This window comes from Flavivirga rizhaonensis, from assembly GCF_004791695.1.
Classification (GTDB): Bacteria; Bacteroidota; Bacteroidia; order Flavobacteriales; family Flavobacteriaceae; genus Flavivirga; species Flavivirga rizhaonensis.
Genome location: NZ_SRSO01000015.1, coordinates 1 through 113,614 on the forward strand (window position 1 = coordinate 1; position 113,614 = coordinate 113,614).

The 113,614-nt window shown below is 31.9% G+C and carries 97 protein-coding genes and 2 tRNA genes; 32 read left to right on the plus strand and 67 right to left on the minus strand.

Annotated elements, in window-relative coordinates; genetic code table 11:
• Positions 1-638: 638 nt before the first annotated feature.
• Positions 639-1,355, minus strand: a complete 717-nt coding sequence (locus EM932_RS11665; protein ID WP_135877373.1) for a toxin-antitoxin system YwqK family antitoxin — start codon at positions 1,353-1,355, stop codon at positions 639-641.
• 857 nt (positions 1,356-2,212) lie between these two features.
• On the opposite strand from EM932_RS11665, the gene EM932_RS11670 reads away from it, so the two are divergent.
• The 4 genes from EM932_RS11670 to EM932_RS11685 all read left to right on the plus strand — a co-directional run bounded on the left by EM932_RS11670 (position 2,213) and on the right by EM932_RS11685 (position 6,511).
• Positions 2,213-3,544: a sugar MFS transporter gene (locus EM932_RS11670; RefSeq protein WP_135877374.1), complete on the plus strand. Its 1,332-nt coding sequence runs from the start codon at positions 2,213-2,215 to the stop codon at positions 3,542-3,544.
• Between the two features lie 31 nt (positions 3,545-3,575).
• On the plus strand, positions 3,576-3,770 hold the full coding sequence (locus tag EM932_RS11675) for a heparan-alpha-glucosaminide N-acetyltransferase domain-containing protein (protein WP_262709948.1): 195 nt from the start codon (positions 3,576-3,578) through the stop codon (positions 3,768-3,770).
• A gap of 383 nt (positions 3,771-4,153) precedes the next feature.
• A complete protein-coding gene (locus EM932_RS11680) occupies positions 4,154-5,842 on the plus strand; it encodes a right-handed parallel beta-helix repeat-containing protein (protein ID WP_170179781.1) in 1,689 nt (562 codons plus the stop codon).
• A gap of 471 nt (positions 5,843-6,313) precedes the next feature.
• Positions 6,314-6,511: a PID-CTERM protein-sorting domain-containing protein gene (locus tag EM932_RS11685; protein ID WP_135877377.1), complete on the plus strand. Its 198-nt coding sequence runs from the start codon at positions 6,314-6,316 to the stop codon at positions 6,509-6,511.
• A gap of 9 nt (positions 6,512-6,520) precedes the next feature.
• On the opposite strand, the gene EM932_RS11690 is transcribed toward EM932_RS11685, so the two are convergent.
• Positions 6,521-7,117, minus strand: a complete 597-nt coding sequence (locus tag EM932_RS11690; protein ID WP_135877378.1) for a riboflavin synthase — start codon at positions 7,115-7,117, stop codon at positions 6,521-6,523.
• Positions 7,118-7,192: 75 nt separating this feature from the next.
• On the opposite strand from EM932_RS11690, the gene pdxA reads away from it, so the two are divergent.
• The 9 genes from pdxA (at position 7,193) to EM932_RS11735 (ending at position 14,615) form a co-directional block, all read left to right on the plus strand.
• Complete coding sequence (gene pdxA, locus EM932_RS11695) at positions 7,193-8,233, plus strand: 4-hydroxythreonine-4-phosphate dehydrogenase PdxA (protein WP_135877379.1); 1,041 nt, start codon at positions 7,193-7,195, stop codon at positions 8,231-8,233.
• A gap of 79 nt (positions 8,234-8,312) precedes the next feature.
• A complete protein-coding gene (locus EM932_RS11700; RefSeq protein ID WP_135877380.1) occupies positions 8,313-8,849 on the plus strand; it encodes a YceD family protein in 537 nt (178 codons plus the stop codon).
• 9 nt (positions 8,850-8,858) lie between these two features.
• Positions 8,859-9,059, plus strand: coding sequence for a 50S ribosomal protein L32 (rpmF, locus tag EM932_RS11705; protein ID WP_135877381.1), 201 nt, complete (start codon positions 8,859-8,861; stop codon positions 9,057-9,059).
• A 179-nt stretch (positions 9,060-9,238) separates the two neighbouring features.
• Positions 9,239-10,240, plus strand: coding sequence for a beta-ketoacyl-ACP synthase III (locus EM932_RS11710; protein WP_135877382.1), 1,002 nt, complete (start codon positions 9,239-9,241; stop codon positions 10,238-10,240).
• Between the two features lie 22 nt (positions 10,241-10,262).
• A complete protein-coding gene (accB, locus tag EM932_RS11715; protein ID WP_135877383.1) occupies positions 10,263-10,745 on the plus strand; it encodes an acetyl-CoA carboxylase biotin carboxyl carrier protein in 483 nt (160 codons plus the stop codon).
• A gap of 86 nt (positions 10,746-10,831) precedes the next feature.
• Positions 10,832-12,187, plus strand: a complete 1,356-nt coding sequence (accC, locus tag EM932_RS11720) for an acetyl-CoA carboxylase biotin carboxylase subunit (protein ID WP_135877384.1) — start codon at positions 10,832-10,834, stop codon at positions 12,185-12,187.
• 132 nt (positions 12,188-12,319) lie between these two features.
• On the plus strand, positions 12,320-13,435 hold the full coding sequence (locus tag EM932_RS11725; protein ID WP_135877385.1) for an NAD(P)/FAD-dependent oxidoreductase: 1,116 nt from the start codon (positions 12,320-12,322) through the stop codon (positions 13,433-13,435).
• A gap of 30 nt (positions 13,436-13,465) precedes the next feature.
• Complete coding sequence (mtgA, locus tag EM932_RS11730; protein WP_135877386.1) at positions 13,466-14,176, plus strand: monofunctional biosynthetic peptidoglycan transglycosylase; 711 nt, start codon at positions 13,466-13,468, stop codon at positions 14,174-14,176.
• On the plus strand, positions 14,154-14,615 hold the full coding sequence (locus EM932_RS11735; RefSeq protein ID WP_135877387.1) for a 3-oxoacyl-ACP synthase: 462 nt from the start codon (positions 14,154-14,156) through the stop codon (positions 14,613-14,615). Before mtgA ends, EM932_RS11735 begins: the two co-directional genes overlap by 23 nt.
• A gap of 188 nt (positions 14,616-14,803) precedes the next feature.
• Here EM932_RS11735 and EM932_RS11740 read toward each other — a convergent pair whose 3' ends face one another.
• Entirely contained in the window at positions 14,804-15,712 is a 909-nt protein-coding gene (locus EM932_RS11740; protein WP_135877388.1) for an ABC transporter ATP-binding protein, read from the minus strand.
• Positions 15,713-15,869: 157 nt separating this feature from the next.
• A complete protein-coding gene (locus tag EM932_RS11745) occupies positions 15,870-16,544 on the minus strand; it encodes an ATP-binding cassette domain-containing protein (RefSeq protein ID WP_135877389.1) in 675 nt (224 codons plus the stop codon).
• Positions 16,545-17,133: 589 nt separating this feature from the next.
• Here EM932_RS11745 and EM932_RS20785 point away from each other — a divergent pair.
• Together EM932_RS20785 and EM932_RS11750 are read left to right on the plus strand one after the other, a co-directional pair.
• Positions 17,134-17,209, plus strand: a tRNA-OTHER gene (locus EM932_RS20785).
• 180 nt (positions 17,210-17,389) lie between these two features.
• Positions 17,390-18,757 carry an MATE family efflux transporter gene (locus tag EM932_RS11750; RefSeq protein ID WP_135877390.1) on the plus strand — a complete coding sequence of 456 codons (1,368 nt, stop codon included), beginning with the start codon at positions 17,390-17,392 and terminating at the stop codon, positions 18,755-18,757.
• A gap of 3 nt (positions 18,758-18,760) precedes the next feature.
• On the opposite strand, the gene EM932_RS11755 is transcribed toward EM932_RS11750, so the two are convergent.
• The 3 genes from EM932_RS11755 to EM932_RS11765 all read right to left on the minus strand — a co-directional run bounded on the left by EM932_RS11755 (position 18,761) and on the right by EM932_RS11765 (position 21,359).
• Positions 18,761-19,666, minus strand: a complete 906-nt coding sequence (locus EM932_RS11755) for a hypothetical protein (RefSeq protein WP_135877391.1) — start codon at positions 19,664-19,666, stop codon at positions 18,761-18,763.
• Between the two features lie 94 nt (positions 19,667-19,760).
• Positions 19,761-20,303 (minus strand): DinB family protein, encoded by a 543-nt coding sequence (locus EM932_RS11760; protein ID WP_135877392.1) that lies wholly within the window; start codon positions 20,301-20,303, stop codon positions 19,761-19,763.
• A gap of 114 nt (positions 20,304-20,417) precedes the next feature.
• Positions 20,418-21,359, minus strand: a complete 942-nt coding sequence (locus tag EM932_RS11765) for a response regulator transcription factor (protein WP_135877393.1) — start codon at positions 21,357-21,359, stop codon at positions 20,418-20,420.
• Between the two features lie 385 nt (positions 21,360-21,744).
• Here EM932_RS11765 and EM932_RS11770 point away from each other — a divergent pair, with 385 nt between their 5' ends.
• From EM932_RS11770 to EM932_RS11785, 4 genes are all read left to right on the plus strand, one after another.
• Positions 21,745-22,251, plus strand: coding sequence for an RNA polymerase sigma factor (locus EM932_RS11770; RefSeq protein ID WP_135877394.1), 507 nt, complete (start codon positions 21,745-21,747; stop codon positions 22,249-22,251).
• Entirely contained in the window at positions 22,248-22,835 is a 588-nt protein-coding gene (locus EM932_RS11775) for a hypothetical protein (RefSeq protein ID WP_135877395.1), read from the plus strand. Before EM932_RS11770 ends, EM932_RS11775 begins: the two co-directional genes overlap by 4 nt.
• A gap of 173 nt (positions 22,836-23,008) precedes the next feature.
• Positions 23,009-23,082, plus strand: a tRNA-Ala gene (locus EM932_RS11780).
• Between the two features lie 76 nt (positions 23,083-23,158).
• Positions 23,159-24,898 carry a RagB/SusD family nutrient uptake outer membrane protein gene (locus EM932_RS11785; protein ID WP_135877396.1) on the plus strand — a complete coding sequence of 580 codons (1,740 nt, stop codon included), beginning with the start codon at positions 23,159-23,161 and terminating at the stop codon, positions 24,896-24,898.
• On the opposite strand, the gene EM932_RS11790 is transcribed toward EM932_RS11785, so the two are convergent.
• The 33 genes from EM932_RS11790 to EM932_RS11950 form a co-directional block, all read right to left on the minus strand.
• Positions 24,899-26,497, minus strand: coding sequence for a phytoene desaturase family protein (locus EM932_RS11790; RefSeq protein ID WP_135877397.1), 1,599 nt, complete (start codon positions 26,495-26,497; stop codon positions 24,899-24,901).
• Between the two features lie 18 nt (positions 26,498-26,515).
• The gene (locus tag EM932_RS11795) at positions 26,516-27,805 is read right to left on the minus strand and encodes a phenylacetate--CoA ligase family protein (protein ID WP_135877398.1); all 1,290 of its coding nucleotides are present in this window, start codon (positions 27,803-27,805) and stop codon (positions 26,516-26,518) included.
• Positions 27,802-29,460, minus strand: a complete 1,659-nt coding sequence (locus EM932_RS11800) for a C45 family autoproteolytic acyltransferase/hydolase (RefSeq protein WP_135877399.1) — start codon at positions 29,458-29,460, stop codon at positions 27,802-27,804. The genes EM932_RS11795 and EM932_RS11800 overlap by 4 nt, the downstream gene beginning before the upstream one ends.
• Positions 29,461-29,509: 49 nt before the next feature.
• The gene (locus EM932_RS11805) at positions 29,510-31,054 is read right to left on the minus strand and encodes a phytoene desaturase family protein (protein ID WP_135877400.1); all 1,545 of its coding nucleotides are present in this window, start codon (positions 31,052-31,054) and stop codon (positions 29,510-29,512) included.
• A gap of 8 nt (positions 31,055-31,062) precedes the next feature.
• Entirely contained in the window at positions 31,063-34,743 is a 3,681-nt protein-coding gene (locus EM932_RS11810) for a 1-acyl-sn-glycerol-3-phosphate acyltransferase (RefSeq protein ID WP_135877401.1), read from the minus strand.
• Positions 34,736-35,929, minus strand: coding sequence for a DUF2062 domain-containing protein (locus tag EM932_RS11815; protein WP_135877402.1), 1,194 nt, complete (start codon positions 35,927-35,929; stop codon positions 34,736-34,738). The genes EM932_RS11810 and EM932_RS11815 overlap by 8 nt, the downstream gene beginning before the upstream one ends.
• Before the next feature lie 20 nt (positions 35,930-35,949).
• A complete protein-coding gene (locus EM932_RS11820) occupies positions 35,950-36,447 on the minus strand; it encodes a hypothetical protein (protein ID WP_170179782.1) in 498 nt (165 codons plus the stop codon).
• Between the two features lie 7 nt (positions 36,448-36,454).
• Entirely contained in the window at positions 36,455-36,826 is a 372-nt protein-coding gene (locus EM932_RS11825) for a 3-hydroxyacyl-ACP dehydratase (protein ID WP_135877403.1), read from the minus strand.
• The gene (locus EM932_RS11830) at positions 36,826-37,407 is read right to left on the minus strand and encodes an outer membrane beta-barrel protein (RefSeq protein ID WP_135877404.1); all 582 of its coding nucleotides are present in this window, start codon (positions 37,405-37,407) and stop codon (positions 36,826-36,828) included. The genes EM932_RS11825 and EM932_RS11830 overlap by 1 nt, the downstream gene beginning before the upstream one ends.
• Complete coding sequence (locus EM932_RS11835; RefSeq protein ID WP_135877405.1) at positions 37,408-38,013, minus strand: hypothetical protein; 606 nt, start codon at positions 38,011-38,013, stop codon at positions 37,408-37,410.
• Positions 37,994-38,581: an outer membrane lipoprotein carrier protein LolA gene (locus tag EM932_RS11840; protein WP_246041038.1), complete on the minus strand. Its 588-nt coding sequence runs from the start codon at positions 38,579-38,581 to the stop codon at positions 37,994-37,996. Before EM932_RS11840 ends, EM932_RS11835 begins: the two co-directional genes overlap by 20 nt.
• A 22-nt stretch (positions 38,582-38,603) precedes the next feature.
• A complete protein-coding gene (locus EM932_RS11845; RefSeq protein ID WP_135877407.1) occupies positions 38,604-39,383 on the minus strand; it encodes a polysaccharide deacetylase family protein in 780 nt (259 codons plus the stop codon).
• Entirely contained in the window at positions 39,377-40,438 is a 1,062-nt protein-coding gene (locus EM932_RS11850) for a beta-ketoacyl synthase N-terminal-like domain-containing protein (RefSeq protein WP_135877408.1), read from the minus strand. The genes EM932_RS11845 and EM932_RS11850 overlap by 7 nt, the downstream gene beginning before the upstream one ends.
• A complete protein-coding gene (locus EM932_RS11855; protein ID WP_135877409.1) occupies positions 40,435-41,637 on the minus strand; it encodes a beta-ketoacyl-[acyl-carrier-protein] synthase family protein in 1,203 nt (400 codons plus the stop codon). The genes EM932_RS11850 and EM932_RS11855 overlap by 4 nt, the downstream gene beginning before the upstream one ends.
• Positions 41,638-41,798: 161 nt before the next feature.
• Positions 41,799-42,056: a phosphopantetheine-binding protein gene (locus EM932_RS11860; RefSeq protein ID WP_135877410.1), complete on the minus strand. Its 258-nt coding sequence runs from the start codon at positions 42,054-42,056 to the stop codon at positions 41,799-41,801.
• A 1-nt stretch (position 42,057) separates the two neighbouring features.
• Positions 42,058-42,675 carry a 3-oxoacyl-ACP synthase gene (locus EM932_RS11865; protein WP_135877411.1) on the minus strand — a complete coding sequence of 206 codons (618 nt, stop codon included), beginning with the start codon at positions 42,673-42,675 and terminating at the stop codon, positions 42,058-42,060.
• A 6-nt stretch (positions 42,676-42,681) separates the two neighbouring features.
• Positions 42,682-43,743 carry a methyltransferase gene (locus EM932_RS11870; protein WP_135877463.1) on the minus strand — a complete coding sequence of 354 codons (1,062 nt, stop codon included), beginning with the start codon at positions 43,741-43,743 and terminating at the stop codon, positions 42,682-42,684.
• 11 nt (positions 43,744-43,754) lie between these two features.
• Positions 43,755-44,903: a beta-ketoacyl synthase N-terminal-like domain-containing protein gene (locus tag EM932_RS11875; RefSeq protein ID WP_135877412.1), complete on the minus strand. Its 1,149-nt coding sequence runs from the start codon at positions 44,901-44,903 to the stop codon at positions 43,755-43,757.
• A complete protein-coding gene (locus EM932_RS11880) occupies positions 44,896-45,351 on the minus strand; it encodes an acyl-CoA thioesterase (RefSeq protein WP_135877413.1) in 456 nt (151 codons plus the stop codon). Before EM932_RS11880 ends, EM932_RS11875 begins: the two co-directional genes overlap by 8 nt.
• The gene (locus tag EM932_RS11885) at positions 45,329-46,600 is read right to left on the minus strand and encodes an ABC transporter permease (RefSeq protein ID WP_135877414.1); all 1,272 of its coding nucleotides are present in this window, start codon (positions 46,598-46,600) and stop codon (positions 45,329-45,331) included. The genes EM932_RS11880 and EM932_RS11885 overlap by 23 nt, the downstream gene beginning before the upstream one ends.
• Positions 46,593-47,336 carry an ABC transporter ATP-binding protein gene (locus EM932_RS11890; protein WP_135877415.1) on the minus strand — a complete coding sequence of 248 codons (744 nt, stop codon included), beginning with the start codon at positions 47,334-47,336 and terminating at the stop codon, positions 46,593-46,595. Before EM932_RS11890 ends, EM932_RS11885 begins: the two co-directional genes overlap by 8 nt.
• Before the next feature lie 9 nt (positions 47,337-47,345).
• Entirely contained in the window at positions 47,346-48,341 is a 996-nt protein-coding gene (locus tag EM932_RS11895; protein ID WP_135877416.1) for a BtrH N-terminal domain-containing protein, read from the minus strand.
• Complete coding sequence (locus EM932_RS11900) at positions 48,331-48,738, minus strand: hypothetical protein (RefSeq protein WP_135877417.1); 408 nt, start codon at positions 48,736-48,738, stop codon at positions 48,331-48,333. Before EM932_RS11900 ends, EM932_RS11895 begins: the two co-directional genes overlap by 11 nt.
• A gap of 4 nt (positions 48,739-48,742) precedes the next feature.
• A complete protein-coding gene (locus tag EM932_RS11905; RefSeq protein ID WP_170179783.1) occupies positions 48,743-49,198 on the minus strand; it encodes an ABC transporter permease in 456 nt (151 codons plus the stop codon).
• On the minus strand, positions 49,198-49,629 hold the full coding sequence (locus EM932_RS11910) for a hypothetical protein (protein WP_135877418.1): 432 nt from the start codon (positions 49,627-49,629) through the stop codon (positions 49,198-49,200). Before EM932_RS11910 ends, EM932_RS11905 begins: the two co-directional genes overlap by 1 nt.
• Before the next feature lies 1 nt (position 49,630).
• Positions 49,631-50,767 (minus strand): beta-ketoacyl-ACP synthase III, encoded by a 1,137-nt coding sequence (locus EM932_RS11915; RefSeq protein WP_135877419.1) that lies wholly within the window; start codon positions 50,765-50,767, stop codon positions 49,631-49,633.
• 10 nt (positions 50,768-50,777) lie between these two features.
• The gene (locus EM932_RS11920) at positions 50,778-51,701 is read right to left on the minus strand and encodes a dialkylrecorsinol condensing enzyme DarA (protein ID WP_135877420.1); all 924 of its coding nucleotides are present in this window, start codon (positions 51,699-51,701) and stop codon (positions 50,778-50,780) included.
• Positions 51,702-51,705: 4 nt separating this feature from the next.
• On the minus strand, positions 51,706-52,590 hold the full coding sequence (locus EM932_RS11925) for an LpxL/LpxP family acyltransferase (RefSeq protein WP_135877421.1): 885 nt from the start codon (positions 52,588-52,590) through the stop codon (positions 51,706-51,708).
• A 21-nt stretch (positions 52,591-52,611) separates the two neighbouring features.
• The gene (locus EM932_RS11930) at positions 52,612-52,857 is read right to left on the minus strand and encodes an acyl carrier protein (protein ID WP_135877422.1); all 246 of its coding nucleotides are present in this window, start codon (positions 52,855-52,857) and stop codon (positions 52,612-52,614) included.
• A complete protein-coding gene (locus EM932_RS11935; protein ID WP_135877423.1) occupies positions 52,850-54,082 on the minus strand; it encodes a beta-ketoacyl-[acyl-carrier-protein] synthase family protein in 1,233 nt (410 codons plus the stop codon). The genes EM932_RS11930 and EM932_RS11935 overlap by 8 nt, the downstream gene beginning before the upstream one ends.
• A 12-nt stretch (positions 54,083-54,094) precedes the next feature.
• Positions 54,095-54,844, minus strand: a complete 750-nt coding sequence (gene fabG, locus EM932_RS11940; RefSeq protein ID WP_135877424.1) for a 3-oxoacyl-ACP reductase FabG — start codon at positions 54,842-54,844, stop codon at positions 54,095-54,097.
• A gap of 21 nt (positions 54,845-54,865) precedes the next feature.
• The gene (locus tag EM932_RS11945; RefSeq protein WP_135877425.1) at positions 54,866-55,999 is read right to left on the minus strand and encodes a WG repeat-containing protein; all 1,134 of its coding nucleotides are present in this window, start codon (positions 55,997-55,999) and stop codon (positions 54,866-54,868) included.
• Positions 55,999-57,534, minus strand: coding sequence for an HAL/PAL/TAL family ammonia-lyase (locus EM932_RS11950; protein WP_135877426.1), 1,536 nt, complete (start codon positions 57,532-57,534; stop codon positions 55,999-56,001). Before EM932_RS11950 ends, EM932_RS11945 begins: the two co-directional genes overlap by 1 nt.
• Before the next feature lie 86 nt (positions 57,535-57,620).
• On the opposite strand from EM932_RS11950, the gene EM932_RS11955 reads away from it, so the two are divergent.
• Positions 57,621-58,889, plus strand: coding sequence for an NAD(P)/FAD-dependent oxidoreductase (locus EM932_RS11955; protein WP_135877427.1), 1,269 nt, complete (start codon positions 57,621-57,623; stop codon positions 58,887-58,889).
• Between the two features lie 44 nt (positions 58,890-58,933).
• On the opposite strand, the gene EM932_RS11960 is transcribed toward EM932_RS11955, so the two are convergent.
• The 13 genes from EM932_RS11960 to EM932_RS12015 form a co-directional block, all read right to left on the minus strand.
• Positions 58,934-59,539, minus strand: a complete 606-nt coding sequence (locus EM932_RS11960) for a hypothetical protein (RefSeq protein ID WP_135877428.1) — start codon at positions 59,537-59,539, stop codon at positions 58,934-58,936.
• A 601-nt stretch (positions 59,540-60,140) separates the two neighbouring features.
• A complete protein-coding gene (locus EM932_RS11965; RefSeq protein WP_135877429.1) occupies positions 60,141-63,449 on the minus strand; it encodes a VCBS repeat-containing protein in 3,309 nt (1,102 codons plus the stop codon).
• 16 nt (positions 63,450-63,465) lie between these two features.
• Positions 63,466-65,157 carry a glycerol-3-phosphate dehydrogenase/oxidase gene (locus EM932_RS20890; RefSeq protein ID WP_170179784.1) on the minus strand — a complete coding sequence of 564 codons (1,692 nt, stop codon included), beginning with the start codon at positions 65,155-65,157 and terminating at the stop codon, positions 63,466-63,468.
• A 1-nt stretch (position 65,158) separates the two neighbouring features.
• Entirely contained in the window at positions 65,159-66,640 is a 1,482-nt protein-coding gene (gene glpK / locus EM932_RS20895) for a glycerol kinase GlpK (protein WP_170179785.1), read from the minus strand.
• Positions 66,641-66,658: 18 nt separating this feature from the next.
• A complete protein-coding gene (locus EM932_RS11975) occupies positions 66,659-68,314 on the minus strand; it encodes a solute:sodium symporter family transporter (RefSeq protein ID WP_135877430.1) in 1,656 nt (551 codons plus the stop codon).
• A 7-nt stretch (positions 68,315-68,321) separates the two neighbouring features.
• The gene (locus EM932_RS11980; protein ID WP_135877431.1) at positions 68,322-70,097 is read right to left on the minus strand and encodes a glycoside hydrolase family 36 protein; all 1,776 of its coding nucleotides are present in this window, start codon (positions 70,095-70,097) and stop codon (positions 68,322-68,324) included.
• A gap of 153 nt (positions 70,098-70,250) precedes the next feature.
• Positions 70,251-71,855 (minus strand): RagB/SusD family nutrient uptake outer membrane protein, encoded by a 1,605-nt coding sequence (locus tag EM932_RS11985; RefSeq protein ID WP_135877432.1) that lies wholly within the window; start codon positions 71,853-71,855, stop codon positions 70,251-70,253.
• A gap of 17 nt (positions 71,856-71,872) precedes the next feature.
• Positions 71,873-74,887 carry a SusC/RagA family TonB-linked outer membrane protein gene (locus tag EM932_RS11990; protein WP_135877433.1) on the minus strand — a complete coding sequence of 1,005 codons (3,015 nt, stop codon included), beginning with the start codon at positions 74,885-74,887 and terminating at the stop codon, positions 71,873-71,875.
• A gap of 174 nt (positions 74,888-75,061) precedes the next feature.
• A complete protein-coding gene (locus EM932_RS11995; RefSeq protein ID WP_135877434.1) occupies positions 75,062-76,078 on the minus strand; it encodes a GntR family transcriptional regulator in 1,017 nt (338 codons plus the stop codon).
• Positions 76,079-76,271: 193 nt separating this feature from the next.
• Complete coding sequence (locus tag EM932_RS12000) at positions 76,272-77,114, minus strand: alpha/beta hydrolase family protein (RefSeq protein ID WP_135877435.1); 843 nt, start codon at positions 77,112-77,114, stop codon at positions 76,272-76,274.
• A 1-nt stretch (position 77,115) separates the two neighbouring features.
• Positions 77,116-79,875 carry a PD-(D/E)XK nuclease family protein gene (locus EM932_RS12005; RefSeq protein ID WP_135877436.1) on the minus strand — a complete coding sequence of 920 codons (2,760 nt, stop codon included), beginning with the start codon at positions 79,873-79,875 and terminating at the stop codon, positions 77,116-77,118.
• A 95-nt stretch (positions 79,876-79,970) separates the two neighbouring features.
• On the minus strand, positions 79,971-81,347 hold the full coding sequence (locus tag EM932_RS12010) for an OmpA family protein (protein WP_135877437.1): 1,377 nt from the start codon (positions 81,345-81,347) through the stop codon (positions 79,971-79,973).
• Between the two features lie 330 nt (positions 81,348-81,677).
• Positions 81,678-84,809: a UvrD-helicase domain-containing protein gene (locus tag EM932_RS12015; RefSeq protein ID WP_135877438.1), complete on the minus strand. Its 3,132-nt coding sequence runs from the start codon at positions 84,807-84,809 to the stop codon at positions 81,678-81,680.
• A gap of 125 nt (positions 84,810-84,934) precedes the next feature.
• Between EM932_RS12015 and EM932_RS12020 the strand changes: the two genes are divergently transcribed.
• Positions 84,935-85,543, plus strand: a complete 609-nt coding sequence (locus EM932_RS12020; RefSeq protein WP_135877439.1) for a superoxide dismutase — start codon at positions 84,935-84,937, stop codon at positions 85,541-85,543.
• Positions 85,544-85,684: 141 nt separating this feature from the next.
• Here EM932_RS12020 and EM932_RS12025 read toward each other — a convergent pair whose 3' ends face one another.
• Positions 85,685-86,509: a type II toxin-antitoxin system RatA family toxin gene (locus tag EM932_RS12025; protein WP_135877440.1), complete on the minus strand. Its 825-nt coding sequence runs from the start codon at positions 86,507-86,509 to the stop codon at positions 85,685-85,687.
• A gap of 92 nt (positions 86,510-86,601) precedes the next feature.
• Here EM932_RS12025 and EM932_RS12030 point away from each other — a divergent pair, with 92 nt between their 5' ends.
• Complete coding sequence (locus EM932_RS12030; RefSeq protein WP_135877441.1) at positions 86,602-87,564, plus strand: helix-turn-helix transcriptional regulator; 963 nt, start codon at positions 86,602-86,604, stop codon at positions 87,562-87,564.
• A 491-nt stretch (positions 87,565-88,055) separates the two neighbouring features.
• Here EM932_RS12030 and EM932_RS12035 read toward each other — a convergent pair whose 3' ends face one another.
• From EM932_RS12035 to purN, 4 genes are all read right to left on the minus strand, one after another.
• Complete coding sequence (locus EM932_RS12035; RefSeq protein WP_135877442.1) at positions 88,056-89,954, minus strand: amidophosphoribosyltransferase; 1,899 nt, start codon at positions 89,952-89,954, stop codon at positions 88,056-88,058.
• Positions 89,955-90,148: 194 nt separating this feature from the next.
• Positions 90,149-91,084, minus strand: a complete 936-nt coding sequence (locus EM932_RS12040; RefSeq protein ID WP_135877443.1) for a PfkB family carbohydrate kinase — start codon at positions 91,082-91,084, stop codon at positions 90,149-90,151.
• A 113-nt stretch (positions 91,085-91,197) separates the two neighbouring features.
• Entirely contained in the window at positions 91,198-91,839 is a 642-nt protein-coding gene (locus EM932_RS12045; protein ID WP_135877444.1) for a ribonuclease H1 domain-containing protein, read from the minus strand.
• Between the two features lie 49 nt (positions 91,840-91,888).
• Positions 91,889-92,455 (minus strand): phosphoribosylglycinamide formyltransferase, encoded by a 567-nt coding sequence (purN, locus tag EM932_RS12050; RefSeq protein ID WP_135877445.1) that lies wholly within the window; start codon positions 92,453-92,455, stop codon positions 91,889-91,891.
• Positions 92,456-92,640: 185 nt separating this feature from the next.
• Here purN and EM932_RS12055 point away from each other — a divergent pair, with 185 nt between their 5' ends.
• The 5 genes from EM932_RS12055 to pyk all read left to right on the plus strand — a co-directional run bounded on the left by EM932_RS12055 (position 92,641) and on the right by pyk (position 97,027).
• Positions 92,641-92,874, plus strand: coding sequence for an acyl carrier protein (locus tag EM932_RS12055; protein WP_008269813.1), 234 nt, complete (start codon positions 92,641-92,643; stop codon positions 92,872-92,874).
• Positions 92,875-92,886: 12 nt separating this feature from the next.
• Entirely contained in the window at positions 92,887-94,137 is a 1,251-nt protein-coding gene (gene fabF, locus EM932_RS12060; RefSeq protein WP_135877446.1) for a beta-ketoacyl-ACP synthase II, read from the plus strand.
• A gap of 101 nt (positions 94,138-94,238) precedes the next feature.
• On the plus strand, positions 94,239-94,979 hold the full coding sequence (rnc, locus tag EM932_RS12065; RefSeq protein ID WP_135877447.1) for a ribonuclease III: 741 nt from the start codon (positions 94,239-94,241) through the stop codon (positions 94,977-94,979).
• A 120-nt stretch (positions 94,980-95,099) separates the two neighbouring features.
• Positions 95,100-95,585 carry an IPExxxVDY family protein gene (locus EM932_RS12070; RefSeq protein ID WP_135877448.1) on the plus strand — a complete coding sequence of 162 codons (486 nt, stop codon included), beginning with the start codon at positions 95,100-95,102 and terminating at the stop codon, positions 95,583-95,585.
• Entirely contained in the window at positions 95,585-97,027 is a 1,443-nt protein-coding gene (gene pyk / locus EM932_RS12075) for a pyruvate kinase (protein ID WP_135877449.1), read from the plus strand. Before EM932_RS12070 ends, pyk begins: the two co-directional genes overlap by 1 nt.
• Before the next feature lie 122 nt (positions 97,028-97,149).
• Here pyk and dinB read toward each other — a convergent pair whose 3' ends face one another.
• Complete coding sequence (gene dinB / locus EM932_RS12080) at positions 97,150-98,247, minus strand: DNA polymerase IV (protein WP_135877450.1); 1,098 nt, start codon at positions 98,245-98,247, stop codon at positions 97,150-97,152.
• 89 nt (positions 98,248-98,336) lie between these two features.
• Here dinB and EM932_RS12085 point away from each other — a divergent pair, with 89 nt between their 5' ends.
• Genes EM932_RS12085 through EM932_RS12095 form a run of 3 tightly spaced genes read left to right on the plus strand, consistent with a single transcriptional unit; the run spans position 98,337 to position 100,239 of the window.
• Positions 98,337-98,804: a CYTH domain-containing protein gene (locus tag EM932_RS12085; protein WP_135877465.1), complete on the plus strand. Its 468-nt coding sequence runs from the start codon at positions 98,337-98,339 to the stop codon at positions 98,802-98,804.
• A gap of 20 nt (positions 98,805-98,824) precedes the next feature.
• Positions 98,825-99,370, plus strand: coding sequence for a YciI family protein (locus EM932_RS12090; protein WP_135877451.1), 546 nt, complete (start codon positions 98,825-98,827; stop codon positions 99,368-99,370).
• A 59-nt stretch (positions 99,371-99,429) separates the two neighbouring features.
• A complete protein-coding gene (locus EM932_RS12095; protein ID WP_170179786.1) occupies positions 99,430-100,239 on the plus strand; it encodes an endonuclease/exonuclease/phosphatase family protein in 810 nt (269 codons plus the stop codon).
• A 26-nt stretch (positions 100,240-100,265) separates the two neighbouring features.
• On the opposite strand, the gene EM932_RS12100 is transcribed toward EM932_RS12095, so the two are convergent.
• The 8 genes from EM932_RS12100 to EM932_RS12135 all read right to left on the minus strand — a co-directional run bounded on the left by EM932_RS12100 (position 100,266) and on the right by EM932_RS12135 (position 112,425).
• Complete coding sequence (locus tag EM932_RS12100; protein ID WP_135877453.1) at positions 100,266-100,787, minus strand: hypothetical protein; 522 nt, start codon at positions 100,785-100,787, stop codon at positions 100,266-100,268.
• Between the two features lie 4 nt (positions 100,788-100,791).
• On the minus strand, positions 100,792-101,388 hold the full coding sequence (locus EM932_RS12105; RefSeq protein ID WP_135877454.1) for an RNA polymerase sigma factor: 597 nt from the start codon (positions 101,386-101,388) through the stop codon (positions 100,792-100,794).
• 16 nt (positions 101,389-101,404) lie between these two features.
• Positions 101,405-102,004, minus strand: a complete 600-nt coding sequence (locus tag EM932_RS12110; RefSeq protein WP_135877455.1) for a hypothetical protein — start codon at positions 102,002-102,004, stop codon at positions 101,405-101,407.
• An 81-nt stretch (positions 102,005-102,085) separates the two neighbouring features.
• On the minus strand, positions 102,086-104,437 hold the full coding sequence (gene pbpC / locus EM932_RS12115) for a penicillin-binding protein 1C (RefSeq protein WP_135877456.1): 2,352 nt from the start codon (positions 104,435-104,437) through the stop codon (positions 102,086-102,088).
• Positions 104,438-104,483: 46 nt separating this feature from the next.
• Positions 104,484-104,819 (minus strand): antibiotic biosynthesis monooxygenase family protein, encoded by a 336-nt coding sequence (locus EM932_RS12120; protein ID WP_135877457.1) that lies wholly within the window; start codon positions 104,817-104,819, stop codon positions 104,484-104,486.
• 6 nt (positions 104,820-104,825) lie between these two features.
• Positions 104,826-105,557: a YqjF family protein gene (locus tag EM932_RS12125; protein ID WP_135877458.1), complete on the minus strand. Its 732-nt coding sequence runs from the start codon at positions 105,555-105,557 to the stop codon at positions 104,826-104,828.
• A 120-nt stretch (positions 105,558-105,677) separates the two neighbouring features.
• The gene (locus tag EM932_RS12130; RefSeq protein ID WP_135877459.1) at positions 105,678-111,242 is read right to left on the minus strand and encodes an alpha-2-macroglobulin family protein; all 5,565 of its coding nucleotides are present in this window, start codon (positions 111,240-111,242) and stop codon (positions 105,678-105,680) included.
• A gap of 124 nt (positions 111,243-111,366) precedes the next feature.
• Positions 111,367-112,425 carry an isoaspartyl peptidase/L-asparaginase family protein gene (locus tag EM932_RS12135; protein ID WP_135877460.1) on the minus strand — a complete coding sequence of 353 codons (1,059 nt, stop codon included), beginning with the start codon at positions 112,423-112,425 and terminating at the stop codon, positions 111,367-111,369.
• 103 nt (positions 112,426-112,528) lie between these two features.
• Here EM932_RS12135 and EM932_RS12140 point away from each other — a divergent pair, with 103 nt between their 5' ends.
• Positions 112,529-113,014, plus strand: coding sequence for a CAP domain-containing protein (locus EM932_RS12140; protein ID WP_135877461.1), 486 nt, complete (start codon positions 112,529-112,531; stop codon positions 113,012-113,014).
• 429 nt (positions 113,015-113,443) lie between these two features.
• On the plus strand, positions 113,444-113,614 hold a 171-nt coding region (locus EM932_RS12145; protein ID WP_211344282.1), incomplete at its 3' end, for a transposase.

The window sequence follows — 113,614 nt, forward strand, 5'->3', positions numbered from 1 at the left end:
TGCTATTTTAAACTATAAAAGTATCTCGGTCTTAGGCAAACTGACCTAAAAACAACATTATTCACAAGGCTTTTCATTAAAATCAATCTAAGCTTTTCAATAAATAAAAAGACTTACGGATTTAAGGCTGTGCTTAGTGGCGTTAAAGTTTAGCAGTTGCATTATACTCTGTCATATATAGATAAAATACATAGTAAATTGGAAAACTATTAATTAATTGGATTTGTTCTTAGATTTGATTAAAAATCGGCTTATTGTATATGAAAACACCTTCATATTGCTTTGACAGTTTTTTCTTTTTACTTACTCTTACCGCCACTAAGCACAGCTTAGCTGGTAGCGTATGTTGGGAACAGCGGTGAGAAGTACCCTTAGGAATCCTTTAAAGTTTTTTTATCGTTTATTAAACAGGCATTTGCTATTGCAAAATAAGGAAGACCTTATGATGAGAACGTTGTTTCTAAATTAGGTTAATAATATTTGTTTTTCAATCAGTTCTTGTTGTACACAGTTTTTTATTTCCCCTCTTTTTATTTTTTCAATCAGTTCGCATCTTTTATCCGAACCACTTTCACTTTGTTCTTTAAAATTTTCTCCAATTCTCACAAAATTGTACGGAATATATTTGATTTCTGATTCTATTTTTTTTGTTTTCCATTAACAAACTCAGTAAGTGATAAATTTCCAGATCTATCGTAGAGTTTCCAAATACCGTTTTCTTTTCCATTTGTAAAATTCCCAGTAGCCGTTTTTTTACCTGTTTCATTATGATAAAATTTCCATTCACCTTCTCTTTTTCCGTTTGAAAAATTCCCGATTCTTTGTAATTCCCCAGTTATATCACTATAAAACTTCCATTCACCTTCTTTTTTCCCATTCAAATAAATACCACTTGAACGAATATTTCCATTTTCGTCGTATAAATACCATTGACCAGATTCTTTATCATTTAAAAAACTCCCAATTGCATTTTTCTTCCCATTTTCATAAAAACTTTTAATTTCTCCTGTTCTTTTACCTTCAATGAAAGTGTAACTGCTATTGTATTTACCATTAGGGAAATAGTATTTCCATTTACCGATTTGTTTACCATTGGAAAAATTTCCAATAGAATTTAATTTTCCATTTTTATGATAAAATTTCCATTCACCGTGCTTTAGATTGTTTTTATAATTCCCAACGGCTTGCAAACTATCGTTTTCATAATAAAATTTCCATAATCCTTCTTTTTTGTTTTCTACCATTGTTCCCACGGAACGAAATTTTGAAATTTGCTCTGTGCTTGCATTTTGAGAAAAACTTGTATTAAAAATCAATATAATTGCAGAAAATCGAATGAATTCTTTTAAAAGCATAATCTTTTTATTTAAATAATTTAATCAATGAACTCGTTTAAACTTTTTCTATTTCCTAAAAAATGGCCGAAATTTACCCATATTTTGTTACTTTTCTTATGCGTAGCTCTGCTATGCCTTGCAAAAAGTGCCTCATCTGAATAAATTTCATCTCATTTTCGGTTAAAAACAAAAAGTTTAAACGAGTTCTATATTTCAAAAGCATGATTTTATATAAAATCAAAATTTTAGCCTATTCTTTTTATGATGTTACTAGAACTACGAACTTTTGCTTTTCAATATAAGTAAAAATGTCTAGCCCTGAAATATGGATACAGTAAAAAATAGATCATATTCGGTGTTTTTATAGTCTAAAGATAAGTGTAATCTTATTTTATTGTATGATTTTATTGCGATGTTTGATTAATCAAAAGTGTTAGGGAATTTGAAAGTGCATTGTGCGTTAAAATCAAAATTCTCCGTGAATAATTAACTGTGGTTTTTTCATAGATTCGGTTTTTATATTTTTCTTTATCCCTGTGGTTACTCATCACAAGGTCACTTTAAATAAAAAAGAACACATAACTATTTAAAGTTAGAAGGCTTATTTTGTTTTATGTACAAGCGTGTTTTACGATTTATCGAGTATAAATATGAGGCATTAAAGAGGTTAATGTGCCTCCTTTATTATTTTTAGCTTTTCTTTTTACAGGAATTTATAGGGTAAAAGAAATGAAAATGCAAAACGACGACTAATATTCATTATTTTTCAGCAATTACATTTTAGATTTTAATATTGGGAATAATAATTATAAATTGTTCCTAAAAATTCCTGTAAAATTAAAATACGAGCAATTCTATAAACCTAATTAACAATCATGTCTAATAACCAAGAAATGTCTTCTCAATCTAAAAACAACACACTAGTTCCAATAATTATTATTGCTGGATTATTTTTTATTTTCGGATTTGTTACATGGATAAACGGTGCATTAATTCCATTTATGAAAACCATAAACGAGCTAACCGATGCACAGTCTTATCTGGTAGCAACGGCATCTTATATTTCATTTGTTGTCATGGCATTACCAGCCTCATATATTATAAACAAAATTGGTTACAGAAAGGGCATGTCATTGGGGTTAATAATAATGGCGATTGGAGCCTTGGTTTTTATACCTGCTGCCGAAGCTAGAACCTATTGGATGTTTTTAACAGCGATTTTTATACAAGGAGCTGGGATGACTTTATTGCAAACAGCTTCAAATCCCTATATAACTATTTTAGGACCTATTGAAAGTGCAGCAAAACGTATTGCTATTATGGGAATTGCCAATAAAGTGGCAGGGGCATTAGGTTCTGTAATTTTTGGAGCGATTTTGCTATCTGGAATAGACGAGATTAAAGAAAAACTGAATCTTGTGGATGCTACTGAAAAAGCTAGCTTATTAAATACAATGGCAGATAGTGTCGTTACACCTTATGTAGTCATGGCCATTGTTTTGTTTTTACTAGGGGTTTTAATTAGAAAGGCGCCTCTACCACATGTTGAAGCGCAACCCATTGAAGCATCTGAAACTGGAGGAAAAGCAAAATCAAGTATTTTACAATTTCCTCATTTGTGGTTAGGTGTTTTAGCTTTGTTTGTTTATGTTGGTGTGGAGGTTATCGCCGGAGACACCATTATTGCTTATGGTATATCATTGGATATTCCTATAGAAAAAGCTAAATTTTTCACATTGTTTACATTAATGGCCATGGTGGCTACTTATGCTTTAGGGGTGTTTTTAATACCAAAATATATAAGTCAGGCTTTCGCTTTAAAAGCAAGTGCCGTTTTAGGAATTATACTGTCTTTTTGTATTGTGTTTTCTGATGGTTTTGCTTCAGTCCTTTTTGTGGCTGCATTAGGTATCGCTAATGCTCTTGTTTGGCCAGCTGTTTGGCCACTAGCTTTAACTGGATTAGGCAAATTTACTAAAACAGCTTCGGCATTACTCATTATGGCTATTTCGGGAGGCGCTATTCTTCCATTATTATATGGTGATTTAGTAGATAAAAAAAAGGAACATTTACTTGCTAATGGGATAAATGAAGTTTCTGCTACAGCAGATGCTGCATCTTTTGGTTATTGGATTTTATTGCCATGCTATGTCATTATTCTTTATTATGCATTGTTTGGACATAAAGTAGGACTTAAAAAAGCATAGGAATATTTTATGTGTATCCCGATAAAAGAAAATTGAATTTGTTGATATTTTAAGAGGGCTTACCATTGTCGCTATGAACTTGGTTAACCCTCCAGGAGATTGGAGCTATGTTTATTCTCCTTTATTGCATGCTGAATGGCATGGGTTAATGCTAACAGATTTAATATTCCCCTTCTTTTTATTTATAGTAGGAATTTCAATTGGTTATTTTTTTAAATTAATTTGATATATGCCTTTTTATGTTGTTTTGATCGTTTAAATTTGTAGAGATAAAAAAGTTATTTACTGCAATAAAAAAGACTAATAAGAGTTATTTAAGTGAGCTTTATAATGGTAATCAAAAACGTAAATTGATATACCAGGTTTTTTTGAAATAAGCAGTTAAAAAATGAAAGTTTTTGAGGCAAAATATACTCCATAATATTAATAATTATGGAGAAAGATTATACCCAAGCGGTATAGTTTTTAACTAACATGGGGGGTGCTAGTAAACATCCTCATTATGAACTAATCATACAATAAGTGGTTTCAAAAAGTATGAAGAGCAACGATATAATTTATCAAAGCTCATTTAGGAAATAAAAAAGTTAGTTTAATTAAAAAATGATAATGCTTAAAAATCTTTTAGTTGTCAGTATGTTGTTACTGGTATTAACTAGTTGTGACTCCAACGAAATTTATGTATCTCCACAAGGGAATCAAACTAGTCCAGGCACGAAATCGGATCCTTTATCTTTCGCAGCAGGAATAAATCATATTTCTAAACTATTAAAAGAGAAAGGGCTTCCTGAAGATGGTATAAAAATCAATGTATTAGGAGGTGTTTATCAATTTGATAGACCAATAGTATTGAGCGAAGAATTTAAAGGGACCAGAGAAGCACCAATAATTATTCAGGCAGTAGTAGGAGAAAATGTTTTGTTTGACGGAAGTATGCTAATTGCTCCAGAAAAATTTAATACAATCAAGAACAAGAAAAAAGCTCCATTAACTAAGTTGGCGATTGATAAAATAATGGTGGCAGACGGGTTTTTGACTTTGGAAGGAACAAGTTATGTAAAAGTGATTGGGTTATCCGTTAAAAACGTGGGAAGTGGTAGTGTTTATAAAATAACAGGAGATCATAATTTAATAGCATCAGCTAAAATATCAAATTCTACCGCAATAGGAGTTGATGTCTCAGGTAATAGTAATAGAGTAAAAGGATGTGATTTAATTGATTTGGATACTCATGTAAAATTGGATGGAGGCGTAAGATCTCCAAATGAAATTATACCAGGTTATAATGTTGTTGAAAATTGCCATATTTACCAAAAGAATTTCAAACACAAAAAAGTAAATATCATCTTAAAAGGTGTTGGTAATACCTTTAGAAATAATCTAATCCATAACTCATTAGGACAGTCTATGGTTGTAAAAGGTAATGATCATATTATTGAATATAATGAATTATTTAATATCGATCTTGATGAAGGAGATGGTGGAGCTATTTATTCTGGAGCAGATTTAGGAGGTTTTGGAAACATATATCGTTACAATTTTTTCCATCATCTAATACCTATTTCTGATAAAGTAGAATGTGCCGGTTTACACTTGGATGATGGTCAATCTGGGGCAACCTGTGTAGGTAATGTTTTTTATAAATCTGCTTCGAAAGGAATTTCTATGCATGGAGGGGCAGGTCATACTTTAAAAGAAAATGTTTTTTTAGAAGGAGATAGAGGTGCTTATTTTGCTACAAGTCTAGGAAATAAAATATTTCAAATTCAAAAAGAAATTAAAGCTGACCTTAATCATCCTCGCCGAGGAACTAAAGAAGATTATATAGGTAGAGTTGAGGCTTACACAGGTGAGAAAGGTTGGACTAAGTCTCCTTGGAAAGAAAAATACCCTCTTATGAATACCGTATTAAGTGATACCTTGGAATTTGGTCGCTTTTGGCCCATTCACTATACCATTGAAAATAATTTTTATTATAACAATCAAAAATCTTTCGATGAAATAATTGATTATCGTGTAGATTCTATAGTTGTAACAAAATCAAGTATAAAAAACAATGAATGTGTTTCTATTAATGATTTTGTGGATTATGAAAACATGGGCTTTAAGTTTAAAAATGAAGTGAAGTATCCGAATATCCCATTTGATGACATTGGATTATATATAGATGAATACAGAAGTCAAATGCCTAAAAAAGAGCATTATAGAAAAGCAATTAAACGTTTCTATAAAGGGATTTCGAATCGTGATTCAGAAACAAAAGAACGTTTTAATTCTGCTAAAATTGTAGAAGAATAAAAAGGGAAGTACAAAATATCGTTTTCAAGCAATAATAGCAGGCGGTTCCTAATAATTTATCAGAACAGTTACAAATTTCAATTATGGCTTTAGACTCTCAGAGGTTAGATGGACTCCTGTATCTGGTAAAGAAATGGTATAATACGCTTTTTGGGTGTGAATATATCTTTGAAACTCTACAAATAGAGAATTGCTAAACTCCAGTATTTTCCTATTATAAGAAATTTATAATGAGATTGTTGTGTTTTAGTTCGTTTTACCATTAAATTATATATATTTGCCATGTAAAATAAAAAGAGGAATTATTTTTATTTACAGTTGTTTTTTGTTTACAAGGGTTAATATATATAATCAGGTAAAAGATAAAAACCTGCATTTTGACGATGATTTATAGCGTTTCATGGATGTTATTTTATGAATAATAGCATCTTTTTTTTGTAACCTTACTTTTTTTAATACATTTGTGTCCCGATGACAGTACTAAATAAAAGAATATTAACCTCGATCTTATTTGTATTAATAAGCTTTGTGTGTGTTGCTCAAGATCCTCCTCCTCCTGGACCACCTCCTGCTCCTGGCTTTCTTCCTATAGACGGAGGCGTATTGCTTGGTGTGATTTTCGCTTTGTTTTATGGGGTTAGAAAATTAATGATTACTAATAAGAAATAATCATTATCGCTAATTCTCTTTATGTAAGTCTACTAGTTTAGCAACGTATTTTCCTAAAATATCAAATTCTAAATTTACAATAGTACCTGCTTTAAAGGTATTAAAATTAGTATGCTCATATGTGTACGGTATAATAGCTACACTAAAGCTGTCTTTTTTTGAATTTACTACGGTTAAACTAGTACCATTAATAGTTATAGACCCTTTTTCTATAGTAATATTATTAAGTGATGTATCGTAAGCAAAAGTAAATATCCAACTGCCATTTGCTTCTTCTATATTTGTACAAGTTGCCGTTTGGTCTACATGACCCTGTACAATATGCCCATCTAGTCTATCACCTAATTTCATGGCGCGCTCTAGGTTTACTTTATCATTAAGCTTCAAAGTGTTTAGGCTTGTTTTATCCAATGTTTCCTTTATAGCAGTAACCGTATATTCATCATTATCAATATTAACAACAGTTAAGCATACACCATTATGAGCAATGCTTTGATCAATCTTTAATTCAGTTGTTATATTACTTTTAATGGATATATGAAGGTTATCTAATTCTTCTTTTAAATTAGAAACAATGCCTATATCTTCAATAATTCCTGTAAACATATTATTCTCTGTTTATTTGGTTAAATTTGCCATGCCGAATGAAATTCAAAATTACAAACAAAAGTTGTTATTTTAATGATACAAAAAGAAAATATAATAGTAGGAATATCAATAGGAGATTTAAACGGTATTGGTGGAGAAATAGTTTTAAAAACATTTGAAGATGCAAGGATTTTAGATTTTTGTACACCGGTAATTTTTGCTTCAGCAAAAACCATGAATTTTTTTAAAACTCATTTTAAATCTGGTATTAATTTTCATAACATTAACAATATAAGTCAATTAACTACTGGTAAAGTTAATGTATTTAATTGTTGGAATGATCCTGTAAAGATTGAATTTGGAAAAGAAGATGTTACTATAGGTAGGTATGCTATAAAATCTTTAGAAGCAGCAACAAAAGCGCTAAAAGATAATGACGTTGATGTTTTAGTCACAGCACCAATAAATAAACACAATATTCAATCGGAAGACTTTAAATTCCCTGGACATACTGATTATTTAGCACAACAATTAGAAGGGGAAAGTTTAATGTTTATGGTAACGGAATCATTAAGAGTCGGGTTATTAACAGACCATGTGCCCGTAAAAGACATTGTTGAGCATATTTCCGAGGATTTGATTGTAAAAAAAATAAATACGGTTTATGATTCTCTTAAAAGAGATTTTAAAATAGGTAAACCTAAGATTGCAGTTTTAGGAATTAATCCGCATACTGGCGATAATGGTGTCATTGGTAGCGAAGATGATGCCGTTTTAAGACCAACGCTTAAAAAAATTAAAGACGAAGGGAAATTAGTGTATGGACCTTATGCGGCTGACAGCTTTTTTGGATCTGATAATTATAAAAATTTTGATGCAATAATTGCCACATATCACGATCAGGGTTTAATCCCTTTCAAAACATTATCTTTTGGTCAAGGTGTTAATTTTACAGCAGGGTTAAATAAAGTAAGAACTTCTCCAGATCATGGTACAGCTTATGAAATAGCTGGAAAAGGAAAGGCCGATTCAAGTTCTTTTAAAGAAGCCGTTTTTACAGCTTTGCAGATATACAAAAATAGATTTGATTATGAAGAACTTACCTCAAATCCATTGAAAAAAGCAAACAAATAGATATAAACAAAAAAATGTTTATAAGTCATGTTGCATAAATAAAAATTCATATATTTGCAGGCTCAAAATAGATGAGAGAATGAAGCCATTGAAAGCGTTTATAATTCCTTTTGTAGGGTTAAAAATAGGAAAGCATCTTTTTGAATACAAAATAGAACAAACGTTCTTTGAACATTTTGAGTATGAAGAGTTTAATGATGTGAACATCAACATCAATGTTGAGCTAGAAAAAAAGACAACATTACTTGAGTTACACTTTAAAGTTTCAGGGTGGGTTAATGTTAATTGCGACTTAACAAACGAACCATATAATCAATCTATAGAAAATGAGTTTGATTTAGTAGTGAATTTTGGAGATGAGTATAATGATGAGCATATTGATATTCTAATAGTACCTCATGGGACTTACGAAATTAATATACAACAATATATTTACGAATTGGTTGTACTTGCGGTACCTACCAAAAGAGTGCACCCAGGTGTTGAAGATGGAACATTACATTCAGACATACTTAAAAAATTAGAAGAATTAAGCCCAAAGCTTAAAGAAGATAAAGAAAAAGAGGATATAGATCCTCGTTGGAATACATTAAAGAAACTATTAACGGATAAATAAAGATAGAAAATGGCACATCCTAAGAGAAAAATCTCAAAAACAAGAAGAGATAAGAGAAGAACTCATTACAAAGCAACTGCGCCACAAATTGCTACATGTCCAACAACAGGTGAACCTCATTTATACCATAGAGCTCACTGGTTTGAAGGAAAATTGTATTACAGAGGTCAAGTATTAATTGACAACTCGGAAGTAGAAAACGTAGCATAAATAGTATGCATGCACATAATAAAACGCTCACATGTGAGCGTTTTTTTTTATGAAGTGTTTTTTCTAAGACAAAAACAATTAATTTGTGTGTTATTAAACTAAAATTTAGTAGTTTTCACCAAAATTTGAACGTTTTTGTCCAATTTTAATGATTTTTTGGTCGAATTAACTATAAAGTTATGAGTAAAATTTCAGCAGCAATTACAGCTGTAGGTGCGTATGTACCAGAATATGTGTTAACTAATCAAATTCTTGAGACCATGGTTGACACAAATGACGAGTGGATTACCTCTCGTACAGGAATTAAAGAACGTAGAATTCTTAAAGACGAAGGAAAAGGTACTTCTTATTTAGCCATCCAGGCTGCTCAAGACCTTATTAATAAAAAAGGTATCGATCCCAAAGATATAGAACTTATTATTGTTGCCACTGCAACACCAGATATGAAAGCAGCATCAACTGCGGCTTATACAGCATCTAATATTGGAGCTGTTAATGCTTTCTCGTTCGATATGGACGCGGCATGTTCTAGCTTTTTATTTGGAATGTCTGTAGCAGCGAGTTATATAGAATCTGGTAGGTATAAAAATGTATTGTTAATAGGAGCAGATAAAATGTCTTCCATTATTAATTATGAAGACAGAGCTACTTGTATCATTTTTGGTGATGGTGCCGGTGCTGTTTTATTTGAACCTAATGAGGAAAACTTGGGACTTCAAGATGAATATTTAAGAAGTGATGGTACAGGTAGGGAGTTTCTACAAGCCACTTATGGGGGTTCTTCATTTCCGTTAACGCCAGAATCTATGGAAAAAGGGGGACAATATGCTTTTCAAGAAGGAAGGACGGTGTTTAAGAATGCGGTGTTTAATATGGCAGATGCCACTGTTAAAATATTAGAACGTAATAACTTAACTAAAGATACTGTTTCCTGGCTAGCAGCGCATCAAGCAAATAAACGAATTATTGATGCTACTGCGCAACGTATAGAATTAGAAGAAGAAAAGGTAATGATGAATATAGAGAAGTATGGAAATACCACATCTGCTACTTTACCATTGCTTTTAAACGATTACGAATCGAAACTTAAAAAGGGAGATAATATAATATTTGCCGCTTTTGGAGGCGGATTTAATTGGGGGTCTATTTATTTAAAATGGGCATATAATTCAATAAACTAACCACTAACTAATTGCAAAAATTATGGATATAAAAGAGATTCAAAACTTAATCAAGTTTGTAGCCAAGTCTGGTGCAAGTGAGGTTAAATTAGAGATGGACGATATTAAAATCACCATAAAGACAGGATCAGAATCAGATACAACTATTGTACATCAGGTGCCTGCAACTCATATACCTCAAGCAGCTCCAATTGCTGCTCAACCTGTAGCAGCTGAAGCTACACCTAATAAAGCAAGCGAACCAGCCGCTACAGAAGATTCAAAATACATTACAATTAAGTCACCAATTATTGGTACTTTTTATAGAAAACCATCACCAGATAAACCTTTATTTGTTGAGGTTGGACAAACCATTGCTGAAGGAGATGTATTATGTATTATTGAAGCAATGAAACTTTTCAACGAAATTGAATCAGAAGTTTCAGGAAAAATTGTTAAAATATTAGTTGATGATTCTTCACCTGTAGAATTTGATCAGCCACTATTTTTAGTAGACCCATCATAACCTATTAAAAATTCCAATATACAAATCTCGAAATCCAATGTTTGGAATTTGGCGATTGGAATTTGTAATTTTTAATTCAACAAGTTATGTTCAAAAAAATATTAATAGCCAATAGAGGTGAAATAGCACTACGTGTTATAAGAACCTGTAAAGAGATGGGTATCAAAACGGTAGCTGTTTATTCAACTGCCGATGAGGAAAGTTTACATGTTAAATTTGCAGATGAAGCTGTTTGTATAGGGCCACCAGCAAGTAGTGAATCTTATTTAAAAATGTCTAATGTTATAGCGGCGGCAGAAATTACAAATGCTGATGCTATTCACCCAGGATATGGCTTTTTATCTGAAAATGCTAAGTTTTCAAAAATCTGTGAGGAACACGGTATAAAGTTTATAGGAGCCTCGCCAGAGATGATTGATAGGATGGGAGATAAAGCGAATGCTAAAGCGACCATGAAAGCTGCAGGTGTGCCATGTGTTCCAGGAAGTGATGGTATTATAGAGACCTTTGAAGATTGTGAAAAAATAGCTGTGGAAACAGGTTACCCAGTCATGTTAAAAGCATCTGCTGGTGGTGGTGGAAAAGGGATGCGTGCCGTATGGAAACCAGAAGATTTAAAAGACGCATGGGATTCTGCTAGACAAGAAAGTAAAGCGGCATTTGGAAATGACGATATGTATATGGAAAAGCTTATTGAAGAGCCTAGACATATCGAAATTCAGATTGTTGGAGATTCTAGAGGTAAAGCCTGTCACTTATCAGAAAGAGACTGTTCCGTACAACGTCGTCATCAAAAACTAACTGAGGAAACACCATCTCCCTTCATGACGAAAAAACTTCGTGATGATATGGGAACGGCAGCTGTTAGAGCTGCAGAATATATTAAATACGAAGGCGCAGGGACTGTAGAGTTTCTGGTAGACAAGCATCGTAATTTCTATTTTATGGAAATGAATACACGTATTCAGGTAGAGCATCCTATTACAGAACAAGTAATAGATTTCGATCTAATTCGTGAACAAATTTTGGTAGCTGCCGGGGTGCCAATTTCCGGAAAGAATTATACGCCTAAGTTACATTCTATAGAATGTCGTATTAATGCAGAGGATCCGTTTAATGGGTTTCGTCCATCACCAGGTGTTATTACAACGTTACATGCCCCAGGAGGTCACGGAGTACGTTTAGATACCCATGTTTATGCCGGTTATGCGATACCGCCTAATTACGATTCTATGATTGCCAAGTTAATTACAACAGCGCAAACGAGAGAAGAGGCTATTAATAAAATGAAGCGAGCTTTAGATGAGTTTGTAATAGAAGGTATTAAAACGACCATTCCATTTCATAGACAACTTATGGATCATCCAGATTATTTAGCTGGAAACTATACGACTAAGTTTATGGAAGACTTCGTAATAGAAAAAGAAATAACAGAAGAATAAATCATAAACTCCGAAAGCAATTTCGGAGTTTTTTTATGGGGTTTCTTTGTTCAAAACAAAAGCTAAGCTATTTTTATACCAAAGTGATTCAAAGTATTTCCACCCTTAGTATGAAAGCAGTAACTTCGTAAAATGGACTTATCTTATTGGGAAATTAAAAGCTGGTTAACTAATGTCGATTTTACCATTGTGGGTAGTGGTATTGTTGGATTAAACTGCGCTTTAAATTTAAAAGAGTGTTTTCCAAAAGCCAATATTCTGATACTGGAAAAAGGCATTTTGCCGCAAGGGGCAAGTACTAAAAATGCTGGTTTTGCTTGCTTTGGCAGCCTTAGTGAAATACTTGATGATTTAAAATCGCATACCGAAACAGACGTTATAGAACTCGTAAAAAAACGAGTGATTGGGTTGCAATTATTACGTAAAACGTTAGGAGACGAAACAATTAACTATAAAGGATTTGGAGGTTATGAGTTGTTTACAAAAGAAAATAGTTTATTAGAAGAATGTCTTTCAAAAAAAGGATACATCAACAAATTGCTTCAACCGATATTTAAGGAAGCTTTATTTAGTATAAAGCCCAATAGTTTTAAATTCCAGAATATAGAGAGTCAATATATTTTCAATCGATTTGAAGGACAAATTGATACGGGAAAAATGATGTTGTCATTAACAGAATTGGTGTTAAAAAAAGGAATAAAAATCCTTAATAATATAACTGTTGAAAGTTTTTTAGAAAATGTCAATATGGTAAAAATAAAAACCGATCAATTTGAGTTTTCAACGTCTAAATTATTAATCGCTACTAATGGTTTTGCATCGCAATTAATAGACGAAAATGTAAAACCAGCTCGTGCACAAGTGCTAATTACAAAGCCTATAAGAAACCTTCATATACAAGGAACTTTTAATTTAGATAAAGGCTACTATTATTTTAGAAATGTTGATGATAGGGTTTTGTTAGGGGGTGGTCGGCATCTTGATTTTAAAGAAGAAGAAACGATGGCGTTTAGCCAAACAGATTTAATTCAAAATAAATTGGAAACACTTTTAAAAACAATTATTTTACCAGAAACTAGTTTCGAAATTGATCATAGGTGGAGTGGTATTATGGGCTTAGGCGATCAGAAAAAGGCGGTTGTGAAACAGTTGTCAAATCATGTGTTTTGTGGTGTTCGCTTAGGAGGTATGGGAGTTGCTATTGGGAGTTTAGTTGGAAAGGAATTAGCAGATTTGGTTTCTGTGTAAAAAGTAATTTTAGAAAGCAAATCATTCAAGTTGATAAAGCGTTTATCCAAATTCATATTTAAAATTATACTGTGGTTCATTGTATTATCTATAGGGCTTGTTTTTCTATATAAATGGGTGCCTGTTCCTGCTACACCACTTATGATAATAAGATATTTTGAAACATCGGATGTTAAAAAAGAAACACTTTGGAAACATGATTGGGTGTCGATTGACAATATTTCCAAGAACTTACAATTAGCAGTTATTTGTAGTGAAGATCAAAACTTTTTAACTCATAAAGGATTTGATATAAAAGCTATTGAAAAAGCTTATGATAACAATAAAAGAGGCAAAAAATTAAAAGGAGCTAGTACGATAAGCCAGCAAACAGCAAAAAACGTTTTTTTATGGCCGCAACGTAGTTGGCTACGCAAAGGTTTAGAAGCTTATTTTACTTTTTTAATTGAATGGATGTGGTCTAAAGAACATATTATCGAGGTTTATTTAAATAGTATAGAAATGGGGCTTGGGGTTTATGGAGCAGAAGAAGCATCACAGTATTGGTTTAAAAAACCAGCAAGTAAATTATCACAATTAGAAGCAGCTGCCATTGCTGCTATTTTGCCAAACCCAAGGGTTTATATAGCAAGCCCAGCTTCAAATTACATTCAAGCCAGAAAGGTTTGGATTGTAAAACAAATGAATTATTTTGGACCACTAGATTATTCTAAGAAAGATGGAAAACGCCTTAAAGATTAAAGAAGATCTTTATTTGCAATGTTTGGATGTTATAAATAGAAGGTTTCAAACAGTGCAGAATACTATAAACGAAATTCAGGTTTCATTAACTTCAGAAACCAAAAGCAGTGCAGGCGATAAACATGAAACGGGACGTGCGATGCTACAGCTAGAACGCGAAAAAGCAGGAAATCAACTGGCAGAGATACAAAAAATCAAAGAAATTTTATTTAAAATAGATGTTTCAAAAACACTAAAAATAGTTGCTTTAGGAAGCATTGTCTACACCTCACAAGCTAATTATTTTATAGCTATTAGTGCAGGAGAACTAACTATTGATGGTGTTCAATTTTATGCTATTTCACCTAGTACTCCAATTGGACAGTTGTTAAAAGGGAAAACGGTTGGTGAAAAGATTGTTTTTAAAGGACAGAAGTTTACAATCAATCAGGTTGTTTAGACTTTAGTAGAGGTAATATAGAATTACTGGGTTCTTTTGAAATAATGGCCTCACCATTTTGTAGTTTTTGAATTTTCCAATTCATAATATTTAATTTTAAATGTTATGTAAGACATTGTTGCCTTACATAGCCTTCAAAATTTCTCAAAAGAATATTTCAATGAACAGATGCAGAGATATATAAATTCTTAAATATGGTTTACGAAGACAATTTTCCCACTTTCAAGTTGAGTATTATGCTCAAAGAATATAATCTCCCCATTTAAATCAGCCTCAATTAGATAATAGTGTCCTTTATAGTATGAATGCTTTACAATAGTTTTTAAATTGGATTTATCAACAACTTCTAGTTGATTAGCATAGCTGATTTTACCATCTATCTCATTAAATTCTTCAAAAAAAGAGGCTATAAGTTTGTTTTTAGGTTTGTTGTATAGTTTCTGAGGTGTATTTTTAGCCATGATTTTTGAATTATGAAGCACAATCATATTATCTGAGAAAGACAAGACATCATTTTTATCATGAGTGGCCACAATACAGGTAATGTTCTTTTCTTTTAAGTATTTGAATAAACTTCTACGTAAAGATTGTTTTTTAAAATTATCTATATGACTAAAAGGCTCGTCTAATAAAATTATTTCAGGTTGTTTTGCAATGGCTCTAGCTAGAGCTACGCGTTGTTTTTGTCCGCCGCTTAATTCTTTAACTTTTGTTTTTGCAAAAGACTTTAATTCTACAACATCTAATAGCTCGTTGATGCGTTCTTGTTTTTCTTCTGGGTAGAAATTAGATAGAAAGGCACCGATATTTTCAGAAACGGTAATAAAAGGCATTAAGTCGAATTCTTGGGCTACATATTTCATGAATTCTGGACCAATAATTAGATTATATTTAGGACCTAAAATTTCAAAATCGTTCCAAAAAATGTGTCCTTCGTGTAAATCGTAAGTGCCATAAAGTAATTTTAGAAGCGTACTTTTACCAGAACCACTTTCTCCTATAATAGAAAGGTGTTCTCCCGGTTTAACATTGAAACTAATGTTGTTTAAAACAGCCTGTTTTTTATAACGAAATGATATGTTTTTTACCTGAAGCATTACCTGTATCGAGGTGTAAAAATAGCATAAAAAATCTCCTTAGGTAAGATTGACGTTTTTGTTTATCGATTTTTAATAGTTAATGCTTATCCGCAATAGCAAACAATGTCTGGTTACTCTGTCATTTTTATACATAACTGTTTAGAATTATGTAGTCTTATTTTAGGACGGGGCATCTCAAATATTCATGTTTAACCAAATCATCTTTGTTCATTATTTGAATTTTTTCAGTTTCTTTTAAAATGAAATTTTTATCAGTTATTTCAAGAACATCATTGTAATAATGGTCAGTCAAAATTATACCTTTTGATTCTTTTAGTTTGATTAACAAATTTTTAATCACATCTTTATAAATTGGTTCAATCATTGAAAACGGCTCGTCTAGCATTAAGAATAGATGATTTAGGTTTCCTATAATCAGTAACTCAAGATAACGTAATTGTCCTAGAGATAGTTCCCCAACTTTTATTTTTTCAAAACTTGATACCTGTGGGGAATAGAAAATTTTGTCTTGGTCGTCTCCGTTTGGAAAGAATAAAGGAATTACTCCTCTTACTTTCTGTTCTTTTGGTAAGAAAGTACCTTGCGGTAGATATGCTATCTTTTTTGAAGAAATAACATCTTTTTGATGAATCGTTTCTGAATTTATTTTTATTTGAATTGAATCAGCTTTGACTGTTCCGAAGATTAGTTTTAACAAAGTTGATTTTCCAGTTCCATTGCGACCAAAAACTCCAATTATTTCGCCAGTTTTACATTCAAGACTAATATTTTTTAAAATGGATTTCTTTCCGTAAGACTTATTAAGGTTGGTTACTTTTAATAAATCCATCTATCTGAATATTATATAAATTAGAAATATTAAAGAAGAAATAGTCAGATTTAGAAACCACACTTTTTTTATTAGATTGGTTTTTGTAAATCCAAGATTATAATATGCATAGTATTCATTTTTTCTGAAAGTTTGAAAGCCTAAATAACCTATTAAAATTCCAAATGAAGAAAAAATAACTATACTCCAAAAAATACCAGATGTAAAACAAAAAACCAGAGAAAAAGGAATGTTGAACATATTAATATCCAAAAAGTATTTCCAAATAGCTTTACTGTACATTCTTTGTAATAAATTTCATTTTGGTTACGGATTTTATATTGTGACTAACAATGGAATAAATAACTAGTGTGTTTGTTTTTACTATATATACATCAAAAGATGTCTTTATCTAATACTTTTTAAAGATAGTTCCCACAAGTAAATAATCATAATTATTTTAAATAATAAATTAAAATGGTGGTGGGTTTTTGTGGTGGGTTTTTGCACTTAAATGCATACATTTGCATCATTATGCAGGTAAATGCAGCATAACTTAAATATTGTAAAATGCTTGTAAACACTGCGAAGTGTTGTGAATAAAGGTAATGGGGATGTAGCTCAGTTGGCTAGAGCGCTTGACTGGCAGCAAAAAACGGAGAAATCTTCAATTTCTTGTATCCCTTGTATATCAAGACTTTTCAGGGGCTAGTATAATTAAATATTGATGGTGGTGGAGTATGGTGGTGGGTTTTTTGGCTCAGTTCTTTGTTGTAAAAACTTTTATTTTAATATGACTTTATTGATTATGTTTTTTCTAGCTATTTCGAAAAAATAGCGTAATTTCGCTCCCCCAAAAATAAATCATGGAAAATAATATTCAACTAGACAAAGACCCAATAAGACCATTGTTTTTTAAATATTACATTCCCATCCTTACAAGTTTATTGTCTGTTACCATACTTCAAGTGATAGATGGTGTCATTCTTTCGCAGTATGTAGGTAAAGAAGGCGTAGCAGCCGTTGGGATGTTTGGAACTATAATTACCGTCTTCATTGCGTTTGGTCTAACACTGGTCATAGGTGGTGGTATTTTAATGGGAAAAAACTTTGGAGCTGGTAATTATTCCAAAGCGCAAGAGGTTTTTCAGTTTACAACTACGCTTGCGATATTATTTGGTCTTATAATAATAGTATTAACACCTTTTATAGCAAGTGATATTGTTTCTTTTTTAGTTGGTAGCACGGAAACTGAATTATTCAACAAGACCTTAGATTATATGTTTTGGGGATTCATATGGACTCCTATTTTTCTATTGAGGATGATTTTAGGAAACGCTATAAGCCACGATGGTGCTCCAAAAGTGACAAAGAATGCTACCGTTTTTGCTGTGGTTCTAAATATTTTATTAGACATATTACTAGTAATTGTATTCCCTTTTGGTACAGCAGGCGCTTCAATTGCCACTGGTATTTCTGTATTGTTATCAACATTTTATCTTGTTTATTATATTAATAGGGAGAAAGGACATTTAAAGATTAGAAATTATAAATTCACAGTAAAACTAGATGAATGGAGAGAGTTACTCAATTATGGAATTCCATCGTTTGTGTCTGAGATTTCTTTTTCCATTGGGTTGTTATTGATAAATATGAGGTTGGCTCAATTTGGAGCTGTTTTTGTTTCTGTTTTTGGTATAATTAATTACTTAAGTTTCATTTTTCTGAGACTATTTACTGCTGCCATGGTTTCTGCCTTGCCTATTATGTCTTTTAACATTGGTGCAAAACTACCAAACAGGGTGCTTGGTAGTTTTAAATTCACACTTAAGTTTACTTTCGTTGTCGGAATTGTAGTTGTGGCTTTAGGTCTTTTAATCCCTGAGTTTCTAGTGACAATATTTTCAGGTTCTGAAACAGAAGAGTTTAAAAAAATAGCCTCAAATGCATTAGGCTTATTTTTTCTTTTCTTCATAGTAGCTGGCCCTAATTATATTCTGGGTGCTTATCTTCAAAGCATTGGAAAATTGATTCCATCAATTATCTTAAACCTACTTAAAGGGAGTGTTTTGGTAGCTATACCTTTGTTTTTAATGCCTGAGTATTTAGATAATGACAAGGAATGGATATGGCTCTCACGTACTTTTTCAGAAGTAGGTGCTTTTATGTTGGTTGGTTTTTATATACTTAATCAACGTCAGTTCTTTTTTAGTGATAAGGCCATATTGAAGTAATTTTTATTCAATATTATTGTGCCAATCTAACAATTCTTGAGTGTCAATAATCGACCAAGAGTGTGGATGTCGCTTCCCATTTGTACGATATCCTTTATTTTGAGTAATAATTATTTCAGCTTTCTTATTGCCGTTATTATATAAGTAATTTATTAGTGCTGTACCAACATAAATATTTTCTTCAGAAAATTGGTTTCGGCATTTTTCTTTTATATACCACATTGGGGCTACTTCATGATAGTATCTTATAGGTATATTTAATAAGTATTTTGCATTTCCAAAATCAGGCTCAGTTATTGTTACGGCTGACGCTTTAATATAATTATCTCTATTTACTATAGGATTACCAAGCTCTTTATCATATTCGTTTTTGATAATTTCAGCTTCTTTTTTGCCAATTATCGATTTTGGAGCATCGCAAACTCTAACAATTTCTCTTTCACAATATTTGTAAAACTCTAAATAGTCAAGGTTAGCATCTCCTGAGAATATTCCTTTGGGAATTAACTTGGTGATTTGTCTCTCAATAACCGATTCTGCATATCTTAACCCTTCAGTAGCGCCTCTAGAAAACCCATCATATAATAGACTTTTTGAAGGAATATTGTTATTATCCAAAGCATGTGTAATACAAGCATCAACCATATCTATATTATTATGTGATTTAAAGAAATTAGTTTTCATAACTATCAATATTATTAATACACCATCTTTTTCAAACACTAAGGGAATATCTTTTACACCATTTCCACCATTATACCCGAAAAGAACCAGTAAACCTTTACAGTTAGTTGGGTTATTTAACTTTTTATATCGATAAGTTTTATTGTCTTCCTGAAATTCTACAGTTTGTCCTTGTAGCTGATGAATTGAAATTAATACAATTAGTATTATTAGTAATTGTTTCATGGTTATTCTATTTAGTCTTTTAATATTAAAATCTATTTTTAATTGAGATATTGCCTTACTAATCTTGATACACTTTAATTTCAATTCCTTTTAGTTATTGATACAGAACATATCTTGGCGGTACAAGCCCATTTAATCTCAAATAAACTAGCATTTGACCCCTATGATGAGTTATGTGGTCAGTTAGTAATAATAATATTTGTTGCTTTGACCTATTCAATCCGAAATAATCTAGCTTATCATCAAATTGAGAAGTGTCAAATTCTTCAATAAACTCAATGGTTTTATCAAATGTGTTATTAATTATTGTAAGCATTTCTTCTTTGGGTTTATTGTCAACGTCAAAATTAGTCTCTTTTTCATAGTCTCTTGGGTCTCGTCCTCCTAATAAAGTCTGGCAATGCCAATCCATTGCCCCTCCAATATGCATTAAATTTTCTGCAAAGCTCATTGATTCGGGTGTTGCTTTAAAGCTATACTTTTCCTCTGTCATTGTTTCTGCTACAAGGAGTAAATACTTTCGAGAATTTTCCAATCGCTCTAAATAATCTTTTATAAATTTATTCTGTTGTGCCAACAAAGATGACGTTATAGAACTAACTAGAATAACGGTAGTAATAATAAGGATTCGTTTCATAATATTAAAGTTTAGTTTGTATTGAAATTTAGATAGCCATAATTTCTGTAAAAGAACATAAACTAAAAAAAATTATTGGAGGTATGAGGTAGGATTAAGGGACTAGTACCCGTATTAATTTTTGAATTTAGCAATTAATTCAGCCCTATTTGAAACGTTAAGTTTGTTATAAATATTGGTAATATGAGTTTTAACGGTACTTAAACTAATGAATAAGTTGTCAGCAATATCCTTATTGCTTTTCCCTTCAAGTATGAGCTTTTTAACATTTAATTCCTGTTTACTTAATTCTTGATTTTCTTTCTTTGTTTTAGTCATTTTCAATGAAAAAAGATATACTGCTGATATTAATAATAAGAATCCAAGAATAAAATTAATCAACTTACTAATAGAATATTTATTTTCAGTAGTTTTTAAATGGTAAAATACCAACTCCTTTTCTAAAAAGTCATATTCACTTGCATCAATTTCACTTAGTTTCAATTCCCCAAGTAGACTTGTGTAATATTTTGGGTTAAGAGAAATATCTTTTTCAAGCAGATTTTTGTTTTTGAGTTCTTTAACACCTATTAGTTTTATTGCTAAAATTTTAAGGGAGTCCTTAGCGTAGTTTCTGATTTCGTTTAAATATATAGTTTGGTTCTTTGATTTAGCATCTTGCTTTTCTATGAATTTTTTAAACTTTTGCCATTCTTTATCGATAGAATTGGTATTTGTATATACTGAAAAAGAGGTGTCGCTTTTTTGAAAAATTAAAGAATCATTATTTGATAAAATAAAACTCTTGGCAACTTTCTTTTTATTATTTATGAAAAGAGTATATAATTTGTCTTCGTTTGAAAGTTCATAATTAATATTAAAAAATCCATTCTTGTCTACTTGAGTACTGGCAATAATATTTGGTTCTTCAGATAGGTTAGTATTTTTTGTAGACAAAAAAACCTGTTGTTTATCTGTTAAACTGTCACTGGACGTTATATATCCAGATATATTTGTTTGAGCCTTAGCTTCAATGCATATTAAGGTTAAGAATATAAAAACAAGAATTTTATTCATTTAGTACCTTGATTACAGTTTTGCGACTTATTAAGGATAAATACTTATTTTAAGCATCCATGTTCAAATTTAAAGAAATATCTTTCACTTTAAGTTAATTAAGAAATTAATAATTTAGAAGAATTATAATTTTATAAAAAATTCGCAAACAACTAATAAACAATTAAAAAGGGTGGTGGGTTTTAACACAGTTCTACTTCTTAAAGATACCTCCCACAATTAAATAATCATAATTATTTTAAATAATAAAATAGATTGGCGGTGGGTTTTTGCACTTAAATGATTTTAAAGTAGTGCTTTGAAGTTTGTGATGTAGAAAAATATCCAATAAAGTGTCATATTTTTAAAGCTTTACTAACTAACATAGTAGAGATACAAACTAAAAATGGGAAAAGAACACGAAACCATATTTCTTAAAGCACTAGAAGAAAATCAGCAGCGGTTATTTAGGATTTGTTTGATTTATTCAAAAGATAGGGAAGATGCTAAAGACCTTTTTCAGGAAGTATTAGTTCGTGTATGGCAATCAACAGCTACGTTTAAAGGTAAATCTTCCTTCGGGACTTGGATGTTTAGAATCGCCCTCAATGTTTGTCTTCAATTCAAAACTAAACGCACGAAGAACGAAAGTCGGTTAATAAAATTAGATAGTATTACAATAGCCAATTTCAGGTCTGTGGAAAAGGTCGAAGAACCAAATGAAAAGTTGAAACATCTAAGAAAATGTATAAAAAACCTAAAGAAAAGTGATAAGGTAATTATTGCCCTTTATCTGGAAGAGCTTGCTTATAAGGAAATTTCAAGCATTCTTGGTATAACTGAAAATAATGTAGCAGTAAAAATCAAACGGATTAAATCGAAATTGTTAAACTGTATAAATGAAATATCATGATAGAAGATGAATTAATTAAAATTTGGCAGTCGTCAAGCAATCAAGAACGAATAAAGTTCGAGAAATCAAAATTGATGATAGAATTACAATCAAGTTTAGGGCGTTTACATCGCTGGTGGAAATATATAGAGCTTGTAGAGGTGATTATGGCAATAATTGGGATTTTATTATCTATTTTTCTAGTATTCTTTATACCCTTTGTCCTTATAAAAATAGCGATAGTTTTTATCATAATTTGTGCGATTTATTTGATAATCAAATATCAAGGTGTTCATAGGTTTAAACCAAGTGATTTGGAAGAAAATTATCTAGATTATCTCAGAAATACTAGAGAATATCTTGAGGTACAAAAGAAATTCCTTGAAACTTATGTGCATTGGGGAATTTTACCGATTTACCCCATAATGGTATTGTTTACTATTGGTATTTGGGAAAATGCACCGATATATTTTATTGTCTTTATCAATATAGCTGTAATTGGAATAGGGATTTACGGATATTTTTTAAACAAAAAAAGAGTGGAACATGAAATTAATCCGAGGATAGCGAGAATAGATGAATTGATAAAAACGTTAAATGAATAACTCTAATGTTGATAGAATTCCCAACTAGATATTTTTTAAAATAGTGGTGGGTTTTAGTGGTGGGTTTTTGCAACTAAATGCATACATTTGCATCATTATGCAGGTAAATGCAGCATAACTTAAATGTTGTAAAATGCTTGTAAACACTGGGAAGTGTTGTGAATAAAGGTAATGGGGATGTAGCTCAGTTGGCTAGAGCGCTTGACTGGCAGTCAAGAGGTCGTCGGTTCGAATCCGATCTTCTCCACAGTTTATTAAAAAGATCTGATGAATTTATTTGTCAGATCTTTTGTGTTTATTTGTAGTCCACAAATTCAAATCGCATGAAGATTAAAATATCCATTTTTGCATTATTAACCTTTATCTTGTTTTGTTGTTCAAAGGATGATAAGCCAGTTGAAATTCAGACAGGAAATATTAAATTGGAAATTGTATTTAATGATGGTACCAGTCCCATATTAGATGCTACTGTTTCTATTGATGCTATCTCAAAACAAAAAGTTACTGGTGTTGATGGATTAGTAACTTTCGAAAATATAGAAGTAGGAAACTATGAGGTCTCTGTTAGTATACCTTTTAGTGATATTATTACAAAGGAGAATATTGTGGTGGAAGCAGATAAAACTACTAATGAATTAATTCTCATTGATTATCCTAAGCCAATAACTCCAGAAAAGATAGATATTGATAAATGGTTAAATGCTTGTTATGAAAGTTTAGTTTCTGATGATATTTTTGGAGCAAAAGGTTATGCGACATACTGGGGAGATGTTGGGGTAGATGTATTTATGGGTAACATTAATCTTAATTTTCCAACTCGTAAAATGGATACCTATGATTTTGGTTCGACCGATAAAATAATAGAGGATATATGGACAAATCATTATCAAGTTATTAGGAAAACGACTATTGGTATTGAAGCGATTGAAACTTCGGAATATGTCACTGAATTGAATACCGATGAAAACATTGCTAAAGCAGAGTTTAAGTTTTTAAGAGCACTTACTTATTTTAACCTAGTAAAATTATTTGGAAATCCAGTACTGGTTACTTCCACTGAAATTCCTTCGGATAATAATTCTGTTGTTCAAGACCCGTTGAAAGTTTATGAGTTTATAGAGGCAGATTTAATTTTTGCAGAAAGTAATCTAAGTCAGTCAAATATAAAGAACAAAGCATCGGTTTCTGCAGCTCAAGCTTTATTGGGAAAAGTTTATTTGCAAATGGCAGGTTTCCCTTTGTTACAAAGCGATAAGTATTTAAAAGCTCTAGAGCAATTTAATAAATTGGATGGGCTATATGCTTTAGAAACAAATTATGGTGACATCTTTAATAGTGATAAAACAGCAAACAGCAGTGAGGTAATTTTCTCAATAGATTTTACTATTCCTAATGATTCTAACCTAAAAAGTTGGGATTGGTTCTATTGGGGGCCTTTAGAAGTTACAGAACGAGACTTTTTTTTACTAGCACCTAATTTTATTAAAGGTTACTTTAAAAATCCGAATGATTTAGATATCCCTGTGTCATTTCCTCTGAATATTGAAGATAGTAGGTTTTTTGAAAATATAGTATCGTTTACAATTCAAAATAATGCTTCTGTAAATGCCGAAGATACTGCAAATTGGCGCCCATATAAATTTAGTGAGAACTACCAAGAAGGAAAATCATTTCAATTACCGTATCTAAGATATGCAGACATACTTTTAATGATAGCTGAGGTAGAGAATGCAATTAATGGTGGTCCAACAATTAAAGCATATGATGCTATTAACAAAGTGAGAAGACGAGCTTTTGGAAATACAGAAAATGATGTGACACCAGGCCTTAATCAACAAGACTTTCTAGATGTTTTATTTGAAGAAAGACTTCTAGAATTATGTTTTGAAGGACATCGAAAAGATGATTTAATTAGAATACAGAAATTGGAGAGTGTTATAGAAAACCATAATGCAAATAGTTCCCAAAACATGAAAAACTATCAGTCACATAAACACATTTTACCAATACCCGAATTAGAGATAAATCTTAATCCAGGAGTTTTTCAAAATCCAGGGTATTAATTAACCCTGAAAGTTCTTTATATCTGCAAACAAGTGCCTAGATTTCATTTTTAATATGGCAGTTGCACATAATACTCCTGAAAGCATAGCTCCAGAAACACCAACCAAAGTAATGTCTTGCCCAACCAATTTCAACCCTTTTATTTTAGTTTTTGGCCTTAAAAAAGGAAGTTTAAATCTTTCAGGTGTATGCTCTAAGCCATATATTTCACCATGTTTATAGTTTGAAAAATGTTTCGTAGAAAGCGGTGTGGAAACTTCGGTTTCTATAACATGACCTTTAAGTTGCGGAAATAAATGATAAAGTCTATTAAGCATAGTAGTCTCAAAATCCGCTTTTAGTTTTTTGTAAGCTAATTCCCGTTTCATCCATGGCTGGTTTTCATATTCAGAAAACCAATTATAATGACCTACAGACATAGCTTGAATGGTCGATTTTTGACCATTCTTAATATCCCATTCGGGGTCTTTCGCAGATGGAAATGAAATATATGCAAAATTATTGGGGGCTTCTGAAAGTGTTGCTTTCTCAATTAATTCATCCGTATTTTCATGTGCATAATACCAAACATTGTGCTTGGGTAAATTTAAACCTGCACTAGATTTATTTAACCCAATGTACAAACACATATGACCAGTCGCAGGTTTTACATCTTTTATGTCGAATTTACAATAGTGTTTTGCCTTTTCAGAAAGTAACTGATTGAATGTATTATTTACGCCTACATTGCTAATAACACTAGTACAATTTATAACCGTATTGTCCACTTTTATTCCAGTTACTTTGTTATTCTTTGTTATAATTTCTTGTACATCCGCATTAATAAAAACCTTGCTTCCAAGCTTATTTAAGACATCTATGGTTTTATAGCTAATTTGGTCAGCACCACCTATTGGATAATAGCCACCTTCCATAAAATGAGAAATAACCATAGCATGTGCTCCAAAACTGCTGTATTTAGGTGAAAGCCCATAATTACCACATTGGCCACAGAGTACAGCAATTAATAATTTGTTATCTGTAAGTTCATGTAACACATCACTTGTGGTTTTTTGAGAATACTGTGCGTAGCGTTTTCTAATGATCCATCCTAAAGATTTACTTAACCAAGGTTCAAACACTTTTTCAAAAAAGAATAGTGCACCACGCTTATTCGCTTTTTCTATTAGAGATAGATAGTTGTTAATGACTTCTTCTTCTTCGGGGAAATATTCGATAAGCTGCTTTCTGAAGTTTTCTTTACCAGCTCTAAATTCGTATTTTTTATTTCCAACATATACCACGTCATATATGTCTCCCATAAACTCCCATTTAAGTTGTCCATCAGTAATAAAATTGAACATCCCAAGAAGGGATTCTTTTTTATCCAAATTACCAACATAGTGAACACCAACATCCCACTGAAAACCTTGTTTTCTTTTAAAACTATGTGTAAAACCACCTGGAACATAGTGTCGTTCCAATACAGCAACTTTCTTACCTGTTTTAGCCAGCCAAGTAGCAGTAGTTAAACCACCAATGCCCGAACCTATAACAATATGATCGTAATTGGAAAAATCAATATTTGTAGAAAATGGCTCATAATTTTTTTCAGTCATAGAAAGTTTGTTAGTATGCTATTTCCTTTTATCAATAACCATCATAGGCTTTCTGCTCAATTTTGGAAATTGAAGTTTTTGAATCACACTTTTATCATGAAATTCTATTTTTGGGAGCACTCTTAATTTGGCTCTAAAGTGATCTTTAATCTCTTGCAATAGGGTGTCTGTTGGTTGAGGCGCTGAGATTTTTAAAAGAATTTCATCGGTTCCTATGTCGTTTTGATAAATTTCAATAATATAAGTGTCTATATTATTAAAATGATTTAAAACATTATGCATTGCCGGAGGGTATAAAGTGGTCCCTTTATACTTAATCATTTGTTTCTTCCTTCCAAGAACGGGACTTAGTCTAACCGTATTTCTACCGCACAGACATGTATCAGAATGAGCTCTTACTACATCTCCAGTTTTAAATCGTAATAAAGGCATGGCTTCTACACCTAGAGACGTAATGGTTAACTCTCCAGTTTCACCTTCCTGTACGGGTTCATCCTGATCATTTAATATTTCTATAATGATTAATTCTGGGTGATGATGACCTCCTTGTTGTTGTTCACATTCTGTAAATGCTGTATTCATTTCTGTGGAAGCATACGTTGAATACAGTTCAATATCCCAGGTGTTTTTAATTTTTGAGGCTAGTAGGTTTAACGAAAAATCTTCATTTCTTAATGATTCGCCTATACAAATAGCGCCTTTTATTCCTGATGCATTAATATCTATATTGTGTTGCTGAGCATATTCAATAAGTTTTAAAAGAAATGAAGGAACAACAATAATATAAGTTGGTTTAAATTTTAATATAGAATCCCATTGTAATTCCGGAATACCATTACCAACACGAATAATACCGGCTCCAAGCTCTCGTGCTCCCAAAAAGTATGCTAATCCAGCCATGAACCTTCTATCTATGGTAGTCATGAGTTGAATAGTATCATCTTCACTTACCCCTGCACAGGCAAAAGAAATGGCTTCGTTATATGCTAAACGTTTTAAATCGTTATCGGTTAAAGCAAATGTTACAGGTTCACCTAATGTTCCGGAGGTCGTTACATAATCAATGATTTCTTTTTTAGGGACACAAATAAAATCGTCGTTGTACTGCTGTAAGTCGTCCTTAGATGTTGTTGGTATAGTAGTTAAGTCCTCAAGTGTGTTAATATCATTGATGTTAATATTATGTTTATTAAACATGCGTTTGTAGAAAACTGAGTGCTCGTTCAAATAAGTTAAAAGAAGTTTTAATTGATCTTCTTGAAAGCTTTTTATTTCTGATGTTGGGGCTTTTTCTATCTTAGGAATCATAGATTCAATTTCCTTTTTAGTTTTGTAATATACAAATCAATTTCGCGTTGATCTGGCACGGTTGTGATTTCTTTAGTGTTTGCTTTTTCAAAAGCATGTAATGCAGCGGTAAGATATCCTCTTTTATAATAGTATTTCCCTACTAAATAATAACCCTCCCAATATTCGGGATTTGTTGTTTGTATGTCTGAAATAATTGATGGATCTATATGTTCATCATTTTTTATTGAAGATTGAATTTTAATACTTAGTTTTCTGTAATATTCATAATTTTTATAGGCATCAGAAAATTGAAAAGGATCTTTTTCGATTGTTAGTTGGGGGTTAGAAAGCCTTTTTTTTATAGGGTTGCTAAAAACATCATCTAAATTATAAGCAACAAATTCACCTAATTGATACGGGTTTGATGATACCCAAACCAACCGTTGTTCTGGTTTAAAAACGATAGCATGATGTGCTAATAATTGATTAAGTGCTTTTTCGTTACCATAACCAATACTTTTGTTTTGTAGACCTTCTTTATTTCGTAATATATCTACAGCAATTTGAGGTGTTATTTTAGGTTGTTGACTTAAAAGCTCTTCCATACGTTGATAACGATATTGAGAATGACTTTCGGCTTTATGCTTTAAGTTTTTTTTATCATCTGCATAAGCTTTACTTTGAAAATGATTAGAGCAGATTAATTGATTAGAATTGGCAACCTCATACACTCCAAAATTTTCAGGTGAAACCTCTATGGTAATTGCTTTTTTATCTTTAGCACTGCCAATTAATATAGATTCAGATACGAAAACCTGACGTTTCTTTGCAATAGCAATCGCTTCATCAATAGTAGAGGCATACTGGAGTATTTCCCTATTTAAAATAGAAATAGGTGTTTTAGCAATTAAAGGTATTTTAGATTTTCCGGCATTTATGGTAACTGTAATACCATGTTCATTCATTCCAGAAACGACACCAATCATGCCTCCCCAGGTTACTGACATAAATTTGTATCCCTCTGTTGGATTTACAAATGCAATTATTTTTTCTTTTGCGAAATCATCACCAGCGTAGAAGTCAAAATTTCTACCTATTATTAAGCTCCCGTCGTCTGTTTTTTCTCCCCAGGCAGCAAATGAAGAGCAACCAACTAAAGCCAAATCTTGTAGCGCATGTCCAATATCGTGAGCGCCATGTAAGTATAGAACTCTTAAATAAGGGTTGGCGATGTGGTCATAACCTAATGAAGCATATTTAGAAAGCCCATATATCTCGGTTTTATATTCTTCGGGAATATGGATGTACATCTTTCTATTAAACCAAGCTAAAAATTTGCGTAATAGTGCTTGTTTTGTTTTTGAAGGTACAAAATCATTAATCTTAGATAAGAATACCTGTTCTTGATTATGAAATAACTCTTGTGTTAAGCTTCCAATAATTAAACCTCTTTCATATGGATCACCTTCCACATAAAGTTCCCATAAGCCTTGTTTGTTTTTCGTAAGAAAGTTGTCGTGTAAAACATACGTAGAATCTAAAATTTTAACTCTTTCAGGGATAGATGAATTATAGTTGCTAACATCTGGAACATCATTAAGGGATTTTGAGATGCCGCACGATGATACTAAAAGTAGAAGCACAAAAAAGCAAAACCACTTTACTATTTTCATCTTCTTTAGACACATATAATTGAAGTTATTTTAAGGTGTTCATTATACACTATTTTTGACTTATTTCCTGTTCGTTATTGACTTTTAATATTTTATTTAATAAATAGTCTTTACCTAAAATTTCGGAACACGTTGTCACAGCACTTATTGTAACTCCTAAGATACCATGCATATTTAGACTTTGACCTGTAAACATTAAATTTTTAATTTTTGTTCTTGGTGATAAAAAAGATTGCATTGGCTTATTAACATCTTTAACATAACCATACATAGAACCTCTATTACTACCTATATAATCCCTATAAGACAGTGGTGTAGATGTGTACATCTCTTGAATGCAATCTCTAATATTTGGAAATTTAAGCTCTAATTCTTTTATTAATTTTTCGGCTTTTTCTTCTTTAAATTGTTCATAGGTTTGACCTCTTTCATTTTTATGGGCAACAGTATTAAATGTATCTACCCAAGGTTTAAGTTCATCATAATGCATGTAGGTCATTACCGTTATATTATCTCCATAATCGTCCATATTTTTCTTAATTGACATGGACATCATGTACCCTTCTGGCCAACTTTCCTGAGTATATTTGTGAACATCCCAAACATTATCGGGGTTTTTAAAATGATAGAAGTTTTTATTTTGGTATTTAAATGAATTTGGTTTTAAAACAATGTATAAACTAAACGCAGCAATGGTGCTTTCAATTTTATCAACTCTATTGGTGTAGGACTTTCTAAATTTATCTTCGCCAACAAGCTTTAAAGTAAGTTTAGGTTCAATATTAGAGATAAACAAATCCCCTTTTATTTCTTTTCCGTTCGAGCAAATGGCTGAAGTGATTTTACCATCATCAAAACCGAATTTAACAACGTCATGGTGCTTGTAAGTTTCTCCGCCGTGCTCCTTTAATCTTTTAATTAATGCTTTAGTTATTTGACTACCTCCATTAATGCATCTATAAGCGCTTTCTATATATGAATTTATTGTTAAAGCATGCACGTAAAATGGTGTACGCTCACCATCACCAGCATATAAAAAGTTTGTTCCTGCAAGTACCGCTTGCAGTTTTTTATTATTAGTAAGCGAATTGATGTACTTTTTTGCCTGAAGCTGAAAAATAGCCATATTATCATGGTAAGGTTTGCCTTGTTTCAAGTTATACAACGGAAAACTATCACAGGTTTCCTTTAACTTGTTACAATAAGTTACTATGGCAGATTCTTCTTCAGGAAACTGTTCTATTAAAATTTCAATGAATTTTTCGTAACCTTGTGCATGCCTATATTCGATAGGATCATTATCGAAAGTAACGATATCAAACCCATTTCCGTCTAGTTTTTTAAGGGATAAATCATCTATAATGTCAATATATTTAAAATATTGATACAGGTTTTGCCCTTTGTCAAGTCCACCAATATAATGTACTCCAGTATCAAATATGGTTTTGTTTCTCACAAAAGTTTGCAAATTACCACCATATTGGTTGTTTTTTTCAAGTACACAAACACTATAACCTTCTTTTGCTAAAATGATTGCAGAAGCCAAGCCTCCTAATCCACTTCCAACTATTACAATATCATAGTGTGCTTTCATCTATTTTTTTATCGTTTAAAAATAATAAGGTTTTCATTCTCATAATACGACTTAAAACCTAAATCATTAATCGTTTCAGAATATAAATTTCGACTTTCTTTTAGTAAAATTAAAAGATTAATATGGCTATTCAAGACGCTGTTTATTTGCTCTGGAGAGATCTCGTTTGTATTGATTATTAATACGTTTGCGTAATTCTTAAGAGCTTCATCGATAGTGTTTTCAAAATTAATACGGTTATGCTTATTTGTAATAAAACTATTTTGAAGAATCATTTTAACAGCAGTATCTTCAATATAAGAAATTATTTTTCTGTCGATAGCATCTAAAGATAACAGAAAATCTAGTTGACCATAGTCTTTTGAAAGATGAAGGATCGTATCTTTTTTATCAATCGTATTTAAAATAGCACTATAAGTCTCTTTATACGTTTTAAGGTCTTCTTTAACCGTTTTGTATAAGGCATCACCTTTATATCTATAGTCTTCTAATACTATTTCATGAAAATAAGCATCGTGTTCAATTTCCTGTCTTAAATCATTAAATTCCTGCTTAAAATCTGCGCTTATATTTTTTGTACGTTGTTTATAACCCTCCCCAAATGATTTATTTTCAATAGGAATCCTCTCCAGTATTTTTACAGTAAGACTTCCATTTCTAATAAGGAAACTACCTTTTGGATTAACCTCCGAATTACCATGAATAAGTACTGGGATGACATCTAAATTTAATTGTTCAGCTAAGTAAAAAGCCCCTTTATGAAAGCGTTTCATTTTGTTTGTTAAAGATCTTGTCCCTTCTGGGAAAGCCATTAACGAATACCCTTGATTGACTTTTTCCTGAAGATGAGATACCCCGTTTTCGATACCACTGGAAACAGGGTAAAATCCGGCAGCTTGAACAGCTTTACCAAAAACAGGCGAATTGTAAACCCAATCGTTCACCAAAAATATAATTTTTGGATGTAGCATACCAACAGCTAAAATGTCTAAAAAAGAGGTGTGATTCGCAATGATTATTGCAGGCTTTTCAAACGTTTCATTACTAAGGTTTATAACGTTCTTTTTTAGAAAAGGGTTTGTATATAAAACCGATTTCATATACTTTGAAACTGTTTTATGAAACCACTTCATTTTTACTTTTTTGCTCACAGGAATTATTTTCAATAGCGTAGCACTAAACAAAGAGATTAAAATTCCTCCTAATCCAAAGTATCCAAATGACAGGATAGAGTGTATTAATAGTCTTAATGTTATGGGGCGTTTTGTTTTGCTTCCAATAAAAAGCTTAAATAATGATGGCTGAATTGAGAATGAAATAATTACTGCAGATAAAATCCCAATAATGGACACTAAAGAAATAGAATACAATGCAGGGTGCTTAGCAAATATCAAGACGCCAACCCCTAATATAGTTGTGATAACAGATAAAATAATAGATGTTTTATGCGTCGTAAAAGCCTTCTCTCCAGTTTTATATTCGTGAAGTAAGCCATTAGTAATAAAAATACTATAGTCTATTCCTAAACCAAAAATAAACGTGGAAATAATAATATTGAAAATATTGAATTCAATATGAAATAACCCCATCACTCCAATGGTCAATAACCAAGTTAATGCTATAGGAATACTTGTTACTAAAGTTAATGAAAAGCTTCTGTAAAATAATAAAAGAAGCAGTAATACAACAACTAATGAATAAACAACCAGATTATTGAAGTCATTTTTTAGATTCCCTAAAAAAGTTTCATTCATTTGTCGTCTATCAATAACTAACGTTTGTGGGTTGTTTTTAAAAATATCTATTAATTCTTGTGTGTTTTCATCTTGAACTTTAACTAAAGTAGTAACCGTAATAAAATGGTCTTTTGAAGTAATATAATCTTCTTTTGAAATAGTTTTTAAAGCCTTATAATCTTCTGTTTGTAAAGGTTTAAAAACGGTGTTTAAAAGTGTATAGAATGAATGAAATGTAGTGGATTTAAAGCCAAATGTGTTACCACTTTCAATAAGGTTGTTTTTAGTGCTTGTAATAGTTTCATCATTCCAAAATGCATTCCATTTTGCAATACGTTGTTTTTGTTTTTTTTCTGAATGAATTAAGGTTCCAATAGAACTGAAATCTATAATTTGTTTTTCTGCTTTAAGCGCTTGTAGTTTTTTATAAATGTTATCATTTACTTCTAGAGCATCTTTTTCAGAATTACCATAAGCCGCCAAATACACAGATTTTGATGCTATATTAGTTAATGCATCTAAGCGCATCTGAGCTTCTTTAAGATGTTGTGGTTCGTAGTTAAGCTTTGTTAAGTCCTTATTAAAAGTAACCGTATTATAGGTGAAAAAACTAACAACAAATGCGACTAAGAGCGTTATAATGAGTCCCTTTTTTTTATGAAAATGAAAACTGGCAAGGCTATCTATAAATGTATTTTTTTTAACTTTTTTTACAGAATCTTTATATGCCAGAGGAATAAAAAGCAAGGCAAAAACAGAAGCGCCTATAACACTTATTGCAGCAAAAATACCCAAATCCTGTAAAGCTTGCGAGTTTAAAAACAGCAAACACAAAAATGCCAAAGCAGTCGTTAAGCTGCTCATTAATAATGGTTTTGTAATCTCTTTATATAGGGCTTTTACATTGTTATTACTTCGTATGTGTGTTAATATATGAAGCGAATAATCTAAAGTTACACCAAGTAAGACAGAGCCTATGCCTAAAGAGATTGCTGAAATTTTCACGCGAATGAGATAAAGCAAAGCAACTGCTAATAAGCCACCGAAAAGTGTTGGGACAAATAAGATGACCGGAATGCTTATCTTTTTGTAAAAAACAATGAGAATGACTAGTAAAATGCTCATTGCAATACCAACTGTAAATTGAATATCCTGTTTAATCTGCTTGGCATTTGCTACAGCAATTAGTACGCCTCCAAAATATTCGCTTTGTGCTTTGTTTTTAAATGTATTATTAAGTTGATTACTTATTTTATATAAATGTTCAGCAAATTTTGCGTTTTCGGCAGTTTCACTAGAGCCGAAAGTTGGAGTTATAAATAGTAATACATGATTTTTATCTTTACTAATCAAAAACCCATTATGAAAAATAAAATCATCACCAAAACCAAGTTGTTGTAGTTTTTTTAAAGCAATAAAAGACAAACCTAGAGGATCTTTTAAAATGCTCTCTTTGGCAATAAATCCGGAAGGTGACACTAAGGTCTTGTAATTGCTATGTGTTATAGCTTCAATGCTATCCTTTTGAATTTTGTTTTGAATGGTTGTATAATCACTTTCGTCTAAAAAAATTGGTAGATTTTTATAAACAAAATCTAAAGTTTCAAGAATATCTTCATCTTCAATTTTTCCCTGAATTTGTTTAACATATTTACTGGACGTTATATTTATGCTGTCCATTAATTGTGATGCGTATTGCGTCATATCATCAACAGAACCATCGGATTCCTTTGCGATATTTACAATAATTTTATCGGCAAAATTTACGGTTTTTAAAACCTTTTGCGCTTCAGAGGTTTTATCATTTGATGGAATAAGTTTAGTGATATCTTCTTCAAATTCAATTTTGGATGCTACAAATAACAACGATAAAAGCACTAGTAGGAAAACACTAAAACTTAATAGCTTTTTAGTAACAATTTTTTTATATATGTTGTAAAAAACACTATCCATTATTGAGTACCACTTTTTTATCTAAAATTAAAAAAAGGAAATAACTTAAAAGACCGAAACAAGTTGCGGCTATGATTGCTAAAGAAAAACTACCGACAATATAAGTTTTAAGATGTTTTAAAACTTCAAAATTTTCGATCATTTCTTCCCTTGTGTATTCTAATTTTATTCCTAAAAGATATTGCCCCATTCTTGAGCTGGCATAAAGTATAAAAGGAATAAAAGGAGGGATGCTTATATTCGAAAAAACAAAAGCAATTGTTTTATTTAATTTAAAAATTAAAGCTAAAAAAATAACAAGTGCTGTTTGAAACCCCCAAAAAGGAGATAGACCAATAAAAACACCTAAGGCTATAGATAATGCTTTTTTAGAAGCAGCATCTTGTGTTCCAAATAAGTCTTCACTAAAAAACCGTTTAAATCCTTTTTTTTTTAATTTTCTAAAAAAATTTCTCGGTTTAATGTACACAACAGTAAGTATTACAAGCCATGTATTTAAAATGCTTATTCGCGTAAAATCTTTAAATGGTCTAAAATGAGAAACGCGTTCTGTTTCATCATATAACACGCGAACGGGTATATTTTTAACGGTCACTCCAGACCAAGCAGCCTTTACAATAACTTCGATTTCAAATTCAAATTTAGATGTATAGAATTTAAGCTTTTTTAGTGCTTCTAGAGGATATAATCTAAATCCAGATTGTGTATCCTGAAGCTTAATTCCAGTTTCTGTCCAAAACCAAAAGTTTGAGAATTTGTTACCAAAACTACTTTTTTTAGGCACATCTTTTTGACTCATATTTCGAGCACCAATGAGTAGTATGTTTTTGTCGTCACTTTTTTCAAGTTCATTAACAAAAGCAGGAATGTCTTCTGGAAAATGTTGACCATCAGAATCTATAGTAATTGCATAATGATACCCTAAAGCTTCAGCATGTTTAAAACCCATACGCAACGCATTACCTTTGCCTTTATTTTTTTCTATATGAATTTGTTGAAGTTGTGAATATCCTTCAAGAATTTGTGATGTATTATCTGTAGATCCATCATTAACGATAATAATGTGTTGCGTAAATTGTAAAATACCATCGATAACTCGCTTTAATGTACGATCATTATTGTATGTTGGAATTAACACACACACGCTTAAATCGGTGATTTTTTGATTGGTTAGGTTAATATTCACTTTATTGAAACCTTAAAGCATTATTGATTCGAAATTACTGTTTTTTCTTCATCACTAAAAGCTTTGGACTGTAAAATATAATCTTTAATGTAATGCCTTAAATTAGAAGAAGTAATGTCTTTAAAATGTTTTAAAATGAACTGTTTATCTTCTTCAATATGACCTTTATACTTTAAAAGCTTTGGTGTGTTTTCTTGAATCCCTAACCGAACAAAATGAACTTCTATGTTATTTGATGATTTTCCTATAGCATGCTCTACATATGAAACACCTTTTATAAATAGTTTTTTTTTGTCTTTAACTTTTTTTTCTTGTCTAGCTAATAAAGCAATTGCTGCACCCTTGTAAGCTACTAAGGTGGCTTCATCTTTTTTAGTTACTTTTAAAAGTAGGTTATTAAAAGTTTCTACTTTGGTACGGTCTTGGGCTGCTTCTTTATATGCTTTTCTAACGGTATTAATATCTACTGATAAAATATTTATACTTATTACTGATATGAGTACCATTAAAAAATTCATATATAAATTATTTCACTATAAAATTTGTAGTAGCTTTTAAAGCTACGGTATCTTCAAATTTAGAAATGTTTTTTACTTTATAACCTTCATCTGTTTCGGAAATATCTAGCTGTAACTCCAATTCTGGCGTATTAAAAGGGTTAATTATTGCCATGAATTTAATATTATTTGCAGATTGTGTAAATAATTTTTTTTTGACAATATTTTCGGTAATTTCTTTAATAATTTGCATCATACAAACACCTGGCATCACTGGATTACCAGGAAAATGCCCTTTAAAAATAACATGGTCTTTGTTAATAGTAATATTAGCTGTTGCTTTAGTGTCAAGAACAGTTAAGTTATTTATTTTGTATAAACTGCTTAGTAATTTACTCATTAAAAATCGAACTTATAAGTGGCTCCTATTTGGAAAACCTTGTTTAGTAATAAATCATCGATATTATTATTTCCATTAGTGTTGTTAACATTATTTCCAAAAATATCAACTATTCCTATATTATATCTAGTTTCAATGCCTAAACCGAAAGGGAAATCATAACCTAAACCACCGAAGAATAAAAAATCAAAACCTTCTAAATTGTCATTAAAACCATCATAATTATCGCCTACTTTAATGTTTATGGCAGGACCAACAATGGCGTGTAAACTAATTGCTTTAAAAGGATAAAATTTGTTTGCTAAAGCGACACCTAAATACTGAATCTCTAAATCATCTAATCCAGAAATCACAGACTTACCTCCTTGTCTTGAATAATTTATTTCTGGTTGTAAAGCATAAAAATTCACAAATTTAATTTCGGCAAACGCCCCAATGTAAAAATCTGTTTTATCATCTAAATTGGTGTTAGTGAAATTCGAAAAATTAACACCAGCCCTAACGCCTGGCTTAATTTTAATTTGAGAAAAAGCAATTGAGCTTACTGCGATCAACGCTAATGATATAAGCGATTTTTTCATTTAATTAATTGATTTTAAATTAATTTTCAGTTTAATATTTGAATGTGAAATTTTAATTTGATTTGCAATAATATCATTAATTTCTAAAAATAAAAAGGTGACTTTTTCTTTTCCGTTTTTAACACGTATGATTTTGTTTAATTGCTGTGTCTTAAAATAAAAATGTTTTTTGTTGTCTAAAGCAGTTTCATAAACTAAAGTATCTTGTGATGAATACGATTTAATAATTGGTATTTTTTCTTGAACAAGCGCTTTAAAGTCTTTTTTTAAAATGTTAATTAGAATAGCTTTATTGATATCTTCAATAATGAAATTAACCTTAAAAGTATCATTCAAAAAGGAAAAGTCGAAAATTTTATTCCCCATTTCTGTTGTAAATACGATGCGATGGTTAGCTTCTCCTAGTTTTTTCACTATAAAAATACCGCTAAAAAGTTTATCATAAACTGCAATATTTGCTTTATAGACATAATCTTTTTTTTCATTTGAAAAGTATGGATTATGAATTATTTTATTTGATGTCGTCTGTATTTGAAAGTTACGTTTTTTAGAATACGAACCACATGCTATAAAAAGCAAACAGAAACTACTGATTAAATATCGCATCTGATAAGTTCATGTTTACTGTTCGGTTACTAAAAACAATTTTTGTATAATCTTCTGATGGTTCTATCATTTTCAATTCTACAACATCACCGTCCTTATTAAATATTATCTGAAATGCTTTTATGTATTTCGAAAATTTTTTGTCTTTTGGACTAAAGTAAACTTCGCTATTGGCACCATTTTTAAAACATGTAATATCAAATTCATTTTCATCAAACATATCCCCTTTTACACTATTTATAATTAGGGTGTTTAGTTGTTTAAACATCTTGTTTGATCCAATATCTATGTTGCTTTTTTTGCCTTCATCATTAATAAAAAGTGTTTCGTTTTTAAATAAAACAGCATATTTAAAAGGTGTTACATATTCCCATTTTACCATATTGGGAGATTTAAATGACAGTTTACCCGAAGTTATAATATCGTTGGATAAAAAGTCTAAATGCTTGTATTGTGTAAAGTCACTTAATAACGTATTTATTGTAAATGCTTGTGCTTTTACTTTTGCTTTTAAAGTGGCAGATTCTGCTGTACTCATTTTGGTTTGCGCATGTAATGCAACACTCATAAAAAATAATATATAAATAATATTACGCATATGCTTTTATGTTGAATAAAGAATCTATAGTAACAGACTCCATATTTTGTTTTTGTAAAAATAACAATAACCGTTCCAATACTGTAATTGTTTTTAAACTTGTATCGTGAAGCAAAATAACATCGCCTTTTGAAAGTTTTTTTGTAATACGATTAAATATCATTTTGGGAGTTCTTGAAGTCGTATCTAAAGAGCGAATATTCCACCCTATAGATTGCAATCCGACTAATTTTATTGCTTTTTTTATTCTGGGGTTTGTCACACCAAAAGCGGGTCGGTATAATTGCATTGTTAACCCTTCAATACTTTTTACAACAGCGTTTGTTTTTTGTAATTCATCAATCACCTTTTTAGTTTTAAAAAAGCCAAAATTATTAGCATGTGTATAAGTATGATTACCAACAGTATGTCCGTGTTTTATGATTTCTTTGAATACATTCGGATATGCTTCAATATGTTTGCCAACACAAAAAAAAGTGGCTTTGGCATTGTACTTTTTTAAAAGTTCTAAAACTTTGGGTGTGAATTCCGGGTGTGGACCGTCATCAAAAGTAATAGCGATTCTATTTTCTTTAATTATTTTATTAGAATGAAGTGATTTAAGATGGTAATTCCATTTCACAAAAAAAGAACCAGCTGTGGTAACCAAAAACCAAATAATAGCCAATACTATGATTAAAGGCCACAAGGACCATTTATAAAAGTAGCTTGTAAATAGTAAAACAAGCGAGGCTACAACTGTAATTATATTTACTGATTTATAGTTTAGCATCTACGCAATAAAGTGAAGCTATGATTCTCTCCTCTATATTGATTGTAAAGTAAAATAGTTTTGTAATTTGAACCTTGAATATCGTTAAGTTTTACCGCTTCTGGAAGTTTTTGAGTTTTCAAAATTTTGGATGCTAACCACACACCAAATGACGATGCTGTGTTAAATTCACCACACAAATGTTTGTAATAAACTTGTTGCGTGTTTTCAAAAATTCCTGAACTTAATTCATTATAAAAACGATCATATGTAACATCCCCATTGTTTCCTAAAACCAAAAGGTCTATAGCTTCAATATTTAGGTTGTTCTCTTTTAAGAATGTATTGGCAACATCGGTAATATTTGTTTTTAATGTGTTATATGTGCTTATTGCTACAATTTGAGCATAGCTGGAGTCTTGTTTAAGATTAGATAACACAAAGAAATTTGCACCTTCACTAAAAACAGCTCCCTCTGTTTTAGAATACAATAAATCTGTAGAGTTTACTTTTTCTTTTTTTATATGATTAACAAGTTTATGTAGGGAGCATGTATAATCTTCAATTTCATCAACACCTCCAACCAAAACTGTATTGGCTTCATTGTTTTCCAACATTAACTTCGCATCCAATACTGCAGATTCAAAAGAAATACTTGCATGTACATAGGTGAAATTATAACCTTTACATTGCAGACCAAGTGCTATTTGTCCTCCAACGGTGTTGTGTGTAGATTGTATAAAAGATGTTGGTGTTAAAAATTGTTCATCATTATCTATAATGGCACTTAAAAATTTCTTAGAATCCTTAAGGCATCCCATTCCTGTTCCTGTAATGATAGCATCTACTGTGTCTAAATTAGCCTCATTTAAAGCTATTTTAGAAGCTACAACGCCCATTTTAACCCCTTTTGCCATTCTACGAGAATTTGCCGGAGAAATATAGTCTTTGTAGTTTGGGTCTACTGCTAAAATGATATTGTCGTCATAAGAAATGATTTCATCTAAAAACGATGAATTATCAAACGTTTTTTGGGATGAAATGGAACCAACACTATTTATATAAACGGCTTTCATTGTTTTTTTGAAAAAATAATAGTTGAACAATTGCCTCCAAAGCCTAATGAGTTTGATAATACCGTATGTAATTCTTTTTCTTTAAGCTCTAATTGCGGGGTCATACTAAATTCTTTCATCTGAGTTTTAAAATTCAGATTAGGATAGACCACGTTATTCTGAAGGGCCAAAACAGAATACACAGCTTCAATAGCTCCAGCTGCAGCCAGTGTATGTCCTGTATATGCTTTAGTAGAACTAAAATCAGGAACACCTTTGTCGAATACTCTTAAAATGGCCTGTCCTTCAGATAAATCATTATTTCCAGTTGCAGTGCCATGTGCATTAATATAATCAATATCACTTGAAGATAATTCAGCGACCTTTAATGCTTTTTGCATGGCCAGCGTTGCGCCATCTCCGTTTTCAGATGATGCTGTTTGATGATAAGCATCATTGGCATTACCATAGCCTTTTACATAGGCTAAAACCGTTTTACTTTCGGTTTGCACGACCTTATCAGACTCCAACACTAAAAAGGCAGCAGCTTCACCTAAATTTAACCCTTTTCTATTTTCATCAAAAGGCGTATTATATGTATCTGATAAAATCATTAAGGTTTTAAAACCATTTATGGTGAACTTTGATAAGCAGTCCGACCCTCCAACAATAACTCTGTCCAATTGTCCAGATTTTATTAATCTGGCGCCAAGCATAATCGCATTCGCAGCAGAAGAACAAGCTGTACTTATTGTAGTTACTAAACTTTGTTCTATCCCTAATTGTTCTGCGATTTTTTGAGTAGAATCTCCTGCATGATGTCCTGCTATATACTTTTGAGTTGCTTTGTTTTCAAAATAATCATGATAATATGCTTCAGTCTTATCCATTCCACCAACACTTGTTGCTGATATTAACCCAGTTTTATACTTATTTATATTAGAAATTCCTGCGTTCTGAATAGCTTGTTTTGCTGCTGTTACACCCAGTAATGCCGTTCGGGAATAATTATTATCTGGTGTTAGACCAATTTGTTGCTCTAATTCTTGATTTGTAAAAGCAATTTCGCCAACCATAATATGATCCTTATGAAGGGTTTTGATTTTTGAAATTCTTGAAATTCCAGTTTTACCTTCTATAAGTGACCTGTAATTCTCTTCTACATTGTTTCCAATAGAAGAAATAATTCCCATTCCAGTAATAGCTATGCCTTTACTCATATTTTATCATTCCTATGAAGGTAGGAAGCTTATTTATTAAACTTGTTAGAGGTTAAACAACAATCGATAACCATTTCTGAATTTATGATGGTGTTTTTGTGAACGATTTGACAACTTCTAGTTAGATAGAGTTACTGGCACTCGTAAAAAGAGTAAATAGTTTACTTTGTTCTATTCTCAAAAATATATTTAGCCATAACATCAATAGATTCAAAAATAGCACGTCCTTCCTTTGGGTCTGTTAATTTAATACCATAATTTTTATCTAGCATGACAATAAGTTCTAATGCATCAATAGAATCTAAACCCAAACCATCTCCAAATAACATATCGTTGTCATCTATATCTTCTACTGCAATATCTTCAAGGTTTAGCTGCTCTACAATATTTTCTTTTAGTTCTTGTTTTAAATCGTCCATATTATGTATTATATAATTTTAGTATGTTTTGTTTATTATGTGTTGTTAATCCTTTTTTAGTAACCAAATATAAAAATGCTTCATAGTGATCTCCATCTAATTCAACCCAACCACAAAGCACCTTCTCTGTTTTATCTGTTGCTAATAAACTATTGGTATAGTCGAACAAATGTTGTGCGTTAAAAGCGTCAAAGATAAAAAAACTATTTTCAGAAAACAGCTTGTATTTTATACTAATTTCTCCAATACATATATTTGGTAATGTGTACACAAAAACAGCTGGGCTTGGAAAGTAATCTTCTTTATCTTGAATGGACTTTTGATGCTTTCTATCTGTATCTATACTAGATGCTTTGTTTGAAAATACAATAGCTATATTATTTTCTTCTTCCTGATTTAAATCTTCGTTTTTTAATAAAACATCTGCAGCTAAAAATGCCAATTTGCTTAAAGCATCCATTTTAAAAAATTTCGCGTAATCTGTTTCAAAAGATTTATACGCTGCTTTTATAAATTCTAAAAAATCATTGTTTTCATCATTATAAATCACGGAACCATTTAAGGATACCGTATTATTTTTAATGTTGCAAAAAGAAGTTATATGATATTTAGAATTCATAATCTATTACTTTTTTTTGCAAACGAACATGGTATGGTATTCTCCAATACTAATATCCTCTCTAATAACAAGTCCAGCTTTATCTATTAATTTTAAAAACACTTCTGCTGGATACATTTTACTATTTCCATTTGCTAATACAGTAAAGTAAAGAGAGGTTGCTTCTAAAATAAATTTAGCATTATCAAATCTCTGCCTATCTGTAAACGTCTCCATTATCAATAGTTCTGTCTCATTAGTCATAGACTTAACAGCGGTTGTTAATATTTTAAGAATCTCTTCTTCAGAAAAGCAATCTAAAAATTGACACATCCATATCGTATCTGCCCCATTTGGAATTTCTGGATTGTCTTTTAACCAATCTATTTCATAACCTGAAACTCTTTTTTCAAAACCTTCATTTTTAACATTAGTAAGAGCCTTTTTTAATTGCCCTGGCAAGTCAATTATTTTTATAGATACATCTTCATTGAAGCTACAAGATCTAATTGCAAATTTCCCTGTGTTACCACCAATGTCAAATATAGTCTTGGGATTGTTTCTAAAAACTATTTCTAAAGCATCGTCAAATACAGCATCAGAATAGTGGTGGTCAAATTCAAACCAGGACTTTTGAATTTCTGGAGTTAGTTGAGATAACCCTTCATAAACCGTAGACCAATTACCGAGTTCTTTTAACCCTTCTGGTTTTCCTGTCTTTATTGACTCGTTTAAATGGAATAATCCTTTATAACAAACATCATTTGTAAAGTTTATATTAACGTTTACAGTCTCATTATAATTTAAAAAGTAACCTGTAGTTGTTAATAAGTATCTACCCTCATCATCTTTAGTAACAATTTGGGAGCTTTCTGCTATTTCTAATAAAACCCCAATACCATAAGTGCTAATTGATAGTTCTTTTGAAATGGCTTCTATAGTAATTCCTCCTTTTTTTCTTTTTTCGAAAATCAGATTAAAAACACCTAGTTTTCTTAATGAAACCGTTGCTTGAAATACAAAAGGGGCAAAAGCTATTTTTTGCGCTTCTTGAATGGCATCAATAGCTCTTATTGTAGTATTCTTCATAGTTAATTTTGTCAATTTTTTACTTTTTTAAATATCACTGCGGTATTACTGCCTCCAAAACCGGATGCTGTTTTAAGGAAAAGGTTCATTTTTTTTGGTATTATTTTAGTAATGACATTAATGGGTTGTGTAACACCTAATGCTTCAAAACCTAAAGAGGCATATAAGGTATTATTAGATAGTGAATGCATACCAACAATGGTTTCTAATAGCCCAGAAGCGCCTAAAGTATGTCCAAAATAACCTTTTAAACTATTTAGAGGAACATTTTGTAAACCTAATCTATTGAAGGCAATGGCTTCCATCTCATCATTATATGGTGTCGCTGTTCCATGAGCAGAAATATAATCGATACTTTCATGCGATATATTTGCTTCTTTTAGGGCTGATGTTATGCTTCTAAATAACCCTTCTCCGGTACGGGAAGGTCCGGAAATATGATTGGCATCGTTACAAGAGCCTTCGCCTAAAATGGTTACAGCTTCTTTTGCCAGACTTATTTTATTATTAGTTACTAATATGCTTGCAGCAACTTCACCTATATTAATCCCAGAGCGATTTTTGCAGTAGGGTTTACAAGGGGCGTTACTTAATGCCTGAAATGAATTGAATCCAGACAAAATAAATTCTGTAACGAGATCGCCACTCACAATAAATACATGATCGTAAACGCCCTGATTGATATAACGTTTTGCAACGGCAACTGCTAAAACCCCAGAAACACAAGCATTAGAAATAACAATAGCATCGTTTTCAAATCCAAAAAAATCTTTTATTTTTTTTCCTAAAACACTTAAATAAGCACGTTCTTTAGGGAATTTACTGTTTTTATCTAAAACATCAATATTACCTTTTGTAGTCGAAATAAGTAAACCAACATTTTTGTTTAAAGGAATTTTAGACGATTGAATCACATTATTTAACGATGTTATCATCATCTGTTCTAAGCGAGTGAAATTGTCTTTATTTTTTAAAGATTTAAAACGTTCACTTAATGCCTTTGTGTTTATTATTGATGAATAAAAAGGTTGAGGTAATAGATTTTTATCGTCAATCAATTGTAACCCAGAAACTTGATTATGAATGTTATCCACAACGGTTTCGCTATCAAACCCAAGAGATGAGACTATATTATTATATGATAGGTAAACATCAATCATCCAAAAGGCCTACTTTTTGTTTCCATTCCTTGAAAAACTCTGGAATTGTTAAAGATAACTCCCCTTGACCTGTGTGGTCTACAAAAACCTGAACTGTTTCACCAGTGCAAACAAGTTGATCTTCTTGATTAAAAATTTCATATCTAAAAATCATTTTTGCAGCACGACTGTCTACATATATTGTTTTTATTGTGGCAACATCTCCATAACGCAATGGCAATTTGTGTTCGCTACTTGATTTAACAATTGGTGTTGCATAACCAAAATCTTTTTGATTTAAATATGAAATACCATGATGTCTGCCAAAAGCTTCTCTTCCATCTTCGAAGTACTGTATATAATTACCATGCCAAACAATTCCTAAAGGATCTGTTTCTACAAACCGAACCCTGACCTTACTGATGAAACTAATTTCTTTATTGCTTTTAGACTGCATTTTTCTTTTCATTATAAACTATAGCAATTAAGGTTGTGATGATAAAAAACAAAAATAGTAATGTTATTTCTGGAACGATCTCCAAAAGACTAGAATTCCTCAGAAAGACATCGTAAAATGCATTTAACCCCCAATTCATAGGGGAAATCTTAGATAACGCTTGCATAAATTCTGGCATAATAAACACTGGAACCCAAACGCCTCCCAAAGCAGCTAAAATAACTACAAAAGTTGCTCCAAATGGAGCGGATTGTTCTTGGGTTTTGGCTATGGTTCCCAAAAGCAAACCTAACCCAATAGCTGCTAAACCAGCAAAAATGGCAACTAAAAATAAAAGAGGAAATTTGCCAGAAACATTTAATGTTGGTAATCCTATGGCTGGGAATAAGTAAATCCCAATAAGTAACATCAACACAAACTGAATTAAACAAACTATTAAATAGATGACAGTTTTCCCCCCAAGTACTGTTAAATAAGATACTGGATTTGTTCTTAACCGTACAAAAGTACCCTGGCTTTTTTCTTTTACAATATTAATTGATAATGGCACAATAATAAAGAATATGGCAAAAAGCGTCCAAGCTGGAACATTATGCTGAACAGAGTTTGGAATAATATTTTCATCCTTATTTTTTGGCAGTATTTCTTTAAAACGTATAAAATTTTCTGTTTCAAAAACGATTTCCGAAGGATCATCTGTTATCTGTTTTTGAAATGCATTGTAAATAGATTGGGTTTCTATTTTAGAAATCATTTTATCTACCTCGTTTTTTACTGAGTTTTTAAAAGAGAACTGTGTTGCAGGATCAAAATATAACTTGACTTCTTTTGCTGTGAAAATTTCTTTTGGTTGATTTTCTATTTCTTCTTCATCTAAACCAAATCTATCTAAAATACCTTCAACATTTTGGTTTATTTTTTTTTCCAGATCTGAAGATAAGTTTTCAGGAATTACGATAGCTAATTGATTTTTTCCTTTAAAAACCAAGTTCTTAGCATCTTCTTCAATAGCAATTTTAATAACTTCAAATATATTGGATTCTTTTAGTCCTTTAACGATAGTTTCAGAAACAGATCCTCTATCATTATCTACTAAAAGTATAGGTATTTTGCTTTCACTTACACTTTTAAATGTGCTATCCTGAATTATGGTAATAGTAACTATTAACACTAAAGGCATAATGAATAATATGGCAATCCCACCAATATCTCTGGTGAGTAATAAAAACTCTTTATATGTAGATGCTAGTAGTTTACGCATGATCTCTTAAGGCATGTCCAGTTAGAGCTAAAAATACATCTTCAAGATTATTAGCATTTTTTTGATCACTAATTAAGCTTTTTGGCCCCCCTTGGGTTATTATTCTTCCATGATCTATTATAGCTACTTTAGTACAAAAGGCTTCTGCTTCATTTAGATGATGTGATGTGTAAATTATTGTAGTTCCTTTTTCGTTAAGTACTTTTAAATAATTTATAATAACATTTTTAGACTGCACATCAACTCCAACAGTTGGTTCGTCTAAAAACAGCACTTTTGGATCGTGTAGAATACTTGCAATTAAATTGATTCGACGTTTCATCCCACCAGAAAAGGTATTTATTTTTTTGCTTGAGAATTGCGATAATCCTAGAGTTTGCAACGCTGCTTTTATTTTTAATTTTAATTCGTTTCCTTTTAAACCATACATGCTTCCAAAATACATAAGGTTTTCAAAAGCGGTTAAAGTTGGATATAAAGCATATTCTTGAGGTACTATACCTATAAGCTGTTTTAATTGATTTTTATTTTTTTTATAAGTAAGACCATTAATAACAAATGAGCCAGAAGTTGGTTTTATTAATGAGCATAACAGCGAAATCAATGTTGTTTTTCCTGCTCCATTTGGACCTAACAGTCCAAAAATGTCCTTTTCAGAAATACACAAGTCTAAATCGGACACGGAAAATATATCTGCCCCTTTATACTTTTTAGATAATTGTTTAATCTCAATCATGTGTCATTCTTATATGGCCTTTTTTAATTCTTTAAAGAAGGTTTCTTCCTTGTCTGCAATGGCTTCTAATTGTGATGCCACATGATTATAAGCATCATCTTTTGCACTTCTGCTTTTATAAATACGAGACGCATCTAAAGCAAAATCTCTCCATAAATCACCAATAACTGTCATTTCTTTGGATAATTCTGCCAATTTGTTATTATTTAATATTTTACTGGACTCTTGTAAAAAGGCTGCATAAATATATCTAAATCCACCGCCTCCTGTTCCAATCTCTTCTTGCATTCTAACAATTTGTCCTAAATAATGATTAGCAACTTTAACGCCTTTTTTCTTAGGCCATTTGCGTATTAATTTTGCTGTATACCTTATACCTTTAACACCTATAATTGGCATTGGAGCAAGCATATCTCTACAAGTGTTTTTTATTCCTTTAATAATGGCTTCTTTTATATTTAGCTCTTTAGGAAAACCGACGGGATAATACATGTGTCCATTTGGAGCAAAAGCACCTTTAGCAAAACGAACTTTTTCTAATTCTTTACTGGTTAAAGTCGTAACCGTTTCCATAACTGGATCACTAATTAAATAGTTTCCATTTTGTTTGCCATATACAATTAAATTATGTGCATTAAAATGAAAACGATATTCGTCTGGAAAATATACTAAATTATAAACGCCAACTTGAAGACCAACAGGATTGTTTTTTTTTAAATTTTCATCTAATACCGCCTCAGCCTCCTGTGGCTTTTTAAATTTTTCTTTTTTAATTTTTATTCCTACGCGTTTAGCAAATCGTTTAAAAATTTGACCTGGCATTGTTCTATATGATATTGCCGGAGCATGATTTACTTTTAGAAAAGGAATATAACAAAACATCAAGCCAGAACCTATACCAAATACCATGGGTTCACTTACATCAAAGCCATTATACTTCATTAAATTTGAAACTACCCCATTTTCACAGTGGGCAGTTTGGTGATGAGTAAAATTAATTTCCATAATCAATATCCTTTAATTTATTCATCGAAATTTCGAAGACATTAGCATATTTCTCCAATGTTTTTGTAGATAATTTATTGAATATTTTCAATTTAAAATGTCTTTTTACTTGCCATTTAAACAGTCCTACATAGCTAGCTAAAATACTAACATCCATTTTATGAAGTTCCATATAATATTCAATAGGGCTGGTTTCTTTATTTAGCACTCTGGTTTTTGCTTTTGAGATACGGTTATTAATTTCTTCTATCGCATTATCTAAAGCAATTGCTTTAGGTTTCCAACCAGTACTTTGAGCTGTCGTGTATTCCCCTTTATCATCAACTGCATAACAAAGCTCTTTATGATTGCCTGCTTTTAAATGACTTCTATCTTGAGGAACATCGCTTTTTTTCATAAAACTATTTCAAATCTTTAATAACCAAATTCATCTCGCAAGATAATAATTGAACCGATTCTTCGTAAATATTGCATTCTAAAGAACAGATACTATAATTAGTAGTGTCATATCTTGATGTTAATTTTGCATTAGATATTATAGTACTACCAACCTTGGGGCAAGAAAATACCGTTATTTTTTTAATAGCACTAATAAAACCAATTAGATTAGCACCTTCTCCTTTAATATCATCATCATTAAAAAAACTTTTGCCAACTATTGAAGAGCAAGTTTGTGCTGCATTTTCTACTAACCCTAGTTCGTTAAAATAATTATCCTCAACAAAAATACTGTCTTTTTTAATTTTAAATAACGTAGAGACTTCTTCATCACTAAGAGTTAGAACTTTGTCTACCATTAAAAATGGAGGACGATGCGGTAAAAAATCAGAGACATCTATTTTATCAAGATCAATCATTAACTTGCAATAACAGTTTTCATTATACTTGAAGCAATTTTTTCTTTTTTGGTATTAAAAACAGTTATTTCCACTAAAGTCACTCCCATAAATTCATGTAAAATATGAGCTTCTGTTTTTATAGTTTCATTTAATTGTGGCAGCATTGAGATCTCCATTTTTTTAATAGAACCTATATAGCCTGTTGGAGCTGGGACTCCTTTTAAAAAATAATCATATCCCGTATGAAGTGCCACTGTTTGCGCCATATTTTCTACTAATCCAGGTTCAGATAGTGCCTTGTTTTCAAAAAAAATATTAGTTTCTAAAACTTTTAATGAGGATACTACATTTGTATCGGAAAAACCTAGCAAACTATCTACCATCACAAAAGGTGTTTTTTGTGGAATTAAGTGTTCAATATTTGTAATTGGTTTTTGTAATAAAATCATTTTAACAAACAGTTAAATGTGCATAAGCATAAGAAAATCTTCCGCTTTCTGGCACTGATAGCATTATTTTGTCTCCTTTTTTCAACTTTCCAGAATACATTAATTCTTCAAGCATTAAGTAAATTGAGGCAGATCCAACATTGCCCACTTTATCTAAATTAGTAAACCAACTACTTTCTGGAATTTGTAACCCTTTTTCTTTAATGCCAGTTTTTAATTTTTCAGCAAAATAATTTGACGATAAATGAGGTAGAAAATAGTCGATATCTGAGGGGTCTTTAGCATGTTTTTTAAAGACCAGTTCCAAGCTTTCGACACCTTTATTAATAACATGCTTTTCTAAAATTTTAACATCTTGCTTTACAGAAAAAACAGATTCTTCTAACCATTCTTTAGAATTGTATTCTGTCCAAGGCTTAATAGACCCATCGGCAATTTTTTCTCCGCCAGAATACATGCAGGTTTCCAATTCATGCGCATACGAATAGGCTTCCATCCAATCTATTTTTAAAGAGAGACCTACTTCATTTTTTTTGTTTTCTAACAGCATTGCCCCAGCTCCATCTGATAGCATCCAACGTAAAAAATCTTTTTTAAATGCTATGATAGGCTGCTCTTCTAAAGATGAAAGGGACACGGCTTCTTCATTAAACATATTTGCCTGTATTCGTGTAGAAGATCTTTCTGATCCCGTACAAACTGCATTGTTTGAATTCCCTGATTTTACAGATAAAAAACCAAACTTTAAAGAACTCATGCCTGCACAACAAATACCTGAAGCTGAGTTTATCTCCAGATTTTTATTTGCTAGTAAACCATGAACCATGGCTGCATGTGAGGGCAATAATTGATCGGGAGAAGAGGTTCCACAGCATAATAATTCCATACAGTTTTGAGTAAACGAATCGTCAAATAACTTTGTAATGGCTTCTTGAGTTAGTTCTGCATTGGTATGGGTAATCTTACCCTGACTATTAATGGCGTAATAACGCTCCTTTATTCCATTATTTCTTAATACTATTCTTTTTGCTCTAGAAGGCTTCCCATTAATTTGACCTAAAATGCCTTCCATTTCATCATTACTAATAGGGTTATTTGGTAAAAATTTTGATATTCTTGTTATGTAAACGTCTTTCATTTAATCCCTTCTATTTAATTTCTACAGATGAATAATATTTTTTATCCTTTTTTATCTTTCCAGACAAAGGCAAATAAGTCAGCAAAAATAAAATAAAAACCACGGGAGCAATAATCCAAATGGCAAATAATAAATAACAATTAAACATTTTAATCCAAATTGTACGCTTATTGATATTTCTTTTCCCTTTAGAATAGATAAGTTTTGCCCATTTACCAAATAAAACATTAGCTCTTTTATCTGCTAAAATTAAAAAAGGTTTTATTAGTACAGCTTTTTCTTTTATTAGACTTTTTTGAAGATTATCGAGCTTATTACTAATGATATGATCTAATATAACATTACCAAACCTTGTAGATTCATCAATATCTTTTTGAGACACGCCCGGCTTAGGAAATACGCCTAAATACTTCTTTTTCTCTCCAGTAAACATCCATTGTACTATGGTAATAACACTTATGTGGTTTATATGTCTATCTCTTAAAACAATGTTGCCAACTAATTTCGAACCACATTCCTTAAGTAAGGTTTTCATTTTTTCTTGAGCCATTATCCACATATTTCTACAACCAATAACTGTAATTACCGGTGTATTTGCCAGTAACTGTTTGGCTTCTGGGGTACATAAGAAAGAATTTGTTGGAATTGATGGGCTTAAATACCAAACGGAGTACCCTAAAATTACTAAATCGAATTTTTGATTTAGAATTGCTTCAGGGATGGGTTTTATTTTTGAAGGGATTTGAAGAAAAGATTCAGGAAACACATTTAAAAAATCTTTTTTTTTCCATGGAAACGCAAAAGGTGTTTTCATTTTTATTTGGTGATGAACAACTTTTATGTTTTTGGAATTATTAAGAGGTATCGCTATATTATTTACGATTTCTGTTAATTGACCAGATTGAGAATAATGCATAACTAGAATGTTCTTCATTTTATTACTTGTTGTTTGCATCCCAAAAATCAAAATAATTAAACCATTGTAATGGGTGTTTTTTAATCATCCATTCTAAGCTTTGCGTATATTCTTTTAGCAATGCTTTAGCATCTCCATGGTTTACCTCGGCTGTTCTTGCATAAAGGTGGTAGTGTTTTCTGGTTTCTTTCAGGACATATACAAAAAGCACAGGAACTTGTAATCGCGAGCTTATAAGAAATGGACCAGCTGGAAACTTAGTTTCTTTACCTAATAATTCTTCCTTCAAATATTTTGAATCTTTAATGTAACGGTCTCCTGTTATACAAACAATTTCATTTCTTGCCAATGCTGCATTAATTTCAAAGATATGGGAAAGGTCTTCTTTAATAAGAATAATTTTTATGTTAGGCTTTTTTGTAACACTATCAAGGTAATCTTTTATAGCTGTATGTTCAACATTAGTTGTGAGTAAACTTATGCATTCATTTTCTTCTAATTCTCCAAAAAAATGCTGAGCAATTTCAAAATTACCCATATGACCACTTATAAGTATACCTCCTTTTTTTTGTTTTAGTATTTCTTTTATACGATCTACACCATCATAATCATATGTGAATTTAGATTTTAACCCGGAAGAAATAGCAATTTTGTCTATTATTGTTTGTCCAAAAACAAAGTAACTTCTGTAAATACTTACTATACTTTTAAATTTGGAATAGTTTAGTCTTTTATGGAAGTAATAGTAGGTAGCTATTGTGCTATCCATTGCAAAAAGGCAGAAATAAGCAGCAACAAAATATAAAATAAAGTATGCCGAACGTAATCCCAGTTTTTTGATACAAAATATGAATATTTTATAGCCTAGAACTGTACCTCTGGACTTTCCTTTCCATTCAGCAGCCATATATGTTAGAGTAAAATTGTTTTATTCTTTTAATTTGTTTTCAATAAGATTGTAAAAATCTTGAAGTGAAATAATATTTATAAAATCTTCTCCTACTAATTTAACACCAAAATTAGATTCAATGGATACAACAAGATCTACAAAATCTAAACTGTCCAACTCAAGAGTTTCTTTTAAGTTAGCTTCGGGTGAAATATCATCATTTTCAACTTCAAATTCATCGATAAGAAAGTCGTTTATTTTTTCAATAATAACTTCTTTATTCATCTTTGTTCTTTATTTTTTTTATTATTAATGCTGAATTTGTTCCTCCAAACCCAAAAGAGTTGGACAAAAATACATCAATTTTTTTATCTATCGTTTTGCTTACCAAATTTAATTTTGCGGCATCTTCATCTGGTTTCTCCAGATTTATGTTAGGAGCAATAAAAGAGTGCTGCATCATAAGCATTGAATATATAATTTCACTAGCTCCAGCCATCCAGCATTCATGTCCTGTCATAGACTTTGTAGAGCTTACATAAGGACCGTTTTCTCCAAAAACATCAAATATTGCTTTAGCTTCATTGGCATCTCCAACGGGTGTTGAAGTAGCATGTGCATTAACATAGTCTATATTATTTACGGGAATGTTTGCTTGTGAAATAGCTTTATTCATGGCGCGGGAAGGACCATTGACATTTGGTGTCGAAATATGTTCTCCGTTTGACGAAAAACCATAGCCTATAATTTCACCTAAAATAGGGGCTCCTCTCTTTATGGCAGACTCATAACTTTCTACTACTAAGGTTGCCCCACCACCACTAGGAATAAGACCGTCACGATTTTTATCAAATGGACGCGATGCCTTTGCTGGTTGTTCTTCGTTTGAAGAAAACACTCCTAAACCATCAAAACTGGCCATGGCTAGTTCATTAATTTCTTGAGCACCCCCACATATAATACAGTCTTGAAGGCCACTTTTTATAAGTTGATATGCCATGCCAATAGCGTGAGAGCCACTTGCGCAGGCAGCACTTACAGTGAAATTAACACCTGTTAATTTAAAAATAGTAGAGAGATTCATGGTTACGGTAGAGTTCATGCCTTTAAAAATAGATCCTGAACCTACCAAGGTCGTGTCTTTTTTTTCTCTAATCTTATCAACAGATTCTATAATAGACTTTGCTGTACTATCATTACCGTAAAGAATTCCTACTTCGTTAGCATCTATAAACTCTTGAGTGATTTTTGCGTTTTCCAAGGCTTCAATGGTTGCCATATAAGCATATGCTCCTTCTTCTCCTAGACTAATGCGTTGTCTTCTTGTAAGGAGATTTTTAAGGTTAGGTGTCTCTACCATCCCTGTTAAGGATGAACGATATCCAAAAGGTTTTCTTTTTTCGTCAGAGATAATTCCAGAGGTACCGTTATAAAGAGACGTTTTCACTTCTTCTAAATTTTTACCAATACAGGAATAAATTCCCATGCCAGTTATAACAACTCTTCTCATCTTTCAAATTATTTATGAATAAATGCCCCCATTTATATTTATAACTTCCCCTGTAATGTAAGATGCTTTTTCGGATGCTAAAAAAGATACCAAATGTGCCACTTCTTCGGGATCTCCAAAACGATTTGCAGGGACTGATTTTTTTAATTCTTTTTCATCTAAATCCCCAGTCATATCTGTTTTAATAAATCCTGGGGCAACTGCATTTACCGTAATCTTACGTTTAGCTATTTCTTGAGCTAAAGCTTTAGTGGCTCCTATAACTGCTCCTTTTGCTGCAGAATAATTGGTTTGACCTGGAGTGCCTTTAAGACCAGATAATGAAACAATATTGATAATACGTCCATATTTTTGAACCAACAACTTTTGAATTAAATGATTTGTTACATTAAAGAATCCATTAAGGCTAGTATTAACAACATTATTCCAGTCTTCAGAAGTCATCCACATAAATAAGCCGTCTTTTGTTATTCCAGCATTATTAACTATTACTTCAATAATAGCGTCTTTATTGTTTTCGTGCCAGTTGTCTAAAACAGATTTTACTTCTTCATTATCAACCACATTAAATTGTAATAGTTCCCCTGTGCCACCAGCTTCTTTAACACTTTCTAATGTGTCTAGAGCAGCTTGTTTATTACTTTGATAGTTAATTAAAATGTGATAACTAGTGTCTTTGGCTAGTTGAATACAGATCGCTTTTCCGATCCCTCTTGACCCGCCAGTTACTAAAGCATATTTTGTAATGTTATTTTTGTCCATTTTTAGAATGAGAGTTAGGGCTTAGCGTTTTTTTGAAAAAAGTTCAACATTTTGATACCATTTATCACCTAATACTTCACCTTTAGTATTTATGAACCCCCATTGTTTACCTTTTTTTACACGAGCTAATCCTTTATAAAAACCTTTAATGGCGTTTTTACTAAATAAAGATAATCCGCCTGCAGTAATTTGATATTGTGCTGGAATGACCATTTTTCCAGATTTATTAATAAAACCCCACAGTTTTTTTTCTTTCACAGGAGCTAAACCATCAGCTGAGAAAGTTTCAGCATCTCTAAAGTTGAGTGCGATTACTTCTTCTCCTTTTTCATTAATATAGCCCCAAAATTTGTTTTTAAAAACAGGAGCTAAGCCATTATTAAAGGCTCTTGCTTTTTCAAATGAAGGTTTAATTACCCATTCACCAGAATTATTTATAAACCCAATTTTTTTATTACTTCTTGCATAGGTTAATTCGGAATTGTCATTAAAATCCCAAATTTTATCAATCCCAGCTATTGCGTTAAACTTCTTATTACTAACAATACCGAAAGTTTCACCTTTTTTTGCCCAGACACCACGTTTATTGTAACCTCCTATTTCAGAGTATTCTACAGGAATAAAAACGGCTCCTTTTTTATCTATGATACCCCAATAATCTCCTTTTCGCACCTTAGCATATCCATTAATAAATGGTTTAATGGCATCGTATGTTGGTTCTAAAATAAGTTTTCCGTCAGTTCCGATAAGTCCAGTTTTTTTAGCTTTTTTTAGAAAAGCAACTCCATCATTAAAATCATAATATTTTTCTGTTACAGGAGTGCTTAATTTTTCTCCCGAAGCATTGACGTAATTCCATTCGTCATTTTGGAGCACTAATACATAACCAGAATTGAAGCTTTTTACTCTATCGAACTCAGGATTAAGAACCCACTTGCCAGATGTGTCAATTAGACCCCATTTTTCATCTTTAAAAGCGGCGGCATATCCTTCAGAAAAGTTTCCAGCTTTTTTAAATTGAGGTTGAATAACATATTCTCCTGATGTGTTAATATAACCAAAAAGATCGTTATCTCTAACTAGGGCTAATTCTTGTGCATTAACAAATGTTAGATTTAAAAAAAACGTAAAAAGTAACGTGTAGTGAAATTTCATTATACTATATTGTTTTCATGATTCATAATAAAGTCTTTAATCTTATTTACATAAGGGTACATGACTATGTCTTCTGTAAATATAGGAACTAAATGTCTTACAGCATCATACATTTTTTTAGTTTTTGTAGATATTTTATCTTGTGTTTTAAGATATTCAATAGCCTGTACTATGGTTATCATTTCAATAGCAACGACTTCAAAAGCATTTTCAATAACTTTTTTTGTAATTAATGCTGCATTGGTTCCCATGCTAACAATGTCTTGATTATCGTTATTATTTGGGATACTATGAACATACATAGGGTTGGACAACATTTGATTTTCAGCTGTAGTAGATGTTGCCGTAAATTGAACACCTTGCATACCAAAGTTTAAACCTAACGTCCCAAGGTTTACAAATGCAGGAAGAATATTGTTAAGATTAGGGTTTAACAAGTAGTTAAGTTGGCGTTCAGCCAGCATGCTCATTTTGGTAACAACTAATTTTAATTTATCCATTTCTAACGACACATAATCGCCATGAAAGTTTCCACCATGGTATACATGTTGTTTTTCTACATTAACTATAGGGTTGTCGTTTGCAGAATTCACTTCTTCAATTAAAATGTTTTCTATATTATTTAAAGTATCTAAAACGGGTCCTAATACTTGAGGGACACATCGTAAAGAATAATATTCTTGTACTTTTTCTTCAAAGATGGTAACTTCTGGGTTTTTATTATATAAAAACTCTTCACGTTTTCTGGTTAGCTTGCTGTCACTTAAATGTGTTCTCATTTGTTTAGCAACTTCTCGCTGTCCTTTATGTTTTTTTGTTTGGTTTAACTCAAAGGATAAGTGATCATCGTAAGCCTGAACGATTTCATTGATTGCTGAAGAACACAAGATCACCCAATTAAGTAATCGTCTGGTGTTTATGGTGTTTATAATACCAATACCAGTCATTACAGAAGTACCATTCATTAAAGCCAGCCCTTCTCGTAAAGCAACAGTAATAGGTTTTAAGTTTTCTATTTCAAAAACTTCTTTTGTGGGTTTTAATTCATTCTTATAAAAAACTTCACCTTCACCAATTAAAACAAGTGCTAAATGAGCTAATTGCACTAAATCGCCACTAGCACCAACACCGCCATGTTCGTAAATTAACGGAATGATATCTCTGTTAATTAATGCACTCATTAATTCTATTACCGATTTATGTACTCCAGAATGACCTAATGACAACGTATTTAATCGAGCTAGCATAGCTGCTTTTACATACATAGGATCAATAATGTTTCCTGTGCCAGAAGCATGACTTCTAATTAAGTTGTACTGTAGTTTTATACGATCTGTATCATCTATTTTATATTGCGCCATGGGGCCAAAGCCTGTGTTAACGCCATATATAGTTTTATTTTCCGAAAACGTTTTTAAAAAATTAAAACTATTTTCAATAGTTTCAAAAACCGTATTATCAATTTCGATAGGATTGTTTTCAAAAATGATTTTGTAAAAATCTTCAAGACCTAAAGTTCCATTAAGTTTTAACATCTAGACTGTGTTGGTAAAATTTAAAAATAATATTTTAATAACTAAAGATAAAATAGTTATTTTGGAATGCAAATTTAGAATAATAAATGATACCAACTAAAAAGATTACGAGTGAAGAAAGTATTGACGTATTAATTATAGGTGCAGGACCATCTGGATGTGTTTCAGCATCATATTTATACGACAAGGGTTGTAGGATAAAAGTGATAGAAAAAAGTAAGTTTCCAAGGTTTGTTATAGGAGAAAGCTTGTTGCCTAGATGCATGGATCATTTTGAAGAAGTAGGCTTGTTGGATAGTCTAAAAAAATGTGATTTTGAAGTTAAAAAAGGAGCGCGATTTATTAGGGGAGAAGAGGTGTGTAATTTCGATTTCAGTAAGAAACATACCGAAGGTTGGGATTGGACTTGGCAAGCGCCGCGAGCAGATTTTGATAATGTACTTGCAAATGAGCTTATAAAACGAGGTGTAGATATTGCTTTTGAACATGAGGTGGTTGATGTTGTTTTTAATGAAGATGGTAGTTCTCTAACAACCATTAAGAATAAGGAAGGAGAAAGTAATACCATTAGAGCAAAATATATTATTGACTCAAGCGGATACGGTAGGGTTTTACCGCGACTTTTAAATTTAGAAAAGCCATCAGAACTTCTTAATCAGTCTTCAATATTTACACATGTAAAAGATATAAAACGTCCTGAAGGGTGGGAAGGTACGCGCATAACATTTGATGTCATAGATAGGCGAGTATGGTTATGGGTTATTCCGTTTTCTGATGATACAACGAGTATTGGTTATGTTGGACCAACAGAATTTATAGAATCTTTTGAAGGTACGCCGACTGAAAAGTTGGCAAAAATGCTCAAACTTTCAGATTATTATAATGATAGGTTTGATGGTGTTGATTTTTTATTCAATCCAGTTGAAATAAAAAATTACTCTAAATCTGTGACTCAACTTTATGGCAAGGGATATGTGCTTACTGGTAATAGTGCCGAGTTTTTAGATCCTGTATTTTCTTCTGGGGTTACATTTGCGACTGAATCTGCTTTACTTGCTGCAAAATTAATTACTAAAGAATTACAGAATACTGAAGTTGATTGGGAAGTAGAGTATTCAGATTATATTAAAAGGGGTGTTAATGTTTTTGCGACTTATGTAAAGGAATGGTATACTGGAAATCTTCAAAAATTATTTTTTCATAAGCCAGAAAATCCAGAGATAAAAAAACAAATATGTGCTGTTTTAGCTGGATATGTTTGGGATGAAACGAACCCTTTTGTTAAGAATCATCATAGACTGGTCAAGGCTGTGGCTCATATCATTGATATGGAAAAAGAAAAAGCGAATAACTAGAAAGTTATTCGCTTTTTCTTTTAATATTCGTTTACGTGCCCTAATTATTTTAGTGCTTTTTTCTTTAGGTTTTTAGCGAATTCTTTAGCTAGTTTTGCATAAGCTTCAGAGATACGGTATCCAGAATTATAGTCATTCCCCATAGCTCCATATCCTTCTACTTTAGTATAGTCTGCTGAAAATAAAATAACATCAGGAGTTTTAGTTTCAAATACAACAAGAGTAGCTTCTATTTTTGCGTTTTGTCTCACTATACCAACATTATAACCTGCGTACATCATAGTGGTTTTTACAAGCAAAGTGTATTTTGCAGCAGTATTTTGAGTTGCTTTTACTTCACCGTCTTCAAATCTTTTGTTAAATGATTCTATGAATTTTGGTTCATATCTGTCTTTTCTATCTGCAAACCATGAAGCTTTAAATTTTTCTCCTGCACCAGCTTCCTTGTCTTCCCTTTTTTTCATTTTATCTTTAAGAAAATCTTCTTCCGAGTCATACTTTGGGATCTTTAAATCCGAGTACTCAAATTGTAGGTTGTACTCTGTAATTTCTTTTAAGTTTTTAAAATCACCTTCTTTAACTTTGACCTTTTGAGAAAACATCAGAGATGTAAAAAAGATTGCTGAAATAATTGTTAATTGTTTTTTCATATAAATATATAATTGTTAAAATTGTAGTTATGAACTTTCAAATATAAAGGAAATCACTTATAAATAAAACTTTAATTAATTGTGTGCCTTTTGTTTTCTCTAGGAGTTACTTCCAAATAGAATTATCTTATTTGCAATGAATTCTTGAATGTAAGGGAAGTACTTATGTTTAATAAAGGAAAGATGTTGTGTCTCTTCTATAGTTTTCCGTTTATCGATTTTTCAATTTATTTAACGTCAGTTTCGATTTAATTCTTTTTAGAAAAATAATATTAAAGAAATGATTTTCAAGTGTTTGTCATTTCGACAGAGCGAAGTATGAGCCTTTCGACTTTAGTTTATGCTGAGCGTAGTCGAAGTACTCAAGATAAACTTTCGAGAAATCTCATAAGGATGGGATTCCTCCTCAATAGCTATGCTATATACGTTCAAGTAAAATATATTTTACTCTCCGTAGCGTTCGGAATGACATAGTTTCTTTATTAAAACAATTAAACAACTGATTGTTAAGTTTTAATATATCGAGCTCACTTTATTTAATAGAAATATTGGAATGTGGATACACAAAGAGTGAGATAGTGTGCTTTTAAATTTGATATAGTTAGTTCACTTTTATAGCCTGTAAACTATCATTATTCTTTACGGCTACTATATACTGTTTGTTTTTTACAGTAATAGTTTCTAAATCTTTTACATCGCCAGGAATAAACAATCCACTTACAGAAGGAGGTAAAGCTTGAAACGAACCCGAATTATTTCCTTTCAAAAACAAACCGTAACCAGCATCATTACGTGGTGTTTCAACTTCAGACATAAATAAGTTTCCTGCAATTAGGGCATCTAAAGCACCATCACTGTCATAATCATCAATAAGAATTTTGTTGATACTAGACATTTGAGCTTCAACAGGTAACTCATGTATTATAAACTTTCCGTCTTTATTTTCTAGATAAATACTAGCAAAGGATTTTACTTGATAATGCAAGGCAGATTCTAGGGATTTTTCTTCATAAACATCAACCAGAGTAGCTTCAGAAAAACTTTCGTAGTTTTTAAACTTCTCTTTAATATTTGGTATTTGTTGCGATGAACATTCTCGTCCTCTTACTGGATATTGCTTGCCTTCGTTATAGTAACTTAATACAATATCTTTTTTACTGTCGTTATCAAAGTCATTGACATAAATATCAAAAGTTTCATTTTCAGTGGCTTTATATTTATAATTCAGTCCGTTATTTCCAACGATATAATCCATGTCACCATCATTATCAAAATCTCCTCCATTAATACACCACCACCACCCCGTAGTGTCTTTTGTAAGACCAACGTCTTTTGATACTTCTTTAAAACCATTCTTTGTATTTTGAAACACATGGACGGGCATCCATTCTCCAACTATAATGATGTCTTGACACTCATCATTATTAAAATCGGTGATAATGGCACTTGTTGCCATGCCTAGGTTTTCAAAAGAGCTAGCGAATTTTTTGGTAACATCTTCAAATTTTACAATACCATCTTCTGTCTTATTTTCCAATAAAAAGCTATTTGCTGCGGATGGATAATTACCTGGGATTTGCCTTCCTAAAACCAATAAATCCTGCTTACCATCTTTATTAAAATCAAGATTATAGACTTTAGATCCACTCACTATCATTTCGGGTAAAGCATTTTTTGTTTTTGTTAGATGCCCGCTTCCATCATTTATATATAACCTATCTAATAGCATTTTGGATTCTGGCGAAAATTCATAACCACCACTTACCACGTATATATCATTATCACCATCATTGTCTGCATCAAAAATTAAAGCCCCTAGGTCTTCACTTAATTTATTAGACTGGAATGCATCTGAATTTTGAATTTCAAACCCGTTATCTGTTTGAAAAAATAAGCTTCCTGTTCTATTAAAAGATCCACCAATAAAATAATCATCTAAACCGTCCTGATTTAAATCACCAACGGCAAGTGCAGGACCAAGTGTTGACATTTTGTGAGGTAAAAGCACCTGATATTTAAAGTCATCAAAATTATTTTCGTCGTGTTTATGTTTTGGAAAAATAGCTTTTACATGAGAAGAAAATATCTTTTTCGTGTCGTTTAAAATCGTTTCCGAATCATTTTTAGCATCCGAGTATTTTAAAACAATGGTTTGATTGCTTGAAACATTATTTAATTTTTGAATTTTTCCATCTGTCCAAACCACCTTTAATTCACTAATGGTGTCAGATACACCTAAACCAAAATGTATTTCTGGCGCTACCGAAGATTGAAATCCACGGGTTAATGTAAGCTCTTGCATTTGTGTTTCATCGTTAGAAGTAACAAAAACACGGTTCCCTAAACCAAATTTATTTTTTGGAGTCCCTTCAAATTGGATACTTAGATAGTTATTGGTTTCAGAACTTTTATTTTCAAAAACAGAAGCATAATCATCAATATTGTTAGTTATAATTTCTAAATCACCATCATTATCTAAATCTGCGTAAGCTACACCATTCGAAAACCCTTTAAATTCAATACCCCAATCTTTATTAGCTTGTTTAAATTTTAAACCGCCTTTGTTTTTATAAATGAAATTATCGATTTTCTCGGAAGGAATTTTTAAGCTCATAGCTAAAGTGCTATCGCTATCAACAGAGAAATCATCTCTTAAATTATTGAAAAAGTCACGGTTATTAACCTCGCGTCGTGTACCGTTTGAGATGAATAAATCTTTTAAACCATCATTATCAAAATCTGCAAATAAAGGTCCCCAACTCCAATCTGTTGAAGAAACCCCTGTTAATCTTGATATGTTGGAATAAAACGGATTATTATCTTCAAAAACACCTGAGTTTAATTGCAAGCAATTCTGCATATATTGGTAATGAAATCCTGCATTTACCACCCCCCAAAACAGATCTGGATTCATGCCTGCCATATTTGCCTTTTTACGCTTATTAGTTTTAGCATCCATATCTACCTGGTAGATATCTAAGTTGCCATCGTTATTAAAATCTGCTATATCTACGCCCATACCATAAAAAGCTGTGTGTGAAGTGGCTTGTTTTACAACTTCTCTAAATGTGCCGTCTTGGTTGTTTATGTACATGTAATCTGGCGAGGCAAAATCGTTTGAAATATACAAATCTGGCCATGTATCGTTATTTAAATCACCAACAGTTGCACTTAATGTTAAACCAAAACTTTTTACGCCTGCTTGATTGGTTACATCTGTAAAGGATGTACCATTGTTTCTGTACAAATGATCGGTTTCTACATCATTAACCTGTGCCATTTTTTGCTGGTAAACATAAACAGAGGCATTAAATTTGGTTATGGGGTAATTGGCAACATATACATCTAAATCTCCATCCTTATCATAGTCAAAGAAAGTAGCTTGTACACTGTTTCCTTTATCTGCTAAACCAAATTCTGATGCTTTTTCAGTAAAAGAGCCATCTTGGTTATTAATGTATAGCTGATTTTCTTTAGGATTAAATTTGCCGGCTACAGAGCAATAAATATCTAAGTAACCATCGGCATTAATATCTGCCATAGTAACACCTGTATACCATCTGTTATCTCCAGAAACACCTGCAATATCTGTGATGTCTTCGAATTGAAGATTGCCTTTATTTAAAAATAATTTATTTGAAACCTGATTTCCTGTAAAAAAAATATCTTTTAACCCATCATTGTTTATGTCTCCTATAGCAACACCGCCACCCATGTACAAATAGGAGTATGTGAAATAATTAAGCGAATCGTTTTCTGTGAGTGTATTAGAAAAATCTATACCTGATTTTGAAGCGCTAAGCCTTTCAAATATTTTACTATTTGAAATAGACTCTTTTTCTTTTGAACAATTAAAAAAGAGTATCAAAACAAACAAACCAGTCATTATTTTTAATACTCTAAATTTCATACTATTAATCGTGTTTTTATTTAAATTCTTCTGTATAGTAAGTTGTAGCGTCCTGTATTAGTAACTCAATATTGTTGCTTTCAGAATTAATTCTGGATTCATTCCAATTTAAGTACATAATAAAATCTTTCAAAACAATATCTAAATATTTTTTAATACTTGGAATATTGAAATATAAACGACCAGTGCGTCTAACAAAGAAATCCGTTAAACTATTGGTCATTTCATAGTGAATGCCATACCAGGTTTCTGCCCTAATTAATCTTTCTAAAGCATCTTCATTCTCAAAATCTTTCATTTTATCAATTACGGTATCGGTCTGTTTTCCATAAGTAGTACATAAGTACCAAGCGTGATAGCTCTCTACAATTCCTAATTTAGATAATTGATTTTCTATATCTGCTTGATAAGCATTTACCTCTTTTTTAGAATGAAGTGCAGGGCTCACTAAAGGAATTGTTTCAGTTGATGATTTTTTAAATTTGGATTTTCGCTTTTTACTCATGGTTTTTAAAACGGCTTCAATAACACGTTGTGCCATTTTACGATAACCAGTAAGTTTCCCACCTGCTATAGAAATAAGGCCGCTATCTGAAATAAAAAGCTCATCTTTTCTTGATAATTCTGAAGGATCTTTATCTTCTTCGTGGATGAGAGGCCTTAATCCAGCCCAATTAGACTCTACATCATTAATATTTAAATTGATATCTGGGAATGTACTGTTTATAGCATTTAGTAAATACTCTGCATCACTTTTTGTTGCCACTACGCGTTCTAAATTACTCGAATAATTGGTGTCGGTCGTACCAACATAAGTAACCCGTCCTCTGGGAATTGCAAAAATCATTCTGCCATCAGGTACATCGAAATAAACGGGTTGATTTATTGGTAATTTTTCAGAAGGAATAACAATATGAACACCTTTAGTTAAGTGTAAATATTTATGATTCATTGATGCGTCTTTTTTCCGAACAATATCAACCCAAGGACCCGCAGCAGATACATAGTTTCTTGCTCTGATACTTAGCTTGTTTCCTGTGTTATGATCAATACAATTAAGATGCTCAATTTTGGAATCTGCATCATAACTAAACGATTCCATTTCACAATAATTAACTATTGTGGCTCCAAACTCAGCGGCTTTTTTTAGTATTTCGATGGTTAATCTGGCATCGTCTGTTCTATATTCAGCATAAAGTCCTCCACCTAAAACTACAGATTCATTTAATAAAGGTTCTTTTGTTAGGGTTTCATTTTTATCTAACATTTTACGTCTGTCATTACCAGATACATTTGCTAAAATATCATAAACCATCAATCCAATGGAAGTCATCATTTTGCCATAGGTACCACCTTCAACTAGAGGCAATAGCATTTTTTCCGGAATGACTAAATGAGGTGCTAATTTATGGACGATAGCACGTTCTGAACCAGATTCTTTTACTAAACCTATTTCTAATTGTTTTAAATATCGTAAACCGCCATGAATCAATTTTGTGGATTTATTACTAGTCCCTGAGGCAAAGTCGTTTTTTTCTACAAGGCACACTTTTAATCCTCTTGAAGCAGCATCTAATGCAATACCAGCTCCTGTAACACCTCCACCTATAATAGCTAAATCAAACTTTTTATTGTTTAACTTTTCAAACTGTTTATCTCTGTTTAAAACTGAAAAACGTTTTCTTCCTTCTTCCTTATCTACTTTCATTCTAATGTCTTTTAGTTCTATTTACGGCCTTTTTCCAGCCTTTATATTTTTGTTTTCTTGTTTTATTATCCATTTCTGGACTAAAAACAGTATCAACTTCTCGTATAGTTTCTACATCATCTTTAGTCCATACATTTGCTTTTATACCAGCTAATAATGCTGCTCCAAATGCTGTTACTTCTATCATTTTTGGTCTATCTACATCTACATTTAAAAGGTCTGACTGAAATTGCATGAGATAATTATTAGCACTGGCGCCACCATCCACTTTTAGGGTTACTATTTCTTCATTGCTATCCTTAACCATAGCATTTATAACGTCTTTAGTTTGGTATGCTAAAGCTTCAACAGTTGCCTTTATAAGTTCATTTTTTCCTGTATCTAATGTCATACCATAAACACTTCCTTTGGCTTTGGCATCCCAGTGTGGGGCTCCTAAACCAGCAAATGCCGGTACAACATATACCTTTTTTAAAGGCGGAATGCTCGTACAAATAGCCTCAGTATCACTTGCCTTTTCAATAATTTGCATCCGATCTCGTAACCATTGAATAGACGCGCCTCCAGCAAAAATACTGCCTTCTAATGCATAATTTACGGGTTCAGAGTCGAGGCTGCAGGCTAGTGTTGTTAAAAGGCCTTTTTTAGACTTTACTTGTTTTTCTCCTGTATTTAGTAATATGAAACAGCCTGTTCCATAAGTACTCTTTGCAATGCCAGAGTAAAAGCCTCCTTGACCAAATAATGATGCTTGCTGATCTCCAGCAACACCATAAATAGGGATGTCTATACCTTTATAATCAATCGAGCCAAAATCTGAAGAGGAGTTTTGAACTTTAGGAAGCATTGGTTCAGGGATATTTAAAACCTCTAATAGCTTTTTATCCCAGTTTAATGTCTTTATATTGTAAATCATGGTTCTGGATGCATTGGTATGATCCGTGACATGCTTTTTACCGTTGGTGAATTTATAGATTAACCAACTATCAATCGTACCAAATAATAATTTACCTTGCTCTGCTTTTGCTTGTGCACCTTCCACATGTTCTAAAATCCATTTTAATTTAGTTCCAGAAAAATAGGAGTCTATCACAAGTCCTGTATTTTTTTGAATGTATTTTGAAAGCTCTCTTTGCTTAAGTTCCTTGCAAATCTCAGAGGTTCTTTTGTCTAACCAAACAATGGCATTATGGATAGGTTCTCCTGTTTCTTTATCCCAAACTACGGTTGTTTCTCTTTGGTTTGTAATACCGATTGCTGCAATTTCTTCGGTTTTTATGCCAGACTCTGAAAGTGCTTGATTAAAAGTTTCTAATTGATCGTTATAAATTTCTAAGGCATCATGCTCTACCCAACCAGATTGCGGGTAATGTTGAGTTAGTTCTTTTTGAGCAATTGCTTTTATTTGTCCTTTGTCATCGAAGACAATGGTTCTTGTACTTGTTGTTCCTTGATCGAATGCTATGACATATTTCTTATTCATTATAGGGCCATATTTTAATTAAAAAATAAAATAAGTACTTAAAACAAGTATCGTAATTATTATTCCTATCACCTTAGCATATTTCCATGGTTCAATATCTATTTGTTCCGTAATTGTAGGTGTGTAGATGTTTTTATTAGGGTATAATTTACCCATTAATAACATGAAAGCGACATTAATAACAAACAGGATTCCCATAATATGTAAAAAATGAGGATATGCCTTCGCTTTTATAATATTCAATTCTTTTGCATTTGTAATACCATTAGCTGCTGCTTCTGCAAGTGCCGTTTCAACAAAATAAGGGCTTAATACAAACTGGCTCACTAAATACATTAACACGCCAACTGTTAAAACAATTTTAGCTCCCAAAGCAGGCACATTTTTGGTGATTATTCCAACGGTTACAACGGCTAGTATCGGAACACTTAAACTTCCTAAAGATTCCTGAATATATGAAAACAAACCATCGGGTGCATTGGCGATGAATGGAGATATTGTCATGGATATTATAGCTAGAATCATGCCGAATATTTTTCCTGCTTTCACCATTTGTATTTCAGAAGCATTCTTATTGAAATATTGACGATAGAGATCAACACCAAACAAAGTAGAACTACTATTTAATAAACTATTAAATGAACTTAAAACAGCTCCAAATAAAACGGCGGCAAAGAACCCTAAAAATGCTCCAGGCAATACTTTTCGTACTAGTGCCGGATACGCCTGATCTGCATTTTCTAAGCTTCCTTCAAATAGATGCCAGGCAATGATACCTGGTAATACAACAATAATTGGAATTAAGAACTTTACAAACCCAGCAAGTATCATCCCTTTTTGGCCTTCTTTTAAACTTTTAGCTCCGAATACACGTTGTAAAATAGATTGATTCGTTCCCCAGTAGTACATCTGGGCAATCATCATTCCCGTAAAAATAGTACTGAATGGAATAAACGAATCTATGTCTCCTTTGGCGTTAAACTTATCTGGGTTAGCCTCCCATAATGTGCTTATTCCGTTTGACACACTACCATCTCCTATAAGCATTAAACCAAAAACAGGAATTAAAAGCCCTCCGATTAATAAGCCTATAGCGTTAACTAAATCGGAAACAGCTACTGCTTTTAGCCCTCCAAAAATGGCATATATAGAGCCAATAATTCCTATGGACCAAACACATAGCCAAATGACAGCGGATTGAGATATTCCTAAAGTCTTTGGTAAATCAAACATGGTACTGAATGCCAAGGAGCCTGAGTATAATATAGTTGGCAATAATACAATGCCAAAAGCTACCAAAAAGAGTATGGATAATATTGATTTGGTTTGCGCATCAAATCGTTCCTGAATAAATTGTGGAATCGTAGTAATGCCAGATCGCATATATTTTGGTAAGAGATAAATAGCTGTTACAATCATAGAAATTGCAGCTAATGTTTCCCAAGCCATCACTAGCACACCTTGAGCAAAAGATTGTCCATTTAGTCCAACAATTTGTTCTGCTGAAAGATTTGTTAGTAATAAAGAACCTGCAATGGTAATAGCTCCTAAACTTCTTCCTCCAAGATAATAACCGTCTGCAGACCTCTCGTCTGTTTTGCGTGTTGCATACCACGCAATAAAGGCTACCAATAATGTAAAACCAATAAATGAAATAATTGATAGCGTTCCCATAGTTTAATTATTTTTTTAAAGTTAGTTTAATCATACCACATGCAGGTGCCTTAATTTCAGTCACTCCTTGTTTTAGTACTATTGAATTCTGATTTACTATATCTCCTTTGCAATTAATGGTCTCACAGTTATAGTTTTTTGTTGAAGAAGCCATTTTAATAACTATGCTTTCTGATAATTTACCATTTATAATATGAATATTATTAAAGCATTCTTTCAATTTAAGAAGATAATCATCGTATACTCCAAAAATGGCTGTTCCGTTTTTTGAAACTTGTTTTAATGGATAATTTGCTAGCGGATTATAAGGTATAAAATGACCTGTTGTAATGGTGTCCTTATTTTCATTCCAATAATTCGTGTAGAATTTAACCATTTTTAAATGATCTTCTGGGATATCTTTTAGTTTTACTGATATTTGAGGGACTCCAAATAAGGTATTCACCATTTGTAGTGCAGCAACTTCTAATGATTCTTCATTGTGCCAGGTAATCATATCTGAATGTACAGCGGTGTTGCCTGCTAACATTCTTATATCAGCAATTCTTACTCTGTTCATTGTGGCGTCTCCTGGACAATCGAAAGCGCGGAACATATTTCCGTATTTTCTCATGGCTGGACCTGTATATTTTTGTCTAAACTCTATAAAAATATTTGGGTTTATATTTCTAAGTGTGAGCATCACATCGGTTAATAACCTATCAACCGCTTCGTTAATAGAGCCATAGTCCATATTGAAACTTTTCTCTTTAATTGTATCTGGATATAGTCTAAAATCATCAATAAAATCTAGTTTGAATCCATCAAGGTTCCAGCTGATTAAGGCAGATTTATAGATGTTTATTAAATAATCCCTCACTTCTGGATAACGTGGATCGAATACAGGAGCCCAACGATGATTTTCCGTTAAAAACTTTCCTTTAAATTGTTTGTAGGCTTTTGATTTTTTTCCGCAAAAAGGAACGGAATACCAAAAACCAACTTTCATACCTATGGCATGAATACTATCAATAAATTCTTTTGTTTTTGATAAACGATCTGGATTCCAATCCCCAGTATAATCATAACCTCTGTTACTATCATTTGTCTGCCAACCATCATCAATTATTATGGATTTGTAACCTAAATTATAGGCCATTTTAAACTCTTCTAATAATACATCTTCTTCTAGGTTTTGGTGGAATTGATACCATGTAGAGTATAATGGTGCTAAAGCAATATCTGGTACCAGGACAGGTTTCAGGTTTTCGAACGTTTCCCACCATTTTGAAACGTCTTTTAAAGCATCAGAAAAATGCTTTTCACCAAAGTCTAATCTAATCTGAGAATTGAAATGATCTATTTTAGATTGTTGTTCAGAAAAGAATGTGATATAACAATAAAAACAATCGTCTTCTTCTCTTATTTCTGTGTTAAGTTCTAATTTATTAATAGCGTTAGAACATGCAAAGGTTAACCTATTACTATCATCATGACCGAATAAACCAATAACAGGTGCATCTATAGATATTCTTGATTCCATAGGTTGCATTTCCCAATCGGCATGTATGCGCTTTGCAAAATCTGTTGTAGGTTTCCAGACGCCTTTCACATTATGTGCTGGGGTTTTCCATTTTAATGTTATAGGTTTTGGAGTTTGTGACGTTGCAGCAGTAACATTAAAATTAAATATAGAAAGATTGTTATCGTTAGAAATAACAGTTAATTCTGTTTTAAAGTTATTTGAAGCTCCAATAATTTGGATGTCTTTTACAGAAGGTATATAATTTTCTTTTTTTGCCATTCTAATGTTGTATTAATTGTGAGAAGCAATTAATTAAAGTGCTGTTTTAACTTTTAAGATAGAGGATGGGAGATTGAGAAAAGCCGAGTTAATTAAGGGAACTCGACTTTTGTTCAATCTACAAACTAAACTAAAAATCAATTTTTTCAATGATTAATTATAACCTGGATTTTGATCGAGATTCGGGTTTGAATCTCTTTCAGAATTTGGTATCCAGATCAACTCATGTTTGTTGCTTTGAAAAATACCGCCACTTAATGATTTTGGGTGTGTGCCATGTAAAGATGTTGCTCCCATATAATCATCGGCTAAATCCCAACGAACTAAGTCAAAGAAACGGTGGCCTTCGCCAGCAAGTTCCATAGCGCGTTCTTCAATAATAGCCTGACGCATATCGACTTGGTTAATACCTGGATTTGTATCTGCTATTAATGTTAAATTTGCCCTATCTCTAACCATATCTATATATTGAATAGCTTGAGATGTCATATTGTCTTCGTTTAATGCTTCAGCTAACATTAATAAAACATCAGCATAGCGAATAATTCTCCAGTTGTTTCCAACATTGGTGCCTAAGAAATCCACATCCCCTCTGGCTCCTAAGTCCATTCCAGAATATTTTTTTCCGTATATAGCTTCTAACCCTGCATCTGCTGCTACAGTAAGGTCGCCAGCAACAACATTACCGTCTTCATCTAAAGTATCTGCTAAATCGATATTGAAACTTGCGCCTCCATATCCTGTAGCTCCCGGATAATCATAAAGTAACGTTTCGTTTCTACGTACAGTATCTCCATTAGCTTCAAATAAATCTTTTAACCAAGGATTAATAAGATGTCCTTTATCTGGAGACTTTGTTGGTGTTGCATAATCTATATGGTAATTCCCCATGCTTCCTGTTCCAGGAATATCAGACCCCCATACAAAGGTCTGTTGACCTAAAAATTGTAATTCAAATACAGATTCGCTATTATTTTCATTGGTTGTAGAAAAGTTTTCTCCAAAATTGGCAGCTGGTAATAAGCTGTATTTTCCAACTAAACTTCCCAATGCTGTTGCAGCTGGACCAAATTGTTTCATGTATAAATAGCTTTTTCCTTTTAAAGCTGTGGCAGCTCCACTTGTAGGTCTTCCTAAATCTTCACCGGTCCAGCTATCTGGAAGCATTGTTTCGGCCATTTCTAAATCTGAAATTATTTGAGCCCATACACTTTCTGGAGTAGCTTGTTTTACCAGTAAATTATCTAAATCTGGTAATTCTGTAATTAATGGCACGTTACCATAAAGGTTTACTAAATACCAATAATCAAAAGCACGAAGGAAATAAGCTTGTCCAACTAAATTTTCTCTAGTGGTTTGGTCTGGAATACCTTCTTCAGTGACACTAATAATAACATTATTGCAACGTGCAATAGACTTATAAAGTTCTTGCCATGGTTCAGTAGCCCAACGGTCTCCAGGGTTTCCTAAAAAAGTTGACATGGCTGTATTAGAACCAAAAGGAAATACGTTAAATTCATCTGATCGTAACATAGCTCCTGTGTGTACAATTCTTCCCCAGAAAAAGGTTCCCGTAATGGGGTGAAAAGCTCCATTTATAGCAGACTTCACTTGTTCTACAGAAGTACCAAAGTTTGCTGTAGATGTTGCATTGTTATTTTGTTGATCTAATATATTATCAGAACAAGCAAACAATACGAGTAATAACGAACATGTTATTATGCCTAATAAGGACTTTATATTTATTATTTTTTTCATAATATATTTTTTATTGATTAAAACTTAGCCTGTAAGCCTAACATAAATGTTCTGGCATTAGGATACGCTCTTTGGTCTAGACCTCTACCTAGTAAAGGGTTTACTCCAGATCTAACTCCAGGAACACCTGAATTTAAATTGGCTCTACCGCCATTTGTTGACGCTATATCTGGGTCGTAACCAGTATAATCTGTTATTACAAAAACATTTTGAATGTTTAATGATAGCCTGACACTTTTTATCCAATCGACACCAAGTGCTTTTTCTCCGAAATTATACCCAACTTCTAAATTCTTTAATCTAAAATAAGATCCGTTTTCTACAAAGAAGGAAGAAGGTTCTTTGTTTCCTGCTTCATCATCTACTGTTGCTCTCGGAATATTAGTATCAGTATTTAAAGGCGTCCACGAATTAAGGACATCTGTGAATTTACCACCATCTTGCCATAAGATATTGTAATATCTACTTAGGTTATATATTTCGTTTCCAGAGACCCCGTTAAAGTTTAATGAAAAGTCAAACTTTTTGTATTCCCCAGAAAAATTTAAACCGTAAGTAAAATCAGGTGTTGGATTTCCAATAATTGTTTGGTCGTCTGAAGTAATTCCAGCAACGCCATCGGTATCAACTCTAATAAAATCACCAGTAGCAGGGTCTACTTTATCTTCAACAACCCAGCCATAAAACGCACCTACAGGACCATTAGCCTCAGTTCTATTTACAATACGTAAATCTTCATCTATTCCAGGGCCTAAAATAGTTGCTGGAATATCTTTTGCTTCATTTTTAAGATTGAAAGAAAAATTAGTGCCTACGCTATAAGTAAAATCACCTTCGGATTTTTTGTAAGTAACATCAAACTCAAAACCATTATTAACAAGTGCTCCAGCGTTCCTGGTAACAGGTAAGCTAACACCAGCTGTGGATGGGATGCTGATGGGTACTAAAGCATCTTCAACATCTTTTGAATAATAGTCTGCCGAAAAAGTAATGGCACTATTCAATAAGGACATATCGACACCAATATCAAAAGTTTTTGTGGTTTCCCATACTAGATTTTCATCTGCAAGTGTTGTTTGTGCTAAACCGTTTGCTGTACTACCCCCAAAACTTGTGTTTGATTGGTTGGCAAGAAATACGGCTTGTGTAGGGTAAAATACATCTGGGTATGACCCTAACTCTCCGTAAGATACTCTTAACTTGAAAAAGTTAATGGTTTCAGATTTCCAGAAATCTTCATTACTAATATTCCATGCAGCAGAAACAGAAGGAAAATACCCTTCTTGATTATCTTTTGCAAATCTAGACGAAGCATCTCTTCTTAAAGTTCCTGAGAAAATATATCTGTCATTGTAGTTATAATTTAAACGACCAAAATAAGATATTAAACCAGCTTTATTATCTTGTCCTAAAAGTATATTTTGATCGCTTGAAGGTAATGCCCCAACAACTTGAATACTATTGGCAGGGGTACCTTGTCCATATATCCCACTGCTTTTTTGTGTTTCAATAAATCGGGTATAACCTATAACGGCAGATACTTTATGCACATCATTAAATGTTTTGTTATATGATAAAGTAGGTTCGAATAACAAGTTAATATCTTCTTGTTTAAACTCTGTTAAATCATTTAAATCATTCACATTTCTTACAGGATCTACTAAGCTCATGAAATAGGTTGGTGTAAACTGAAAACGTTTTTGAGAGGTATAATCAACACCTAAATTAACAGAGGCCGTTAAAGCTTCATTTATTTCGTAGTCTAGTTTTAAACTAGAGAATAATGTTCTAGTCGTTTCTAAATTATTTTCCAAAGTAGCTAAAGCAAATTGGTTAACGCCACCTGGACCCTGAACATCTGTAGAAGGTGCTTCAAAACCACCCTCATTACTAGCATTTCTTAGAGCTACAGTAGGAGCAGTAGTACCATCAAAACCATACCAGTTGTTTTCTTGTAATTTTGCTTCGGTAATACCTAATGATTGAGATAATTTAAACTTACCAAATTCATGATTACTATTAAATCTGGCATTTAATCTTTTAAATCCAGATCCTATCAAAATACCATCTTGATTATAATAGTTTACAGATGAAAAGTAAGATGATTTCTCGCCACCACCAGAAAGTGATAATCCATAATCCTCGATAATTCCACTTTGAAGGTTTTCATCTTGCCAATCTGTATCTACACCGTTAAATGCAACAGTTGTTGAACTACCATCATTAGCAAATCGCTGATTTAAATAATCGGTATATTGCTGACCGTTAATAAAATCTAATTTTTTACTGGGCGTATCAAAACCAATTCTAGTATTAAAGGTAACTTCTAAACCTTTATTTTTTCTACCATGATTTGTTTTAATTAAAACAACACCATTGGCTGCTCTAGAACCATATATTGCAGCAGCGGCGGCATCTTTTAATACAGAGATATTATCAATATCTATAGGGTTTATATAGTTCATGTTATCTACAAATAATCCATCCACTATATAAAGCGGTGATGCATTACTTAAAGAATTGATACCTCTAATAAATACGTTGCCTGTCCCACCTGGTTGACCTCCAGGGTTTTCAACTTGTATTCCAGTAAGCCTTCCTTGTAGTGCTGCGGTTGGATTACCGGCTACTGTATTTACTAAATCCCCTCCTTTAACGGATCCTACTGAACCAGTTAATTCGCGTTTGTTTGTTGTTCCATAACCTACAATAACTACCTCTTCTAATGCAGCAGCATCTTCGATTAAAGCTACATTAATTGTAGTTTCGTTTCCAATAGTAACTTCTTGATTTTTATAGCCGACATAGCTAAAAACAAGAATGTCTCCTGAGCTAACATTACTAATGGTAAAGTTTCCATCAAAATCTGTTGAAGTACCATTTGCTGTGTTTTTCACAATAATGTTAACTCCAGGAAGCGGAATTTTTCCGTCTGTAACTGTTCCTGAAACAGTTGATGTTTGAGCATTAGCAACCATTCCCGAGAGGGAAAAGACTAAGGCAAATAATAGTCTTAGTACATTTTTTTTCATAAGTCAATATTTAAGTTAGTTTAACTGTGATAGTGTATGCTACTTTTATTATTTAAAAGTATGCTACAGTATGCTACTTTGCAAATATATATAAAAAATTGACAAATTCTAAGAATATATAAAAAAATCCATCTAAAAACTGGATATTTAGGAATGAAAACCCTTTAAATATTGCTATAATGAATTCCTGTGAATTAGCTCGGAAGGTACTATTTTACGAGTATGTTCCCTGAATTTCAAATAATTGGCAGCTTCTAAAGCCATTTTTTTAAAGTCTGTAGAAATTGTAGTAATGCCTCCAAAAATAATTTCTTTAATAGCATTATCATTATGGGCTAAAACCCCTATATCTTCTCCAATTGTGTAGGATTTTGATTTGCTGTCTCTAAGAATTTCCCATAAATAACCATCGCTAATAAAAAAGTATAAGGTGTTTTTAGTAACACTATCTTTTTTATATTCTTTCTCTACTTTGGCGTCAATGTTATTTTCTTCAATAAATTTATTAAAAGCATTTAGGATGCCTACTGGGTAATCAGAATTGTCTTTAAAAAATAAGATAAACTTTTTATATTTTTTTATTTCAGGAAGTAGTTTTTTTAATTGATCATAGGTTGAATCTTCAAACTCTTGTGTGATATATGAATAATCACTTGGCAAAGGGATATGTCTATCTATAACTAATAACTTTTCACTTGGGATATTTTTTAATAATAGTCCCACTTCTGGGGTTTGTATAGGAGCGATAACATACATACCATATCTACCCGAGATTCTTGAGAGGATATCTTTAAAAACATCTATATTGTTATGATGAAAAAAAACGTTTATAATATATTTTTTACCTAATTCTTTTCTAAAGGTGTTATAAAAATCTTCCTGGAAAGAATGAAATGCAAAAAGTACAAGTGCTACCCTTAGCTTTGTATTGGTATTTACATCAGCAATATAATAGCCTTTAAAGTTTTTAGATTCTATAATGCCTCTCCCTTTTAAGTCTTCGTAAGCTTTAACAATGGTTTTTCTGGCAAAACCGACTTCAGCAACCATTTTATTAATTGATGGTAAGCGATCTCCTTTTTTTAGTTCTTTTGATTCAATTTTACTAATTATTGCGTTTACTAGCTGTTCATGCTTAGTAAGCGGCTTCGTTTTTTTTAAATCATTTATTTTTTCAAAAAGAAATTTCATAAATCGTTAGTTAGAGTTGAATTATAAAATGAACTTATCTTGACTTTTTCTATTTCCTAAAAAATGGCTAAAATTCGCTCATATTTCATTATTTTTTTATACATAGCGATGCTATGCCTTTCAAAAAGTGCTTAATCTGAACAAATTTCAACTCATTTTCGGTTAAAAACAAAAAGTCAAGATAAGTTCAATATTAAAGTTCTAAAAAAGACAGGGTTACTTGTATAAGTTTTTGTAAATGTATTGGTAAATTATCTTTTTCCCAAGGATGTGAAGCACCAAAAACATGGTTTGCACCTTCTATAATTTCTAGCTTGCTATTTGGATTCCATTTATGAAGTTTTTCAGCTTCTTCGTCAGAAATACTAGTATCTGAATTACCATGAATGATTAGATGGGGTATTTTTAAATTAGATATGGCTCTTTTAATGGTTAAGCGTTCTTCATTTTTGACAAAATCTTCATAGAATTGATAATAATGAGGCATTTGTTGCTTAGTTCTACCATTAAGAACATATTTTACACCGTCTTTTTTCCAGGACTCCAAATCGCCAATTGTTGCCGTTCTTTTACCAAAATCACAAACACTTGCTATACTTATCACGTTTTTAATACGGGAGTCTTCCTCTGCTTTTATAGAAACAATACCGCCACCACGACTGTGCCCTATTAAACTAATGCTAGCGGTGTTTCCTTTATCTTTTATGGTATCATTTTTAAAAACCCAATCAATTACAGTTTCTAAATCATCCAACTCTTTTGTGTAATTATTATTACCGAAAGCTTCTAAATCTGGAAAATCTATGGGCTGTTTGATGGTACCTCCATTATGCGAGAAATTAAACTTTATAAAGCAAAACCCAGCATTTGCGAATGTGTTTGCCATTAAATTCCATGCACCCCAATCTTTAAAACCTTTGTAGCCATGACAAAATATAATAATGGGCTTATTTGTGCCATTTACAGCATAAGTTACATCTATTAAAATGGGCCTACCGTGCTTACCTTTAATAACAATATTTTTTTTGTCAATCATTTTATATTTCTTTTTCTATGAATGGGATATTGGGGTTGCAGATTTCTAGAACAAGGTGTTTTAATTCTTTATAAAAATGGTCAAGGGTTTCTTGAGTAATCAATGCGTCCTTTTTGGCATATGCCCCTGCTTTGTCTTTTTTGGAGAATTTTAAAAAGCCTTTACATAGGTTTTTAAATGATATAATGCCAGCTTCAACTGGAAGCTGAATTTGATTAGACACATGCATCATGTAGGCATAGGTGAGTACTTGAAAACTTTTACTGTATTTAGAGTAATCTGTTGTAATAGATTCCCAATCTATAATTTCAACATTATTTTGTTCGACTTTTCCAGTTTTGTAATCTACAATTCTTGTAACCCCATTATATTCATCAACTCGATCTACTTTACCAGTAATAATAACTGGGAAATCAAGTTCTGGAATATCAACGGAAACATTATTATTAGCTTCAATAGCCATTATTTTTATTTGATTACCCGCTTTTAAATCGTCAATTTCTAAATCTAAAAAGTTTGATACATACCTTTTTGCAATTTCAAAAATTATTAAGTTTTTGCCTTTAGTAATATCACCTTCTTTATAAACATCTGTAAAATGATGTGTAACAGTCTTTACAATTTTAGTTTTTAATTCTTTAATTATTTTTACAGATATAAAAGTGCCGACTAATGGTTTGTAAAAGTCTTCTAAAGTGTTATGTACAACGGTTCCTAAAGTATTAGCAGCTACAGTTTCTTCTACATTATCATGCTCTTTTATTTTTAATATCTTCTGATAATAAAAATCAATAGGGTTTCTTATATAATTAGTTAGCGATGATGGTGAAAACCCTTTTTGAGCGACTTTTTTTAACTCACTTAAAACAGAATTAGTTTTCTTTACTGTGTTTAGCGAGGTTTCAATTACGGGAACTTGAGGTGCAATAATTTGATGATCAATATTATGTATGCCTTCTAACTCCAACTGAGTTATGAATCTACTTTTCTCCCCTCCGGTTAAAATATCTGCTTCTGTGTTGTAAAGGATATACACGTTTTTAGCACGTTGTAGAAGTCTATAAAAATGATATGTGTAAACGGCGTCTTTTTCTTTATAGGTCGGCAGATTATTTTCTATTTTAACATCGAATGGGATAAATGAATTATTGGTTTTTCCAGAGGGGAGAATGCCTTCGTTTACAGACGAAATAATAACGGTTTCAAAGTCTAAAACACGCGATTCTAACATACCCATAACTTGAAGCCCTTGTAAAGGCTCTCCTTGGAAGTCTAGGGTTTCTGAGCTTAATAGTTCTTTATAAACACTATATAGTGTTGAAACATCCTTGATGTGATGATATGCTGCATTTAAGCGAGATAGTTCATTAAATAGTTCATTAAAGCGAAATAAATATTCTAACGATAATAAGTTAGAGGTTTTTTTATTGTCTAGATAGTTTTTGATGAGCACTATTAATTGGGAGCAATTCTTTAAAGCATTATTAACAGATTGGTTCCAATTTGAAAATAATAAATCAATAACATGATTAGAATTATCCGCTAATTGTTTTAAACGTTCGGCTGTTAAATAAACTAAGTTATTAGCATCAATGGTCTCGATTATTTTTGTTGCAACATCAACCTCATTGATATAAAATAAAGGTCTTATAAATTGATGGGAGACTATATTAATAACGTCCTTATAGTAAAATGTGTTTGATGGGAATTTATGTAAGTGAAATAAAGATTCAAAAAGAGAGGCTATAGGGATAGATTTTAAAGGGAATCCCATTGTAATATTTAATGCTTCAATGGCTGGAGGAAGGGAATTTAATACTGGTATAAGTAAATTTTCATCACCTAAAACCACAGCTGTATTCTGTAATGATTGATTGTCTTTTTGTAAATTATTTAAAAGTGTACCTATATATTTTGCTTGCCCAATATTTTTTGGGATACCAAAAATCGAAATATTTTTTTCTTTAGAATAGTTTGTTGTTATCCAGTTAAAAGGCTTGTTTTTAAAAAATGCCCAATTATTTTTATGTTGTCGTGTAAATAAGGCAGCATCATGTTTTTGGTTGTTTATAAAAACAGCATCAATATCCCAATACGTTTTTGCTAAATTGTTTTCAAGCAGCTTTTGTATAATGGTTTCTTCAGAAGTATTCAATGCATTAAATCCTAAAAACACATGCTGTTTTTCGGGATTATTTTGAATATAAGCTTCTAAATTATTAACAGCTTCTCTGTAAATTAAACCTTGATAGCCTATTTTTTTATTTATAAGCTGTTCAGTAAATAAGGTATAGTAATTATGGAGTTTGTTCCAAAAAGATAAATAATTTTTAACGAACTCGGTTTTATTATTTTCTAACGACCAGTGGTTTAGGTCCTGAATGGCACTTAAATAATCAAAGATGTTTTTTTGAGGTCTAAGATATCTGTCTATTTCATTAAAGTCTTGAAGTAATATTTGAGCCCATTTTGAAAACGATTCAAAAGAGTCTGCTTCATTATTTTTAGTTAATTTAATATAAGTGTTATAAAACTCAAAAAGAAGCTCTGTATTGGTAATATTTTTAAGTTCTGATAAGTCTTCTACAAATTCTTCAATGCTTATTATATTGGGAGAAAAAATAGTTTGTTTAACAACTTTGGATAGTTGATGTTTTAGAAATACTCCAGCTCTTTTACTTGGTAAAATAAAGGTTGATTCAGAAAGATTTTCACCACTGTTTTGTAAATCTTTTAGAACATCAAAAATAAAAGTTGTCATTGAAGTTTAATTGGTATTTTATAAAAATAAAAAACGCTTCGGATATCCGAAGCGTTTTTTGTAAAACTTATTTTAAACTACTAATTAATAGTTTTTTATTTTACTAAGTTGATCTCAACTCTTCTGTTATTAGCTCTACCTTTTCTAGTTTTGTTAGAATCGATTGGTTTAGATTCACCATAACCAACAGAAGATAATCTTGAAGTATCAACACCATGAGAAACTAAATAGTCTTTTACTGAATTAGCTCTTGACTCAGATAATTTTTGATTAGTAGATTCTCTACCAACGCTATCTGTGTGACCTTCAACAGTAAATGTTGCAGTTTTATACTCATTTAAGATATTAATAATATCTCCTAATACAGCTTCAGATTGAGATTTAATAGAAGATCTTCCTGTATCAAATAAGATAGTTTTTGCATACTCATTTAAAGTTTTTTGAACTTCTTCAGTTACTTCAGGACAACCATTGTTAGCAACAGTCCCAACAACATCTGGACATTTATCATCTTTGTCTAAAACACCATCACCGTCAGTATCTGGCCAAGGGCATCCGTTATTAGCAGGAGCACCTGGAGTGTTAGGACATTTGTCATCACCATCTCTTACACCGTCACCGTCAGCATCTGGACAACCAGATAAAGCTTTTAAACCGGCAACTGTAGGACAACTATCATCTTTATCAGCAATACCATCACCGTCAGTATCAGGACATCCATTAAGTTCAGCTAAACCAGCTTCGTTAGGACAAGAATCTTTACTGTCTTCAATACCATCACCATCAGTATCAGGACAACCATTGAACTCTTCTAAACCAGGAACATCTGGACAAGCGTCATCTTTGTCGTAAATACCATCACCGTCAGCATCAGCTCCACCAAATTTGATAGAAATACCAACTGTATGTTGGAAATGAGTGTTTAAGTAATCCTCAAATGCATGTTTATATGTTGATTGTAGAGTTAAACCAATGTTTTCACTAAACCAAAGATTGAAACCTAAAGTTCCGTTTAAAGTTCCAGCTCCAACTTCGTCTACCCATGTGTAACCACCACCAACACCTAAATAAGGCTCGAAAGTGTTCCAATCTAATGTTTCACCAATACTATATTTAATAGTACCATCTGCACCGTAGTAAGATAAATCATCTACTTTAAGAGCGTCTCCATTAGCGTCTTCTCCCCAGCTGTCGATTTTATTTAAAGAACCACCGATTCCGAAAGAAAAACCATCACCTATGTATTTTGATACTGTGATAGTTGATAAAGAAGGTAAAATGTTCCAGTTATCTACATCTACATATTTACTAAAGATAGTCTCACTAAAAGGAGCTCCATCACCAGAAGGATAAGCATCAACTGCGTTAGTCCCAATGTTAATTTGCCATGGATTGTTTTTGTCTTGCGCATCAACGTTGCTATAACCAAGTACAAACAACATAGCGAACAATAATCTGCTAAGATTTTTCATATTCAAAAGTTTAATTTTTAAGTGTTAATTGTAAACAAAAGTAAGTTGTTAAATTTTATTAACAAAGACAAATATATAAAAAAATAGGACATTTCGTTTAATCATAGACAGTTCAGAATGGATTTAGATAATAATAGAAGTTTCTGGGCTTTTAGTAAACCTAATGATAGCCTCGCCTAAAATACTCGCTTGTATGATTTGCCAAAAGCTGTCCGTGTATTCTTGCTTTTTTATAGATCGATAAAAAAAGAGGGATTAGAGAGGATAAATATCTTAATTACAAGAACTATAAAGCGTTTTTTCTTACAAAAAATATTATTTTTTGTAGGGTTACAGATACTTTATTTTAACACCCTGATTAATATAGATAAGAATTTTGTTTGTAATGGTTATTTTCATGTCTTCTAAAACATCTTGATAAGATTGTAATTGTTGCCAGTGTTTTTTATCTTCAATTCCCGTTTTATAATCAATAATTACAGCTTCATTTTTTGAATTTAAAACCAATCTATCTGGTCTTAAAATAATCCCTTCCTTAGTAATAATATCTCTTTCGTTATATATAGTATAGTTTGAGCTGTAATAGTTTTCTAATTTTGGATGCTCAATAATTTTAATTATGATTCGTTTTAACTCGATTGTTTGTTCTTTTGTAATTAAAGAGGTATTTATAAAATCATTAATGACAAAATCAATATCATCTTTTGTTTTAATTTGAGACATGATATTGTGAATAAGGTTTCCTTTTTCAATAGCTTCTTGTTGATTGGTGTCCCAAAGAAGTCCCGACTTGGTTATAACCTTTATATTATGAGCTTCTTTTGCGGTTGAAATAAATTCTTGTTGAATATTAGCTTCCTTTATAATGGATGAGCTTTCGGTAGTCTTTTTAGAGTTCCCAAAACTGTATATTGATTGAGAATCGTTCCATAAATCTAAGTGTTGCAAATAATTGATGAATAAACCTGAATACTTTTTGTTATTTGGAACCCCTTTAGAAGATATATCTTTTGTTGAAATGATATATAATTGCTCTACAGGACGCGTTAGGGTTACGTATAATAAATTGATATTATCTAATTCTTGTTCAGATTGATGGTCATTATAAATACGATGCCCCTCGTCTCCGTAATTTTCAAAATCTTTACTATAGTTTAATAAGGTGTGTGTAAAGCCAGCATACTTTTCTTTATCTATCTGAAACCACTCTTTAGGATCTAATTCTTTATAAATATCTAGATCGGCATATGGAAAAATAACTACTGGAAATTCCAAGCCTTTAGATTTGTGAATGGTCATTATTTGGACCGCATTTTGTCCTTTAGGAGACACAATGCTTAAGCTTTCTTTTTTTTTGTCAAAATATTCTAGGAAGCCAGAAATATTTGATCCCTTTTTTTGAGAAAAGTCTAAAACAATATCTAAGTAAAACTGTATGTAGGCGTTGGAAGATTCAACTAAGTTGAAGGCTCTCACTATAGTTTCAGCCAAATCATAAAGTGGAAGCTGTAATAATAAATCACTATTTATAGATATATTGAACGCTTCAAAACTTTCAAATAAATTAGAGATGGATAAATTAACATGTTTAGAAAAGAACTCGTGTTTATCTTCAATATTAAAAACCGTGCTTAAATAATTGAGAATCTCAATTTTTATTTCGTTGTTTTTTGGTTGAATTAAGAGTGCTAAAATGTTATTTATAAAACCAACTTCGGCTGAATTATTAATTAATAAAGTTTCAGAAGAAATAATAGGGATTTGTTGCTGTCCTAAATAATTTGCAATCGCAATCCCCTCTTTTTTCTTACGTACCAGCACACAGATATCTTCAAACCTGAAGCCATTTTTTAAACAGGTATGAATCGTTTTTAAAACATTACTAGAAAATAATTCGTCTCTGTGATCCTCTTTATCAATATCTAAAAAAGATAATTCAACATATCCCTCATCTTCTAAAAACGTGTTTTGGTGTGCGTTTTCGTAAAGGTGTTTATAATCTTTTTTACTAAAAACCTGGCTAGACAGATAATTAAAAAAGCCGTTGTTAAAATTTACAATGTCTTTAAAACTTCTATAATTTGTTGGAAGGCTTTCAACGTATTTTTCAATATGAAAAGGATTATCATCATTAAACAATCCTATAAATTGCTCAGCTTTTCCACCTCGCCAACGATAAATAGCTTGTTTTGCATCACCAACCAACATGGCATTTCCAGTTTTTGTTGACAAAGAATTCCCTAAAAGGGGAATTAAATTTTCCCATTGCATTATTGAAGTATCCTGAAATTCATCAATAAAATAATGATTAAACTTCTCGCCAATGCGTTCGTAAATAAATGGAGTGGGTTGATTTCTTATTTCTTTACTAATTATGGTATTGAATTCTGAAATAAGCATCTTGTTTTGTTCTGCTTTAAGTACTTTTAATTCATTATTAATAACATTTAAAACAGATAATGGTGTTATGTTTTTATAAAAAGCTTTTAAAAATTTAAGGTGAAAAACCATGTGTTTGGTTTCGTAGAAATTAGAAGCTATTTGTGGTTGAATTTCCTCTATTATAGAAGCTATAGTATCTGTGACGCGTTTAGGGTATAGTGTTTTGGTTTCGATGTCTTCTTGCCATTTAGCTCCAAAGTTTAGATCAAACTTTTTATTGGCTAAGTTTTTGAAATGCTTTGGTAAATAACTTCCGGAAAAATCGTTAAACTCTAAACTAGCTTCTTCAATTAGGGCTAATATATTTTGTGCTTTTTTAATGATGTTATTTTCTAAGGACGAAAGGTCCTTTTTTAACTGAGCTTTAAGTGTTTTAAAATCATCAAGGGTTTTATCCTTCAATGTTTCAATAAAAGGTACGTCATTTTCATTAACCAATAGCTTTGCTATTTTATTGAAATCAAAAGAAACATCCCAACTTTTATCATCATCCGCTTTTTCAATAGCAAAATCAATAAGTACTTTGGTAAGCGTATCATTTGTTCCAGCCTTTTCAATTAAACTGTTAACGGCTTCATTTAATAAAGCATCCTGATCTAGCTCTACTTCAAAGTTTAATGGCAATTTTAAATCGTAAGCAAAGGTTCTAATAAGTTTATGAGTAAATCCATCAATAGTAGAAATATCAAATGCTGCATAGTTATGTATAATGGTATTCAATAATTTTCCCGATTTATTGTGAAGTACATTTGGATCCATTTGCAATTCTTCACATATAGCATTAAACATACTATTTGGCTTGTCTAGTATTGTTTTGTTAGAAAATTCCTTGAGTGTTTCTATAATTCGTTCTTTCATTTCGGCAACAGCCTTGTTTGTAAACGTAATAGCCAGAATGCGTTTGAAATGCTCATAATTATTAGATCGAAATAAAATTTTTAAATATTCTTTTACAAGCGTATACGTTTTTCCGCTTCCAGCAGAAGCATTATAAATTGTAAAAGAATGGTTTTGACTCATGAATTATAATTTTGGATACAAGATAAAAACTATCAATGGTTTCATAACAATTAATTATTTTTAATTACCCCGTTTTATATGTAATTTTGAAAGAAATTAAATATTAATATTATAAAACTAAAACTATGGCTTTCGAATTACCGAAATTAGGATACGCGTATGATGCATTAGAACCTCACATTGATGGTCGAACTATGGAGATACACCATTCTAAACATCATCAAGGATATACAAACAATTTAAATAATGCTATTGCCGGAACAGATTTAGAAGGAAAGTCTATTGAAGATATACTTGGAAATTTAGATATGAGTAATGGTGCAGTGAGAAATAATGGTGGTGGTTTTTACAATCATTCATTATTTTGGGACGTAATGAATCCAGAAGATAGAGGTTATTTGTCTGGCGAGTTAAAAGATGCAATTGAAGCTGAATACGGATCTAAAGATGAGTTTATTGCAGTTTTTAGTAAGGCTGCGGCAACTCGTTTTGGTTCTGGTTGGGCTTGGTTGTGTGTACATAAAGGAGGTAAAATAGAAATATGTTCTACACCAAATCAAGACAATCCATTAATGCCAGGTATTGGCTGTGGAGGTACACCAATTTTAGGTCTTGATGTTTGGGAACATGCTTATTATTTAAACTACCAAAATAGACGTCCAGATTATATTAATGCATTTTTTAATGTTATTAATTGGAACGAAGTTGAAAGACGATACGCTGAAGCAAAATAGGATTCTGTCGTAAAAAGGTCTAAAATTAAAACGCGCCTAGTAATGTTTACTAGTCGCGTTTTTTCTGTATTAAATTTTAATTGTATTTATTTAAATTTATTAGCAACTGAGTTTAGTTATATCTTAATTCAGAGGTCTTATTTATTCAATCTTATTTTGCCAATTGTCTAGAAGTTTAGCGCATACTTTAGTGAATCTATGTTTCATTAGCGGGTGTATAAGTATGTTTTGTAGATAATTTTTATATTCAAACTCAAAAATCATTACAATTTCATTTTTATTATCTGAAGATTCATTAACGATCCATATACCTTTTAAAGATTTTAACGGATAAGGGTAATCTGGAGCACTCGTATTTACTGTAAATGAATATTGTTTTTCGTCTTCCCAAAGTGTGCATGTCTCTGTCCAACTATCTTTACCATGAGAACAGGAGCGAACCATCCCTTTTTTTTCTCCAGAAACCACTTTTGAGCTATCAATATTAGGCGCCACTTTGTGGTAATTGGCAACATCAGATATTCCTTGCCATACTCTAGATTTATGGGCTTTTACTTTCCTCTTAAATGACAAAGTTTTGATTCGTGTTCCATTTTTCGAATCTATTTTTGCTAAACCTATAGATTGATAAATAATGAAAAATATAATAGGAATTAAAAATAATCCAATTAGCAAGTAACCCGTGTCTGAAATATTAAAAGGTTGCGTGATTAGTATATAAATACTTGCTAATACAAATAACAAGTCCTGTGTAATAATCCATAAAATGGCTAATGCTCTTTGTTTTTTTATTTCAATAAACATGGTTAACGAAAAAAAGGTAATTACGCCACCTACTACTAAAAATGGCGCATCATTATTTATTTCAAAAATGGACATAAGTTGTTTTTGGAAAACTAAAATACCAATACCGGAAATAAAGGTTGCGATGGCATTTAGTCTTGTTGCTTTTTGCGATGTTTTCATATTTTTTGTTTTATAAAGTTTCTAAAACAAAATTAGATTGAATCAAATTCTTATAATTGATACTTTGCGCCAATTTATTATATCTTTATACTATGAAAATTTTTGCACCATATTTATTTAACTTACTGAATTTTGCAGAATATCAGGGTCTTGATAGCAGTGTCTTAAAAGATTTTTTACCGAATCGGGATATTGACCTTTGTAATCTGGAAGAAATGATTAATGCTAAAGAATATTTAGCTGTTTTTTATAAGGTTATTGAAGCTTCTAAAAATGATTATTGCGGTTTGAATTTTGGGTGTTACCTTAATTTAGGAGCATTAGGTTTAGTTCTGGAAATATCTCTGAATACTTCAAGTATTGAACAAGGGGTTCTTATTCTTCAAAATTTTCTGGATAGTAAGTTTCCTATCGTTTCGGTTACTGCTATTGAAGATTCTCAAAATTATATTTTGCAATTAGATAGCTCTGTAGAAGACATTGAGTTAAAAAGGCATCTTTTAGATATGGTGCTAAGTATTATTTATAGAGAACTAAAATTAATGTTAACAGATATTTTTGTACCTCAGATTAAATTACCCTTTTTTGAAAGCAAATTTTATAATGATTTGCTAAAAACTGAAATAATATATAATAACAAATATCAAATAGTTTTGCCTCTAGAGGTCATTAAAACAGAAATTAATAAAAATAAAGTAAAGCAAGTTGAGCTTTTATTACCAAAATTTATTGCGATGTTAAACGCAAGTAAAGAAGGTGATAAGATTTTTTCGTATCAAATACGGAATATGACTTTAAATATGTGTGCTCCAGAAATTCCCAATTTTGAGCAGGTACAGAAGCAATTTCCTTACAGTAAACGCAATATGCAGCGAAAACTAACAAAAGAAGGTACATCTTTCAGAAGCATAGTCAATACAATAAAGGAAGAGCTTTCAAATTATTTAAAGAATGAAAAACATTTAAAAACAAAAGATGTAGCCTACATTTTGGGCTATTCAGAATCTAGTGCTTATTTGCATGCTGTAAAATCCTGGGCAAGGAAAAGAAATTAAAGTTAATAAGTAAGGGGTGACTATGTTGTAATTATTGAGGCTGAACTTTTGATTAGAAGAATACAGGAATAAAATAAAAATGAAAAAGGTGAACTAGTGTTCACCTTTTTGCCCCAAATCTACCATGAACTTAACCTACTTATGTTATGGTGAGTCAAATATATACTGCTTGTGAAGTTTGATAAAATATTTTAGTTAAACTGCTTATATATTGGCTTAAACGGTTGTTTTTAAGCTGTTTTAATGTAAAAGGGAATGAAAAATAATATTTGGAGATAAATTTTGAAAAGAAACTAGATTGTATAAAAAAAGGCGAACAGTTGTTCACCTTTTTTTGCCCCAAATCTACCATGAACTTAACCTACTTATGTTATGGTGAGACGAAGTTATATGTATTTTAGGTATTCTGATTATTTTTTAGACGAACGGCACGTTTTTTGGATTAAGTGTGTTTTTATGCTGATAAAGTGGAAAAAACCGACAAACCGTAATTAATAAGCACGTTCATTATTACCTTCAAAAAAGTTGATAAACGCTCTGTTTACAACTCTATTTCCTCCTACTGTAGGGTAGTTTCCTGTAAAGTACCAATCTCCTAAATGATCAGGACATGCTTTGTGTAAATTTTCAACAGATTGAAAGATGATTCTTACCTTTGCATTAATGCTTTCATCACTTAGTAGTTCGGAAATTTTATCTGATATTTCTTCATCAGTAAAAGGGTCATAAATCTCTTTTACAAAATTCTGCACGTGTTTATCATCTAGATCAGTTTGACTAATACATTTATTATATACATCTTCTACAATATGATACTTGTTTGCGTCCTTTAATAAACTTAAAGCGGCTCTAAAAGCAACTAAACTTTCTAGATTAGCCATATCAATACCATAACAATCTGGGTATCGAATTTGAGGCGCAGAAGACACCACAATGATTTTTTTAGGATTTAGGCGATCAAGCATTTTCAAAATACTCATTTTTAATGTCGTGCCCCTGACAATACTATCGTCAATAATAACCAAATTGTCCTCTGGTTTTATAACTCCATACGTAACATCATAAACGTGAGCCACTAAATCATCTCGACTGCTATCCTCTGTAATAAACGTTCTAAGTTTCACATCTTTTATAGCAATCTTTTCAATTCGAGCACGCTCAGATAAAATTTCGGTTACTTTCTCGGCAGATAAAGAACGCTGTCCTTTTAAGATCGTATTAGTTTTCTTTTTATTTATATAAGCTTCAGCAGTTTCAATCATTCCAAAGAAAGATGTTTCTGCCGTATTAGGAATATATGAGAAGACAGTGTTTTTAGTGTCGTTATTTATAGCTTCAAGAACTTTTGGCATTAACAGCTTACCAAGTGTTTTACGTTCTTGATAGATTTCAGCATCACTACCTCTGGAAAAATAAATACGTTCAAAAGAACAAGATTTTCTTTCTAAGGGTTCTAGTATTTGTTTAAAGCTTACCTCACCAGATTTTTTAATAATGATGGCTTGTCCAGGATCTAATTCTTTTACGTCTTCAAAGTTTACATTAAATACGGTTTGAATTACAGGACGTTCTGATGCAACAACAACAATTTCATCATCTTTATAATAATATGCTGGGCGAATACCTGCAGGATCTCTTAAAACAAAAGAATCACCATGACCAATAAGACCAGCCATAGCATAACCACCATCCCAGTTTTTTGCTGCACGCCTTAATATTTTAGCAACTTTAAGTCGCTCGGCAATAAGAGGAGAAGCCTCTCTCTTATTATAACCTTCTTTCTTTAAATCTTTATAAATTTTACTTACGGCATCGTCTAAAAAATGACCAATTTTTTCCATAATAGTTATGGTATCGGTGTATTCTTTTGGATGCTGACCTAATTGAATAAGATTAGCAAAAAGCTCTTTAACATTTGTCATATTAAAGTTTCCTGCCATTATTAAATTTCTATGCATCCAATTATTTTGTCTTAAAAATGGATGTACACTTTCTACACTGTTTTTACCAAAAGTTCCATAACGAACATGTCCTAATAATACTTCTCCTATATAAGGGATGTGCTTTTTTTGTAAAGCAACATTATTAGCATATTCAGGATGTGCTGTTAATTCGTTATTTACTCTTTCGTTTATCTTACCAAAAATATCTTGAATAGGTTGTTGTGCTACAGAACGTACTCTACTTATATAACGTTCACCAGGTTTAGTATCTAACTTTATACTTGCAAAGCCAGCACCATCTTGCCCACGATTATGCTGCTTCTCCATCATAAGATACATTTTGTTTACACCATAAAATGCACTTCCGTATTTTTCTTTATAATATTCTAGTGGTTTTAAAAGTCTAATAACTGCTATTCCACATTCATGTTTTAAGGCATCACTCATATGTAAAGTTTTTCGCTTTCGCGGAAATTAAATTATTGATTCCAAAATAATGCTATCTCGGAGTTTTGTTATTAATTAAAAACGCGCTCTATTTCAGAGCGCGTTCATTTTATGTTAATTCTATATATTTTATGCGTACTTAATATGTGTTTCTTAAAAATCATATTTAATCGTCTAATTTTCATTAGGGATTGCTATAAATTATCGTTTAAGACGATTTCAAATTGTGTTAACTGTTTAAATTGTAATAAACGCTTGAGAACTTCTTCACTTGATAAATCTTGCATACGCTCAGTTCCAAATTTCTCCACACAAAACGATGCTAATGTAGAGCCATAAATAACAGCATTTTTCATGTTTTCAAAAGAAGTGTCTCCAGTCTTTGCTAGATAACCTGCAAAGCCCCCAGCAAAAGTATCACCTGCTCCTGTTGGATCAAAAACGGCTTCTAAAGGTAAAGCGGGTGCATAAAACACATTGTCATTATGAAACAATAAAGCGCCATGTTCTCCTTTTTTAATCACCACATATTTTGGTCCCATATCATGAATTTTTCTAGCAGCAACAACTAAAGAATATTCTCCTGTTAGTTGCCTGGCTTCTTCATCATTTATGGTAATGACATCTACATTTTTAATAACGTTATGTAAATCTTCCAAAGCACAATCCATCCAAAAATTCATAGTGTCTAAAACCACTAATTTGGGCTTTGTTGTCATTTGGTTTAAAACACTTTGTTGTACCAAAGGGTGTAAATTTCCTAACATAACAATTTCAGCATCACGATAACTTTCTGGAACTATAGGATTAAAATCGGCAAGCGTATTTAATTCTGTAACCAAAGTGTCTCGAGAATTCATGTCATTATGGTAACGACCGCTCCAAAAAAATGTTTTCCCCTCTTTAACTATTTCAATTCCAGAAATATCTATGTTTTTACTTGATAATAAATCTAAATAATCTTGAGGAAAGTCACCACCAGCTATAGATACTATTGACGAGTCTACATTAAATTGTGAAGCAGATAAACCAATATAAGTTGCGGCACCGCCTAGAATTTTATCGGTTTTACCGAAAGGCGTTTCAATAGCATCAAATGCTACTGTGCCAACTATTACTAATTTACTCATAAAAGAGACCTGATAATTTTCTGCAAAGATAAGTCTTTTAAGTGCTAATTCAAGAATATTTTTTTTGAATATAAATACGTCTAGTTGTAACAAAGTTATGGGAGGAAAAAGACTTATTTTCTTCCAAAATCAGCGGGAATTTCTCCCCATGCTTTAGTTTCCCATTTTACGATAACGGTTTTATAGCTGTTCTTTTTTAACCAATCAATGGCTCTGTCAATTAATTCAAAAAGGGACTTATTTTTATTATTTCGTTCTAATTTAGTATTACAATTTTTCTTTTTTACCCAACTAATAGCTGTTCTGGAATCGGTATATAAAATGCGATCGCTATTATTTTTTTTAAGTAAAGCCAAGCCATGTACAATAGCTAAAAATTCACCTATATTATTTGTTCCTTCTTCAAAAGGGCCTTGAATAAAGAGTTGTTTTTTAGTTTTAGTATCAACACCACGGTATTCCATTTTTCCTGGGTTTCCACTTGAGGCAGCATCAACCGAAATAGAGTTATAATTAGGTTGCCCTATTTTTCTTAATTGTTCTTTAGAGAGTTCACTTTTAAATATAGAAGATTTTCCTATGTAATCCTTATAGTTTCCCTTTAAAGCTTTTTTTGCTGCTTCAAATGTTGAAAACGATTTGTATTGAGCGCCCTGAAAATCTTTTATTTGTGCTTTACAATCATTCCAAGATTCAAAAACACCTGTGTGATGTCCTTTCCAAACAGTGTAATATTTCTTTTTCTTCTTAGACATTTTTGTCATTCCCGCGAAGGAGGGAATCTTATTAATTTAAGTTTTAATTTTATTCAGATAACAATTTTCCGATCACTTTAGGGAAATGTTCCATTTCCAATTCATGAATTTTTTCAGCGACATCTTCCCCCGTATCAGAAGGAGTAACATGACACTTTGCTTGAAAAATAATAGCACCCTCGTCGTAATTTTCGTTCACATAATGTATGGTAATACCAGTTTCAGCTTCATTATTTGCAACAACAGCTTTATGTACATTCATACCATACATACCTTTACCTCCATATTTTGGTAACAAGGCCGGATGAATATTAATTACTTTATTAGGAAACTCTTTTAAAATAAGCTCTGGAAATTTCCATAAAAACCCAGCGAGAACAATTAAGTCTGGTTGAGATGCTTTTAAGATATTTAATACGTCATCTGTTTTTGTAAATGCTATTCTATTAAAAGACAACGCGCTTACTTTTAGGCTTTTAGCACGATCTAAAACTTTGGCATGAGGATTGTTAGTAAGTATCTGAATAACAGACGCATTATCGCTGTTGTGAAAAAACTTAACTAAATTTTCAGCATTAGTACCACTTCCGGACGCAAAAATTACAATACGGTTCATTTTACAGATTATAATGTTAAAATTATTCAACAAAAAAAAGAATAATTATTAACAATTTGAAGGTGAAATATAAATAGTTAAAACTTATTTTAGTAAATTACAAACACATTTTTATATGAAAGATGTGTTTTAAAAATAAAGTTTTTTATTTTTGCCAACTAATTAAAATTTAAAATTAAAATATTATGTCAGACATTGCATCACGAGTAAAAGCGATTATCGTAGACAAATTGGGAGTTGATGAGAACGAAGTTGTAACAGAAGCAAGCTTCACAAACGATTTAGGAGCGGACTCATTGGATACTGTTGAATTAATAATGGAATTCGAAAAAGAATTTGATATTCAAATACCAGATGATCAAGCTGAAAACATTGCTACAGTAGGTCAAGCTATTTCTTATATAGAAGAAGCCAAATAAGCATTACACTTTATGGAGATAAAGAGAGTTGTAGTCACAGGATTAGGGGCTTTAACACCTATAGGTAATACCAAAGAAGAATTTTGGGAAGGACTTATTAGTGGTAAAAGCGGTGCTGCGCCTATAACATATTATGATACCGAAAAGTTTAAAACAAAGTTCGCTTGCGAATTAAAGGGTTTTAATGCAACTGATTTTCTTGATAGAAAAGAGGCTCGTAAGATGGATAAATTTGCGCAGTACGCTATGGTAGCTTCAGACGAAGCTATTGCAGATGCTAAATTAGATCTGGATGAGGTGAATAAGTTGCGGGTAGGTGTTATATGGGGAGCAGGAATTGGAGGTTTAGAAACCTTTCAGCAAGAAGTTTTAAACTTTGCCGATGGTGATGGAACTCCAAGGTTTAATCCATTCTTTATTCCGAAAATGATCGCAGACATTGCGCCAGCCAATATTTCCATAAAACATGGATTTATGGGACCAAATTATACAACGGTTTCTGCATGTGCCTCTTCTGCAAATGCTATGTTTGATGCTTTAAACTCAATCCGTTTAGGGTATTGTGATGTAGTTGTTACAGGAGGAAGTGAAGCAGCAGTTACTATTGCTGGAATGGGTGGTTTTAATGCCATGCATGCATTATCTACTAGAAACGAAAGTCCAGAAACAGCTTCAAGGCCATTTGACGGAACCAGAGACGGTTTTGTTTTAGGAGAAGGAGCTGGTGCTTTAGTTTTAGAAGAGTACGAGCATGCTAAAGCAAGAGGAGCAAAAATATATGCAGAAGTTGCAGGAGGCGGATTATCTTCTGATGCATATCACATGACAGCTCCACATCCAGAAGGTATTGGTGTTATTGAGGTAATGAAAAATTGCTTAGAAAATGCCAACCTTAAGCCAGAAGATGTAGATCACATAAATACACATGGAACTTCAACGCCGTTGGGTGATGTGGCCGAACTTAAAGCTATTTCTAAAGTTTTTGGAAATCATGCCAAGAATATAAATATTAATTCAACTAAATCAATGACAGGGCACTTATTAGGTGCAGCTGGAGCTATTGAAGCTATTTCGGTTATATTGGCAATGGAGAACGGTATTGTTCCTCCTACAATTAACCATACTACAATAGATGAAAGAATTGATCCTGAATTAAATTTAACTTTAAATAAGGCTCAAAAACGTGATGTTAAAGTAGCTATGAGCAATACGTTTGGATTTGGTGGACACAACGCTTGCGTAGTATTCAAAAAAATTGATTGAATTCTGAATGAATGATAGACCATAACGATACATTAAACTTTTCAGTAAAATGAAACATGGTTTATTACATCTGACATAAAAATAACATTATTAATTTTCAGATGAAAAGCATTCGTAACATATTAAATTCCCGTTCTAAACGCAACGGGAATTTTTTTATGCAATTAACTAAAATTCTTGGGTTTAAACCTAAACACATTAAATTCTACAAAACAGCATTCACTCATCGATCCATGAATATAAAGGATAGTAAAGGCAATGCTATTAATTATGAACGGTTAGAGTTTTTAGGAGATGCTACATTAAGTGCCGTCATTGCATCACATTTATATCTAGAAGTACCAAGTGGTGATGAGGGGTATCTAACTAAGATGCGTTCTAAGATTGTAAGTAGAGAGCATTTAAATGAACTAGGAAAAGACTTAAATTTAATAGACTTAGTAGAGAGTAAAATTCCACCTGGACAGTTTGGAGACAATATTTATGGTAATATTTTTGAAGCTTTAATAGGTGCTATTTTTCTTGATAAAGGTTATAAGTTTTGCGAAAAGTTTATATATAAATGTGTTATTATTCCTTATGTAGATATTGAAACTTTAGAGGGTAAAGTTATTAGCTATAAAAGTTTGCTTATTGAATGGTGTCAAAAAGAAAAGAAAACATTTGGCTATAATGTATATGAAGATACTGGTAATGATGAGGTTCGACATTTTTCAGTAAAGCTATCTATAGACGAAAAAATTGTTGCAAAAGCACGTGCAACATCAAAGAAAAAAGCAGAAGAAAAAGCTTCAAAACGTGCTTTTTTCGCATTTCAAAGCAAGATGTCTAAAATGATTTAAGGCTTTTTGGGCAAAAGGACTAAACTATAACGTTTTCGTTTATTTTGTTATTAAGATATCAATCAAACGTATTCCGATTGACTGTTTTTAATATTATATTTACCGCGATTAATATAAGTTATGGCTGTACACAAACTTATTCTTGATGATATTTTTGAAGAAGATTTATATACTTTAATAGCAATTCATTGTACACTTGAAGATTATCGTTTAGCATATCTTTTAAATAAATATTTAGGAATAAGTCTTATAAGAAAACCATTGGATTTAGATTATCAGGATGAAAAATCAACGTACTCAATTTTTGAATGGGAAGATAATAAACAGCAAACAATCTGGAATCTAGTATCTAATGTATGCAAAACAGAAGATTATAGACAAAGGAATGATGAATCATTATTTGATTCTGAAGAAAAAATAACGAGGACAACATATTTAATACCAGAATATAAAACGGTTAATTATTTTTTAAAAATAGATAATGACATCAATTTTAGTAAAGAGAAATACATTCTGAATAATGTATTAGAAGTACCTCAAATAGCTACGGCTTATAGTATTGATAGCAATCAATTGAAATCTAAGGACAATTTAATTTTTAACTAATGTCAAGAACAAAGAAAACGAAGATAGTAGCAACATTAGGACCTGCTACAAGTACAAAAGAAGTTTTAAAGGGAATGCTTGAAGAAGGCGTTAATGTATTTAGAATAAACTTCTCTCATGCCGATTACAGTGATGTTACTCAACGCATTAAAATGATAAGAGAGTTAAATGAAGAGTTCGGTTTTACTGCTGCTATTTTAGCAGATTTACAAGGTCCTAAACTTCGTGTTGGTGTTATGAAAGAAGAAGTAGTTGTGCACCCTGATGATGAAATCGTATTTGCTACTGGCAAACGTTTTGAAGGTACAAAGGAACGTGTTTATATGACATATGAAAGGTTTCCACAAGATGCAAAACCAGGAGAGCGTATCCTTTTAGATGATGGAAAATTAATTTTTGAAGTAGCCTCTACTAACAATAAGGACGAAGTTGTTGCTCGTGTTATTCAGGGAGGTCCACTTAAATCTAAAAAAGGAGTAAACCTTCCTAATACAAATATTTCGCAACCAGCTTTAACCGAAAAAGATATTGAAGATGCTATTTTCGCTATTAGCCAGGAGGTGGATTGGGTTGCTTTGTCGTTTGTGCGTCATGCAGAAGATTTAATGCAACTTCGCGATTTAATAAATAAGCATAGCGAGCATAAAATACCAATTATAGCTAAAATTGAAAAGCCAGAGGCTGTAGAGAACATCGATAAAATTGTAACGCACTGTGACGGTCTTATGGTTGCTCGAGGTGATTTAGGTGTAGAGGTTCCTGCAGAGGAAGTGCCACTTATTCAAAAACAATTGGTGTTACGTGCTAAAAAAACAAGAATTCCAGTAATTATAGCAACCCAAATGATGGAGACTATGATTTCTAGTTTAACGCCAACAAGAGCAGAGGTAAACGATGTTGCGAATTCGGTTATGGATGGTGCAGATGCTGTAATGCTATCTGGAGAGACGTCTGTAGGTAGTTACCCAGTACAGGTCATTAAGAAAATGTCTGATATACTTAAAAGTGTAGAAGATTCAAAATTAATTAAAGTACCTCAATTACCACCTCATATTCGTACAAATCGTTATATAACAAAGTCTATTTGCTATCATGCTGCTAATATGGCAAACGAGATTAGTGCAAAAGCTATTTCAACATTAACAAACAGTGGGTATACAGCATTTCAAATTTCGGCATGGAGACCGTCGTGTCATATTTTAGTTTTTACATCTAATAAGCGTATATTAACACGACTTAGCTTGCTTTGGGGAGTTCGTGCTTTTTACTATGATAAATTTGTAAGTACAGATGAAACGATTGAGGATGTAAATAATATTGCCTGTAAAATGGGTTATTTAGAAGAAGGGGATATGCTTATTAGTTTAGCGGCAATGCCTATTAAAGACAGGGGTATGGTGAATACATTACGAGTTACAGAAATAGATACTTGTAATTTTTAATAAATTCAGTATATAAAATATTTTAAGCGTTATTCTTATAAAGGGTAGCGCTTTTTTATAGTATCTCAAATAAGGAAAATTGATCCAGAGAGAAGTTAAAGGGTTTCAATACATCTGCCCGATCAAAACTTAAACTTCAACTGTACACTCACACTTTTTTGCTCAGGCTTTTTCTTCATTTCGGTATTTAAATTAGACATCGATATTCCCAATAAACGTACCGAATTGCTTAACTTTTCCTGATATAACAAATCCTTGGCGGTTTCTAGAATAATACTCTTATCGTTAATAAAATATTGCAATGTTTTACTCCTAGTTTGTAATGTAAAGTCACTGTATTTTATTTTTAGGGTTACCGTTTTTCCAGCAACATTACTCTTTTTTAAACGTCGTGCAACCTCTTCTGCAACATGTTCAAGTTTTTCAAGCATAAAAATTTCACTGGATAAGTTTTTACTAAAAGTACGTTCGGCAGCTAACGATTTTCTAATTCTGTTAGGTTTTACTTCACTATTGTGAACGCCTCTAACCACATAGTAATAGTAACGTCCCGATTTCCCAAAGTTCTTATTAAGATATTCAAGTGATTTTCCTTTTAAATCCAACCCTGTAAAAATGCCTTTTTGATACATTTTTTCGGCAGTCACTTTACCCACGCCATAAAACTTCCTAATATCTAATTGTTCTAAGAATTCAATGACTTCCTCTGGATTTATTGTCTTTTGTCCATTAGGTTTATTATAATCGCTCGCTACTTTAGCAATAAATTTATTAATAGAAATACCAGCAGAAGCCGTTAAACCAACTTCTTCAAAAATGCGCTCACGAATTTCTTCTGCAATTAGAGAGGCACTGGGGTTCCCCTTTTTGTTTTCGGTAACATCCAAGTAAGCTTCATCTAATGATAGCGGCTCTACTAAATCGGTATAATCATAAAAAATAGCTCTAATTTTTTTAGAAATTTCCGAATAACGCTCAAAATTTGCTCTTACAAAAATGAGTTCAGGGCATAACTTTGCAGCCAAATTACCAGCCATGGCACTTTTAACACCAAATTTTCTAGCTTCATAACTTGCTGCACTAACAACACCTCGTTTACCACCCCCGCCAACAGCAATGGGTTTCCCTTTAAGATCAGGGTTATCCATTTGCTCAACAGATGCGTAAAAGGCATCCATATCCACATGAATAATTTTTCGTATTGGTAAATCCATAGACATACTGTAAATTTATGAATTCCTGCGAAGGCAGGAATCTCAATTTATGAGATTTGAATAAAATTAATAAGATACTCTTCGTGGACGTTATTATGATAGAAATAGAACGTAAATTTTTAGTAACATCAAATGGGTATAAAAATGAAGCATTCAAGAGTACCAGAATTATTCAAGGGTTTCTAAACACTCATAAAGAACGAACGGTTCGTGTTAGGTTGAAAGGAGATATAGGCTATATAACGGTTAAAGGAGAGTCTACGCAAAATGGACTATCACGATTTGAATGGGAAAAAGAAATATCTAAAACCGAAGCAGAATCACTTTTAAATATTTGTGAATCAGGAGTTATTGATAAAATTCGCTATGAAGTAAAGATTAAAAATCATATTTTTGAAATAGATGAATTTTTTGGAGATAATGAGGGTTTAGTCATTGTAGAAGTTGAATTATGCAGTGAGGATGATATCTTTGATAGACCTCATTGGATAGGTGAAGAGGTTACAGGACAGATAAAATATTATAACTCCCAGTTAAGTAAACACCCATATAATACGTGGTAATAATCTAAAAAGACCTAATTATGAAACATTTAATAATACCAGTATTTTTAGCATGTGTTCTTTTTTCGTGTAAAGAAGGTGCAAAAGCCTCTATAGCAGATGTTAAAGAAAATACATCAGAAGTTGTTGAAGAACAAGTTGACTCAATAATAGAGGCTCCACAAGAAACTATTAAGAAAACCGTAAAACAAATTAAAGAGGAACTTACCGCAAAAGGCTTTAAGATTTTTGATTATGTTGATGAAAAAACGCAAGACACTATTTTAATGCAACAATATTTTATGGCGTTTTTAAAAACAGGGCCCATAAGAGGACAAAACGAAGAGGAAACAGCTTTATTACAGAAAGAGCATTTAGCACATTTAACGAAAATGTACGAGTTAGGATATGCAGATATTTCTGGTCCTTTTGGGGACGATGGAGATATTCGTGGAATAACTATTTATAATGTACCCACATTAAAAATGGCAGATAGTTTAGCAAAGTCTGACCCTATGGTAAAGGCAGGACGCTTAGAAGTTGAGATACACCCGTGGTGGGCAGGAAAAGGATTTCCTTTACGATAATGTTAAGACTTTTAAAGCTTCTACTTAGTGTCATTAATATTATAATAATTATAACATTAATGATCATTCATTTTGTTACAAAAGAGAGCAGTTATCAGGCATCTTTATATTTTTACACGTTCCCTCTACCCATAATTATTCTTATAGTTTTAATACTTTCTATTTTTATAAAAAAAAGAAAGTATCATCTAATATTAGTAGGGATTTTATTAATTGTCTGGTTAGGAAGAAGCTTTAGAATTCATATTGCAGAAGATATTAAAGAAACAGACTTAGAGGTTGTTTTTTGGAATGCTTCACATGATAGGGATTTTGAAGAAGCTTTTAATGTCAATGAAGGCATCCCAGATGTACTTGTTTTGGTTGAACATGGTGAATTTATAGTAAAAGAGTTTCAACAAAAATATCCTGATTATAATTTTTATAGATCCATTAGAGGTGTTAGTATTTTTTCAAGAACACCGTTAAAAATTATAAATGAAACAATATCAAAATACAAGTCTAACTTTATAAATTTTGAAACCCAAGGAATTAATTTCTATGTTTTTGATGTGTCGGCAAGTATGGATGTGCCTCGCGAATGGGAATTAGGGTTTGTAAACGCATTAATTCAAGAAACGAATAATACTGTGATCTTAGGAGATTTTAATGTGCCTTATGAATCTAAGTATTTCGATGCTATTAAAACGAATTTTAATCATGCTTTCTCAGAAAAAGGAAATGGCCTTAGAGAAACTTGGTTTTGGAATATTCCTTTACTGTCTTTAGACCATATTTGGGTTTCTAAAGATTTAAAAGTCCTTAAAACAGAAAAGATAGCTACTTTTAAATCAGATCATAGTATGGTGAAAACATATGTTAGAAAGTGATTTTATTAAGAAATTATATCGTCTATTTAATTTATATACAGCCCTTCTGTTTTTATTCTAAGGTGATTATTCATTTCTAAAATCGAGTCTATAAGATACTTGTTGCTATCTATTAATTCTGATGAATGTTTTTTATTAACTTTTAGTAATGCTTTATTTTTATTTAAAATTGAAGTTACATTATTTGCACTGTTTAAAGGTAGGTTTTTGTTTATTATTACCATAACTGCAACTATAATAGAAACAATTCCTATATAAAAAACAGGCTTTATAGTTTGTTTATGGTTAATCAAAATATTAGAATAAATTGAATATCTTTTTTGTTTTGGAAATTTTTGATTAAAAGCTTCTGATAATACTTTGTGTGTGGTATCATTTACATTTAATTTTTTAAAATCGTTTTCAAAAGATTTTTTAGAATTAATTAAAAGTAAGCGAAAGTCATTATATTCAGCCTCAGTTATTAATGATAAAACAAATTCTTTTTCTTGAAAAGATAAATCAGAAAAACGTTTTTTTAGTAATAGGTCTTCAACAGTTAATCTCATAATTTTAGATTTTGATAGAACTGAATTTTTTCAGTTTTACCGACAATTTTTTTGTAGCATAAAATAATCTTGATTTTACTGTTCCTTCAGAACATGCCATAATTTCACTTATTTCTTTAATAGACATATTATCTTGATGCCTTAAGGTAAATGTTACACTATGTTTTTCATTCAGTTTTCCAAGCTCGTTATTTAAACTCTTTTTGAATAATAAAAAATCATCTTCGTTATTAATTATGATAGATGATGTATCATCGTTTTTCAATTCTTCAACATTCAAATTTATTGTTTTATCCTTTCTAGTGGCATTATTTCTATATTCATTTTTACACATGTTGTAAGCAATACAATATATCCATGATGAAAAGCTTTTGTTATAATCAAATAGCTTAGCCTTCTCTATTAATTTTAAAAACAAATCTTGTAAAAAATCTTGAGCCTTATTGTTATCTCGATATAGTTTTTGGTAAAAGAAAAGGAATAGCTTTTTTGAGTATCTTTCGTAAATTTCATTAAAAGCTTTTTCCTTTCCTTTATTTATAAGAACCATCAATTCTTCATCAGACTTGTTTTTATAATTAATTCTAAATTGAAATTCCAATATAGGTTATTAAAAATTAAAAAGATTCTTCAAAGTTAACGTTGGTAGGCTCTTTAAGCTTTATAGCTCCTTGATGTCCAGTGTTTTTCACATTATCACTAACTATTTCAAATTTAAAATCATCAATCAAAACTTCTCCGGTCCCAGATGTTAAAACACCATATGCTATATTTACTGCCTCTTTAGGTACTTTAAGAATAATTTCATATTTAGTCCAATTTGTTGTGCCTTTTATGGGTCTGTTTTGCATGTTGTCAAAACCTAATGATTTTCCTCTATTTGTACCATCTATTCTTAACCACATTCCAGCCCAGTCTTTTATACTCTTAGATTTAATATAAGATGTCAATTTTACTTTTTTCCCTAAGAACTTTTTAGGCTCAAAATTTTGCATTATGGTTCCAAAACCTTTAATGTTAGGTTCGATGGATTTTAAATAAGCAACATTGCTATTTCTTTCTTTGTTTTTCGTTATTCCAATTTCGTAAGATTCTGGGTTGCTTCCTGCTAGAAACCATCCTTTAATTGTTTGTTTGTTAGCTTGGGTAAAAGACAATAAAGCCAAACCGAAAATAACAACGACTAGTTTAAATAATCTTGATTTTATTTTTTTCATTTTTTGAAAGTTAAATGTTTTATTTAGTATACACGTTATTTTGAAAAGGTTCAAAAAAAGATACGTCATTTAAGACCAATTTTATTTTAATATCTCAAAACTGCGCTTAACCTCATTCCCAAACTCATCCACAACAGTAATCGTGTGATCCCCTTGCTTTGGTATAATTGCCATATCATGGATGTCTTTAGTATTTCCAATAAACGTACTATCAATATACCAAAACAAAGTGCTTTCAGGTTTAGAATGTGCTATTTTTAAAATAAGATCATTGGTTTTTCCATCAAAATCTTTAGGTAAGAAAATGGCATTATTTTCTTTTGGATAAATAAATTCCATTGAAGCATTAGTTGCTCCTATACAATCACTTCTGAATTTAGGAAGCGGTTTGTAAAAAGGGTTTTTAGTTTTGTAATAATAGGCCATTAAAGGAGGTAAAACAAACCAAGGTTTGTGAATGATATTACTTAAATCTTCACAAGAAGCATTTACTTGAAACGATTCGTTGTTATCTACATGGATTAATACATGATAGGGACATGGTTTTGTTTTTAAGCCACTAACTTGAATAAACTTTTGTTCAATAGTATTACAATTAGGAGACGTTCTATGGCCGCTTTGTTTACAAATATTTATCTCTTGCATTTCATCAAAAGGTTTTGAAAACCAGTTACTATTTGGTAGTAGATCAAACACATCAAATAAAATGGGAGCTGCTGTTTGTACACCAACTAAGCCTGGTCGTCCTTCTCCATCGGCATTGCCAACCCAAACCCCAACAACATAATCTTTAGTTGTACCAATAGCCCAGGCATCCCTAAACCCAAAACTAGTACCTGTTTTCCACGCGACCTGTTTAGAACCATCAAAAAACTCCCAACTTTCATCACTTTCAGGCCTGTTTACTTCTTTTAAACTTTCATAAGTCAAATAAATAGATGCGGCATCAAAAAGTGTTTTGTCACTAGTCTTATCTCCAAACTCAATATTGTCTGAAGCTAAAAAAGTAGGTTCGCAAAATTCATTTGTAAAATATTCGCTGGAAGTTTCTGAAAAATGATTTAAGGTTGAAGAGAGTGCTGCATAACTTTTGCATAAATCCCAGAGATTACTTTCTGCGCCTCCTAAAATAAGTGACAACCCATAATGGTTTGCATTATACTTCAAGTCTTTTAACTGTAAAGCTTTTAAATAATGGTGGAATCTGTCTAGACCAAACTCCTGAAGCATTCTAACAGCAGGAACATTTAACGAACGTGATAAAGCTCTACTTGCTGGAATAGCACCGTCGTAGGTTTTGTTGTAATTCTCTGGATTATAACTACCAAACTGAGTAGGAACGTCTGCTACCAAAGTATTAGGTAATAAATCTCCAGCATCTAACATGGCTGCATATAAAAAAGGTTTTAAAATGCTACCTGTACTTCTTGGTTTATTTATAATGTCAACATCTTTTTGATGGGCTTTATCCGTAGGTGTGTTACCTACGTAAGCCAAAACCTGCCTGGTCTTTACATCTAAAACTAACACGGCTGCATTATAAATTTCATTCTGGCTTAATTGATTATAATGGTTTTTTATAATATAGTTTACACGTTGTTGAAGTTTAGAGTCAATAGTTGTTTTTACTCGTTTGCCATGGTTGGTTTTAGATACTCTTTGTAATAGATGAGGTGCTATTTGTGGTAGTGGATACGGTTTTTGAGGTAAGCCTTCAGCAATTGATAGTTTATAGGTTAAAGAATCAATCAAGGCGTTTTCTAAAAGTTTTTTTAAAAGACGATCACGTTTTTTTAATAATCGGTCTTGGTTTTTCCCTGGATAAATTAAACTAGGGGCATTTGGTAAAATGGCTAGTGTAGCACTTTCCGCCCAAGATAATTGATTGGCGCTTCTATTAAAATAACGCCATGAAGCAGCATCTAACCCAACAACATTTCCTCCAAAAGGAGCATGGCTACTATAATAGGATAATATTTTGTTTTTGGATTCTCGTAACTCTAATCGAGTCGCCAAAATAATTTCTTTAAGCTTTTCGAAATAGGTTCTTGATTGCCCTTTTCTCGACAATCGAATTACTTGCTGTGTAATGGTACTTCCACCTCGTTTTACAGAACCAGATTTTAAATTATCCCTTAATGCTTTATAGATAGATATGGGGTTGAAACCAGGATGTTTATAAAAGTATTCATCTTCAAATTGAACGATACAAGCTTTAAATTTTTCAGGAATACTATCGTTTTGAGGAAATCGCCATTGGCCATCTTTGGCAATTTGGGCACCTAATAATTCATTATTTGAACTAGTAATAACGGTTGTTGTAGGATCTTTAAAAAGTTGTTCTGGTAGACAGAAATAATAAGCAATCAACAGCACAGCTAATATTGCCGATTTAATTTTACGGGTCTTTATGTAGTTTATTATTCTTGTCACTTTTTAGTTTAATTCTCATTCTTTTAAATAGAAAGTAGATTCTATTTCAAGTCTTAGAAATAGAAGACGAGGAGGTTTTAAACTCATACTCTCGTTCTACTTTACATATTTTCACATTGTACCAATTATACCATTCGGTTTTTCCTTTTAGTTGTGCTTGCAAATGTTCGCTTTGTTGTTTCCAATTTTTTATAGCGTCTAAGCTTTTCCAATAACTTACAGTTATGCCAACATCGTTTCGAGCGCTGTCTATTCCTAAATACCCATCCTGTTGTTTTGCTAGAGCTTCCATTTTATCAGCCATTTCAGAGTAGCCTTCAATAGTTTTAGCATGGGTTGATGTAAAAATGACTGCATAATAAGGTTCAAAATCTTTGTTCATATTTTTTTAAAGGTCTGTTATTGGTAGTTTTCTTTTTCCCCAGGTTAATACTTGTACACCACTGGAATAATGAACTTTGTCCGGGTTATTATTTATTAAATGGCTAAATCTAGGGTAGTATAAATCTAGTTTTTTAACCATGATTGATTGCATGGGCCATTCAATATGATGTACATCGTATTCAATAATATGTTTTTTGTGGTCTTGAAAAACTGCATACCGTTCGGTTAGCCATAAATCGGTTTCATCTTTTTTGGGAGCTGTGTCTTCTAGGTTATATTCAATATGAAATGAGTCCTTAAACGTTTCGTTTTTTGATGTGTAAACAGAGTTGTCTCGACTCATTTTTGAATATTGATAAGGGAATTTAGACATCATTTTTAAAACCTTGCAAGAAGATCGTTTACTGCCTTCCATATTTAAAAAGTAGACACTTGGTTTACCATTATAGATAATATAAACTCTAATATTAATTTCAAAAAAATCTGAAATATAAGACACTTTAGGAAGGTTTTTGATCCCTATATTATTCATGTTAAACGCGACCAGGCTTACCCATGTTTTATCATTAATAATATCTGGTTTTATGCCTTTTGGAAGAAAAGAAATTATTAACTTAGGATTTACTTCCCAATGTAAAAAAACGGCTTTATTCCATTCTTGATAATACATCCAAGGACGGTCTGGGTATGTAAACAAGCGATGCTCTTTTTGTTTTAATATACCTTTTGTATTCATAAAACGTATTGATAAGGTTTTACTAAGACTTCCGTTTTTGATTTCTTTTAGAAACCAAATTCACCTTCCCCCCTTGTAAATAAGGGAAAGAAACTTAATCAGAATTTTTAATTTATATTATTACTTCTCAACAGTAACCCACCTTCCTTTTGTTCTTACCAAATATTCATTGTCATACATGGCTTCAGCTTGTACACCAGGTAAATAATAAGTTCCTAAATATGATGCATTCAGCATAACGTTAAATGTTTTAGTACTCTGTCTTCCTTTTCGTTGTAAATCGAAATAAAAATTAACACGATCGTCTCTAATATCTGTGAATCTCGCTTGGCTGGTTGTTGTATTTCCAAAATCTGTAAAACGGGTATTCACGATTTCCCAACCTGATGGGAATATCTGTGTTAATGCCACATCGTTAATAGCTTCATTTTTAAGATTGCTAACTTTTACTGTTGCTACAAAATCTTGCCCTTGTTGTAGTTTGGAGATATTAATTGCATTTCCTATTAAGTTTTTATATTGTATAGAAACACTCAACCCGCGTTGTTCAGCCAGTTCTTGTCCAAGCGGTAATTTTCCGGAATTTAAAACGCGTACATAAACAATGTTGTCTTTATTATTGGTAAAGGATAATGTGTTTTCTCCATCAACAACATTTAATTCGCGTTGAGCAATCGCACTTTTAGAGTTTATGGTTTCTGTTTTTCCGCTTATAGTATAACTTACATTAAGCGCTTTTCCTCCGTTGGCATTTACCATTTTTGCAATAGCCAACAAACTATAAGCTGTTGTTTGGGTGCTCATCCAGCGATTACTTGATAAGTCCTTAGCAATATATTGAGACAATTCGCGTCTTTTTGGGTTTTTAGTAAGCACCATTGTTTCTAAAGCCATGGCGCGATTTCTATCAACAGAACCGTAAGTGTAATAGTTGTAACGAACAGGTTTAAAGTTAATATTTGCTGATTTAGAAATAGAATCGCTTGCCTCTTTTTGACCTGCTAATGCATATGCTGCTGCTAATCGCCATTTGGCTTCATTCGATATTTCGCTAAACTCACGCAATCTATTCATGGCAGCTAAATCTGCTTGTCCAGCTAATGCTAAGGTGTACAGTCTGTAAGCTTGTGCTAGATCGGAATTATACGATCGATAGCTAGGCCTCCAATCTCTTGCTGTTTGTTGTTGGTATTTAATCCAATTGCTTTTAAAGGTAAGCGGTAAAACAAACCCTTTCTTTTCGGCTTCAAGCATAAAATGGCCTGCATAACTGGTTCCCCAATCATTACTATCGTTTTCTCCCATCCAATAACTTAAACCACCGCTTGGTTTTTGAAAATGACCTAAACGTTTAATCCCATTTTCAATATTGCTTTTAATTTTCTGCTTTTTATCGTGTGTTAAATCGAAAATATCATTTAAAAATAACTGCGGGAATACGCTCGATGTCGTTTGCTCTACACATCCGTGTGGGTATTGAATCAGGTATTGTAATCTGCGCGAAAAATCCATTGGAGGCATGGTAGAAAACTCTAAGGTTGCAGAGTTAGTTCCATAAACTCCAAATGTTGAAAATGCTATAGATTCTGATGCGTTTGCTTCTAAAGTTTTGTCTATTGGTTTTGATGTAATAGGGTTTGGGTTTATAACATCCAGTTCAACTTTATAAGTCGATTTTTCACCATTCCCAGAGGCAATCACTTCTACAGTATTAAAGCCTTTTGCTTTACTAACATCCAATTCAAAATAGGTCATTTTTTCATCTGGATTCGCAAAAGTGAGTGTTTTTGATTTGTCGCCAACAACAGAAATCCCATTGCTTAGTTTCAAGCTAATGTTTACGTTTTTCACTTTAGATTCCATTGCGAAAACAGTAACGGGAAGCGTAACTTTTTCACCTGGGCTTAATTTTCGTGGAAGCGATGCTAATACCATTAAAGGTTTTTTTACTTTAACCGTTTTGTCTGTACTTCCGTAAGCTTCGGTTGTATTGTTTCCAGCAATGACCATGGTTCTCACAGACCCGATGTAATTTGGCATTTTTATTTTATGCGTTTTACTATCACCTGCGTTTAAAGTAAAAGGACCTAAAAAAGTAACTACAGGTTTAAAACGATTTGCTTTTTTGTTCTTTCCACTGGCAGCACTTCCATCACCACCTATTGCAAATACTTGATCTATACTACCTGAATAAGCACCAATAACATCATCAAAAATATCCCAGGTTTTTACTCCTAAAGCTTCGCGAGCATAAAAAGAACTCCAGGCATTTGGTGTTTTAAAACGTGTTAAATCCAATAGGCCTTCTTCAACCATAGCGATAGTATAAGTCATGGCTTTATTGTTTTTTTCTGAAATAGTGACCTTAAATTCTTGTTTAGGACTTAAGGTTTCAGGCATTTTTAATTCAGGTTCTAACTTCGTTTTTGGGTCTTCAACCATGATCGGGATAACTCCAAATAAACGAATTGGTAAATCGTTTGCCGAAATAGCATGTGGTTGCAATAGTGAAATATTAATGAATACATTAGGAGCCATTTCTGAGGTTACTGGAATATCTACAGTAGTTTCACCTGGTTTTGTTTTCACCCATTTGTGCTCTAATACTTCAGTACCGTTTTCAATACTTACTAATGCACGTCCTTCACTGCCTGATTGAAATGTTATTTTAGCAGTTTCTCCAACATTGTATTTTTCTTTGTCTGCAGAAAAAACGAGCATTTTTGCAGCATCTTTATTACTAGAAGATGAGTTTTGCCACCAGTTTTTATAAAAATAGGCTGTTCTTCCTGTAGCATGACCACTAACAGGATCTTTAATTCTTATAAGGTAACGCCCGCGTTCGCCATCTGGAATGTTTATGTTTAATGTTGCTTTTCCGTTAGCATTGGTACTTATTTTAGAGTTTAAATACGGTCTGTGGTAGCTACTGGACACATAACTTGATAAGTTGTCGTAAGACGAATTCCACCACCAACGCCATTCAATTTTATAAACCTTTACTTCCAGATTGTTTCGTTTTACGGGGTTTCCCTTAGCATCTACCACCACTAAATCAAAGCTTTGGTTTTCGTCTGTGTAATAGGAACCGTAGGCATTGCCTTTTGGTGAACGTAACCCGACAAAAGACTCGTAAGGAGCGTATTGTTTTGTGAATGCGTCTAAAGAGAAATCACCACCATTTTCGAAGGCTCTTACTAAAAATTGAACGTTTAACATGCCTGGGGCATTTTTACCAACAGCTATTTTATTAGTGATTTTAGCTTGCCCTTGCTCATTTACTTTCCCTTCAAAAACATTAATTTCTTCAGTATTAAATTGACGAGTAGGATCATTAAATATATAGCCTTTATATTTTTTAAAGCCAGCATGCGAACTACTGAATTTTGCTTTTATTTCGGCCTTTAGGTTTTTCCCGGGAGTACCATGAAGCCACTTTATATCTAGATTTCCTTTTAAAGGTTCTGTACTGGAAAGCACATCATTTTCAAAATCAACTTTAATTTTTAAACGATTAGGTTTAACGGTTTCAATTTTTAAACCCTTATGAAACGTAGCGCCTCCAACAGAGACCTTGGCATTGTAATTTCCTGTTTTATCTTCTGAAGATGTAGGAACCGTAAAGTTGAAAAAATTATTAACGTTATCTGTAGTAACGTTTTTAAAAACTAATTTTCCGTTAGGATCGGTAATTTCAAGTTTTACAGGATGCTGTTTAGGAAGATTATTGGCTTTATCATTTAACATGAATGTTAAGTGTAAGGTGTCTCCAGGTCGCCAAACACCACGTTCCCCATAAATATAGCCTTTGAGCCCTCGTTGTAATCTATTCCCAGAAACATCAAATTTGCTTAATGATAAAGAATTACCGTCGTGAAGTTTTATGTAACTAACATTATTGCCTTTTGAAACAATCGCAAATGCGGCATGTTTTTCGGCATCAATCGTGGTTAAGCCGTCTTTGTCTGTAGTTGTTTCTTCTAGTTTTTGTTGTTGGAAGTTATAAAGAGATACCGTTGCGTTGGCTTCTGGATTGGTATTTAAAATATTTGTAACAGCAAAGTAATACGAATTGTTGGCGCCTCGTTTTGCGATTACTCCCAGGTTTGAAGCGATTAGGTTTTGAGATGTAATGCGGTTTTCGTTATAGTATGCACTATGACAAGGATTGTCTCGTTCACGCCAGTTGTATGAATAGTTTCTGTAGTTGTAATTCAGATTGTTCCAGTAGGCTTCTTCTCTTAGCTCTTCATCTTCAATAGTTTCTTCGCCGTAATCTTCTTCATAGTATTCCTCATCATAATAATCCTCCCCATTTTCAACGTTATTTACATTAACAACCGCATTGCAGTCATACAATGAATAACTTTTATTAAAACTAACTTCCACACGGTAAATAGCACCTGGATCGGCTTTAAAAAACTTTGAAAGATCGATACTGTAAGCTTTCCATTTGCCTGTGTTTTCTGTTTCTGATACTAATGGAATGGTTTTTTTTGCAATACGACGCCCTACTTTTCTAATCTCATGGCTATTATTACTATTCATGTTATTGTCTTGTAAAAACTGAAGAATGTTATCTTCAAAAATTTTAATAACTCGAACGTCAACAGCACTCAAATTAACAGCTTCGAAATTGAATTTTAGTTGTTCCGAATTTGGTAAAATACTACCGTTGCTAATTAAACGTACTTGTGGTTTTAATTCTTCAAAACCAATGATTTCAGAAAAAGGTTTTTTAAGTTTTATACCATCTATATTTTTAATGCCCTGGAAAACATCTACTTGAATATTACCTACTAATTTAGTGCCCGGATATACTTTTAATACATTGCCATCAACGACATATTTTGGTTTTTTTGCATTTTGAATTGATACTAAACCATCAAAGTTTTGTTGTTTTTTTAGTGGATCTGAAAAATTGATTAATAAATGTTGCTCAGGCGATTGAATAACATCCGTTTTAGTAATTGTAAAATTGTTTACTCCTGGAATAATTATCTTGTTTTCTCCTTTGTTTTCGGCCTCGATAGATTTCCCGTTCCAGGAAACAATAATATCACTATCATCTGTTAAACGATTTATACTATCTATTTTAAAATCGAAAACCTTGCTTTTTTCATTTGCTTCATTAAATACAATATTTAAGTTATTTCCATTTTGAGAGGCTTTTACTAATTGTTTAGCATGGTCTAGAGAAATAACATCAGCCGATTTAATAACACCTTCTAAGTACTGCCATTTTTTACTATAAGATTGAATATTATTAGTAACAATATTGAAGCTTGGCGTAATGGTTTTAAACTGAAACGTATACGTTTTAAAATCTTTAGGAATGTCTTTGTAGATATCATCAAGTTTAACCGTAACAGCATATTCAGTAGCAGGTTGAAGTGGTTCATCTGGAGTAAATAATAAGGCATGCTTATTGGCTACCATTAATTTTCCCTGTACATGAGGTTTTATAGAAACGATAGGGTCAGTAATCTCTTGACCCATTTCCCAACCTTCAACATCTTCGGTTAAACTTATTTCAATGGGACTCATCACTGATGTTAAACCAGATGAAGTGAAGCTTATGTAATCTTTGAATTTAAAAAGGTTATCAGTTTCAGTGACTTTCTTTTTACAGGATAGAGCTAACATAATAAGTACTATGAGAGCAAATGACTTTTTTAATAGCATAAGCGATGGTTTTAAATGAAAAAATAACTTGAAAAAAGAAAGTGTAGGCTGTTTCTTGTTAAACTAGTTACGTTCTAATTTTATTCTTTAGATTTTGAGTTGTTGTTAAATTATTCTTAAAAGCTTAATTTTTATAAATGTCGATTAATAATTCGCCTTTATCATTCATTGTTGCTCTGTACATGCCAGCGGTATTAAATTCTGCAACCATATTTCCGTTTTTATCAACGGCTATAATACCTCCAGTGCCTCCTAAATTTGATAGTTTATTTTGAATAACTTCTTTGGCGGCTTCTTGTAAAGATAAATGTTTATATTCCATAAGAGCAGAAATATCGTGAGCGACCATAGCGCGAATAAAATACTCCCCCCAACCTGTGCAAGATATAGCACAAGTATTATTATTGGCATATGTGCCTGCTCCAATAATAGGAGAGTCCCCTATGCGTCCCCAGCGTTTATTGGTCATGCCTCCTGTGGATGTACCCGCAGCTAAGTTTCCATTTTTGTCAAGTGCTGCACATCCTACAGTTCCAAATTTAGAGTTTTTAATGTCTTCATCATAGAAGAAAGCTGTCTTGTCATCGTGATCTAATTCAAGTTTCTCAGATTCTTTTATTTTTTCAAGTGATTTATGACGTTTTTCAGTATAAAAATAATCAGGAGTAACCATTTGTAGCCCTTGCTCTTTTGCAAAGGTATTGGCTCCATTTCCAGATAACATGACGTGCGGCGAATTGTCCATGATGGCTCTGGCTAAATTTATAGGATTTTTTACCGTAGTTGTTCCTGCTGATGCTCCAGCATTTAATGTTTTTCCGTCCATGATAGAAGCATCATGTTCGTTAGTTCCTGCATTGGTAAAAACAGCTCCTTTTCCAGCATTAAATAAAGGCGAATCTTCCATAACGTTAATCGTTTTTTGTACAGCATCCAAACTAGACCCTCCATGTTTTAAAATGTTATATCCAACTTTAATAGCTTCCTCTAATGTTGCTTTATATGCGGCTTCCTTTTCTGCGGACATATTTTCTTTTAAAATAGTACCTGCCCCTCCGTGAATTATTATTGAAAACGCTTGTTTTGCTTTGTGCTGTTGCACATTTTCAGTAGGTAATTTCGATTCGTTTTTACAGGAGGTAAATATTAATAAAATCGAGACTAGATAAGCTAGTTTTTTCATGATTAGTTATGGTGTTTTAATAGCAATAAAGTTAAGGTTAAGTTCATAATAAACCATAAAGTTAAATAAAACGTATATTTAAATATCCCAAATCACATAATTCATGAAAAACTTTTTATTAAAAACAGGACTTGCATTAACATTTTTCACCGTATTAACTTGTAATATAGCGTGTTCAAAAGACGATTCGGCTGCCGATATCGAAAAGGAAATGGTTACTGATATAGCTACTAATATACTACAATTAGTAAATGAACATAGGTCTAGTATTGGGAAACAAATTTTAGAGACTAATACTTTGGCGGAAGATTTAGCAGAAGAACACAATATGTTCATGATTAGTCAAGGAAACATCGGGCATGAAAATTTTGATTATCGGGCAAACCGACTGTTTGATGAAGAGAATGCTAAAGGTGTAGGTGAAAATGTAGCGTTTAAACAGGTTTCTGCTCAACAAGTTATGACTGCTTGGTTAAATAGTAGTGACCATCGTAAAAACATTGAAGGAAACTTTTCGCATATTGGTGTTAGTGTTGTTAAAAGTAAATCGGGAGTTTACTATTTTACTCAACTTTTCTTAAAAAAATAAACAGATTACGGTATAAATTTATTGGACTCAAATGTAGTTAAAGTCATGTATTTTAGTGTATTTTCTTTCAGCTACTAAAAACTTTTGACACGAATTTCACGAATTCTCACGAATTCAGTTTTACAATGTTTAATAATTTTATATTTCGGTATTTCACGAAGCAGACTTTCAGTCTACCAAAGCAAACTTATTGACTAAAGGTCATAGTAGTTTAGTTCTATAATTTCATAAAAAACATCATTATTTCTTTTACAGTAAATTCAAATAATGAACTCATTTTCGCTTCGATCTAAAAAGTTTAAATGAGTTCAATAATCGATATTATTTTGCAACATCTATCATTTAAGGTTTTATTGGTCTCAAAAATAGTTAAAACTATGCACTTTAGTGCATGTCGCTTTAGCTTCTAAAAATTTCTACCTTTGTAGTATGTCGGAACAACGATCAAATGGACACAGTGTATCTCGCTTATCAGTTCACATAGTTTGGAGCACAAAATATCGTTATCATGTTTTGAAAGGCGACATTCAAAATCGATGTCGTTCCCTTTTGATACAAATATGCGATGCGGAAGATGTACAGATCCTAAAAGGTGTAATA

Excerpts from the sequence above, each read along its gene's own strand:
- EM932_RS11665 (WP_135877373.1), bottom strand. The coding sequence starts at position 1,355 with ATGCTTTTAAAAGAATTCATTCGATTTTCTGCAATTATATTGATTTTT.
- EM932_RS11670 (WP_135877374.1), top strand. The coding sequence starts at position 2,213 with ATGTCTAATAACCAAGAAATGTCTTCTCAATCTAAAAACAACACACTA.
- EM932_RS11680 (WP_170179781.1), top strand. The coding sequence starts at position 4,154 with ATGCTTAAAAATCTTTTAGTTGTCAGTATGTTGTTACTGGTATTAACT.
- EM932_RS11685 (WP_135877377.1), top strand. The coding sequence starts at position 6,314 with ATGACAGTACTAAATAAAAGAATATTAACCTCGATCTTATTTGTATTA.
- EM932_RS11690 (WP_135877378.1), bottom strand. The coding sequence starts at position 7,117 with ATGTTTACAGGAATTATTGAAGATATAGGCATTGTTTCTAATTTAAAA.
- pdxA (WP_135877379.1), top strand. The coding sequence starts at position 7,193 with ATGATACAAAAAGAAAATATAATAGTAGGAATATCAATAGGAGATTTA.
- EM932_RS11700 (WP_135877380.1), top strand. The coding sequence starts at position 8,313 with ATGAAGCCATTGAAAGCGTTTATAATTCCTTTTGTAGGGTTAAAAATA.
- rpmF (WP_135877381.1), top strand. The coding sequence starts at position 8,859 with ATGGCACATCCTAAGAGAAAAATCTCAAAAACAAGAAGAGATAAGAGA.
- EM932_RS11710 (WP_135877382.1), top strand. The coding sequence starts at position 9,239 with ATGAGTAAAATTTCAGCAGCAATTACAGCTGTAGGTGCGTATGTACCA.
- accB (WP_135877383.1), top strand. The coding sequence starts at position 10,263 with ATGGATATAAAAGAGATTCAAAACTTAATCAAGTTTGTAGCCAAGTCT.
- accC (WP_135877384.1), top strand. The coding sequence starts at position 10,832 with ATGTTCAAAAAAATATTAATAGCCAATAGAGGTGAAATAGCACTACGT.
- EM932_RS11725 (WP_135877385.1), top strand. The coding sequence starts at position 12,320 with ATGGACTTATCTTATTGGGAAATTAAAAGCTGGTTAACTAATGTCGAT.
- EM932_RS11735 (WP_135877387.1), top strand. The coding sequence starts at position 14,154 with ATGGAAAACGCCTTAAAGATTAAAGAAGATCTTTATTTGCAATGTTTG.
- EM932_RS11740 (WP_135877388.1), bottom strand. The coding sequence starts at position 15,712 with ATGCTTCAGGTAAAAAACATATCATTTCGTTATAAAAAACAGGCTGTT.
- EM932_RS11745 (WP_135877389.1), bottom strand. The coding sequence starts at position 16,544 with ATGGATTTATTAAAAGTAACCAACCTTAATAAGTCTTACGGAAAGAAA.
- EM932_RS11750 (WP_135877390.1), top strand. The coding sequence starts at position 17,390 with ATGGAAAATAATATTCAACTAGACAAAGACCCAATAAGACCATTGTTT.
- EM932_RS11755 (WP_135877391.1), bottom strand. The coding sequence starts at position 19,666 with ATGAAACAATTACTAATAATACTAATTGTATTAATTTCAATTCATCAG.
- EM932_RS11760 (WP_135877392.1), bottom strand. The coding sequence starts at position 20,303 with ATGAAACGAATCCTTATTATTACTACCGTTATTCTAGTTAGTTCTATA.
- EM932_RS11765 (WP_135877393.1), bottom strand. The coding sequence starts at position 21,359 with ATGAATAAAATTCTTGTTTTTATATTCTTAACCTTAATATGCATTGAA.
- EM932_RS11770 (WP_135877394.1), top strand. The coding sequence starts at position 21,745 with ATGGGAAAAGAACACGAAACCATATTTCTTAAAGCACTAGAAGAAAAT.
- EM932_RS11775 (WP_135877395.1), top strand. The coding sequence starts at position 22,248 with ATGATAGAAGATGAATTAATTAAAATTTGGCAGTCGTCAAGCAATCAA.
- EM932_RS11785 (WP_135877396.1), top strand. The coding sequence starts at position 23,159 with ATGAAGATTAAAATATCCATTTTTGCATTATTAACCTTTATCTTGTTT.
- EM932_RS11790 (WP_135877397.1), bottom strand. The coding sequence starts at position 26,497 with ATGACTGAAAAAAATTATGAGCCATTTTCTACAAATATTGATTTTTCC.
- EM932_RS11795 (WP_135877398.1), bottom strand. The coding sequence starts at position 27,805 with ATGATTCCTAAGATAGAAAAAGCCCCAACATCAGAAATAAAAAGCTTT.
- EM932_RS11800 (WP_135877399.1), bottom strand. The coding sequence starts at position 29,460 with ATGAAAATAGTAAAGTGGTTTTGCTTTTTTGTGCTTCTACTTTTAGTA.
- EM932_RS11805 (WP_135877400.1), bottom strand. The coding sequence starts at position 31,054 with ATGAAAGCACACTATGATATTGTAATAGTTGGAAGTGGATTAGGAGGC.
- EM932_RS11810 (WP_135877401.1), bottom strand. The coding sequence starts at position 34,743 with ATGGATAGTGTTTTTTACAACATATATAAAAAAATTGTTACTAAAAAG.
- EM932_RS11820 (WP_170179782.1), bottom strand. The coding sequence starts at position 36,447 with ATGAATTTTTTAATGGTACTCATATCAGTAATAAGTATAAATATTTTA.
- EM932_RS11825 (WP_135877403.1), bottom strand. The coding sequence starts at position 36,826 with ATGAGTAAATTACTAAGCAGTTTATACAAAATAAATAACTTAACTGTT.
- EM932_RS11830 (WP_135877404.1), bottom strand. The coding sequence starts at position 37,407 with ATGAAAAAATCGCTTATATCATTAGCGTTGATCGCAGTAAGCTCAATT.
- EM932_RS11835 (WP_135877405.1), bottom strand. The coding sequence starts at position 38,013 with ATGCGATATTTAATCAGTAGTTTCTGTTTGCTTTTTATAGCATGTGGT.
- EM932_RS11840 (WP_246041038.1), bottom strand. The coding sequence starts at position 38,581 with ATGAGTGTTGCATTACATGCGCAAACCAAAATGAGTACAGCAGAATCT.
- EM932_RS11845 (WP_135877407.1), bottom strand. The coding sequence starts at position 39,383 with ATGCTAAACTATAAATCAGTAAATATAATTACAGTTGTAGCCTCGCTT.
- EM932_RS11850 (WP_135877408.1), bottom strand. The coding sequence starts at position 40,438 with ATGAAAGCCGTTTATATAAATAGTGTTGGTTCCATTTCATCCCAAAAA.
- EM932_RS11855 (WP_135877409.1), bottom strand. The coding sequence starts at position 41,637 with ATGAGTAAAGGCATAGCTATTACTGGAATGGGAATTATTTCTTCTATT.
- EM932_RS11860 (WP_135877410.1), bottom strand. The coding sequence starts at position 42,056 with ATGGACGATTTAAAACAAGAACTAAAAGAAAATATTGTAGAGCAGCTA.
- EM932_RS11865 (WP_135877411.1), bottom strand. The coding sequence starts at position 42,675 with ATGAATTCTAAATATCATATAACTTCTTTTTGCAACATTAAAAATAAT.
- EM932_RS11870 (WP_135877463.1), bottom strand. The coding sequence starts at position 43,743 with ATGAAGAATACTACAATAAGAGCTATTGATGCCATTCAAGAAGCGCAA.
- EM932_RS11875 (WP_135877412.1), bottom strand. The coding sequence starts at position 44,903 with ATGATTGATGTTTACCTATCATATAATAATATAGTCTCATCTCTTGGG.
- EM932_RS11880 (WP_135877413.1), bottom strand. The coding sequence starts at position 45,351 with ATGAAAAGAAAAATGCAGTCTAAAAGCAATAAAGAAATTAGTTTCATC.
- EM932_RS11885 (WP_135877414.1), bottom strand. The coding sequence starts at position 46,600 with ATGCGTAAACTACTAGCATCTACATATAAAGAGTTTTTATTACTCACC.
- EM932_RS11890 (WP_135877415.1), bottom strand. The coding sequence starts at position 47,336 with ATGATTGAGATTAAACAATTATCTAAAAAGTATAAAGGGGCAGATATA.
- EM932_RS11895 (WP_135877416.1), bottom strand. The coding sequence starts at position 48,341 with ATGGAAATTAATTTTACTCATCACCAAACTGCCCACTGTGAAAATGGG.
- EM932_RS11900 (WP_135877417.1), bottom strand. The coding sequence starts at position 48,738 with ATGAAAAAAAGCGATGTTCCTCAAGATAGAAGTCATTTAAAAGCAGGC.
- EM932_RS11905 (WP_170179783.1), bottom strand. The coding sequence starts at position 49,198 with ATGATTGATCTTGATAAAATAGATGTCTCTGATTTTTTACCGCATCGT.
- EM932_RS11910 (WP_135877418.1), bottom strand. The coding sequence starts at position 49,629 with ATGATTTTATTACAAAAACCAATTACAAATATTGAACACTTAATTCCA.
- EM932_RS11915 (WP_135877419.1), bottom strand. The coding sequence starts at position 50,767 with ATGAAAGACGTTTACATAACAAGAATATCAAAATTTTTACCAAATAAC.
- EM932_RS11920 (WP_135877420.1), bottom strand. The coding sequence starts at position 51,701 with ATGAAGAACATTCTAGTTATGCATTATTCTCAATCTGGTCAATTAACA.
- EM932_RS11925 (WP_135877421.1), bottom strand. The coding sequence starts at position 52,590 with ATGGCTGCTGAATGGAAAGGAAAGTCCAGAGGTACAGTTCTAGGCTAT.
- EM932_RS11930 (WP_135877422.1), bottom strand. The coding sequence starts at position 52,857 with ATGAATAAAGAAGTTATTATTGAAAAAATAAACGACTTTCTTATCGAT.
- EM932_RS11935 (WP_135877423.1), bottom strand. The coding sequence starts at position 54,082 with ATGAGAAGAGTTGTTATAACTGGCATGGGAATTTATTCCTGTATTGGT.
- fabG (WP_135877424.1), bottom strand. The coding sequence starts at position 54,844 with ATGGACAAAAATAACATTACAAAATATGCTTTAGTAACTGGCGGGTCA.
- EM932_RS11945 (WP_135877425.1), bottom strand. The coding sequence starts at position 55,999 with ATGAAATTTCACTACACGTTACTTTTTACGTTTTTTTTAAATCTAACA.
- EM932_RS11950 (WP_135877426.1), bottom strand. The coding sequence starts at position 57,534 with ATGTTAAAACTTAATGGAACTTTAGGTCTTGAAGATTTTTACAAAATC.
- EM932_RS11955 (WP_135877427.1), top strand. The coding sequence starts at position 57,621 with ATGATACCAACTAAAAAGATTACGAGTGAAGAAAGTATTGACGTATTA.
- EM932_RS11960 (WP_135877428.1), bottom strand. The coding sequence starts at position 59,539 with ATGAAAAAACAATTAACAATTATTTCAGCAATCTTTTTTACATCTCTG.
- EM932_RS11965 (WP_135877429.1), bottom strand. The coding sequence starts at position 63,449 with ATGAAATTTAGAGTATTAAAAATAATGACTGGTTTGTTTGTTTTGATA.
- EM932_RS20890 (WP_170179784.1), bottom strand. The coding sequence starts at position 65,157 with ATGAAAGTAGATAAGGAAGAAGGAAGAAAACGTTTTTCAGTTTTAAAC.
- glpK (WP_170179785.1), bottom strand. The coding sequence starts at position 66,640 with ATGAATAAGAAATATGTCATAGCATTCGATCAAGGAACAACAAGTACA.
- EM932_RS11975 (WP_135877430.1), bottom strand. The coding sequence starts at position 68,314 with ATGGGAACGCTATCAATTATTTCATTTATTGGTTTTACATTATTGGTA.
- EM932_RS11980 (WP_135877431.1), bottom strand. The coding sequence starts at position 70,097 with ATGGCAAAAAAAGAAAATTATATACCTTCTGTAAAAGACATCCAAATT.
- EM932_RS11985 (WP_135877432.1), bottom strand. The coding sequence starts at position 71,855 with ATGAAAAAAATAATAAATATAAAGTCCTTATTAGGCATAATAACATGT.
- EM932_RS11990 (WP_135877433.1), bottom strand. The coding sequence starts at position 74,887 with ATGAAAAAAAATGTACTAAGACTATTATTTGCCTTAGTCTTTTCCCTC.
- EM932_RS11995 (WP_135877434.1), bottom strand. The coding sequence starts at position 76,078 with ATGAAATTTCTTTTTGAAAAAATAAATGATTTAAAAAAAACGAAGCCG.
- EM932_RS12000 (WP_135877435.1), bottom strand. The coding sequence starts at position 77,114 with ATGATTGACAAAAAAAATATTGTTATTAAAGGTAAGCACGGTAGGCCC.
- EM932_RS12005 (WP_135877436.1), bottom strand. The coding sequence starts at position 79,875 with ATGACAACTTTTATTTTTGATGTTCTAAAAGATTTACAAAACAGTGGT.
- EM932_RS12010 (WP_135877437.1), bottom strand. The coding sequence starts at position 81,347 with ATGAAAAATCTTAGCAGATTATTGTTCGCTATGTTGTTTGTACTTGGT.
- EM932_RS12015 (WP_135877438.1), bottom strand. The coding sequence starts at position 84,809 with ATGAGTCAAAACCATTCTTTTACAATTTATAATGCTTCTGCTGGAAGC.
- EM932_RS12020 (WP_135877439.1), top strand. The coding sequence starts at position 84,935 with ATGGCTTTCGAATTACCGAAATTAGGATACGCGTATGATGCATTAGAA.
- EM932_RS12025 (WP_135877440.1), bottom strand. The coding sequence starts at position 86,509 with ATGAAAACATCGCAAAAAGCAACAAGACTAAATGCCATCGCAACCTTT.
- EM932_RS12030 (WP_135877441.1), top strand. The coding sequence starts at position 86,602 with ATGAAAATTTTTGCACCATATTTATTTAACTTACTGAATTTTGCAGAA.
- EM932_RS12035 (WP_135877442.1), bottom strand. The coding sequence starts at position 89,954 with ATGAGTGATGCCTTAAAACATGAATGTGGAATAGCAGTTATTAGACTT.
- EM932_RS12040 (WP_135877443.1), bottom strand. The coding sequence starts at position 91,084 with ATGAGTAAATTAGTAATAGTTGGCACAGTAGCATTTGATGCTATTGAA.
- EM932_RS12045 (WP_135877444.1), bottom strand. The coding sequence starts at position 91,839 with ATGTCTAAGAAGAAAAAGAAATATTACACTGTTTGGAAAGGACATCAC.
- purN (WP_135877445.1), bottom strand. The coding sequence starts at position 92,455 with ATGAACCGTATTGTAATTTTTGCGTCCGGAAGTGGTACTAATGCTGAA.
- EM932_RS12055 (WP_008269813.1), top strand. The coding sequence starts at position 92,641 with ATGTCAGACATTGCATCACGAGTAAAAGCGATTATCGTAGACAAATTG.
- fabF (WP_135877446.1), top strand. The coding sequence starts at position 92,887 with ATGGAGATAAAGAGAGTTGTAGTCACAGGATTAGGGGCTTTAACACCT.
- rnc (WP_135877447.1), top strand. The coding sequence starts at position 94,239 with ATGAAAAGCATTCGTAACATATTAAATTCCCGTTCTAAACGCAACGGG.
- EM932_RS12070 (WP_135877448.1), top strand. The coding sequence starts at position 95,100 with ATGGCTGTACACAAACTTATTCTTGATGATATTTTTGAAGAAGATTTA.
- pyk (WP_135877449.1), top strand. The coding sequence starts at position 95,585 with ATGTCAAGAACAAAGAAAACGAAGATAGTAGCAACATTAGGACCTGCT.
- dinB (WP_135877450.1), bottom strand. The coding sequence starts at position 98,247 with ATGTCTATGGATTTACCAATACGAAAAATTATTCATGTGGATATGGAT.
- EM932_RS12085 (WP_135877465.1), top strand. The coding sequence starts at position 98,337 with ATGATAGAAATAGAACGTAAATTTTTAGTAACATCAAATGGGTATAAA.
- EM932_RS12090 (WP_135877451.1), top strand. The coding sequence starts at position 98,825 with ATGAAACATTTAATAATACCAGTATTTTTAGCATGTGTTCTTTTTTCG.
- EM932_RS12095 (WP_170179786.1), top strand. The coding sequence starts at position 99,430 with ATGATCATTCATTTTGTTACAAAAGAGAGCAGTTATCAGGCATCTTTA.
- EM932_RS12100 (WP_135877453.1), bottom strand. The coding sequence starts at position 100,787 with ATGAGATTAACTGTTGAAGACCTATTACTAAAAAAACGTTTTTCTGAT.
- EM932_RS12110 (WP_135877455.1), bottom strand. The coding sequence starts at position 102,004 with ATGAAAAAAATAAAATCAAGATTATTTAAACTAGTCGTTGTTATTTTC.
- EM932_RS12120 (WP_135877457.1), bottom strand. The coding sequence starts at position 104,819 with ATGAACAAAGATTTTGAACCTTATTATGCAGTCATTTTTACATCAACC.
- EM932_RS12125 (WP_135877458.1), bottom strand. The coding sequence starts at position 105,557 with ATGAATACAAAAGGTATATTAAAACAAAAAGAGCATCGCTTGTTTACA.
- EM932_RS12130 (WP_135877459.1), bottom strand. The coding sequence starts at position 111,242 with ATGCTATTAAAAAAGTCATTTGCTCTCATAGTACTTATTATGTTAGCT.
- EM932_RS12135 (WP_135877460.1), bottom strand. The coding sequence starts at position 112,425 with ATGAAAAAACTAGCTTATCTAGTCTCGATTTTATTAATATTTACCTCC.
- EM932_RS12140 (WP_135877461.1), top strand. The coding sequence starts at position 112,529 with ATGAAAAACTTTTTATTAAAAACAGGACTTGCATTAACATTTTTCACC.